The following is a 106,938-nucleotide window of genomic DNA, read 5'->3' as shown; positions in this document are numbered from 1 at the left end:
AAGTGGTGTGAGCCATTAAGCTAACTTGTACTAATTACCCGTGAGGCTTAACCATACAACGCCAAACGCGTTTTATGTGATAGTGAAACAAGCGAAGAAGTTAATATAACTAAAGTAGATATTACTTAAGAAAGACTTAAAAAATATTATCAGATATTTTCCAAATTCAGTTAGTACGTAGGAATACGTATTAACGCCCAAATTTGCTTGGTGACAATAGCGTTTTGGACCCACCTGATTCCATGCCGAACTCAGTAGTGAAACGAAACAGCGCCGATGATAGTGTAGCATTTGCTATGTGAAAGTAGGACATTACCAGGCTCCAAATTGTAGAAAGCCCGATTCGAAAGAGTCGGGCTTTTTTACGTCTGCAGAAAAGTAAAATACGCACAATTAATAGACTCTTATACCAACACTCATTACGTAGGGCGGGTGCAACGACTTCTGGCCCTAGAATCACACCGAAATCACTCAATATCTCTGCACGCCGATAAGTATGTAGCATTTCACTGTGACTTTTTACCGCTGTTGGCACTACGACATTCTACTGCGTAGCGCACCGACTTCAAATTATAGAAAGTCCTAATCGAAAGAGTCGGGCTTTTTTTACAGCAGAAGAAAGGTTAAATGCGAGCGAATAACGAAAAGTCTAAACCATAACATCATCAAGTACTTACATTGAATACCTTCATGATCTAACTGAACCCGAAAGGTTCGCGTTTTAAAAGTGTAGTAAAGTTAAATGTAGGTGAATAGCGTACAACTCACTCAACTATCTTATTCATATTTAATCTTTTTTACTTTCTATAAAAGCTAATTACTTTCATTTCCTTAGATAACAAATTTAATTTTGCTTTGTTACTGTCTTTGATTTAGGATCAAATCAGTTTAAAACCAAGAACTAACAGCCTGTGTATAGATTATTAATTAGCGCCATATCCATTTTATTTTGTTTTTCTGCGTCGGCAGTTGAAGTAACTGATCTATATCAAGATATTTTAAAAGTGGATGACAAAACACGAGACACTCGATTAGCTGCGAGTCGTAAAGCTTTGCTCAATGTTTTAGTGAAAGTAAGCGGTGATGAAACTGCGGATCAAAATAAATTAGCACAGCAACGCACTAAAGATATTTCTGATTATATGCTTAAGTTTGAATATGACGAGAGAGCAAATGGACAATTGAAACTCGTTGTTAAATTTGAAGCTCGAAAGATCAATGCGTTAATCAAAGAGTTAAACTTACCTTTATGGGGAGTGCAACGCCCGTTAGTCGCAATATGGTTAGGTATTGAAGACAATTGGCGCAGAGAATTAGTAACACAAGAAAGTTACCCGCAATTAGAGCAGTTAATTTATGACAAAGCAGGACGCCGTGGTCTACCTGTCGTTGTGCCATTACTTGACTTACAAGATAGACGTTTAGTAGGTATTCCTGAGGTATGGGGTAACTTTTCAGAACCAGTAGAAGAGGCCTCTAGACGCTACAGTGCTGAGCGAAGTATTACAGCAAGAATGTATAAAGAAGCAGATAGCGAAAATTGGATTTTAGATTGGCGTTTTACTAATGATGATCAATTTGATTCAAATAGATTAACGGGCGATAAGCAGCAAATAGTGAGTCAAATGATTGATACCTTAGCTCGAGGCCTTGCAAGCGAGTACGCTATTGATCCAAATGCTTATTATGAACAAGCCGCAGCCACGCTAACATTAAAAGGCACGCAAAGTTTTGTTGATGTTGAATTAGCAAAACAAAGATTATTGAACTTAAGCGTTGTTACGCAAGTTAAAATTGTTCGTAAAACTCCAGAATTTGTAGAATTTAAACTAAACCACACTGGTAATCTAAGTGATCTTAAAAAAGGGCTAGGGTTAGACTCCTCATTTAAAGATTATGAGGATCCACGCGCTTTTTATCATGTTGTTGATAAAAATAGCTTAGAGTATCAATGGATAACGCCATAATGCTAACTTCTGAGCCGATGCAAATGGCATTACCGGTTACCTTGCCGGATGACGAAACATTTGCATCGTACTTTGGTGGGGAAGATTCGTTAGAGGTTAACCATTTAAAAGATAGCTTTTCGAAGTTAGCTAAAAAGTTTCAGTATACTTATTTATGTGGGTTAGGTGATTCCGGTAAGTCTCACCTTTTGTATGCAACCTGTATTAAAGCACAAGAGCGTGGCTTATCTAATATGCTGCTGTCTATGCGCGAAGTAGTTGACTTTGGACCTATGGTATTAGACGGTTTAGAAGCGCTTGATGTTCTATGTATTGATGACGTGCATTTAGTTGCAGGGAATGATGCATGGGAAAAAGCACTATTTAACTTTTTTAACCGGTTTAACGAACCCGGAAAAATGTTAGTAGTAACTGCCGATTTACTTCCTAGCATGCTCAATATCTCGCTGCCTGACTTAGAGTCTCGTTTAACGTGGGGGACAACCTTTCAAATTCGTTCTATGAGTGATGACGATAAAGCACAAGCACTTGTTAAGCGCGCTCATATGCGCGGTCTTGAATTAAGTGATGAGTGTGCACGCTTTTTACTAACCCGTTTAAGCCGTGATATGCGTGCTTTATTAGATGTACTCGACAAATTAGATCATGCATCTATGGCAGCACAGCGAAAATTAACTATTCCTTTTATAAAATCAACGTTAAAGCTGTAGTAGGTCTAGAATCTAGACCCTTCTTTCAGTTATCATAAGCTATTATCAGAGCGTGTTTACCTTTCCTGATTGGAATTTGTTTAACTTAAGAGTGCTTTAATCGCGTCGTGAGGACTTTAGCATAGTATTTATATGCGAAACCCGAACAACAAAGAGAGTAGCCTCCGAGATAAACACTTCAAACTGCATGTGTTTGGTCTTTATTTAGCGTTATTGCATGATTTATGTAGGGAACTACAGCCCAATGCTTAACCTTATTTAATAACCAATCACACTGTTGTAAAGCAATCTTGAAAGGCCAACACGCTCTTAAGCAATCACCTTCTGTGAAAGATCAGGTATCGAATGAACTTAGAAAACATATTAGCGCAAGCACTTGAGGCGGTAGCCAGTGCCAGTGAAATAGCGCAGTTAGAAGATATCAGGGTTAATTACCTTGGTAAAAAAGGCGAAATCACTAGCTTACTTAAAACGTTAGGTAAAATAGCACCTGAAGAACGTAAAGAAGCAGGCCAAGTTATAAACCAAGCTAAACAAGATGTACAAACTGCTATCAACGAAAAGCGTGAATTGCTAGCAAGTAAAGCACTTGAAGAAAAACTAGCGGCTGAAACTATAGATGTAACTCTACCAGGGCGTGTTATGCCTACTGGCGGTTTACACCCAGTTACGCGCACTATTGAGCGCATAGAAAGCTTTTTCGGTGAGTTAGGTTTTGAAGTTAAATCTGGTCCAGAAATCGAAGACGATTTTCATAACTTTGATGCGCTAAATATTCCAGAGCACCACCCAGCACGTGCAGATCATGATACCTTTTATTTCAACCCTAAATTAGTACTACGTACACAAACAAGTGGCGTGCAAATTCGTACTATGGAAACTGAGCAACCACCACTGCGCATTATTTCACCTGGACGTGTATACCGTAACGATTATGACCAAACACATACACCTATGTTTCATCAGGTAGAAGGTTTAATGGTTGATACCGATGTTAGCTTTACTGAGCTAAAAGGTATTTTGCATGATTTTTTACGTAACTTTTTTGAAGAAGATATGGAAATTCGTTTCCGTCCTTCATTCTTCCCATTTACAGAACCTTCAGCTGAAGTAGATGTTATGGGTAAAGACGGCAAGTGGTTAGAAGTACTAGGCTGTGGCATGGTACACCCAAATGTACTTAAGTCTGTGGGTATCGACCCAGAAAAATACACCGGCTTTGCCTTTGGCATGGGTGTAGAGCGTTTAACCATGTTGCGCTATGGCGTAAACGATTTACGTGCATTTTTCGAAAATGACTTAAAATTCCTGAACCAGTTCCGTTAAGAGTGAAACAATAAAATGAAATTTAGTGAAAAGTGGTTAAGAGAGTGGGTTAATCCTGCTATTGATACGCAAGCTCTTTCGGAACAGCTTTCAATGGCTGGTTTAGAAGTTGATGGCGTTGAGCCTGCTGCTGCCAAATTTAATGGCGTAGTTGTAGGTGAAGTTGTTGAATGTGAGCAGCACCCTGATGCAGATAAACTGCGTGTTACCAAAATTAACGTAGGTGGCGATGAGCTACTTGATATCGTGTGTGGTGCACCAAATTGTCGTTTAGGTATTAAAGTTGCTGTTGCAACTGTGGGCGCTGTACTGCCTGGTGACTTTAAAATTAAAAAAGCCAAACTACGCGGCCAACCTTCAAACGGAATGCTATGTGCTTTTGTAGAGCTAGGTATTAGCGAAGAAGGCGACGGCATTATGGAATTGCCAAGCGATGCACCAGTAGGCACTGATTTACGTGACTACCTAGGTCTTGATGATAATATTATAGATGTTGATTTAACACCAAACCGTGGTGACTGTTTAGGCATTAAAGGCCTTGCTCGTGAAGTAGGCGTTTTAAACAGTATTGACGTAAATGTATTAGATATTCCAGCGGTTATCCCAACAATTGACGATAAAATATCGATTGAATTAGTGAACGAAGATGCATGTCCTCGTTACCTTGGTCGTGTGATCAAAGGCATTAACCTTGATGCAGAAACACCGCTTTGGATGGTTGAAAAGCTACGCCGCAGTGGCGTACGTTCAATCGACCCAGTAGTTGATGTTACAAACTATGTATTACTTGAGCTTGGTCACCCAATGCACGCGTTTGATTTAAATGCGATTGAAGGTGGTATTAAAGTACGTAGTGCAAACGCAGGTGAAGAACTTGTTTTATTAGACGGTAACACCGCTAAATTAAACAACACTACACTTGTGATAGCCGATCATAACAAAGCACTTGCAATAGCGGGTATTTTTGGTGGTGAGCAATCAGGTGTTACAGATAAAACATCTGATATATTACTTGAAAGCGCATTTTTTAATCCTGTAGCAATTGCAGGGCAAGCACGTAGCTACGGTTTACACACTGATGCTTCACACCGTTATGAACGCGGTGTTGATTTTGCTCTGCAACATGATGCAATGGAACGTGCAACAGCGCTACTTCTTGAAATCGTAGGCGGTCAAGCAGGCCCAGTTGTTGAAGCTGTAGCGGCTGACAAACTACCAAAAGTGACTGAAGTACGCCTTCGTCGTGCTCGTTTAGACCGTGTTATTGGTCATCATATTGAAGATGCTAAAGTAACAGATATTCTTACGCGTTTAGGTCTTGATGTTAAAGTAGAAAATGAAAGCTGGAGTGCGGACGTACCAAGCTACCGTTTTGATATTCGCATCGAAGAAGATTTAATTGAAGAAGTAGCACGTGTTTACGGTTACAACAGCATTCCTAATGTTGCACCAACTGCAAAACTTAAAATGACGACACATAACGAAGCAACTATTGCGCTTAGCAAGTTCCGCAATACGTTAGTGACTCGTGGTTACCAAGAAGCAATTACATACAGCTTTGTAGACCCTAAAGCACAAGCTATTTTACACCCAGAGTGTAAAGCAATGGTATTACCGCACCCTATTTCAATTGAAATGTCAGCGATGCGTGTAAGTTTAATGCCGGGTTTATTAGCGTCTGTAGCGTATAACCAAAATCGCCAACAGCCTCGTATTCGTTTATTCGAACATGGTCTTAAATTTATAAGCGACGAAAGTGCAGAAAATGGTGTTTACCAAGTGCCGGTTATTGGTGGCGCTATTACGGGTCTTGTAAATGGTGAACATTGGGTTGAAGAAAAACGTAACGTTGATTTTTACGATTTAAAAGGTGATGTTGAAGCCTTACTTGCAATTACTAATGACGTTACTCGCTTTGAAATTAAAGCCGAGCAGTCAGATGGACTTCATCCTGGTCAATCAGCTGTAATATATATTGATGGCAAAAAGGTTGGTTTTTTTGGTGCTTTACATCCTCAAGCTCAAAAGTCGTTAGATATCAACAATGCAACTTTTGTTTTTGAAATTGAAATGTCAGCAATAGAAAAAAGAAATTTACCGCAAGCAGAAGGGGTGTCTAAATTCCCTTCAAATCGCCGCGACATCGCGATTTTAGTGGCAGACAGCGTTAAATCTGGCGACATTTTAAGCGTGATCGAAAAAGTTGGCGGAAATCAATTGGTTGACCTAAACTTATTCGATGTGTATAAGGGCAAAGGTATTGAGCCAAATTATAAGAGTTTGGCGATTGCTCTAACACTGCAAGCGGTTGATAGAACACTCGAAGAGAAAGATATCAATCTAGTAGTTGATAACGTGGTGGCCGAATTGGCCGAACAGTTTAATGCATCGTTGAGGGACTAGATATGGCGCTTACTAAAGCCGACATAGCTGAACACCTATTTGAAAAGCTCGGGATCAATAAAAAAGATGCCAAAGATTTAGTTGAAGCGTTTTTTGAAGAAATCCGCTCAGCGCTAGAAAAAGGCGAGCAGGTTAAGCTCTCTGGATTTGGTAACTTTGATCTTCGAGACAAAAAAGAAAGACCAGGCCGCAACCCGAAAACAGGCGAAGATATTCCTATTTCGGCACGTCGCGTGGTGACTTTTCGACCAGGTCAAAAGCTTAAAACCCGCGTAGAAGTGGGCACAAGCAAAGCAAAATAAAAAAAGGCAGCGTAAGCTGCCTTTTTTATTGTCTAAAATAACTCCGCTCTAGCGGAGTTATTTAGTTGTACCGTTAGAAGACTTTTTTAAAACTCTCGAGGAGATACAAAATCACCTGCCATTATTTGCTGAAATGTTTGCTCTGCAAGTACATCTAGGCTGTCTAAGCTTTTACCATTCGTTATTAATTGCTGCTCAATTTCAAACACGTCAATATTTTCAATCCCCGACATTTGCGCTACTTTAGAAAATATATATGCATGTTTAAATTTATCATGTTTATAAAAAAGACTAATAAGTGATGTATACACTTCAAGATTCGGTACGTTGTCTTTTTTATTGAGTTCTAAAGTTTTATAAAGCAAATCGATGGTCTTTTCATCATCAAATTTAATATAGTACGATGCTAGAAAAAATTGCATTTCGGCACTTTGCGTTACACTTTTGTCATTTTCTATAGCTAATAATTTAGTCAGTGCACTTTGGTTATTATTTCGTGACCATTGGTAGTAGAGCAAACCTGGATGGTTTGTATTTTGGGTATCTTGATATAAGCGAGTCATTTCTTTAATGCTCGTTAATTGACCGTCAATACGTGACGTTTTTTTAGCTTTTAACTTAATATGTTCAATTTTAGCGGCCACAGTTATACATTGGTTATAGGATTCAAAGTCCTTGAGTAATTGGTATTTATTTTCATCAGTAGGGTCTTTGTATTCTATGTAACGTTTGATAATCACATCAGAACGCTCATCCTTGCAGTGGCTGTCTTTGTTTAAGTCGCTACAAAAGCCAGGTGTTTCTTTGCACACTTGTGCGAGTGTCAACGGTTCTTCACACCCTGTCAACGTTAGCAAACCCAATAGTACACTTGCTTTTTTAAGCATCCCTTAACCCCAAATGAATATCTACCTTGCTATTCTAACGCAATCATTTCACGCCTAACAGTAGAGAATAACTTCAGATTAAATTAGAATAGCCCTGCCTGAAGTGCATTACTCTCAAAATATAGTGCATTTTTAAAGGCTATCCGTTCAAAATGATAAACTTAGGTAAATAAAATGACCTCATCTCACGAGTTAGAATACACAAATAGTTGGCAAGAGCGCCAAGATTACGCAGAAAGCATGCAACCAATCATTGGTAAACTTTACCGTAATCGTGGTATCGAAATCGCTGTATATGGCCGTCCTCTCGTAAATGCCAGTACTATTGATATTATCAAATCTCACAAAACCGTTGCTCAGTTTGAAGGCACTAAATTGCGTTTGCGTGAAAGCTTCCCATTTTTAGAAGCTATCAGCAAAATGGAATTAAACTCTGCGCGTATTGATATTGGTAAACTTGCATATAGCTATTTGTTCACAGAAGCAGCTAAAGGCCGCTCAGTAGAAGAATTTGTAAAAGATGAACTTGCAGAAATAGCTGACTTACCAGCGAAAGAACCACGCGATGTTGTATTGTATGGTTTTGGTCGTATTGGTCGTTTACTAGCGCGTTTATTAATTGAAAAATCAGGTCCATATGCAGATTTAAGTTTGCGCGCTATTGTTGTGCGTGGCGGTAAAGATGGGGATCTTGAAAAGCGCGCAAGCTTACTGCGTCGTGATTCAATTCACGGTCCGTTCAATGGTTCAATCACTATTGATAAAGAGCGTAATGCAATTAAAGCTAACGGTAGCTACATTCAAGTTATTTACGCTAACTCTCCTAGCGAAATTGATTACACTCAATACGGTATCGACAATGCATTAATTGTTGATAACACCGGTATTTGGAAAGACGAAGCGGGCCTTGGCCAGCATCTAGAGTGTAAGGGCGCTGCAAAAGTATTATTAACAGCTCCTGCAAAAGGTAATATCAAAAACATCGTATATGGTGTTAATAACAAAGATATTTTACCTGAAGATAAAATTGTTTGTGCAGCAAGCTGTACAACCAATGCAATTACACCAACGCTTAAAGCACTAAACGATAAGTTTGGTATTAATAATGGTCATGTTGAAACTGTACACTCGTACACGAACGATCAAAACCTTATTGATAACTACCACAAAGCAGAGCGCCGTGGCCGTGCCGCAGCACTTAACATGGTAATTACTGAAACAGGGGCTGCAAAAGCGGTTTCAAAAGCATTACCAGAGCTTGAAGGCAAATTAACAGGTAACGCAATCCGCGTACCTACACCTAATGTGTCGCTAGCTATTTTAAATCTTAACTTAGCAACAAGCACATCAGTTGAAGAGCTAAACGCATTTTTACGCGATACTGCACTTCATTCAGACTTACGTGACCAAATTGATTACACCGCATCAACGGAAATTGTATCTACCGATTTAGTAGGTAGCCGTTACGCAGGTGTTGTTGATTCACAAGCAACGATTGTTGAAGATAACCGTATCGTTTTATATGTATGGTACGACAATGAGTTTGGTTACAGCTGCCAAGTAGTTCGTTGTATGCGCGATATGGCCGAAGTGTCATTCCCAAGCTTACCTCGCTAATTTATTTGCAGTGACTTAAAAGCCAGCATGTTGCTGGCTTTTTTGGTCGTGTATTATTTTTAAAGCGTATGCCTTGTGATAGGCTTTAATTAAGAAAATGCACATTCATTTTACTATTTACAAAATAATGTCAGTTCTGTGAATTAATAAACAGATAAACTTATTCAACCTAAAGGTTTTTCCATGAAAATCAGCAGCAATTTCGACAGTGGTAATATCAAAGTTATTGAAGCCACCGATCTTTTAAATATTCAATTAGAAATTAATAAAGATCACCAGTCTGAATTTTATCAGTGGTTTCACTTTCGTCTTGAAACAACACCTTACCAATTGCATAAGTTAAATATTAATGAGCTTGATAAATCAGCTTACCCAGATGGTTGGGAAGGGTATCAAGCTGTTGCATCATATGACCGTCAAACATGGTTTCGCGTACCATCAAGCTATGAAAATGGCACATTAAGCTTTGAAATTGAACCAGAGTGCGGCAGTGTTTATTTTGCTTACTTTGCACCATACAGTTGCGACCGCCATTTAGATTTATTGTCTTGGGCACAAAGCCAAGGTGCTTGCCAATTAATAACGCTTGGTGAAACACTTGATGGCCGCGATATGAGTGTGCTTAAAATTGGTGAGCCAAGTGAAGATAAGAAAAACATCTGGATCACAGCACGTCAACATCCAGGTGAAACAATGGCAGAGTGGTATGTTGAAGGTCTACTGCACAAACTTCTTGATGACGAGGATCCACATGCAGCTGCGCTTCTATCAAAAGCAGTGTTTTACGTTGTGCCAAATATGAATCCAGATGGCAGCGCACGCGGACATCTGCGTACTAATGCTAAAGGCGTTAACTTAAACCGTGAATGGCAAACACCAAGTATGGAAAATAGCCCTGAGGTTTACTTAGTGCTTAATAAAATGCGCGAAGCTGGCTTAGATATGCACTTAGACATACACGGTGATGAAGCTATACCTTATAACTTTGTGGCAGGCAGTGAAGGTATTCCAAGTTACGATGCTCGTCTTAAAGGCCTTGAAGATAGCTTTAAAGCTGCGCTTTTAACTATTACTCCAGAGTTTCAAGATGAGCATGGCTATCCAAAAGATGAGCCAGGTCAAGCTAACCTTACGGTAGGTTCATCAGCTACTGCTGAAGAATTCAAAGCATTAACGTACACAATTGAAATGCCATTTAAAGACAACAACGATTTACCTGATCCAGACTATGGCTGGTCAGACCGTCGTTCTTATCAATTTGGTCAAGATACATTAGCGGCTATTGTTAATGTTGTTGATGATTTAAGATAAAACGCTTATCTAAAAGGGTATCAATAGTTTTGATACCCTTTTTGCTTTTAATAAAACCCTTTGTATAAAAAATAATAATCATATAGCAGCTTTATTCTTAAAACGTTTTCAACGCTTCTTCGCTGCGTATCATCACCGTATCGGTACAAATCAATCTACTTTCAATTAAATACTACAGATATAGTGCCTTGCAACAGATGTGTAATTAGATATTTTGAAAATTAAGTGTTAACAACCTTGGGGTACTTAAGTTAATATTAATTAAATCATGAGTCGGGGCGGAAGAGGTGAAATCTTATTTCGTAAAGCTTATGTAGCGTAGTAGCTAAAACAGAGTCTCGTAATTAAAAAATAATAAATATAACTATAGAGGATATCCATGGAAGCTTTTGTAAGCGCTGTTAATGATGTTGTTTGGAGTAATGCACTCATCTATTTATGCCTAGGCGCAGGCTTGTTTTATTCAGTACTAACTAGATTTGCTCAAGTTAGACATTTTAAAGAAATGTGTAAGTTATTATTTAGTCCTAACACGTCTGATAAAGGTATTTCATCTTTTCAAGCCCTTGCAGTATCGTTGTCTGGACGCGTAGGCGTTGGTAATATCGCAGGTGTGGCAGCAGCTATCGGTTTTGGTGGGCCAGGTGCTATTTTTTGGATGTGGGTTGTTGCTTTTCTAGGTGCAAGTACTGCTTACGCAGAATCTACTTTAGGCCAAATTTATAAAACAGAAGAAGACGGGCAATATCGTGGTGGCCCAGCCTATTATTTTGACCGTTGTTTAGGACAAAAATGGTTGGCTGTTTTATTTGCTGTTTCGGCAATTATTGCATGTGGTGTTTTTCTGCCTGGTGTACAAGCGAATGCGGTAGGTAATGCGTTTACCCAAGTATTTGGCGATGGCAATATGGTCTCGACTAGTTTTGGTGATGTAGGTAGCTTTAAGTTAGTCGCTTTGGCAATAATCCTTATTGTTTTAGCGTTTATTATTTTTGGCGGTATAAAACGTATTGCGAACTTTACGCAAATAGTAGTGCCATTTATGGCGCTTGGTTACATAGTACTGGCATTAATCGTGGTATTTTTAAATTTAGATAAAGTAGGCGATATATTCTATTTAATTATTAGTGATGCATTTACTGCGCAGGCCGGTTTTGGTGCTGCTATTGGTTGGGGCGTTAAGCGTGGTATATATTCTAATGAAGCAGGGCAAGGTAGTGGGCCTCATGCAGCAGCAGCAGCAGAGGTTGATCACCCTGCTCAACAGGGTTTAGTGCAAGCTTTCTCTGTTTATGTTGATACCATTTTTGTATGTACTGCAACAGCACTCATGATTTTAATAACGCAGCAATACAATGTTGTGGGTGAGTTACCAGCAGGGCAGTTCATTGTACAAAATGTTGATGCAGCGACTGAGGTCGGTTCAGCAGCCTTTACTCAAATGGCTTTATTTAGTGTATTTGGCAGCTTTGGACAAGCATTTGTCGGTATTGCATTATTCTTCTTTGCCTTTACCACAATACTCGCTTATTACTTTATTGCAGAAACTAATATTGCTTACTTAAATCGTTATTTTAAAGGCAATATCCCACTTGTCCTCGTGAAGTTCGTGATTATGTTTATGGTTGCATACGGTATGGTTAATAATTCAGGTTATATCTGGACTATTGGAGATATTGGCGTTGGTTTAATGGCCTGGATTAACATATTGGGTATCTTAGCTATTTTCTTTGTAGCTAAGCCTGCTTTACTATGTTTGAGCGATTACGAAGATCAGAAGAAAAAAGGTGGAAAAATCACATTTGACCCTGTCAAACTAGGTATTAAAAATGCCACTTTCTGGGAAAAACGTTTAGGGAAACAGTCAAAAGACACTGAGTAACTAAACTTAATGAGTAACTTGTTAGATTATCGTCTCTAAATCAGTTATTGGTTTGAATTCAAAAAAGACAACGAGAAATAAAACAAGTACAATAAAGGCGCCGAAAGGCGCTTTTTTTATGCGTAGTATGGAGAGAAGTATGGCGATCATTCGTTGCCCAAAATGTGCAAAATCAATTTCAGATAAACATAAGCAATGTCCGCATTGCGAAAGCAATATTGCAGAGCTAAACGACGAGCAAGTTTTACAACTTCAGCGCGAACAGCGAATTAAAAAAAAGCAGATGTTTATAAATCACTCCTTTTTAGCGCTTATCTTATTTTTAGGTGGTTTTTTCTGTTTGTACTTTTTACAACCGCAAGAAAAAACGCTTCAGTGGTATGCTTATACTGCGGCAATTGGCGTAGGGTGTATTTGGTATCTTATTAACCGTATTGTTTTAGTGACTCTAAAAAAGAAAAAATGACATGAATATCGACAATCTTGTACAAAATATTACTCCCGAATTATTCGAACGCTTGCAATACGGTGCGTCTACTGGCAAATGGCCAGACGGAACTGTTTTATCAGACGAGCAAAAGCAACAAACAGTGCAGTTGGTTATGTTGTATCAAGCAAAAGTGGCTCAATCAAACGAGCAATTTACGATTGGTGCTAATGGTGAAATGATCCAAAAGACAAAAGCTCAACTACAAAAAGAATTTAAATCAGACAACGAAATAGCTAGGTTTAGTGAACATGATCTTTAAGCACCTTTTTACACCGAAATGGAAACACCCTAAGCAACAAGTTCGTCTTGATGCTATCGAAAAATTAGATATTGAACGTGATGCAACCATATTAAATACGTTAGCACTTGAAGACAGCTCAGCTGAAATACGCCGCAAAGCGTTGCAAAAAGTAAACGATTTACCACTTTGGTGGAAAGCGTATAAACAAGATCAAGCATTAAAAGATATTGCAGAACTACAAATATCTAATGCTGTTTTAAATAGCGAAAGTGCACTAACACCGCAAATTAAAAGTGAATACATAGAGCGTTTTGCACCCGTTAAAACACTCGAAAAGTTAGCATTTGCAGAGAAAGAACTGCAAGTACGCGTTAAGTTATTGAAACGTTTAGCAAATCCAAAACTAGTAGAAAAAGCATTTAAAGAAGGTAGCGAAGAGCTACAAGCTCAATTAGTTGAACTTGTTATTACCCATCAATTAATTAAGCCATTAGTAAAGCATGCAAAGGGTGGTGCAAAAGCAGCACTTGAAACGCATATTGAAAATGAGCGTTTAGCAATTGAAATGCCACTGCAGGTTGAAAGTGCAACACGTGTTATTTTAGCTAAGTTAAATGCCTTACGCGAAAAAACAGATTTTGGTGTTGTAAATCCACAAGCCGGCGAATTAATGGTCCAGTGGCAAGCACTTGAGCTAAAATGGCTGAGTGATGAACGCGTTAAGCTTCTTGACGAAAAATATATTTCAATCACAACTAAGTTAGATGCACACATTGAACAGCTAAAGGCGGTACATGATAAAGAGCAGCAGAAATTAGCGCTACAGCAGCGCCAATTGCTAGCACTTGCAACGCTTGAAGCTTTAACTGAAGAAATTGAAAACGCCTTACAGCTAGGCCTTGAAACACCAGAGCAAATTCAACAAGATTGGCTTGATGCAAAAGTAGCGCAAGCTAAGCAAGCTATTAGCGAAACAGAATTAGCTAATAATGCACAATCTAAACTGGCTGTAAGCAAGTTAGAAAAACTATTTACTCAAGTTGCTAAGTTACCTGAGCTAACAATTGCTATTAAAGAGTACAAACTCGCTTTTGCAGCATTATGCGAAATTAAGCCAGCAGAAGATTTAGCACAATACGATGCAACTCTAACTGAATTTAATAATGGTTTTAAAGCAGCGCGTAGTCATTTAAATATTTTAGATGGTGCACTGCAAAGTACCTTTAAAACGCAGTTAAATGCGCATAAAAAGCAATTTTTATCACCAATGAATGAGCTAGTTAAGCCACTTGAAAAAAACCAAAGCCAAGCAAAACGCAAAGCTCGTGATGTTAAACGCCTAATTGAGGAAGGCCGTTTTAATGTTGCCTTTGGCGTGTTTAAAGGGTTTGAAGAGTTATTTAATACACTCACTGAGCAATATCAACAGCCGCTTATAAATATAAAAGCGGAGCTTGAAGCGCAACTTGCAGATGCAAAAGATTGGCAAAAATACGCAGCAGCACCAAAGCGTGAAGCTTTATTAGAAGAAGTAAGTGCATTAGTAAGTGAAGAGTGTACTGACCCACAACAACGCGCAGAGCAAGTAAAAGTGCTACGCAAGCGTTGGAATGAGTTAGGTCGTTTAGATACAGACGAAGAAAAGCAACAAGGCGTACAGTTTGATGAAAAAATCGAGTTGCTATTTGCACCTTGTCGTAGTTACTTTGCAGAGCAAGAAGTACAACGCGAAGCATCAAAAGCACAACGCGAAAGTATTATTAGCGACATGCACGCGCTTCATTTACAACCTACGGCTGAGGATCACTTTGATTGGAAGCAATATGAAAGCCAATACAATCGTTTAAACAAAGCGTGGCGCAGTGTGGGTAAAGTTGACCCTAAAACATACCGTACACTAAACGAACGTTATAAAAGCGAGCAACAACAAGTACTGGCTTTATTAAACGCATTTCATAAAAGTAATGCTGCACTTAAAAATGAGTTAGTAGAAAAAGCGCAGCAATTATCACAAAGCGATGATTTAGCCGCTGCATGCCAAGAGTTGAAGCAAATGCAGCAGCAATGGCAAACAATTGGTTTTGCAGGTTTAAAAGCTGAAAATGCGTTATGGCAAAAATTTCGTCAATTTAACGATGAAACATTTACTAAACGTAGTAGTGAGTTTGAGCAGCAAAAACTTGACCAAAATGAGTCAGATAAACAAGCAGTTGCAGAACTCGCTGAGCTTGAAGCAGCACTTAGCGATGTAAATCAAAGAGCACAGTTGCACGACCTAGAAACAAAAGTGAAAGGGTACTCGCAATTTAGATCGCTTGTGCCAAAGGTTACTAAACTATTAGCTGCTATTGAAGATAAGCTTGCATTGCTTATAAGTAAATCAGAGCAAGCTAATCTAGATGCGTTAATTACAGCACTTGAAAACAATGAAACGTTACCAAGTCAGTATCAAGCACCGCTTAAAACAATATTAAGTAAAGAGCAACTTATTACTCGCATGGAAATACTAGCGAACGTAAGTTCAACCGATAAGTCACTTAGAATGGCAGAACAAGTAGCCATGCTAGATGACAAACATCGTGGCGATCATGCTGATATAAACTATTATTTAAAACAGTTATTAGCGCTCAGTGACGGTTCAGTTGAACCTGACACACTAACGCGACTTAAAGCGACACTTGCAGCTTAATACACTAGGGCGTGTTGACCTTTCGTGGTTGAATTTGCAGCAGACTGTTTGGTATTTAGGCAAGGCAGAGTCTATGTAGTGTGGTTATTCCCCATAAATAGGCGATAACGCAGCATAAATGCCAAACATGCGCTGCCCTTTGGGTTCTTTCTAGGGACGATTAACTCTTTGTTGCTCGGTTTTGACTTAGCCCGCTAGGTTACAAACCTCACGCCGCGATTAAATCGACCCTAGATTGAACAAATTTCAATCCACAAAGGTCAACACGCCCTAGAACCAGTGTAATATATGCTGGTTACTATTTTAATAAGCCGCTTTAATAGCGGCTTTTTTATGTACCACTAATTTATAAACAAAAGGGTTCTCATGAGAATTTTAGTTATTATTGCAGCGTTATTTTTAACCGCCTGTAATACCACGCAAGGCATATCAGTATATTCATTTACTAACTCTGAGGTTGAGTCTGTACTGGGTAAGCAATTACCAAAGTTAAGTGAAAAAGTAAGCTTAATGGGTTTACCGGTTCAGTTTGATGTAAACGACTTAAGTGTAAATATTGGACCTGATAACCGCGATGTTGTTGTGCTTGGTGCCGATTCGAGCGCTGAAATTAATGCATTCGCACTTAAATACCCAGTGCGTTTAAAGCTACAAATTGAAGGCAGCCCATTCTACGACAGTGAGAAAAAAGCGGTGTTTTTACGTAATATTAAATTACTTGATTCGAGTGTTGATGCCGGTGGTTTTAAAGGTAATTTAGGTGCACTTGATAGCCAAGCAATGGATGTTATTAATGCTTTTTTAGCGGTTAACCCTGTTTATACTCTAAATATGGATGACCCTAAAATGATGCTACTTAGTAAACTTCCACTTGATATGAAAGTGGTTGAAGGTGCAATTAAGCTAGTACCTCGTCTATAAGTAGATCTACCTACTTATAATATACGTATTAATTAGCCTGACTTTCAGGCTAATTAGGTTTTAATATTATGGCGGCTCCTCGTACTGTTCCCACTTCTAGGCTTTCTCGCTTTGCAAAATTAGGCTCACTTGCCACAGGTGTTGCTACCAACATGTTAGTTGATGGCGCTAAGAGCGCGCTAACAGGTAAAGGTTGGGACAATAAAAACTTACTGCTACAACCTAAAAACATTGAAAAACTAGCTATACAGCTATCTCATTTACGTGGCGCTGCAATGAAGTTGGGGCAATTGCTTTCAATGGATGCCGGTGATTTACTTAGTCCTGAATTGGCTCAGTTACTTGCTTTACTGCGCTCAGACGCGAATTCAATGCCTCATAAGCAGCTTGTTGAAGTGTTAAAAGAGCAATGGGGAGATGAGTGGCTAGCGCGTTTTTCTCATATTGAATTAAGACCTTTTGCAGCGGCTTCTATAGGGCAAGTTCATTTAGCTTACAAGGAGAATGGTGAGCAACTGGCTGTTAAAATTCAATATCCTGGTATTGCAAAAAGTGTAGTAAGTGATGTCGATAACGTTATTTCTTTATTAACGATTTCTCGATTATTGCCAAAAGATCTTAATATTAAACCACTTATTAGTGAGGCTAAAGCGCAGTTATTAGCCGAGGCTGATTATAAGCGGGAGGCTCAGTATTTAATACGTTATAAAAATGAACTAGCAACTAATCCCCACTTTAAAGTGCCTAACATATATCCAGAGCACAGCACACAACAAGTACTTACTATGGAATATATAAAAGCAAAGCCCATTGAGAGCATTACAGAGCTACCTGATAGTCAAAAAAGCTTTGTTGCAGAGCAACTTATTGATTTGTTTTTTAAAGAAATGTTTGAATTTAAATTAATTCAAACCGACCCTAACTTTGCCAACTTTCATTATCAGCTTGATACACAAAAAATTGTTTTATTTGATTTTGGCGCAACGCGAGAAATATCAACAGAGCTTAGCTTAGCGTATTTAGCTTTATTTAAAGCGGGTAGTGAAAACAACAGAGAAGGTGTACTTAAAGCGGCTTCACATATTGGTTATTTTAAAAATGACTTAGTTGATGAGTATAAAAACAACGTCATTGATTTATTCTTAATGGCGTGCGAGCCACTAAGAGCAGAAGGGGAATTTGATTTTAAAAACAGCGAACTGGCGCTCAAAATTAAAAATGCAGGGCTTGCCCTTAGTTCGCAATCTCAGCAATGGCACACACCGCCCGTTGATGCCCTATTTATTCACCGAAAACTTGCAGGGCTTTATTTAATAGCCGCAAGGCTAGGTGCAAAAATAGATGTGAAAACGCTATTTCAGCACTATTTATAGCGTTTTAATGGGCACGTGAGTGCATTTTAAGTAATGAGTGCACTTAGTGTGTAAAATTGTCATAATGCTCGCGATATTTCGCGAGGTGCATTTATGATAAAACAATTTTTAAACGATCCTAAATTATTACTAAACGCAGTAGGTGAGGGCATATACGGTTTTGACCTGTCGGGTAATGCGGTGTTTGTTAATCCTGCCGCTGAGCGCATGACAGGTTGGCGAGCAGACGAGTTATTAGGTAAAAAAATACACCAATATCATCACCATACTCATACTGATGGCACACCTTATCCCGCTGATGAATGCCAAATATATTGCACCATGTTTGACGGCAAACGTCGTGAAGTTAAAAATGAAGTTTTTTGGCGTAAAGACGGTAGCTCATTTGCAGTGGAATACACCTCAACACCGGTTTATCAAAATGATGAGTTAATTGGTGCTGTAGCGGTATTTCGCGATATATCACTGCAACAGCAAACACAAAATGCACTGCAAGAGGCACTTGAGCAAGTAAAGCATTTAAGTGAGCAGCTAAAAGATGAAAACAACTACTTAATTGCAGAACTTAACGAAGATTGGCAAGACTCAGGGCTAGTTGGACAAAGTCATATATTTCAAACCATGTTAGATCAAATAAAATTGGTAAGTGAAACCGACAGCACAGTTCTTATACTTGGCGAAAATGGCACGGGTAAAGAATTAGTAGCCCGTAATTTGTATCGACTAAGCAAGCGTAGCGAACAAGCCTTTATAAAAGTAAATTGCGCCGCATTTACCCCAAGTTTGCTAGAATCGGAACTTTTTGGCCATGAAAAAGGCGCATTTACAGGTGCCAATGAACGCCGTAAAGGGCGTTTTGAACTTGCTGATAAAGGCACCTTGTTTTTAGATGAAATAGCAGAGCTTCCACTTGAGGCGCAAAGTAAACTACTTAGAGTCCTGCAAGAACAAGAGTTTGAACGTGTAGGTGGCAGCAATACGCTAAAAGTAAATATTAGAGTAATTGCAGCGACTAATCGCGACCTGTGGGAAATGGTACAAAAAGGCACGTTTAGAATTGATTTGTATTATCGGCTCAATGTATTTCCTATTAAAGTCCCGTCCCTTAAAGATCGAAAAGAAGACATTCCTTATTTGTGCGCTAATTTGATTGCGCAGCTAAATAAACGATTGGGTAAACATTTAAAGGGGCTAAGTAAAAAAGCAATTACACAACTGCAAGCCTATGATTGGCCAGGCAATATTAGAGAGCTGCAAAATGTACTTGAACGCGAAGCTATTTTATCTAATCAGGCTGTGCTTCAGCTAAGCCAACCTTTGCAAGCGGGTGGCGAAGTAGTTATTAACCCTTCACTTACGCTTGATGAAGCGCAAAAACAGCATATAACTTCTGTTCTTGCGTTATCGCACTGGCAAATATCGGGCGATAAAGGGGCGGCAGTTAAGTTGGGCTTACCTGAGAGTACACTACGCTCAAAAATGCGAAAGTTGGGAATCACTAAAAAATCGTGATATATCGCGATATGCGCTTTATATCGCGAGCTCGGTTTTTGTTTTTTAAAATAATTTCTTTAATATCAATTAAGTAATTAAAGTTTCAGCTTGGTCTGAAAGTTGCAAATACTTGCTTAATACCCGTCATTATGAAGCAAGTACTATGAAGTTTGATATAAAAGAAGAAGACATGATCATTAAGCCCTATAACACCGAAGGGCCAATTTATATCCGCGAGCAAAAAGGATTTTTTCAGCGCATACGCCGTAATTTAGGTTGGCTGTTAATGCTAACTTTTATTGCAATACCGTGGATTCAATATAACGGTCAACAAGCTGTGCTGCTTGATGTGGCAACGCAAACCTTTACTATTTTTGGTTTAACACTCCTTCCTCAAGATTTTATGATTTTAGCCCTGCTGTTTATGGTGGGGGCTTTTGCATTATTTTTTATAACTAACTGGCTTGGTCGGGTTTGGTGTGGATATACGTGCCCGCAAACAATATGGATGCTCATGTTTTCGTGGGTAGAGCAACGCATAGAAGGCACTCGAAATCAGCGAATTAAATTAGATAAATCACAGTGGACGCTAAGCACTTGGCGAAAAAAAATAACTAAGCACAGTGCGTGGATTGTTATTTCAGTTTTAACTGCCACCTCGTTTATGGCGTATTTTATTCCGGCTAAAAGTTTGTATATGGAAATGATCACGTTTGAATGGTCAGGTATTACGAGCTTTTGGGTGTTTTTATTCGCTTTTTGCACTTATGGCAATGCAGGGTTTTTACGCGAAAAAATGTGCACAATTGCTTGCCCTTATTCTCGTTTTCAAGCTGTTATGTTTGATAAAGATACGTTGCTTGTTACATATGATAACGAGCGAGGTGAAAGCCGAGGACCACGTAAACGCAAAGCTGACCCCAAAGAGCTTAACTTAGGTGACTGTGTAGACTGTAACTTGTGTGTAGAGGTATGCCCTGCAGGAATAGATATTCGAAATGGATTGCAATATGAATGTATAAATTGTGGCTTATGTATTGATGCCTGCGACGATACCATGGAGAAATTTGGTTACGAGAAAGGCTTGATTAAATACGCCAGTGAGAAACAAATGGAAGGTAAAAAAACCAATCCATTTAGGTTAAAGCTAGTAGGATATGGCGCATTAACGGCTTTGTTAATAATATCTATGTTTGCATGGATGCTGCAACGTACACCAATAGAAGCCTCAGTACTACGCGATAGGAATGCGCTTTATAGAGTGAACTACGAGGGCTTAGTAGAAAACCCTTACACACTTACTATTATTAATAAAACGCAGCAAGCACTGCATTACAGTATTGCCATAGAGGGTTTACCAGAGGCAACGCTCTCAAGTCCGAAATCTACGCTTGTACAACCGGGTGCGATGAAAAGAGTTCCCGTTACTGTAACAGCCGATGGTTACGATATTGAACGTAAAGTGAGTAAGTTACAATTTGTTGTAACAGCGCAAGAAAACGCCAGCATTACGATAACCAAAGACAGTCAGTTTTACAAAAACTAAGATTGATAAAGCAAGATCAACAATTTTTATATCAGTTGGCCTTGCTTACTTTTTAAGTTGTGAGAAATAAACTGTTTAGCGCTATCTAAATCTGTAAATAGGCACTCACTAAAATTAACGTTTCTTTTTGCGCACTCTAAAATGCGTTTCATTTGATTTATAGCGATAGCTGAAGTGAGTACAAACGCACTACTCAGGCAGTTATTTGCTTTCATTAAATGGCTAATATCTATCATCTCTTTTTCTGCCTCAGGCGTTGCAGCTAAAACATCAAAAGAATCACTAATATAGGCCCAAGGCTGATTGTTGAGTGATTTTATTTTTTCGCATAGTTCAATTTTAAACGCACGAAGAAGCCCTGAGGTGATGTATCCCGCAAAGTGAGCGATAACAACGTTATTTTCAGTGTAAAGGCTTACCTGTCCATATTTGTTTTTAAACCCCAATGTATACTCCTTGAATTTGAGGGAAGGCTAACCTTATACCTTTAAATTCAATAAAACCAGTTCTTTTGGGTTGTTTTTTGTTATCAGATTGTTTCTTTGTCGGGCGGGTACTTAATTTAATGAGTACCCGCTCTTTAATAGTGGTTAATCTTTTGTAGAGGTTGTAATGTAATTTAGCGCGCTAGTTATAACCGCGACTTGTGCCAAAATACATTCTTCATCGGTGGCAGTTGGGCTATCTGGGTACACTTCGGTAGTGGTTACATAGGGTGCATCAGTAAAGCCCATACATAAACCTAGCTCTCGAGCTGCATAGTTAATTACACCAAATTGCTCTTGAGGTACGCCGATTAGTTGGTTATTTTCATCGCTCGGTGCAATATGGGTTACCTTTGCAACGCTTTCTATAATGGTCTTTTGAAACTCCGGATCAGGCTTTTTGGTATCTGCAACTAAATAAAACCCGTCAGGTATGTTCCAGTTAGTATTTGTAGTGCCTTCACGCGCAGCGAGTGCGGGTCTAAATTCACTGTTATCGCTATCTGTTGTTTCGTGTAAATCAATATGAGCGATTAAGTCAGTACCTAATGATTTTACAAACGTCATAATAGCTGCTGACTCTTGAGCTGGGCTGCCCTCATAAAATGAGCGGTTAGGATCAATAGCATCTGGGTTCCAACGGTTTATTGTTTCATACCCCCAAGGGCTAATGCAGGGCGCAACAATAATATTAAACTGCTCTGAGTGTTGCATAGCCGATGTTTTAGCAAACCTAAGTGCGCCATGTACGCCACTGGTCTCGTAGCCATGCACACCACCGGTGATTAAAACAGTTGGTTTATTAGTATTAAAGTTAGGCGTTTTTAATACATATAATGGGTAAGTGCCAGCGGCGTAATTAAGCTCGCCGTATTGCTCTATATCCAAGGTGTTTTTAAGGTCATTAATTAGCGTTACGACTTCGTTTTGGTAACTGCGTTTAATGTTTTGGCGTGCTAACCACAGGGCTTTATCGTTGTTATTCCATTTTTTGCCAGGTGTGCCAATGGGGTATGTGCTGTTAGTCATAATAAACCTTTATATCAATTTTTATTAACTCCCCTATAAATAAGGAGGGTAATTACAATTGGTAGAGTTACTTAATAAAGGTGTAGCTTAACGCTGAGTAAATTAGCGTGCAAATTAAAACGTTAATGTCATATTTTTTATAGCGCGCGATTGCTGGGATTTAATATAACTTTGGTTTGCGTATTCACCCGAAATACTACCGAATCGATCGCGTTTTACACTAATCGTTAAATCACACGTTTTACTTTGATCTACTTGCGAGCTGCTAAACATTTGCAAACTTTGCAAATCTATTTCAAGGTAAGAAGTGTTAAGCGCAAAAAGTGTTGATTGTAAAAGTGTTTCATTATTATTGTTAGTACAGCTACTGCTCAGTTCTACTTGGCTAGTACTATTAGGATCAGTGCCATCTAACTGGACTGTAAGGGGACTATTAATATCAAAATTTTGATCGTTACTTGGGGTTAAAATAATAAAATTTAAAGGCAACTCAACGCTCGAATTAGCATTTATGCCATCGTCCCGTTTAAATTTTATATCAAACTGTTGGTCGTCGTCAGTGGCATTTATATATGCTTGGTAATCAACGTCTAAAAAGTCGGTATCTTTTGTAAGTACAATAGCGGTGCTATTAACAACAGCTTGTAATGAGTCGCTATCGCTTAAAACAATGTTAGAGCCATTAGCGTCGCCTGCATTTAGTTCTGCGTTAACACGCGTGCGGTTACCGTCAGAAACCAGTTCAAAACCTGCCCAAATACCTTTTGTTTTTACTAAATCCGACTCTGTTTCTGACGTGCAAGCGCATAGAGCTAAAATTAAAGCCGTTGTGGTAATGCATTTTTTAAGCATGTTAGCTCCTTTAAACCACTAAATTAGGCTGTAAATAATTGTTTAATAGGGGATATACCTAACAATTATATGAAGTATAAGTTTGTATGTGTGCATTGTTACACAACACGCTATCTGTAAATGTTTAAATTTGTTAACGGTTGTAAATAAATTATTAAGCGCTAAGTTTTAAAAACTAACTTACTAATTAAATTGTTTGCTAAGTAAGCATCGAATTAGCGCTAAATGTATTATAAAAGAGTATGTTACAATCAGGTAAAGCATATCTTCATATTGAGTATTATGGCGCAGTATATTGCTACCCCAAGTTGGCTAGGCCGTTTTTTTACCCGTATTAAACACGTAACTATTGAGCAAGAGCATCTTGTTGTTCATTTTAGAAGTGCTCCCGCGCGGACATTTTTAATTAAGGACTTTTATAATTACTCAATACTTAAAAACCGTTTATTTAGCGCCAAAATTAATTTGTGCGACAGTAGCAATACATCAATTAGTTTTTTAAACAAAGCACAAGCGAACACTTTAAACACAGCCCTTAACACGCGGTTTTCAGCCCTGCTTGAGCAAAAGGTAAATAACGCAAAGATTTCGCTCAAGCGCTATGCTTTAGATGAGTTTTTACGTGATAGTTCCATAAAAACACTTAAGAATGATGTGTTTTTGCTTACCAAGCAGTACGCTAAAAGTACAAGTGTGTGGCAACAACACTTATCGCCAAGTAGTATTAAATTTTTAAATATACTAAGCACCACACCCAATACTCACGATGCAATTGCACAGTTGCGCCATAAATATGAAAAAAAACAAATAACTCTTAAAAATGACTTTTTTAATCAAGTAGAGTCAAATCCATTAACAACCGAGCAGCGCTTAGCGGTAATACGCGATAACGATAAAAATTTAGTATTAGCGGCAGCAGGCACAGGTAAAACATCTGTGATGGTAGCAAAGTCTTTAAATTTAATAGCATGCAATATTGCCAAGCCTGAGCAAATTTTGGTGCTGGCCTATAATAAAACAGCAGCAAATGAGCTTAAAGAGCGCTTTATTAAACGCGCCACGCATGCAAAATTGCATACCAAAGCACCCACTATTTTAACGTTTCATGCGCTTGGGCTTAAATTACTACAAAGTGCTAAAAAGCCAATCGAATTATCAAAATTTGCAACTGACCCAGTTCAATTAAATAGTTGGTTAACTGGGTGGGTAAGTAAAAAAATACAAACCGAACCACAGTTTTTAAAAGCATTTTTAGATTTACTCCATGAGCCGATTGATATATTTAGCTTTAAAGATAATGCACAGTACGAGCGGTACGTACGCGATAACGAATACCGTAGCCTTGCGGGTCATAAAGTAAAAAGTTATCAGGAGGTGTTAATTTCAAACTGGCTACATTTGAATTGCGTACCGCATAGTTATGAGGTGAATTATCACTTTAGCCAAGGCGCAGAGCTAAGTGGGCAATATAAGCCTGATTTTTATATACCTCAATATGATATTTACTTAGAGCACTTTGGCATTGATAGGCAAGGGAATACGCGTGCCGATATAAATAAAAAAAACTATAACGAGCAAATTGCATTTAAGCGCAAACTGCATAAACAAAATGACACCACGTTACTCGAAACCTTTCATTACAATTGGGTAGAAGGAAAGCTAGAGCAAACCCTCGCAAAGCAATTAAAGCAGCATAATGTTGAATTAACACCTTTAAGTAACGATGAAATATTTCATACATTAAATAACTCAGGGCAGTTACAGCAAGGCATTGATAAATACATAAAATGTTTACAAGTTATTCGGGTAGAGCAATTAAGTAATAAGCAAATAGCGCAGCGCATTAAGCAAAGTGGTATTAAAAATTACCAGCAATATGCAAACTTGTTAGTGCAAATTCATGATGCTTATATAAATGAATTAAACGCGCAAAGTGCTATTGATTTTGACGATATGATTATTCAAGCAACAAAGGCGATAGTAAGCGGAGATTTTAATATTCCGTGGAGCCACATTTTAGTTGATGAGTTTCAAGATATATCAAGCGCGCGTATGGCTTTTTTAAGTGCCATATTAAAACATGGCAAAGGAATACGCTTTACTGCTGTTGGTGACGACTGGCAAGCAATTTATCGGTTCTCGGGTGGTAATTTAGCGCTTACTACGCGCTTTAATGAGTTAGTGGGTAGCCACTCTCTCACTATGCTGCAAAAAACATTCAGATATAATAATAGCATTAGCGATGTAGCTGGGCGCTTTGTAATGCAAAACCCTGAGCAATATAAAAAGCAGATCAGCACACATACACAAGTAACCACACCACAAGTTATTTTATTAGACGATTTATACCAAGGCACTAAATCGATAGAAATAAAAGTACAGCAGACTATAAGCACGATTCAAAAAAATGATGCATCAGCGAGCATTGCCATACTTAGTCGATATAGATACATGTTAAATAGCGTGCAGCAGCATTTAAAAGATAAAAAGCATACAAACACTCTTTATTTTTGGACATTGCACAGTGCCAAAGGGCTTGAAGCCGATTACTGTATTATTATTGGTTTTGAACAAGGTAAATTAGGGTTTCCTAGCGATAACCAAAATAATGTGCTGGTGGAGGCGCTATTACCAGAGCAAGATGAATTCACTCACTCAGAGGAAAGGCGTTTGCTTTATGTAGGTATTACACGCGCTAAACATAAAGCGTATTTAATTGCAGACCCTTATGCATGCTCAGCGTTTGTAAAAGAATTAGTAAATGACAATTATCCCATTCAAATCGCTTCAACGTTATTTAATAAGTCGCAACTAAAGCAAAGAGAGTGTAGTACGTGCAGCGACGGTTTAATTGTGCCAAAAACGGGTCAATATGGTGATTATTATAGTTGTACTAATACGCAAATTTGCGAAACTAAATTACGAGTGTGTAAAAGCTGTAGTGGCCCATCGGTTGATAAAAGCACGCACTCACAATGTGTGAATGCACAGTGTAAAACGCAGCACCCAATTTGTGAAAAGTGTGGTCGCGAAATGCGTAAACGCAAATCTAAGCACGGTGAATTTTTAGGATGCAGTGGTTTCGCTCTTAAAGAAGATAACTGTAAAAACACTCGAAAAATAAATGCTTAACGGCTTACAAGTAGGTTTACACCTGTCTATTTTATAGAACAATGTAAATAGAAATTATATTCATTTGATTGATTTTAACAAGCTATCAATGTCTAATAGAAGAATGAGCTTTAACTGTTGTTTATTATGCATTTTTTCAATAGATTCTTTTTATTAAATGACCATTATTCAGCCCCTGGTCAGGTTGCTAATTGGCGAATAAGTGCACTGCGCATTATTCTATCTTTAGTAATGGTGTTATGTTTTGCTGTGGCGTGCCACACGTACACAAGCGCTATTGAATTTAACTTAATTTATATTGTTGTATTAACAAGCAGCTTTCTTGCTACTGCATGTGGTTTACTTATAGCAAGTAAGCGTTTTTATCACTTTAGCGCTCATGCACTTTTAATAGCCATTGTAGCTGCTAGCGTGTCAATGAACTTATTTTTAACAGACTTAGAGCTTGCTAAAGTGGGCTCTATGTATATGTATTCTTGCCCGATAATAGCACTTATGCTACTTGGTTATAGAACAGCTCTTGCTTATGGCGTATTAAATATTGCGCCTTTTTATATGATCATCAATAACGTTGATGTCTCGGGTTTAACCGGCATAGCTCAACAACTTCCCGATGCTGACTTATACATTACAGGACTTATATTTTTATTTTTTAACATTTGTATTCCCCTTGCTGTGGCGCGCACAATTGTGGCTGCTAAGCGTTTAAACAAAACAATGATAAGCGCTAATACACACCTTAAAGATAAAAATGAGCTTTATCGAAGCCTGTTCACCGAATCAAATAAAGCCAAAATTATTGTTGACGAAAATCTTGTCATTACTGATTTTAATCAACATGCTATTGATATGTTTGGCATAAAAAAAGAATTAAAAGAAAGGAGCGTTAATCTTTCTCATTTATTTCCGGCCTTAGTTTTTGACGACTCTAATGCTCAAAATAAAATTGTGAAGTACAAAAAAAGTTATTTTAAAGCCAGTTATCAGCAAATAACAATGAGTACAAACTACCGTGTATACGACTTTTACGATTGCACGCAAGAGCAGCTCATTAAACAAAATTTATCGATGATGGAACAAGAAAATAAACGTTTACGCTTTAGAGACTCGCAAACAAAACTACCTAATAGAGAATGGTTTGAGCTGCAATGCGACAGATTAACAAGCAAATACCAAAAAGGTTTTTATATCGTTGTTGCGCAAAGTGCAAATAGTGAATACTTAAATTTGAAGCTCACTAAAGCCGACTCTCAAGCATTACTTATTAACGCGTATAAGCGTTTAAAAGCGATGCCAGATGGGCCTCTTTTGTGTGCTCATATAGGAGTGGGAAAGCTTGCTTTTATAATTGGGGCAAACTCGCAAAACGAGCTTGAAGAGAAGCTATTAATGCAAATAAAAAATACATTAGATAAAACATATAATGTATTTGGCACTAAGTGTCAGCAATCATTTTTATTTGGTTTTGCAAAGTATCCTGATCATGGAAAAAACAGCACAACAGTACTTAGCAATGCATGCGAAGCACTTAAACTAGCAAATTGTAATATGCCCCTTAGTGGTTATAACGAAAAGCAATCACAAGCTTTTATCGAAAAATACGAAATTTCAATGTTATTAGATGAAGCGCTTCTGCAGAGCGATTTGTCGGTGCACTATCAACCTAAAGTAGATGCAACGGGTCAATGTATAGGGCTTGAAGCCTTAGCGCGTTGGAACAGTCCAATACTGGGTAATGTGTCGCCAGTGGTATTTATTCCTATTGCCGAAGAATACAGAATGGTCAGTAGGTTAACCGATCTGATTATTCAAAAGGTGTGCGCTCAAATTGCCGATTGGACTAAGGCGGGTTTACCTAGTGTGCCGGTGGCAATAAATATATCTCTAATTGATTTTAGCCAAACCGATTTTATGTCAAAACTGGTTAAATACCTTGCCGACTTTAACGTAAAGCCACCTCAAATAGAGTTAGAACTGACTGAAACTTCTCTTGAGGCAAACCAAGCGCATTCGCTAAAGCTTATGCAAACGCTGCAATCGTGGGGTTTTACTATTTCGGTCGATGATTTTGGGGTGGGTTATTCTAATATTGCACGCCTTGCCGATTACCCTATTAACAAGCTCAAGTTAGATCGCTCATTAATAAGCCAAGTAACGAGCTCTTCGCGTCAAAAAAGTTTAGTTAAAGCGGTGCACGTTATGTGTGAAGAGCTCGATATTAAGTGTGTAGCCGAAGGAGTAGAAACCCAAGAGCAAGTAGCAATAATGACGCAAATGGGGTGTAAAGAGTTTCAGGGCTTTTACTTTGCTAAACCAATGCCAGCCGAAAATTTTGCAGAACATGTTAGTCGCCATGGCTTAGTGTTTAACGCTAAAGAGATGACGGCTCAACTTTAAATATATAGCGGGTATTTTACTACCTAATTACAGAGCTGTTGGGCGTTTATGGTTATTTCGCACTGATGAATAGCCTCAGCTCCCCAATGCTGTATATCTGATTGAGCAGTACAGCCTGCATCTTCAATTAAAGCAGTATTGGCATCACATAAGAGTAGCACTGCGTTATCATCTTGTACGTTTACAATAAGCGTGTATTCCCCAAAGGGTGCAAGTTTGCTTAAATCGTTATTAACAGCAGCTTTTAATAACTCATCAGTTGTTGAATAGGATGTTTCACTAAATTTTAATGTGCCATCAACGGCTGTAGCAATGTCTTTTAATTGCGAGGCTAAGTCGGCCATCACTTCTGGATTGTTATTTTCTGAAGTGTAACAACCGCTAAGTAATACTATGAGGCTTATACAAAGTAAGTGTTTCATTTTATTTGCTCCATACCGTCATCGTTTCGTGTTCATCGTAGCCTGTATCTAGGTTCCAATTTTTAATTGCACTGCAATCAGTATCTAAAAATACGGCATTGGCAATAATGGTTATGTAGTGCTGAATATTGCTAACGGCAAAGTCAAAAATATCGTTGTAATGCATAGGCTCGTGCGGCGTTTTTAGTTGTTCAATAAAAGTGGAGTCTACTTCGTTTGGGCGAGGATAAAACAAACCTAAATCAGCAGCAACATGGCGTGCACAGGCAAATAATCGATAGCTTTCTTCAACATTATTTACCACAAGCTGAAAACCGTTATGCCATGAATTAAAGTTAGGAGCGTGTTGTGCAGCGTAGCTTGGGTGAACAGTTAATAAAGCATGTTGCCAAATTTTTGCAATATCGGTATCAAAATTATCGTCTATGTTAGTACAAGATCCAATATTTTGTTGCACGCGGTCAGCATAACCTAACTCACCTAAATTTAAACGCTGCCAAATAAATGCATCTTGGTTCATTTCGCAGGCACGGTGCGCCGTTTGGTTTTGCTCATACGGGCCTACTCTTAATTCAACAACCGGATGCACTGTTATATCCGCAGCAACATGGGCCATATAACCGCATAACCAAGCAAAACACTTTTCAAATGCTTCACCTTCAAGTGTTTTGCAGTATTCAATCATTGCTTTAAGTAAATCGCCTGTGTGCTCATAATGCATTAGGTCGGCCCATGCATTTTGGCTAGGCTGCGCTACAGCTAAGTAAGGATAATCGGGGGCTACACAACCTAGTTCGAGATATGCTTGGCGTTGGCTTAAAATAAGTTTTGCCTTTTTAGGCATATCCATTTTAGCGAGTGATTTGGTTTGCGTTGCAATATTAACGGCAGTGATGTGCGCAAAAGCACCTGGCATTGTCATATCCTTATGATTTATTAATAGCGGTACAGATTAACATTGAGAGGGGGTTAAATAAAGCTAAGTGAAGTGCATGTGAGTGTTTAAAAGAGACTAAATTAACTGCTCTATTAGTTGTCCATCTTCGTACAGCTTAGCATATTGACGTTTATGTTCTTCAAACAGATAGGCGCGTAATTGCTCTTGCCCGCTATGAATCTGAGTTATTTTTGCTGCAATCCCTAGGCTACTTTGCCTAACGGGTTCTACATCTATCGATATGCTTTCTTTGTTGGGTAAGGTAAAGCTCATGTGCTGTAATTTTTTTAAGCTCTCTCCACTTTTTAATGGTTTTAAAAATATGCCCGTACTGGAAATCGATTCAATATTAAAACCTTGGCTTTTAATATTTAGCTCACTCCAGCGCCAACTACGTTGAGTGCCCTTTGTATCAATTACTTCTGGTGCGCTTAAAGTGGGGTTAATTACACCTAACTCATCAATTTTTAATTGCAAGGGAAACCAAAGTTGGTAATTAGCAACTTCAGCAAGCAAAGTTAAATTAGCATGAGTGAGAAGGCGCGCTATGCTAGCAGGAACTGAGCTTTTCATTGTCAGTATATGATCGCGAGGAGAGCTTTGCTTTGTATTTGGTTTGAATAACTCAGCTAAAAAATTTACCTCTTCATTAGAAAAGTCCATATTTCACCCTAGTTACATAAAACAATGCACCACCGTAATTTAAACAATGAGTTTGATCAATAAATGCTCTGTTTAAATTTGTTTAGTAAATATTTATAAAGGCAAGCATGCAAACTAAACAACTTATTTTGATAAATTATTAACGCTATCGCTTTTCAGAGGCTTGAATTATTTAACACTTATAAAAATATATTTAGGCTCAAGTGGCTAGCTGTTAAACTACAACACATTATTTTTATAAATTTATTAGAGTTTACACTACGATGTGTGCATTTTTACGCAATCAAAAACCAAAATTGTTGAGTATGGTAGTTACATTATTTAGTGCTGCTTTTTCAATAAATTCAGTGGCCCAAGAGCAAAGCCAAACTTTAATTTTAGTGGGCTCAGAGCTAACTACCTGTACAAGCGCAAAGCTTAATAATTGCCAAAAAGAGGCAGCTATAGATGGTAAGTCACATAATTTATATACGGTTAACGACTCTCAAATAAAAAACATCACGCAGCACTGGCCTAATAATAACATTGAGGCAAAAACGGCTGTATTAAAAACACTTAAAGCCATACAAAGTAAATCGTCTAATAGCGTCTCAAAAACTGATTTACTCTGGCTATGGCGCGATATAAATAACCAGCAATTAGAAAGCCTGACTCAGCAAGAATACAATTTTGTATTAGATATGCTAGAAGTGCCGCTACTTAATAAAAACGGTGAGCGATTAAAAGAGCAAGTAAATACCGATTTTAATATTGAGGTCGCGACTAATAATATTTTACAATTTGTGTCGGGCAGTTTAAAAGTTAATAACGCAAAACCCACTATGCTTGCTATTACGGCATCGAGCCGCGACCCTTATGAGTCGGCAGATGTAGCGCAGAGTCTTTTAGCACAATCAAATATAAGCACTCAATGGTTAGCACTAACCCCAGCGCTTGCTAAAGCTATAACGAGTAACTCGTGCGATGAATTACCCGCTCTCAGAAATACATTAATGAATGTGTATAACCGTGAAGTGATTTATCCAGAGTACACAAAGGTGGAATACGCTTTATGCAAAGGTGGCACTAATGCACTTGTATCACTTATTAAAAATAGTACCGGTGTAATGTTTAATAGCGGTAATGCAGCATTAACTCACAAAGTATTATTTGATCAAAACAATAACCCATACCCGTGGACGCAAGCATTGCAAACTCGCCCAGTAATTGTAGGTGAAGGCGCGGGCGCATCAATCCAAAGTAAAGTGACGGGCATGCTTAAAAATACGACAAGCCTTGAGGCTCTTCGTAAAAGTGAAACTAACGCTAATGCTAATGCTGGTGGACTTGCTAGCTTTAATTTTGGTGTTATAGATACTCAATTTAGCGAACAAAACCGTACATTTAGGCTTGCAGCAGCGCTAAATAAAAACGAAGTGAAAAATACTAAAGCAGAGATTCAACATGGTTTTGGTATTGATGAAAATACAGCTTTGGTTGTTATTAAATCGCCAGAAGGTAGTTTAATGACCGTAATAGGTAAAAGTGGTGTAGTGCACTTAACTGAGCAAGGCAAGTCTCAAAAAGATAGTAATAACTATCGTTATTCGTACTGGCCTGCTAGTAGCGTAATTGATATTACCAATAACACGTTTACTCTAAGCGAGCGCACCATAGAGCAAGCGTTACCGGCTATAAAAATACCTCCACTGCCTGTGCAGCGTTTTGGCTCAATTTTAACAAATTCAAAGCTTCGCTCACTTACTCAAGCTATGTGCCTAAGCCAAGAGCAAAGTGCGGTCGCTCAACAAGACGAGTTTATAATTAGCCTTACAGCAACGAGTGACACACAGTATCATCGCGTAAATGCCAAAGAGTTTGGTTGTGCGCTAAGCAATTTAGAGTTAGTTATAAAGTCGATTTAGTGACTAACCTGAGCCAAGGGTTTAAGTTTTTGGCTCTTCTCTATAAAATAGCCACCATAATGATTTAAAAGCCTTACTAAAAGAGTTTTAAAATGAATAATGAAAATGACGTAATTGATACTTTAGCCGCACTAGAAAGCTTTTTAATAGATGTAGAAAACGGTGGCTTTGGACTTAAAGGTGTTGCTGGTGTTGGCATGGCTACTAATAACAAAGATGGCAGCCGTTTTGTTGCTGTGTTTGACGATAATCAAAAGCTACTTTTAGCACGCATGATTACAGAAGACGTATTCCAAACAGGGCAAGACATGGTACGAAATGGTGTAGGGCGCAAGCACTAACATTAACTTTACTGAATAACGACACTGCAAAATGCGTTATTCAGTAAGTATTTATAAAATCAAAATATTGAAATTAAAAGTACATTTCCCAATCTAGTTGGCACCATGGGTGCTCGTCATCAGCTAATATACTTTGTAATGTAGCAGCCGTATCATTTATTTTTTCAAATAAATCATGGCTAAAATTAAAGTCAGGGTTTGGCTCGCTGTACGTTTCTTGAGTTGTAATCTTTTGCCATATACACCGACCAACTACATAACTAGTTGCATACTCTTGCCAGCTAATAAATAAGGTTTGTGCCAGTTTTCCAATAGGCTTAAGGTAATGCCATGCTTCTTCTTCGGTTAAAAAATTAACGCTAACACCACAACGACATAAAAAAGCATAGCGGCCAATATCAAAAGCTCTAATACCACAACGAGCCAGTGAGAATTTATGTATTCCTGCCCAGTCCGACATAATACCTATAGGCGTATTTTGATAGGCAGTAGATTTATTCTCAATGTAGTATCTTGCTAATAAATCATTTCTGGTGAGTTCAGCCATACAACTCATGAAAACTTGGCTATTTGATGTGTTATTAAAAACATTTAAAGTTTCAATTAATTCTTCTTTTGTTGTAACGCCATAAGCATTATCTAAAATACTTAAATTACCGTTAGCAACTGACTCGTCAGTGTAGTTTTTATTGTGATGCTTTAAGGTATTCAATGAATAACCATTTTGCATTGAAAGGTGCCCTGAGAGGCTAATAAGCCATAATTTTTGTTCTGAACTTAAGGTCGCATCATCCGCAATTACATAAGGTACTTCACTTTGATTGTGCATCTACAATCTCCTTTGTTATTTGCAGTTTTTGGCATATATCATTGTAATTAGGATGCATTGGCTGTCCATGTTCAACGAGCTTTTCACAACACTCCACTGCAAATTCAAGTGAGTATATCCCAAGCCTCTGATGTCCGTATTTATCTGCGGCTAATATTAATATGGGTATTGCTGCATCATATTGATCTAAGGCAGCTAGCGATCGCCCTTTGTAATAGTAGGTTTGTGGTAAATTAGAAAACTCGCTCATCGTGATGTTTGCGAGCTTAATACAGGTATCAAAATCATCTATATCAAAAGCTATGTGAAGAAACTTTAAGCTCCAACTTGGTTGGTGTGTGATTTTTGGCATAGCTTGCTTAATCGCATAAATAGCGGCTTGTTTTATTTGCTTCACAATCGCTTTATCTTCGAAGTTTGCCAATTTAGCCATTAACGCATGTAGCATTGCCCAAGCATATTGCTGTTTATAGTCTAAATCAGCATAGAGGGCGTAACCCTTGGGTTTATTGGGTTTTCCATCATGATCAGTCGCTGGAAGATCTAATGTTTTGAGTTCTAATTGTGAGTATATATTCTCTTGTACAGAGCCTAGCACGCGAGGGGTTTTATAAAACTTGTTAGGAGATGGTTGTATTTTTTTTGCGATAGTTTCCATTATCAAATTGAAATCAATTGAGTCTGGGCAATATATAAATAAATCAACCAGTAGTGGCCAAGGATCTATCTGTTTTTGTAAATGTAGATTCATAAAGGCGATAAAAACGTCAAATGCTTCATCTAAGCGTTCTAGCTTAGCAAGGCATAAAGCCTGTAAATAATTGCAATCAGCGTGAAAAATTAGAGGGTATGTTTGAGTCGTTATTAAAGCATCTTTGTAGCGACCATTTTCAAATTGTAACGTCGCTATTTTAAGAGCGTTACTTTCCTCATTTTTTTTAAGATCTTTTATGTAGTATCGACGGGCGATAATCAAAGCAGAGCGAAGGTCTATATCCTCAGGGCTAGTATAAAAATAAGAGTTTAAATACGTATATGCTTTTTCATAATTTTTAAGGTGCAAATAACACAGACCAATCTCTTTAGTCATATTCATCGCATAAAAACTTTTCATAAGTTCTCGCTGCGCAAGATAAATAGTGAGTGCTATATCATAGTTTTTAAGCTTAAATTCTGCGTGTGCTTGTAAATCTCGCAGCTGATCTATGCTTGCATCTGTAGGCTCTGGCAATGAGGCAAGTAACTTACTAATTTCTGTATATGCACCCAATGTCCATAAATAGTTAGCAACATAAAGATAAAGTGACTCGTCATTATAAAATACCAAATTAATTCGCTGCATAAGCGTAATTAGCTGCTCAGCTGTAAGCTTAGAATATATACATTGCTCTTCTATTAAGTTACGTAACTGAAGATGCTGCTGCAGTTGTTCAAAGCTAATATTGTGATCAATGTTAGATAGGGCATCGATTCGCAGTGGTAGGCTCTGAATATAATGATGCAGTGCAATAGCAAGTTCACGGTAGTGATTATTTTTATTGGTTACTAACTCACTAGAGATTTTCATACTCTCATCTAAAAATTTAAATACCGTGGCAGATAAAAAGTAATTCTCTGAAAAGAAATCAATTAAAGTAAATGAGACTTGCTGACTTTGATCGACATCCCAAAATAATGGCGACGAAAATAATAACTTCCATTGTTCAACATCGCTGCGAGATAACACATTACAATATAATTCATTGAGTGCTGCTTGCAGCTCTGAAATAGAGCGAACACAATTTAACTCGATAGGTTGAGGCTTAACTATTTCAGCTTCTGTAGGTGCGGGAGAGGGCTCTTCTTCATCAAAAAATGACTCGTCAACAACGCCTTTTTTTTCGTGCTCATCTTCAAATACTTGATTGGGTGCTGTGTCTTCATTTTTAGCAGGTCGTTTAGCCTCTTTAATAGCTAACTCATATGCTTTTCGTAAATCTTTAAACTCTTCGGGAAACTCTGTTGGCGATGTTTTTTTTAGAATCTCTGTATAAGCGAGTTTAATAAGGCGTTTATCTGTTGTGGCTTCAATGCCTAATATTTTCCAATGGTTCATTACTTCACTCTTTATTTAATGCATGTAATTTTTTAACTGAAACTATTTTTTATTAGTTAACTTTAATAACTAACTTTAATAGCTAATTTTAATAACTAAGATAGCGCTTTATATTTTCGATCATACGCTCTATTTTGTGGTTATCGTGTGTTTCTAACACTTCCATAAATTGACCAGTCGCCTCGCCAATCTCTCGCCTTTTATCGCCTAAATTTTCTTGGAATAAACGCTCTAACTTTGCTTTAAATGCAGTATTTACAAGTTTGTCTTTAGGCAAAACCTTAAGTGCGTTAAGTCGTGAAAAACGTTCACGTAACTCACTTTCACTCAAGCTTTCTTCATTTTCGCCTACATAAGTGCGGTATTTTTTGTCACTTGCAACATTAGTTACTTCAACCTCAAGTACACCATTAAGATCGTAGGTATATGTTAAATATAACTCTTGTATTATATTTAACGGCTCAAGATTTATTTCTAAATCGCCTAAAAACACATTATCTTTAGGGAGATAATGTTCACCCTGATAAATTTTAATGAGTACTTTTTCTTGTTCAGGGTGAGCTGAATAAACAGAACGAGTTTCGCTTACAGGAATCGTCGCGTTACGTTCTATAATAGGCAAAAACTCAGACTGACCATGTTTGTTGTTTACCTCCACGCCTAAAGTGAATGGGCAAACATCAGTCATTATTACGTCTTTCAATTCTTTAGCACGTGCGCTCATACCTGCCTGAATTGCAGCACCAGTAGCGATAGCATGGTCAGGGTTATATTGAGTTTGCGGTATACGTGAAAACACACGGCTAATTTGCTGTTGAAAAATAGGCATACGCGTGGCGCCGCCAACAAGAATAAGTCCATCAACGTCTTCAAGTGTTAAGTCAGCGTCAGACATCGCACGGTTAATAGGAAACTTAATTCGCTCAATTAACTCGCTACACAATGTACGATAATCTTCCAGAGTGAGGGTATATGAATACATTTTTTCTTTATATTCAAAATTAAAGCTGGCTGTTGAATCGTTAGTTAATTGGCACTTTAAACGCTCGCACAACGACCAAATATTACGTAGTTCACTATCTGAGAAAAAACCTTTGTACAAATCGTTTTTCTTATAAATATCTTCTTCAATAACGTTCGTAAAGTCGTTACCGCCTAAGTAGTTATCACCCGATGAGGCGTGTATTTCAAATATGTCGTTAAATACCTCAATAACCGACACATCAAATGTACCGCCACCAAGGTCCAGTACTAAGTAAGTTTGCTCACAGTCTTTATTATCGAGCCCATAAGCGAGTGCTGCGGCTGTGGGTTCATTAAGTAATCGCTCAACTTTAAGGCCTGCAAGTAAAGCCGCTTGTTGCGTTGCTTGGCGTTGTTTATTGTTAAAATAGGCAGGTACCGAAATAACGGCTTCAGTAATAGGCTCTTGTAAATAATGTTCGGCTTGCTCTTTAAGGCTTTTTAATAAAATGGCTGATAGTTCAGTTGCGCTATAATCTTGCTCGCCCAATGAAAAGGTTTTATCAGTGCCCATAAAACGTTTAAATTCACAAATTGTGTGTGCGGGGTGGGTTGCTAATCGATCCCTAGCGGCTTGGCCTACAAGAATATAATTGTCTTCTGACAAGCCAACAATTGAAGGAACGAGCACATTACCCTCCATATCCGGAATCAACTTAACCGCGTTATCTTGCCATATTCCCACTACGCTATGAGTTGTACCGAGATCTATCCCTATTTTCATTTTATTTCCCTTACTGAATGACTTAAATCATCGCTATGCTAAGTTACTTAATACAGAGCCTTAAATTCAACTTAGTTTTGCACCGACGTAATTATACAGTTTAATTAAAAACCTATTATTAATATCTGATTGAAAATTATACGCTTAACTTTATTTTATTAAAATAGGTAGCGGTTCTTGATGAGAGCAAAGAGGTCTTTAAAAGAATACATATTGGGGAGGTGCAAGCAGATTAGTATTAAGGTTGATAACAAAAAAATATGGATCTAGATATAGAGTATTATCGAATTGCTGGAAGTAAAGTTTACTGATGGTTAGGTTTAGATTAACGAAGATTGTTATTTTTAAAGGAATTAATTGGTCGGTATGGAGAGATTTGAACTCTCGACCCCTGCCACCCCATGACGGTTTTAGCTGTTGTATTTAAAGTTAAATTCAATCTTAAACCCTTGTTTATAATTGATTTTAGCTTCTCGTGATTTCAGCAAGTTTCTAAAAATCAAGTTACACTGGCTACACATTGGCTACACGCTCGGGTTCAATATTGCAGATTTAACTTCAATAACACAAGCTAAACTATCGACATTTAAAAAAAGTGCAAAACCGCGACAACAGTTAGGATGCGACAAAATTTCAGGGTTTTTCTATCTTAAGCTTTCTCAGGGTGGCGCATGGCGATTGCGTTACACCGACTTACTTGGAAAGCGAAGAACAGCCACAATAGCAGACGCGAACATAAAACCAAGCCAAGCGGCAGCGGAGGCTATTTCATGGAAGGCTAAATTAAGAGAGGGCATCGATCCGCTTTCATACAAAGAAGGCTTAGCGCAATCACAACGCGAAGAAGAACAGCTAAAAGCAGCCAATGTATATTTAAAAGTAGGTGAGTTTTTTGAGGCAATCTATACCCCGCATAAATTAGATAACTACCGGTATGGCGCAGGTACATTAAAAGTAATTAAACATAATTTTGATCACTTGTTTAACCGTGAAATGGATAAGCTAAATAGCGCTGATATTTTACAGTGGTATAACAAACGCAGGGCTAAAGGCATAAAGCGCTCTACCTTAGTTCGCGATTTTGGCGCGTTCAAAGCTATGCTTAATTATGCTGCTCAACCATTAAAAGGTGTAAGTGAGCCTATTCTTAAAGTTAATCCAATTAAAAGCATTACTTTGCCAGCTTTAACCATTAAAGAGCAAGATGAGCTAGAGGCGCATAATGAGAAGCTAAGCCACCAGCGCGATATATTCAGCCAAGAGGTTAAACAGCAAATAAACACAGGTTTAGCTCTTTACACTGAAAAGTTAAAACGTCAGAGGCGCTCAAGCATAGCCCACGGCAAAAGCCACCTTATTAATTTAGATAACTTAACTTACCCACACTGGTTTATTCCTTTTTGCCATATTGCACGTTTAACGGGTATGCGCCCATCTGACATATACGCTTTAAAATGGGAAAACTTACTGTTTAATCAATTCAACGACCAAACCACACTTATTTTCACACCTAGTAAAACTAAAAAAGCAGAGAACAGCCGAAAGATTAAATTTCCTGTTACTGGAGAGTTAAAGCATGTATTCGATAGCTGGGCAGCACAACAAGAACAGGCTAAACATGGCTTAATATTCAAATCAGAACGCACTAACAAAACTTTAGAGCGTAAAGCCCATTTAAGGCATTGTGTAGTGGTACAGTGATTTTGGCCACCCATTAAGAAAGAAATGTTATGCTAATTAAGCATACAAATTTGGGTGAAAAAATGACGAAATCAAAACGCGCAACATATTCAGCGGCAATTAAATTAGAAACGGCTCAGCTTGTGGTGGACCAAGGTTATACACAAGAAGATGCAGCCAAGGCTATGGGGGTAAATCAACCGTCAGTAAATGGGTTACCCAATTAAAGCAAGAGCGTAATGGTCAGTCACCATCAGCTTCGCCAATGACACCCGAACAAATTGAAATCCGCGAACTTAAAAAGCAAATCCAACGCATTGAATTAGAAAAGGATATATTAAAAAAGGCTACCGCTCTCTTGATGTCCGACTCCCTGAACAATTCTCGCTAATTGAGAAATTAAATCAACGAGAGCGTTATCCAATTAGTGTGCTATGTAGTGTATTCAATGTGCATCGCAGCAGCTATAAATACTGGGTCATACGCGATACAACGCCGACACTTGAACAAGTAAGGTTAGAGGCTGAAGTAAAAGCAATACATGCGATGAGTGGTGGTTCAGCAGGGGCACGGACAATCGCAGCAATAGCAACGAACAATGATTTTGAATTGAGCCGTTATCGTGCAGCTAAGCTAATGATTAAATTAAAGCTTGAAAGCTGCCAAGTACCTCAACATTCATATAAACGTGGTGGTAATGAACACCTTGAGATCCTAAACCTGCTTGATAGACAGTTTGATGTTGTTGAGCCAGATACCGTGTGGTGCGGTGATGTGACGTATATTTGGACAGGCAATCGCTGGGCTTATTTAGCCGTCGTTATTGATTTGTTTGCACGCAAAGTGGTTGGCTGGGCAATGTCGTTGTCACCAGATACTAATTTAACGCTAAAAGCGCTTGAACTCGCGTACGAAAGCAGAGGAAAACCGACAGGACTCATGTTCCATTCAGACCAGGGTAGTCATTATACAAGTTTAAAATATCGCCAACGTTTATGGCGCTATAAAATCACACAAAGTATGAGTAGGCGTGGAAATTGTTGGGATAATGCGCCAATGGAGCGATTTTTTAGAAGTTTTAAGACAGAGTGGATCCCAAAGGTTGGATATGAAAACTTTAAAGATGCTAAATATAGTGTGAGTGATTATATCAATGGATATTACAACAATGTTAGACCGCATCATTATAATGCTGGTTTAGCACCAAATGAATCTGAGATTAGATACCAAGATTCTAAAACTGTGGCCAAAATTAGTTGACCACTACAAGTCAATAAAAAAGAATAAGATGTTTTTTATAGCCAATTATTAAGTAGATGCCTCAATCGTCTTGACTAAATAAATATAGTCCACCCTCCGCCTCGAACAACTTAATGTAACTAGCGCCTCAATACCAGGCTGGTTATCACTCATCCCCGCACTGCTTTGTAGCGTGCTAAGCTTAAAGATCAATAAAAAACTGGAGTACACTAAACTCGCCAATTAAAATCGTTTTTCTTCTAATTGATATATTTACCTCATTATATCGGTTTGTGGAGGCAATGAGGGGGGTAACAATTTGACGGTACGCGAGCCGCGTAAATGTCTACTCGTACCACGTTTACTTGTATATGTGAGCAAACAGCAATTTGACTAATTAACTATTATATTTAGCCAATCACAATGACCGCTATTCGCTCTAAGCGGACTAGAAAAAATTTCACAAAATTTATTGCCAAAAGAATTCTGGAATCAAATTTAGATTAGATCTATTTAATAAAATTAGAGGGCTAGTGCTTTTTTAAATCATGCAATTGATAAAAAACTTTAGTCTCGTTGTAACTTCAAGATACCTTAGAGAAGCCAGAGCAAATTGATGGCATTTTAAGTTCAGGCAGAACCAGACTCAACTACTGAATCTGGTTCGTGCTATAAATAAGCTCGTCATCATATTTTTAAATTAAAGCTGTTATTTACCTAACAAACATCCAAATACCGGCAGCTATCATAAATAAGTTTTCTGTTAGAGAGATAAACCCTAGTGGTACGTTACTGTCACCGCCTACACACGCACATTTTAACTCTCGTTTATCTATATAGACTGCTTTTATCACTGAAACAGCACCAACCCCACCTATGAATAATGAAATAGGGGCAATAATATAGGCTGGTAATCCGGCTATCATTCCAATGCCAACAAATGCTTCTAAAAATGGGTAAACATAAGCGTACCTGACTACTTTCATAGCGACTAAGTCATAGGTTATAAATGAATTAGTAAAGCTAAATAAGTCTTGAAGCTTTTGTATTGCTAACACTGCCATTGTTAGGGCTACAAACAGTTCAGCGGTTTGCATTGATAATAAGCTATTATCCGATGCAAAACTAAATGCCACACTAAGCAAAAAACTAACCGAAAAAATCGCAATCACGGGCGTGTAAGTTGTACCTTCTTGGGCTGCTTGTGGCTTATTAAAGTAATCACGTAAATCGTCGTAGCCACCTATACGTTTATTATCAATAAATGCTTGAGGTGTAGTTTCTACACTGTGTTGTTTTTTAAATTCATCTGTTTGCTCTCGAGAAGTTAAAAGCTGATCATCAACTGTATATCCCTCTCGCTCTAGTAGGTCTTTTGATTTTAAACCAAACGGACAAATATGCTCATCTGTTGCCATTCTAAAAAGTTGGGCTGATTTACTCATGCTTTACTCCTTATGTTATGCGGTTTATTTATTTATTTGAATTGAAATCTGGAACAGCTCTTAATTGTGCTTGAGAATTGGTTTGTGCAATGCCGTTTTGCTCTATATCTTTTAGGAGCCATTGCATTTCTTTTATTTCTCGCTCTTGGGCTTCAATTATATTTGTAGCTAGCTTTTGAACGCGTTTATCTTTGCTTTTTGCCCTGTCACTGGTGAGTATGGCAATTGAATGATGTGGGATCATCGCCGACATCCATGAGCTATCATCAACAGTCACTTGTGAGCGAACTAAAAATAAACTTCCTGCAAATACGGCAACACTAGCAATGAGTACTGTTATATTTTTCTTTTTATCTTTATACATATTGAGCATGAAAAGTAGCATTATCACTGCCATCGTGGCTCCCATATAAAGCGCCATATAAGTACGAGTTTCACTAAAATAAACATGACTAAGTTGGTAGGTGTTCAAATACATCAATACAAACATGGTTATTGTGGATGTTGCTATCATTAAAAAAAATTTTGAATAGTGTGACATTGTATTGCTCCTTAAAAGTTTTGTATTTTGTTTTTACATGTGAGTAATTTTTACACTATCAAGCTCACAAATCAGTGTTTCCTGTTGTGTAAAATGGGTATTTAACAATTAAATCAAAAATTATGCCGTTAGGCTAAAATTGCTCGCTGGATTTACTTATGTATCTGTAGGTTTCTTCATTTGAGTTGTCAGTGAGTAGTTCAATATTATATTTGTGAAATATACCCTCCATTTCCATTCCGGGAGTGCCAATAGGCATGGCTGGTACACTTAAGCCTGTAATGTGCGGAGCGTGTTGCCCAGATAAAAACTGTTTTATATGTTTAACGGGAACATGACCTTCAAATACAAATCCATCGGCTGACACGGCTGTATGGCATGAGCGCATATTAGGTTTTATTTGATACTGAGATTTAATCGACCCCATGTCATTAACGTTAATTGCTTTTGTTTGAATATTGTTTTCACTCAAATGAGCAATCCACTTATTACAACATCCACAATTTTTACTTTTATAAACGGTAAGCTCAATTTCAGGTTTTTCTGAATTTTCATAGATTATTGATATTTTATGCTGTTTTTCGATACTCATTGCCGAAAATGACATAGTTAATGATAAAAAAAACGCTGAGGTAATGTAGATTACTCGCATTGTTAACTCCTTAATTAGACCAGTGAATATGAGTGATTTTCCAACCTTTATCGGTGTTTTTTAATGTGATTGATTCCATTCCCGTAGACTTAATATCTTCCCTTTATACTTTCCTTGAGTTTTACTTCTTGAAATTGAGTAAGCTATGTCTCCATTTGTGTGAACTTGATGCTCTAGCAGTTCACTATCAACTGCACTTAAGAATTTCATATCCGCTATCATATGATGGTTCGCGTATTCATCTGCAGAACGCTCAACAATTCCGCCTTCAAAAATGACGACATCGTCGGCTAGTAATTTACGGGCACCTTTGGCATCGCCTTGTTTTAGGGATGCATGAAATAAGCTAACTGCCTTTGCAGCTTCGCTATCAACATTAACAAAGACCCAGCCTTTTTTTGTGTGCTCTTCATGGGTGTGTGCGTTCACAGCAAAAGAACTAACAGCGCTAAAAATTAGTAGCAATAAAATTTTTAAATTAGAGGATTTAATTAACATACATTTTCCTTTTTTATTAATCGTTAAATAGGCGGACCAACAAGTGTTGTAAATACACTTGTTGTAATAAGTACAAATAGGGCAATTAATATTTCAACAGTGATCGAGCGTTTTAATATACTTATATGGTGTTGTTGAGTGATTTGCGGGACTAAAAAAAGCTTATGCCATGCACCTAGTAACAGCATCGCGCTGACGAGTAACAGCTTTAATAAAATTAGTTGCCCATAATTTGATGTAAACAATGCAGAAAATGACTCTAGGTACTGCAGGAGCAGAGTTAAGCCCGAAATAAGTAGTACAAATACAATAACAATAGCGAGTTGACCAAAGTAATGCATTAACCGCTTTACTTCGCTGGTAGGTAGTAAAGTGCAGCTTTTGTAAAGCGGCCACAATGACCCTAACCAGCTCGCAATGGCAATAAGGTGAAAGGTTAAAATACTTTTCACTAACCCATTTTCATTTGCACTGTGCCCAGTAAAAGTGAAGCTATAAGCGATAAACCCAAGCATGATTAGTATAACGGCAACGTTTTTATAACCTGCTACGTTATCATCTGATTCCACACTCCACATACATGCGCTAATTAGAGCAATAATAAGCGCTGGTATTCTAAACGTTGCTTGGTCACCTATGACTGATTGCCAAACAATTTCAAGCATAAAGGGGTCAAACATTCCCATAAAGCCTGATTCAGCCATTGCTCCAGCTTCTATTGGTACTTGTAAAAGTGCAGCAATACTACCTGTAACTACACACGTAATTTGCCAACGTTTTAAGAACTGATAAAAGCTAATTAAGTGATGCCCTGCAACATTGCTGTTGCCACACATAAAGCGCATTAATAAAGTGCCCGCAAGCCCTGCAATTGCGATATAGCTTGCTAGTTTTAATAATAGTAAGAGTACTGACCATTCACTTAATTGCATTATGTTGCTACTTAATGATTATGTTTGCTGTGGGTATTAGATTGTTCTTGCATCATCTTATGCGATTCACTTTTGTGTACCATAAATCTAAACGTGTCGGTCATTTTATGTCCATCACCACCCAGTGCTGTCCATTTAACCGTGTAAGTGCCTTGGACTAAGCTCGGCAATGACCAACTAAAGTCTGTGCTTGGGGTAGAGCTTGGTTTGAAATCAAAGTTTATTGATTTATTTTTTTCATCTTTGATGATGACTTTTGCTAGCCTTACTTCACCACCAAAAGTTAACGAAAGTTGCTCTGGGCTTTTCATTAACATGGCTTCTTGCGCAGGTGTTGATTGCTTGAGTGATATATGCGCTGATGCGGAAAATGTAAGTACTAAACCTAAAATAGCTACTGCAGAATTAAAAAACTTCATAATTACCTCTTATTTAAAATGATTAAAACCAAAATTTAATACCCGCAACAAATGCGGTGTTGTTGCTACTTTGTCCACTTGATGTGGCATAGTCGGCGGTATTGCCAAATTTATTGCTCCATTCAACGCCAATATAGGGCGCAAACTGGCGTGTAAATTCATAACGAACCCTAAAGCCAATCGCGCTGCTTGATAGGCCACTTCCAAGTTCGTTTTGTTTATCGTTTTTGCCATAAAGTGTAATTTCGGCTCGCGGTTGTATAATTAGCTTTTGCGTGAGTAATAGTTCGTACTCTGCCTCTAACGTAAATGCGGTATTGCCTCGCTCACCTACGTATGCTGTCATATCAAGTTCAAACCAATAAGGGGCTAAACCTTGTAAGCCAAAAGCCAACCATTGCCGATTTTCACCTTCTTTATTGTAATCAAGACGAACACCTGCTTGAGTATCCCAATATGCTGATACGGCGTGACCCCATAAAATATCGGTTTGGTTTTCTTCAATACTTCCTTCGCTGAAATCACCCTCGGTTTTAATTACCAATCGATCAAAGGTAGTGCCGTACCATGCTTGTAAGTCAAATACACCTGCGTTTGCTTGCTCGTTATATTCAAGACGATCGCCTAGTAATGCGTAAAATGGATGCTCATCAGCGAGTGTTAATCGCTCATTGCCCTCAAGCGCATATGGGCCTTCTGTTAAAGTTGTTCCCGCAGAGTAAGCATGGGGGTCTCTTGCATCTTTAGGTGCACTTCCTCCTTGTGGTTGCATCTTAGCGCTATTCATTTGTGCCATTTCACTTTGCGCTAATAAAGGGAAACTAATTAATGAAGCCCCTGTTAACATTAATAAACCTAATGATTTAGATAGTTTTAATTGTTTCATGATACGACTACCTCTCTAAACATACCGGCATCCATATGGAATAATAAATGGCAATGCCAAGCCCAGCGACCTACATCGTGAGGGGTGGTTAAAAAGCTGATTCTTTGTGCGGGTTGAACAGGTATCGTATGACGTCGCACTTGCACATCACCTTGCTCGTTTTCTAAATCGCTCCACATACCATGCAAATGCATAGGGTGCGTCATCATGGTATCGTTTTGTAAAATAACTCTTAAACGTTGGTTATGCTTCATATGCACTGGCGTGCTTTTACCAAATTCTAAGCCATCAAATGACCAGCTATAACGCTCCATGTTTCCGGTTAAATGCAGCTCAATTTCAGCTTCTGGCTCTTGCTGGTTAGTGATCCCTTCAAGTGAGTGTAAATCTGCAAGTGTTAAAACACGACGACCATTTTTACGTAAACCAATACCAGGATCATCAAGATTTGTTCTCGGCATATCAACGCGCATATCAACTGAAGCTCCATACTCCGTTTTTGCATGACGCACTTTAGAGCTGGCAACCGCTAATGGGTTTTCAGACATACCATGTTTGCTATGATCCATCGCCATTGCACCGTGCCCCATAGCGCTATGATCCATTTCTTTAGAGTTCATATCTGACATGCCTGCCATACCAGCCATTGCAGAATGCTCACCGCCGTGGGTCATATTGCCCATCATATCGGTCATCGTTAACCATTCAACAGGGTCAAGTGCAGGTACTGGCGCATCAATATTAGGCGAGCTTGATAAAGTTCCTTTTGCGTAACCAGAGCGATCCATACTTTGAGCAAAAATCGTATAGGCATCATTTTTAGGCTCAACAATTACGTCGTAGGTTTCACCAGGGCCGAATCTAAATTCATCAACTGTCACTGGTTCAACGTTTTGCCCATCTGCTTGTACAACCGTTAGTTTTAACTCGGGGATACGCACGTCAAAAAAGCTATTACTAGAGCCATTAATAAACCTTAACCTAAGCTTTTCACCAACTTTAAATAATCCACGCCAGTTTGCCATTGGAGTACTACCGTTCATTAAAAAAGTCATTGCTGATGCAGATAAATCAGCTAAATCTGTAGGATTCATTCGCATCTGATTCCACATTTTTCGGCGCTGTAGAGCATTTGAAATACTGCTGCTTGAAACGTCATCGAAAAACTCTGGGACAGTGGGTTGATTGAAGTTAAATACATCACTCTGTACTTTTAATTTACGGAACAGCGCCATTGGGTCATCATCAGTCCAATCAGATAATTGAATAACATGCTCGTTATCTGCACTAATAATATCGTTTTCTCGCGGTTCAATAATTAATGCACCGTACATGCCTGTCATTTCTTGAAAGCCACTATGTGAGTGATACCAATATGTACCGCTTTGTTGCAGTTTAAATTTATAAACAAAGGTTTCGCCCGGCATAATGCCTTTAAAGCTGATACCTGGTACGCCATCCATTTGATACGGTAAAATAATGCCATGCCAATGAATTGAACTCGGTACTGATAACTTATTTGTTACTCTAATAGTAACGTCATCGCCTTCTTTGAGGCGCAAGGTAGGAGCGGGTATAGATCCATTGATAGTTGTCGCCATACGTACTACGCCAGTAAAGTTAACCGGCGATTCATCTATAACCAGATCAATTACTTCGCCGCTAAGTTCGGGCACAGTGCCTGTTATTGTTCCTGCTACTAAAGATGATGCAGCATGTAATACACTCGGAAAAGCAGCAAGTACACCTCCTGCAATTAAGCCTTGAACAAATCGTCTTCGTGGTGTGCTAACCTGTTGTGATGACTTTTTAAACCCCATTTCCTTACTCCTTCATAGCAGAATATGTATTGAGTATAGAAAATAGACCTGTCTTCAACATGACGCGAACATTACAAAGTTGTAATCTTGGTGTCATGTTGCTGTAGTGACAGATACTGCATAATATTTGCAGAGGTAGTTGTTAGGACTTTAATGAAGGAATTGTATGCGCTTATTAGTTGTTGAAGATGAAGCAAAAACGGGAGATTATTTAAAACAGGGACTAAGTGAAGCTGGTTTTCAGGTTTCTTTGGCGCGCAATGGTCTTGACGGTCATCACCTAGCAATGACCGAATTATTTGATGTAATAATACTTGATGTCATGTTACCTGACGTATCCGGTTGGAAAATTTTACAGTCGCTACGTGAAGCAGATAACAAAACCCCAGTACTATTTTTATCTGCTCGCGATAGCATAGACGATAGAGTAAAGGGGCTCGAACTTGGTGCTGATGACTATTTAATAAAGCCTTTTGCTTTTGCTGAAGTTTTAGCAAGAGTACGCACTCTTATTCGCCGTGGTGCAGTACAAACAGTTGACGATATACTGATCGTTGCTGATTTAGAAATGGATATTCCAAAGCGAAAAATACAACGTGCAGGCAAGCGTATTTTATTGAGTAATAAAGAGTTTAGCTTACTTGAACTATTGTTACGGCGCGAAGGTGAAGTACTACCACGTTCGTTAATTGCTTCTCAAGTATGGGATATGAATTTTGATAGCGACACCAATGTGATTGATGTTGCCATTCGTAGGCTAAGAGCAAAAGTTGATGATGACTTTACTATTAAATTAATTCATACAGTTCGCGGTATGGGCTATAAATTAGAGGTTGAAACTGATGGCTATTAAGTCACGGCCTTTATCACTTACGATGCGTGTTGTGTTGTTTGTGGCTGTAACCGTTATTGCGTGCTTAACTTTAGTTGCCACCTTAATAAATAGTTCGATAAAACATCATTTTTTCCAGCAAGATAGTAGTGAACTGCATGTTATTAATCAATCTATTGAATTAGTTTTAAGACAACACTATAAATCAAACCTGAAACTTAAAAATGAATTATCTAACGCTGTAGCGGGTCATCACGGTGTTTACTATCAGGTAAATACCGCAAAAGGAGATCTCATTTTTCAAAGCTCTGAACGAGATTTTAGTGATTTTGTAATGAGTGCTAAGGCTTCAACTGGCTTTAACCGTAACAACATTACCTCATGGCAAAATGATACCCACACCTACCGAGCTCTGGTGAGTAATTTAAGTACTGAGCAACAGCAATACAAAATTACTACAGCGATAGACATGAGCTTTCATTTACACTTTCTCAATCAATTTCAACAAAGCCTTTGGGCCATTATGTTTGGCTCAGCGGTACTCATTTTATTGGTGGCTTGGTTTGCTATACATCAAGGATTAAACCCTTTACGAGGTTTAAGTCAGAAAATACACGATATCCAAACTAATAAAATGGATGTAAGGCTCGATGAAAATAAAGTGCCTATTGAGCTTGTTAATATGGTGCAGTCGTTTAACTCAATGCTCGACAGGCTCCAGGGGGAATTTATTCGCTTATCAAATTTTTCTAGTGATATTGCTCATGAACTACGAACTCCACTAACGAATATAATTACTCAAACACAGGTTGGATTATCTAAAAAAAGGCAGTTGGAAGAGTATCAAGAATTATTATTTTCTAACTTAGAAGAACTCGAGCGATTAACGAAAATGGTTAGTGATATGCTTTGGCTCGCCAAAACTCAAAACGGGCTAATTAAACCCGTTCAAAACACTCTAAAAAGCCATGATGAAATTGAAGTGTTATTTGAGTATTTTGACGCTTTGGCTGAAGACTCATTGATTGCATTTAATAAAAAAGGTCAAAACCTTTGTTTTTATTGTGACAAATTACACTTTCGTCAATTATTATCAAACTTACTATCCAATGCAATTAGGTACGCCCCAAAAGGCTCATCAATCACTGTAAACAGTGAAATGACCACCGCTGAAAAAATATGCATTTCAGTGATTAATACAGGGGAGAGAATACCTTCTGAGCATTTACCTTATTTATTTGACCGCTTTTATCGACCTGATAAGTCGCGGCAACGACACAGTGACGGAGCAGGTTTAGGGCTTGCAATAGTTAAAGCTCTAGCGCAAGCAAACGGTGGAGATATAGAGGTCAGTTCAAATAATCAAACTACCAGCTTTAAAGTTTATTTAAATTTAGTTAAAAGCTAATTATTAAAACCAATAACTCAATGTTTGCTTGTAGCTCTTTGGCGAAGTTCAGCTAAGTGCTGTGAGTTCAACCACTCAAAGCTGCCTATCTTCTTTTAATTTCCAATTCACAGGTGTCCGGCATTTTTCAAGTTAGTTGTTGCCTTAAGTTTCAAACTTTTTGTTCGCTTAAGCATAAATCAAAACTCTTTAATTCTTGGTGCGGTCTTTTGCTGCCAATATGTTAGCCAGTAGGCGACTAGTAAACTAGCAATTGAAAATAAAAGCATAAATATAGCTTTAAGGGTGCTATCTCTTGTCGAATCATAAATTAATATAGGTATTGCAATGAAAGGGAGTGAACCTGCTATAGCTCGATAAAAACCTACTAGATTAAAACCAACTTGATATGAAAGTGCATGTAATCTGTATTTAAACGTTCTAGTAGAATCGGATAAAGACAAGCTGTATTTAGAAATAGCCCAAACAACACTATGCAAAATAGTCAGTAGAAGAAAGTAGTATATTAGATAGTCAGGGGGAGTAATCCCTTCGAAAAAGCTAACTAGGCCTTCTACACCTGAAAATTGTAGTACTAAAAGACAGGGTATTGAGCCAAACACAATTGCACAAATAATTTCATCAAATAATAAGTGTGAAGTGGTTTTTCTTTTTTGATTGATGTGCATAACATTCTCTAATGTACTTTTAGATTAAAATTACAATTTGAAAAACATGGAGACAAGTTAAATGTGTTTATTTTTTAAAATAATGATAAAGCTGGTTTATAAGGGGGCCATTAGCTGTCTTCCTATATATCCCCCCCTTTTATACCTTAAAAGTATAAAATAATTTAAGGTATGTGTTGTGCGATAAATGTGCGATAAAGAAGAGAGTTTAATTTATAACAATTTGAAATAAAGAGGAATTAATTGGTCGGTATGGAGAGATTCGAACTCTCGACCCCTGCCACCCCATGATGTGACGCTATATCGAGTTAACTTATTGTAATTTATAAATTATAAATGCAATTAACTGATTTTATGTACAGTTAACTTTGCAATTTTTATCATTTTTACAATTCAATAAAATCAAGCGGTTACGGCCCTTATTACAAATCGAGTATTTACGTTATCAGTTAAGTTCAATATAAACAACCCATTAGAAAATTTTAATCAAAAGTCTCACTTTCCTCAATAAGTTAGTTTATCTCTCAAAATGAATTGACTTAATTAATACTTGTATAAATAAACAGTATTTTATTTTAGTGTGTATGTTTGTTATTCCTATTTATATCGAGGCGGGTATTACTGGTTTTGAATCGACGGCAGCGCAATATAAAGAGCTGGGTTTAACTTTGGATGAGCTACTTATTAAGCATCCTGATGCTACCTTTTATAGGTTTAGCATCGGGGCAGTCTATGCAGGGGGTAGGGATATTCGATGAAGATTTGTTGATCGTGCTGTTGATGTAATTACAGGAGATGTAGTAGTTGCTACTTACAATGGCAGCTTTGTCTGTAAAATTGTCCATAAAGAAGAGCGTTTGCCAATGTCGACATCAGATGACTACGCACCAGTGTACATAACACCTGAAGATGGCTTTTGCTTAGAAGGTGTTGTTACTAAGAGTATTAGGCTACACAAGTACTGCGCAGAGTTAAAAAGATTTGATTGAATCTTTTGAGGTTGTATAGTTGAGATGCAGGTATGCACTTATTGGATATAGTGGTCTTTAAAAGGAAGATATATGAATAATCGATTTATCGTAGAAAATACAGGGCCAAACCAAGGTAATCTTGAACTGGCTTTTTATACGGCATTAGAAGTTTGTAAGGGAAGGTCACTTACAAATATAATAATAGTCTTTCCTACGAAGCAAGGATTTAAGAATTCTATCGTAGCTAACTTTTTAGGTAAGCAAGCAACAAAGACAATTTTAGATGGTGGCACAGTTAATGCTATCGATGGTATTAAGCTTACCTTTCGAACCCCCAAAAATATTGATAAATTTTCAAATAACGAAGTGATTTTTGCTATTTATACTTCAGAAATTGACATGAATTTAGTTGATTCAGCAAGGTCTGAAGCGATTGTATTTTTGCCTTGGAGGGAAGATGAAGGTAAAGATTGGTTAGCAATTTGGAATCCTAAAATTATTGGGCCTACAACTTGGGCTATTGATACAGATGTTCTTAGCTCTGAAGCTCAGGAAGTGATACTTAGCTTAGGCCGTAGTATAAATATGTCAACAGGTCTAACTCATCCATCTGATAAAGACTTAGCTAAAAGATTGTTTTCTTCTCTCAGAAATACAAACACTTTAACTCCTGAGTTAGTAAAGAGGTTTGCTATTCAAAATGGTTGGGAACCATTACGAGCTCAGGAGTTAGCTGTTTTTTCTGAGAAATATTGCTAACTTAACTTTTAAATAAAAGCGGATTTTGTAATTATTCAATGTCCGCTTTATTAACTTTCAAGATTGTTTGGTGCGTTTCGTTTAAATACTGGCGCATTGCTCGTAAAATTTTACCTGTCCAGCCGTCTGATGTTACATCGCCGCTGAATCCTATGTCTTTAGAGCCTTCAGCTATAATCTTTACTTTAGTTGTATTCTCTTCTTCCTTAAAGTATACGCCAGCAATGACGTTCCAATCATGTGCAGTCATACCATGTTCACCAATAACAGCGCCTTTGGATTTATCTGCCATGCGTAAAGAGAATCCCGCACTACCTAATGCTACTTTAGCAGCATCGTAAATTTGGTCGGTTGTATAGCCATGGAATGTTTCAACATGTTGATATTGTGACCAACCTGTTTTACCTTCTGGTGCATCAAAATCGACCATAGCTACATCATGGGGAACCATATTTACATTGGCGCATGCGTACAAGAATATAGGAAGGGTTAGGGTAATTAATTTACGCATTATGTGTCCTTTAAATTCCATTTTTAGTTTTTCTATCTTACCTAATTATTTTATAAGGTGTAAACATAACCCGCTAATTAAGCGGGTTTTTATATATTGTAATACCTCTCACACTTCGTTTTATTTTTTCAAGGTTGTCTGATAACACCCATAACATCCCTGCTAGGGTGTCTTTATCCATTGCTTCAAAGTGATCTTCGATACATAGCGCGTTAATTGCGGCTTCTGCTTGGTAGATGTTTTTATCTAGTTCGTTTTTAAGTTGTAGCGCTTTGTTGTTTTGCATTTGGTATTTCCTGCTGTTTTCGTTGAGGAAAAGATACAAGTAATTTTGTTCATTAAAAAGTGAAAATACGTACGTCCTGTGGTACAAATTACGTCGTAAAGTTCGTATTTAGATGTTATATATCAAGAAGGACGTAGTAAATGAAGCGAATTACCCCCGCAAACTTAAGAGAGTTACGTAAAAAATTAGGTTTATCGAGTCAACAAGCGGCAGATAGTGTTTATAAGAACCGGCGATTATGGCAAAGGTATGAAGCACCGGTGACTGCTAGTAGCAGCTTGAACATACCGCCAGCAACACTTGAACTATTTTGCTTAAAGCACGGTTTACCGTACCCGCCAAATAAGCAAGGGAAATTAGGAAAGCTAGTTAGCTTTTATGGTGGCCAAAGTGGTGCAGGGCATACGTCACTAACTATTGATATATGCACTGCTTTAATGGCCGATGGGTATGAGGTACTTGTTATTTCTGACCCTGATGGTTGCGCAATGTATGGCGAGATGTCTGTTAAACATAACTATCCATTTCCAAGAACGATAGAAGTTGAAAGCTCAAATAATTTGAGTTTCACGAATGACTTAGTAAATTTACCTTACTCTTCTTCTCCAGGTGCCTTAAAGCCGATAATAGATAACTACGATTTCGTATTTCTTGATATTGGTTTTATGATGGCTGAAAAGTATTTTGATGTTTTAGAACCTGATTTGATTATTGGTCCTGCGAAAATCAATGAATTGCCGGACCGTAATGGGAGAGCTTTTAATAATTTAGAGAAGTTAGCTGCAAGATTCTCAGAGCAGAAAAATAACAAAACTAAATTAGCGTTATTGATGGTCGCAGTATCAACAGGTTATGCATTTAGCCCCGGATACTATGGTTTATTTGATTCAAGTGCTGATGATTATGAAGAAGAGAGAGATATTTATTTTAAACAGCAGGAGGTAAAAAAATTAAATCAAGAAAAATTGTTGGAACTCTTTAAAGGTTTAATAGGGAAACCGAACATGTTTTTAATGAATAGTTATACATCAGATGCTTACGATAGCTATAGAGAAAGATATGCTAAAGGATATAGTATATTCAACAAAGCGCCTAATTCGCTACCAGCCCATGAACTACGAAGTGTTAAAAATGAAATTTTAAGGTTGCTTGGTGTTCCAGAAAGAGCTTATTGATATATAACTACAATTTAAAAGGGATATTTATGTCTAACACTAATAGTGAAACTTCACCAAAATGGCTCTTGATTGTACTTATAGCTCTTGCTTTTGTGTGTATCGGTGGTGTGTACTTATTATGGTTTAAAGGCGTTGGAGTCGGTTATGGTGGAACTACTGAAACATGGTCTCATTTTGGTAGTTTTTTTGGTGGCGTGCTTGGCCCTGTTCTATCATTTTTCTCCTTTATAGGAATTATTTATACTGTTTATTTACAGTCAAAAAGTAATAAAGAACAAGCAAAGGCAAATGAGCATACGACTGAGGCTATTAAGTCATCTGAAATATTGAGTAAAGAAAATTTAGAAGAACAACGGAAACAATTTAAAGAACAAATTGAGTATGACAAACAGCAAAGACTTTTAGATTTTTTGACAAAAATATTGGACGAGTTAGAAAGTGCAGGAGGAGATGTGTACTCTGATTTTGTTCCAAAAGAAACTAGCGCAGCTAGAAAGCTTGGCCCTCACTTCAACTTATATTCTTGGAAACTTCGAAAAACCTGTGTTGTAGTTAAGAGGCTCAGGGATAAGCTGGACATAGATAGTGCTAGAATTGTTAATTTACTTCTTGAAGCTGTGATAGGGCAAATTGAAGGTTATATTAATGCTATTGAACAACATAAAAATGTATTTATTAACCAAAGTGATATTCCACAATCTCTAATTGATTTGGAAACCGCTAAAAAGGCTTTTAGTAGAAATCTCGAATACTTGAATGAAAAGTACAAACTAAAAGATGAAAATAATAAATAATATTACGTAAGAACCCGCTAAATAGCGGATTTTTGCTCTTATGGTTTTAGAGTATGTGCGTCATTGGGCAAAGTACACATTGGTGGTTTAGCTTAGGTTTACGGTCAAATTAGGCACTTGCACCCATTCTACTTGCTTGCCGAATTCGGTGTAGACTTTGGTTGATTTACTGTCTGAGTGGCCCATTCTGGTTTGTGGGTCCCAGCCTTGGGCTTTTATTAGGCGTGCAGAAAGGCCGCGTATTTCGTGGTAGGTTGGGCGTTCTTCTGGTTTTAGGTTGCTGTATAGGCCTAGTTGGTCGCGTACGTTTGAAAATTCGCGGCTGATATTTTTGCTTACTATCTGGGTGATGTGGTTTACCAATGCACTAGTTGGGTTCGAGTTCTTTTTAGGGAGCTTGTGCACGACGTAGGGCGATACGGTGTTGTCGCGGCTGTTGTCGATAATGGCTTTTATTGTGTCGTTGATAGGTATGATCACATGCGACGCTTCACTTTTATAGGTTTTTTGGCGGTGTATTGCCAGCTCACCGTAAATTTTACCGTATTGGTCTGTGAGTGGTTCTTTATACCAAATGCAACCACAGCGCCCAGGTTCTGCTTTTTTTAGTTTGTATTCTATGCGCGATACTTCAAGTACTGCGTGGGTGGTTTGCATGGTTAAGTCCATGGCTGTTTTTAGCCAAAGTGGGGCGGCGGCACGTATTTTTTCGAATGCGTTTACGTCCAGGGCTTTGCGCTTTTTGGCTTCTTTTGGTTTTTTAATTTTAAGCGCAGCTGGGTTGGTGAGCATGTGGCCTGTATCTTTGGCGTAGTCGAATACCAGTTCAAGAAAGCTTAATTTGCGGTTGTATACGTTGTTACTGGCGCTTTGATGAAAGTGGTTCATGTAGTCGGTTACGTCGCTTAGGGTTATTTCTTCGCCTGGCATAGTGAAGTATGACTTAACGCGTTCGGCGTCGTTTAACCACGTAGATACAACACTGGTGCCGGGCTGTTTATCGGCGGTCATGCGCTCAATTATTTTATCAACCAAGCTGCTAAAACTGGTTTTTGAACCTGTATCGTTTATTAGGTCGTCTAGTAAAGAGCCGCCGCGTTTTATGCGGTTGTACTCGTTGGCAATGATGATTGCTTCGGTACGGTTTTGGCTAATAATTTTGCGCTTGCCGTTCACTAGTTTGAGTTGATAGCCGGCGTTTTTATCAAAGTATAAAAACGGCGGCAGGTCTCGGTTTTTGTTAAGTCGTTTTCTTGGTGCCATTTTAGCTGTTCGCTGCTAGTTGCAATGCAATTTCTTTTGCTTTTGCATGCGTTCCTGGTTGTTGGTCTTCGTAAATATACACTTGTTGGCCTGGGCCTACCAATTCACCTAGTACATAACCGGTTGCTACCCAGTCGCGGAGCGATTGATAACTTGGTAGTGAGTCGCTGTGAAAGTGGTTTTTGGCCCAGCAGCGGGCTTTCATTAATTTAGGCTTTTTCATAAGTCACCTTGCTCTCATTTGGCTGGTTTTTTTTCATTGTATGTTTACGTTTATAAAATTGGCGTATGCGAGCCCGTTGTTGGGCTATGCAATTGCGTTTAAATTTGTGCATTGGTGTTTAACTTTAATTGTTTGTAAATGTCGCTTACGTATTTAGCTTGGTGCTTGGCATCGTCTAGCGCGTTATGTGGGCTGCCTTTAAATTCGTTTGATTTTTTAGGGTCGATGCCTAGCACTCTACGACCAATATCTACAACGGTGCGTACGTCGCGATCGTTACTAAAGTGCCATGTTTTGGTCATTTTTGTGGCGGTGTAGGCGTTGGTTAAAATGGTGTTGTCGAACGTTGCGCCGTTACCCCATACAATGCGGTTTTTGTAACCTTCGATTTGGTATAGCCAGTCGTTGAGTTCGAGTAATGCATCTTTTAATAGCATGGTGTCTTTACTGTTAAAAATAGCGCGGGCTTCGTCGCTTTTTTTCATCCACCATTTTAGGGTTGCACCGTCTACTGTGCCGTAGTTCATGGCGTCTTCTAGGTCGATGACTTGGTAAAATTCTGCTCCAATGTTACCTGTAAGTGGGTTGAAAAATACGGCGCCAATAGAGACGATAACCGCGTTTGAGTGCTGGCCTATGGTTTCAAGGTCTAGCATTACGTCGTTTAGTTCTGTGTTCATGGTGGTTCCTGTTATTCCCAAGGGACTAAGCCCAGTTGTTTACGTTTGTCGTTCCACTTTTTAACTAGCTGGCAGGCTTCTTGTTGAAGCTTTTTGTTAGTTAGTAAGCGGCTGATCTCTTCTGGCTTTTTTGCTTTAAAGCTGACTAAGGTTTCGAGCGTTGCTTGCTCAAAGCTATTCATTAGTCGCTACTGTTTGCTAATGCTTTTATGTCTTTTACGTCGGTTTGCCAGCCATTTGCTTTTGCTCGGCGAAGCCATTTACCGCAGTGCTCAAGTGTTTCTTTTTTAGGGCGTAAACCACCTTTGGGTGCTTCTACTAGCTCGGCTTCGTCGTCTTTGTTAAGCAGTATTAAACCGCCACGGCCGCTCTGATTTAAGTAGAGCAGGGGCGTTTGTTGTTCGTCGTGCCCTTCAACCATGCCACCTAGGTGGTAGGGGTAGGTTTGAATTATGTCGTTGTCGTTTCTGTAAATTTGGTTTATTGCAGCTACATCTAGGCGGTTTTCAAGTTCAAGTATTTGCTCTTTTAACTGCGTATTTTTCTTGCATTCGTCTTGGTATTTACGCTTTTGCTGCTCTGCGGCTAGGCGTTGGCTTTCTAGGCGGTCTTTGTAGCTTTTAACTTTTTCGCGCAGCTTTTTAGGTGTGCCGGCTATTTCTTTAAATGCAGCAAGGGTAATGTTTGCATCTTGATTTTTGGTTAATGCCTGGTCGCGTTCACGGTTCGCTTGCGCCAGCTTTATTTGGGCGTTCTCAAGGTTTTTAAGTAATACAGCTGCGCCTTGTTCGTAGTCTTTGATTAATATGTTTAGCTTGTCGTTTTGCTCTTGCAGCTGGTCGGCATCAGTGACCAGTTGATCAAATTCGGCTACTTCTTGGTTGTAAGCCGTTACTAAGGTGTCGAATGCATCGACTACTGATAAAAGTTGGTTGGTCATGTTCATTATCCTGGTGTTGTAGTAACTTCAATTCAGCCCACTCGTTGAGTGAGCTGTCAGAAATTACTGGTTAAACCCACTGGTCTAGGTTTTGTTCAATAATTAGTAATGCAATGAATACTGTTATAAAGAGTGTTGCCATTAGGTTTTTCTTGAATGATTTCATGCGGCCACTGCTGTTTTTAATGTGCGGGTGTTTTCTATTAGGCTTAAAAAGGCTTTGGTAACGCATAGGTCGCGTTTGGCGCTGGCATTAAGTGCAATTGACCCTATTAGTTTTTCTTTATGAGTGTTGACCAGGACTATTACACAGAACTTGGTACCCGATTCGTAAAGGCGAAGTTCCTCACCCTGCATATGCTGGTTCATAAAGTGAATGCGTTGTTTTAGTTGGTTTATTACCAATGCTGTGAATACATTTAGCATGATTGTTCGTCCTTTTTTCCTGTTGTGTTGTTGGTTGGTTGCTTACGGCAACCACTCGGCTGGGCTAGTTGGGCAAGTGCGCGCCAGCAGGTTGTGAAACTTTTGCCCTGAGTTAGGCCGCGTGTGGCGGTGGCTCAGGGTATGGGTTGTTGGCCGCTTTAATATTTGGAATTACCAGTTCAAAGGGGCTTGCCTTTTGTGCTTGCTTTAGCGTGTGAAGTAACGGGGCCGTGGCGGCGTTATTTCTGGCTGTTGGGAATAAAAATACTTTGGTCATCGCTATTCTCCTTGTGCCGTTAGGCTGCTAGTAAGTCGTTTTGCAGTTCACGCATGCGGCGTAAGCGGGTGGTGCGAACTGTTCGGGCTACCCGAATAGTTCTAAAACTGCGTTCTAGGTCGTTATTTGCGGCACTGATTAGGCAAAGCACTATGCATACTGTGTAACGCAATACACCTTGCTTTATTGCTTGGTGCACGGTTTGGCGCATTGAATGGGTGTTGAATTTAAAGCTGAGCTCGTTACAGGCTTGGCGAACGGTGCACAGCTTTACGCCCAACACGTTGGCTATGCTTTTTTGTGGTAGGCCTTTAGCTACCAGTAACAAAGTACGGGCTTGTTGGGTTGGTAAGCGAGAATACGGCTTGGCATTAACGTGCATATCGTCAAGCTGGTATCCGGTTTCTGTGCGAATTGTGTTCATAGTGGTGCCTACAATTTAAGTTGTTATTTAGAATACAATCTAAATTGTCTAAGTCAACATTTAAATACAATTTAAATTGTATTTAGTTGGGCGATAAATTTATGGCAGGCATAAAAAAACCGCCGTAGCGGTTTTTTTGTTAATTTGGAAAGGTATTAAAATTAATCTACAAGGTAATTTTTTTGCTCTGTTTCAGTGACGACAGCGTTAAATGAATTGGTACCTCTATACGTAGTTTGCACTAATATGTGATCGCCTTTATCCCAGTAAACGGTTTTAACGTGCTCATAACTATCAGGATTTTTCATTTTACTCTTTATATATTTTTCGAATTGATAATGAGAGCCATCAAATGCGCTAAACTGCTTTTCTATAGAGCGTATACGGTTCATTTTTTTATTATAAAAAGTATGTTTCTCTTTATATTTTTCATTATCTGGAGCAAGGGCTATTAGTTTTTCGTAGATATCGAAGTTTTCTTTGGTTTGTGCGGTTGGAATTTTTGCAACTTTAGCAACCAAATCTAACTCTTTTGCTTTGTTGCGAAGTGTTACTAAATCAGGATCTTTTATAGTGTTATATGCACCGGCAGCTTTGATTGCTTTTAAGTATTCACCATCTTCTATAAATTGGTTCATTTGCTCTAATAGCTGGTTTTTATTTTTATTGAACTTTGATTGCTGGGAGGCTTGTAATTGCTTTTGTGCGGTTGCGTCTTTGGCACCTTGAATATTTGAGTAACCAAAGTAGAGTATTGCTAAAACCACTAATAGGCCACCACAGCCTAAGTTAGATCTTTTCTTTTTGCTAGTTGCTCCACAATTAGGGCAGCTTGCAGCTTTTTTGCTTATTTTATGCCCACATTCCTTACACTTTATTAATGCCATGATATTCCCTATATTTAGTTTCCATTTGATAAGTTTTTATTCTAATTTCTTTTTCTGTAACTGCCAATAACTACGCCACAAATAACTGCATCAGGCAGCATTTCAATTATGGGGTTAGGCCAATTTGGGTTAAGTGCTTTTAAGTATTTTTGTGACCCGTCTATTATTAGTTGTTTGAATGTAGCCTCAGTATTGCCATTTTGACGAATAACTACACAAGAACCGTTACGCGCTTCTACCTCTGGATCAACAAATATTATTTCGCCATTGATAAAGTCGGGTGACATTGATTCACCTTTTACTTTTAGTGAATAAGTGGCTTTACTGTGTTTTTCTGGGCATGGGTAAAACTCATCTATATCGTTTAAATGAATATCAGCCCAATGGCCAGCCTGAACCCAACTGATTAATGGCACACTTGAACAAAATTGAGTAACTCCAACGGCATTATTTTCAGCTAAATCCATATTGCCACCGCCAGACTCTAACCAATCTGCAGATACATTAAGGAACCTAGCTATAGCGACAAGGTTTCTAGGCTTTAACGTTTTTCCTGAGCAAATGGCATGAATTGACTGTTGGCTAGTACCTATTGCACTAGCGACCTTTTCTTGAGTTATGTTTCTAATTTCTAGTACATAACCTAAACGCTTAGCTAATGTGTTCATAAGTATTCAATTTAATAGTTTTATTCATTTTACAAGGGAATTTGTACAATTAAAAACAACATAAGTTGTTGTAAAATACAATTTAAGTTGTATTATGTGCGTATGTAATTTTAAAATAGGTATCAAAATGAGTACTTACACTTCATTACAAAAAGCGATTTCTACCTTAGGCGGGCAAGTAAAACTTGCCGATGCAATTAATACTTCGCAGCAAAATGTTTCTAATTGGCTCAGAACTGGAAAAGTGTCACCTGATAAAGTGATTCTTATCGAAAAAGTAACGGGGGTTTCTCGCTATGAACTTCGGCCTGATATTTATCCGCTTGAGGAAAGTAAGCAGGCTGCTTAGTTTTATGGTTTTCATGGGATTTGTTCCTGTGTTGTTGTGCGGTTAATTTTAGACCAATAACAATAAGGGCATGCAGAGCGTGTGATATATGTTTTTTTATACAGGTGATTTATGGATAACAAAAAAAACGAATGTATTGGTGTGGCAACTTTCAATATTGGTGGTGAGACTAAACAATTTGGTTTAACTAAAGATGATTTTGATATGTTTAGGCTAAGAAAAAAAAAGCTTCAAGACAGTATTAAATCAATGACAGATAGCCTGAAGCATTTTAGTGAAGAGAGAGTAAAGCTAGAAAGTCAGCTTGCTGTTATTCACCAGGCTGAAGCCAATTTTCCGGTAAAAGATTAAGGGCTGGGCCGGTGCACTTCAGCTTGGCTATATCATATTGGCGATCGTTATATTTGAAGAAGTATTCGTTACCTTCCTTTGTAGCAATATATTGTTCAAACCAACTAGGTACTTGCTTTACTTTAAATTGTGTAACGGTTAATCCTTTCTCTGTAATTGTGTATGAGTCTTTATCACCAGTTGAACGGCGGATATACCCCTCGTCATTTAGCCAATTTAAAGTTGGATTAAATGATTTATCCATATCTTTGATGAGGCGGTTTATTCCGTGTTCATCAAAAAAAGCTAGGATTTTATCTTTGCTTAAAGATACTTCAAATGGAAAGTTTTTAGCTGTGTGATGGAGAACAAGTGAACTAACTAAAACAAATTGGTTTTGTGCGTCAAGTTCTAAAGACATTTTTTGCTTCCTTATTTTGGTTTGTTGGTTTGGTTACTGAACATACTAATTTAAGGGAGCCCTTTAATACAACACAGGAATAATAACAATGCAGCAAACGACTTTGCAGGATTTACAGGATGCATTGCAGTACCTTGACCCTAATTGCTCACGCGATGAGTGGGTTAAGGTGGGCATGGGTATTAAAAATGAGTTTGGTGATGCGGGCTTTGATGCGTTTGATAATTGGAGCGCTGGCAGTGAACAATATAAACCAAGCGATATTAAAAGCACCTGGCGTAGCATTAGGGCTGGCGGCGGTACTACTATTAAAACCGTTTTTGGTATGGCTAAAGATAATGGCTTTACTGTTAAACGTGAACCGATATCCCCAGAAGAACAAGCCAGACTAAATAAAGAATTTGCACAACGTGCTAAAAAGCGCGAAGCGCAAGAGGCAGAAGATGCAGCCGCGCGCCAGCGTTGGCATGGGGTGATTGCCGATTTTTCCAAAATACTTGTCGAACAATTTACTAAACCTGTTAACTCTAATAAATATTTGGCTGCCAAGAAGGTGGCCAGTTTTGGTTTAAGCAGCTTTAAAAGTGCTGTGATAGTTATATTTAGGCCTAATTTTACGGCTGAGGCTGTGACAGGTGGTAAAGAAATTAAACAATTTTTTGCTGATTTGCCTGATAAGGAAACCCGCGATTTTAGTTTTTTACATTTTAAGCGTGGTGATTTAGTGATGCCGTTAATTGATATTGAAAAGGTGCTTTGGAATATTCAGATTATTAATGAGCAGGGAACTAAGTTGTTTTTAAAGCATGGCCGTAAGGCTGGGTTGTTTCATTTTATTGGTAAGGCGAGCAGCTGTAATATTTTAGCGGTTTGTGAGGGTTATGCCACTGGGGCGAGCATTCATATGGCAACTAAGTGGCCATGTGCAGTGGCGCTTGATGCGGGCAATTTGATGGCGGTGGCCACTGAGCTTAAACACAAGCTTGCTGATAAAACCTTTATATTTTGTGCTGATGACGATGCCAATACGAAGGGGAACCCGGGCGTAAGTATGGCTAATGATGCTGCAGCTGCGGTGGGTGGTTTGGTAGCAATACCTGACTTTGCTGCTGTTGTGGATAAGGCGGCATAATGGCTAAAAGTAGTTTAAACGATTGGAATGATTTACACGTTAATGCTGGCCTTGATGCGGTTAAAGCACAGTTACTGAGTGTGGTCGATAAGCCTAGTGCTAATGATGGTAATAAAGAAAATAACCCGCCGCCGCAAAACGCTGACGCGCGACAGCGTTCAGTGGGGGATGAGCAGTGGCAAGACCGTTTCCAAAGAACGAATTCGGGCATGCCTCAAGCAAGTATTAGTAATACTAAACTGGTGCTTGAAAATGACCCTGCTTTTGATGGCGTTTTGGGCTATTGCGACTTTAGTTACCGCATTATTAAACGTAAGAAGCCGCCTTTTTTAAAGGGTAAGGTGGGTGAGTGGACCGACACTGACACTGAGCGCTTACGTATTTACCTTTCTGAAACCTATGGTTTTACGCCTAGGGCCAATGATGTGCTGGGTGCTATTTTGGTTCATTCAGAAGAGCATGCATTTCACCCTGTTAAAGATTATTTAAATACCGTTAAGTGGGATGGTACGCCACGCGTTGCTGTGTGGTTGCATAATTACTTGGGCGCTGAAGATACTGAATATGCGGCTATGGTTGGGACGTTCTTTTTGGTTTCGGCTGTGGCGCGGGTGATGTGCCCGCCAGTTAAGGTGGATTCGGTGTTAATACTTGAGGGTAACCAGGGCTTAGGTAAGTCGACCATGTGCAATAATTTGTTTGGTGATTGGTTTACAGATACGCCTATGGCGCTTGGTGAGAAAGATACGTTTCAGCAAATGCAGGGGATGTGGGGTATTGAGTTGGCTGAGCTTGATTCGTTCAATAAGGCTGAAAATACCAAGGCTAAACAGTTTTTTGGCTCTAAGGTTGATAGGTACCGCCCGAGTTATGGCCGTATGGTGCAGGAGTTCCCGAGGCAGTGTGTTTTTGTGGGTACCACTAACCAAGATAGGTATTTAAAGGATTCTACGGGTAACCGACGATATTGGCCTGTGATGTGTACGAAGATATGCCAGGATGCGATTGCCCGTGATAGGGACCAGCTTTGGGCTGAGGCGCTTCATTTGTTTAATGGTGGTATGCCGTGGTGGCCTACTGATGAATATAAGCATTTGTTTGAAGAACAGCAGGAAGATAGGTTTGACTCTGATGTGTGGGAAGGGCTTATTTACGATTGGTTGCTTAAGAATATGCGGGGTGATTATTCGTTGGCCGATATTATGACTGAGGTGCTTGGTATGGATCCACATGCTATGCGTCCGCCTGAGCAAAAGCGTGTTGGCCAGATTATGCATAGGCTCGGTTTTATTAAGAAGAAAAAGCGTGTTGATGGTAAACGCCCTGCGTTTTATGTGCCGCCTGAGGGGTTTTGGAATGCTAAGTAAATTTTTTAGTATGACCATGACCAGTTGCGGTGACCGCTGTAAGGTGCGTGGTTGTTGGTGTGGTCATGGTGGTCACGGTGGTCATGGTGTTTTCGCGCACACATACGCGCGCGGGTGCGAGCGGACACGCGTATTTTGTACTTTCTATTTATATGTTTGTTCTTGTGTATGTAAAAACACTATGACCAGTATGACCACTATGACCAATACAGTAATAGTAAGGGTTTCAGCGGTTACGGTAGGTGGTCACGGTAAAAATAAGGGTGACCAACGCGGTTTTAATTTGTTATTAGGCTTTGACGAGGAATGATGATGCAGTTAGTTACGACGATTGATGATTTGCTTAGTGAGTGGGGTTTGTGGTCTCAGGCTGGTTTGGGGCTTACGTTGAGCTCTGCATCGAATGATGTGATTACGTCTATTGATGATGATATGGGTTTGTTAGTAGATCATGCGGTGGCAATGCTAGGCCAGTACGCACCAAAAACTAAGAAGGTGGTTATGATGAGTTACCGTTCTCAGTTGAGTACTAGGCAAATAGCTAAGAATTTAGATATTGGTGAAACCAAAGCTAGACAGCTGCTGTTAAGTGGTTCGGCTTGGCTTGAGGGCCATCTAATGGCGAAAGGGGTTTTAATTAAAACTGCTGCATAAATTTTGTATTTAATGAAGTTTTTTAAAGCTTAATTGAATATTTTTGTATTTGATTTAGGTATAGAGGGTCAGGTTTAAAAAATTTGCATTAAATAGGGGAGCGTGTTAATAATTAATTGTGGTGGTAAATTTTATACAGATGTGTACAATGCGCCGCAATTAATGGAGGAGTGTAATATGTTTTTTCCACTGCTAGGCAATCGTCAATATAAGAAAGAACAGCTAGAAACTGTGAATATTGATAGAGATGGAATTGTAAGCCTAAACTTAAATAATGAAGTCGTTCAATCGAAAATTAAAGCTCAAATTGATAAACTTAAAAAGTTAGATGACAGCAAGAAAGCTGCAAAGTAATTAATAAAGGATTTTATGGGTGCCTTAATTTTAGGTGTTGTGTTGATACTAGGGTACTTCTATCAGAGTAATCACCCCTACCGCCGTCTTCGTTTAGTTAGAAATTCAGGATATCATATCTATTTTAAAGCTGGTTTATCTGGCTTAGTTTTTGTCTTATTAGCTACTGCCACATGGTTGCTTATAGATTTTGTAGATCTTCCCTCTAATTTGGTTGATGGAGTTGAAGACAAACCCAAATTAACATTCATAGAACAAAACATTTCCTATTGGAAAGAGATTAAAGCCGCGGCGATATTCCTTATAGCTCTAGTTTTTTGTTCGCTGAATATTTTTCTTTGTAAGTTGCTCTCAAATAAAAAGAAGGTTTATGAGGAGTTAGCATCAATTGCTAATGATCTCGAAATGCTTATTGTTAAATCGACGATAGAAGTTAAACCAATTCGAGTGGAACTAGATTGCGGAAAGGTATATGTAGGCTTACCTGAAACTCCCGATTTTGAGTCAGGTGAAATTAAATATATTACCCTTTTACCACTTTTAAGCGGTTATGTTGATGATGAGAAAAAAATTGTTTTCAACAATAATTACTATCTGCATTATGAAGAATATTTTAATGGAAAGAGTGAAGAAGAGACCGAACATAATAGCATTAATGACTTTTCTATAGTTATACCGGTTGAAGAAGTTGTAGTTGCTAGCCGTTTTAGTATTGATGCGTTTATCGCATTCAGGAACGCTAAAGAGTCTGTATTAATTGGCCCACCTAACCCAAAGAGTTAATATTAAAAATAGTTTGCAATTGCGCGCGCAATAACTATACTAATTCAGGTAAGCTTAGCAAAGCTGCATCATAAAGCCCGAGGTTAACACCTTGGGCTTTTTTGTGTCTGCTGATTTATCCTTACATCCTGTTGTTGTAACCCGCTTTGGTTTTGCCTTAGCGGGTTTTTTACGTTTGAGGCCTTAAATGAAAGTTAACAAACTATTAGCCGCTGGTGTTACGGGCGTTCTTGCTTTAGCTGGTGTGATGGTTGCTGAATTTGAGGGTGAGGTGAGAACAGGTTATGTGGATCCTGTTGGTGTGGTTACGGCCTGCTTTGGGCATACCCAAACAGCTGAACTTGGTAAGACTTACACTGAAAAAGAATGTTTAAACCTGTTTGCTATGGACTTAGGTGATCATAATGAGCAGTTATTGAGAGCGGTGAATAATTCGCTTACTACCAGTGAGCATGTGGCTTACTTGTCGTTTCACTATAACGTGGGCGCTGGGAACTTCCGTAGTAGTGCGCTGCTTAAATATTTAAATAACGATGAGCGTGTTAAGGCATGTAATGAATTACCACGCTGGGTTTATGCTGATGGCCTTAAGCTTGCTGGCTTAGTTAAGCGCCGAGAGCTAGAACGAAAACTATGTTTGAGTGAGCTAACTGATGCTTAGTTTAAATAAGATTGTTTTTGCAGGCTTAGCAACGATGCTGGGCATTACCGTTATTAAGTATATGACCGTTGAGTCTGACTTAACGCAAGCGCTTGACAATAACAAACAGCTTAAAGCGTCTGTACAAAGTTATAGGAACCATGCCGAGTACTTAACTAATACGTTGGCGGTTGCTGATCAGCAAAATAAGCAGCTGCTTAAAGAGCGTGACTTACTTGCTAAGTTAAGAGCTGATCATCAACAGCAGCTTACTTCGATTAAAACTCAACTCCAAGACTCTACCTCGCAGCTAGATGCGTTAAGGCTTTCACCTAATGAAACAACTAAGACCTGGGCTAACGATTGTGTGCCTAGCACTGTTATCAGCATGTTCAAGTACGCAAGAGTTGGAGCCTGCAGTAAAGACAATAGTGCAAACTAAATATGAGTTTGTGTTGATGCCTAATGAGTTTATCAAGCCATGTAGTGTTAGTTCTCATGTTGTTGGTGATAATGCATCACATAGCCAGTACACGGCTTATTTAGAGTCTGTTATTGATACGTGCAATGAACAATTATTAAGAGCAAGAAGTTGGAACAATGCGAATAGAGATTAGTGATATAGCTACGCAGAAAGTTGTAAGTGCTACAACGTATAGTGCTAGCTTAGCCACTGCTGCAGGAGGAGTGTTTAGCTTGAATGAGTGGGCAATATTACTAGGGATTGTATTTGCAGCTCTTACGTTCTTAGCTAATTACTGGTTTCAGTACAAACGTAACGAGCGTGAAGCAAAGAAATATGAAGATGATAAGGAGTTCCATAGGGCTCGTATGAAAGAGTTGCTTTTGGAAGACTCCAAGCATCAGCAGAAGCGCTTTGATGAACTTCTTGAAATTGATGCTAACTATAGAAAAGAGCGTATCAATAAGATTCTGGAACAGCGCAGTGGCAACTAAGCCTGGTACTTGGTGCACTAAGTGCAAAGCTGTGCACAGAGGTGAACCATGCCCTAAACGTGTACCGTTTGGCCGTAAGCGTAACGGGGACAAACAATCAGGTAGAGGTGGCCGTGTGTGGCAGCGAACAAGAGAGTTTATATTTCATCGTGATAACTTCTTGTGTCAGATATGCAAAGCTAAAGGTGTTCTAACCTCTGTTGAGTTGCATGGCGCTTACCATGGTATATGTGATCACATTGTGCCGCTGAGTCAAGGTGGTGACGACAAGATAGATAACCTTCAGACCATATGCCAAGCATGTGATAAAGAAAAAACAGCACTTGAGTCACGTCAAAGTCTTAACCCGGGGGTAGGCAAAGTTTAGCGCTCCCCCACGAACACCGCCCCCTCAATTAGATTTTTATGCGGGGCAGAATTGAAATTGAAAAACCCATTTGAAGAGATTATTTGGTAATTATGGCAGGTAGATATCCATCAGTAGCAGAGGATAGAACTAACAAGGTAGTTCCGTTCCCTAACTCTACTGAAAACAAGGAAATTAGTGATAAGGACGCGAAAAAGATCGCGACCCAATCGCGTCCGCGTGGAATGTCAAAGCCAGAACAGCAGATATGGAATAGTGATATACCTGAGTATGTAAAGATTAATCGCTTTAAGCCTCACTATATTCGGTTTTTTAAAGAGTACTGCATTGTAATTGCGCGCATGGAAGCGGCCCTTACATACTTAGATGAAAATAATTGGAAGTATACAACTGAAGGCCGCAATGGCATTCAACATAAAACGCGGCCAGAGGTTAGCCAGTACAATGATGATTGGCGCAAACTGAATAGCTTGATAAATCAGATTGGTGGTAGTCCTGCGACAGATCAGCGGTTTAATAATTTGCAGCCTGGTCTATTTGATGATGTGTACTGAGTTCATCTAAATGCAAAACCGTAGTAATTACCCAACGTTTCAACGTGATCACTTAGCTGATATCGAAAAGTATGCATCTGATGTTTTAAGCGGTAAGCGGCCATCTAACAAATATGAGATGGCCGCTGTAGAACGTGAAAGCCACGACCTAGCAAGGGCAGGCAGTAAGGACTTTCCATATTACTTTGACCCTGAAGCAGCCCTTAAAGTTATTTGGTTTTTAGAAACCTTTAGCCATGTAAAAGGCAAATGGGCCAGAGCAAAAGGGCATGAAGGCTTGCTTAATTTGAGCGGTTGGCAAAAGTGGATAACAGCACAAGTTTACGGCTGGAAACATATAGAAACTCATCGCCGGCGTTTTCGTACAGCATTCACGTTAGTACCACGTAAAAACGGCAAATCTACTTGGGTTGCTCCCATTGGTTTATACATGCTAGCGAATGATGATGAACCAGGCGCTGAAGTTTACTGCGGTGCGACTACTCAAAAACAAGCAAACGAAGTGTTTAATCCAGCTAAAAAGATGGCGTTAAAACAGCCTATATTTAGGCGCCGTTTTAATATTGAATTGTTTGCTCAGCAGATAGAAAAAACAACGGACGGCGGCAAGTTTGAACGCTTAATTGGTAATCCTGGTGATGGTGGTTCGCCAAGTTGTTATTTATGTGATGAGTACCACGAACATGATGATGACGACCAACGCGATACGATGATCACCGGCATGGGTGCCCGAGAGCAGCCACTTGAATGGATCATATCAACAGCGGGTTCTAATTGGTTTGGCCCATGTGGGCAATTCCAAAAAGAGTGCCAAGAGATTCTTGAAGGAACCCGCACCGACGAAACCGTTTTTGCCATGATTTACACCATAGATAAAGACGATGATTGGCAAAGTGAAGAAGCACTACGTAAGGCTAATCCTAACTTTGGTGTATCTGTAGAGGTTGAGTTTCTTTTAAACCAGCTTACAAAAGCAAGGCAGTCAGCGCGTAAGCAAAACGCATTTAAAACTAAGCACCTTAATTTATGGGTAGGTGCTCGCGAGTCCTGGCTTAACCTTGAAGATTGGTTATCAGCTGCTGATACCGAGCTTACAATGGAGCAATTTACTGGCGAAGAATGCACAAAAGGCGTCGACCTTTCAGAGTCGGACGACTTAACAGCCGATGTAACGTGTTTTACACGCGAGATAAACGGCAAATTACATTACTACTTCTTTGCGAAAACCTATGTAACAGAGGCTAAAGCAAACGAAATAGACATTTATCGTGACTGGGTAGACCAAGGCCACTTAATTGAATGCGAAGGTACCAGCATAGATTACGACGAAGTAGAGCGCGCTATCGAAACTGATAACGAAAACTACCAAGTAACTGGCTTATTTTACGACCCAGCAGGTGCAGCACCTATAGCACAGCGCGTACAAAACAGCACAGGCATAGAGCCAATTAAGGTATCACAAAATTACACCAATTTTTCACCGGCAATGCGTGAGTTTGAAAACTTACTCAGGCAAGGCCGCATACACCATAACGGTGATCCAGTTCTTACTTGGTGCCTAGGCAACGTAATAGCCAAAGAAACCATGGACGGTAAATACATTCGCCCAGTAAAAGAACATAAAGACAACAAAATAGATACCGCCGTCGCTAAGTTGCTGGCCTTCATTGGCTCATGGCAGCCAGAAGAAGATGATGGTTCTAATCAAGAATTTTTGGAATTCTAATGTTTAAAATCCCGTTTTTAAGTCGTAACAGCAGCAAAAGTGCGCCAACAGTCAATAATACTGCAGAGCAAAACACAGCGATGCAGGATATAAATAACTTGTCTGATTTGTTTGGCGTCATGCCATCTCTGGCAGGACCTGCAGTAACGCCTAAAACATCAATGAAAGTGTCAATCGTGTTTGCATGTGTGCGTCTAATTGCCGGTGCAATTGCACAGATGCCCGTACATATCTATGAGCGTGGTGATAATGGCGATAAAAATCGCATTGCTAACCATAACTTAGCTAACCTTTTTAACTTACAACCTACACCAGTATGGAGCGCTGCAGCGTTTTGGGAGTTCATGGTTTCAAGTATGTTATTACATGGTGATGGTTATGCGGTGTTATTACGTGATCGAAATGGTGATATCGAAGAGATTTTACCAATCAGTCCAGTAGGTATGAACGTTGTTAATAACAACGGTCGGCTAAATTACTTTTTTACGCTTGATGATACCCCGCGAGGGTTTGACCAAGACGACATATTACACTTTCCGGGCTTCGGTTTTAACGGCCTTAAATCTATGTCAGTAATTCAGTGGGGCGCTTTCAACAGCATTGGCCTTGAGCTTGCCATGGAGCAACACAGCGGCGAGTTCTTTAAATCGGGTTCAACTCAGCGTGTGGCCGTTGTTAAGCAAGGCAAGTGGGACGAAACACAAAAAGAATCATTCAGAAATGCATGGGTTAAAGCCTACGGTGGTATTGAAAACTCAAAATTTCCACTCGTGCTTGATAACAGCACAGATGTAAAACAACTTAGCGTATCAGCTAAAGACTCACAGCTGCTTGAATCACGCGAATTTCAAATCACCGACATAGCCCGCGCATTTGGTTTACCGAGCTTTATGGTAAACCAAGAGCAAAAATCAACATCGTGGGGCTCAGGTATTGGTGAAATTGGCTTATCGTTCTTACGTTTTACACTTGGGCCACACTTAAACCGCTTTGAACAAGAGATAAATCGCAAACTGTTTTTAAACAAATCCATGTTCGCCGAGTTCATAGCTGCAAATTTAATGCGCCTAACGCTTAAAGACAGAAACGAAGCATACCGCCAATCTATCGGTGGCTCACAAGGTCCCGGCTGGATGAGCATAGACGAAGTTCGTAAGCTCGAAAACCTACCCGAGCTGGGTGGTAAATACGCTTTGCCATACGACCCAATTGCAAATAATCAACCAATGGAAAACGAATCATGAATAACAGCCGCAAATTAATGCAGTTAGTTAAAAATAACTGCCAAAACCGTGACCAAGTTGGTTATCAAGTAAAGCAACAATCACCACTGGCCAACGCAGGCGAAAGCCGCCCAGCATTTTTGATTTACGATGTAATTGATCCATGGTGGGGCGTATCAGCAGAAATGATAAAGCGCGACTTGCTTAGCATTACTGATGCAACCGACATCGATGTTTATATTAACAGCCCAGGTGGTGACGTATTTGAAGCAACAGCCATTTACTCAAGCTTAAAAGCGCACTCTGCAAAAATCCATGTTCATATTGATGGTATAGCAGCCAGTGCAGCGACACGTATTGCATTAGCTGGCGATACCATTGAAATAGCTGATTCTGGCTTTTATATGATTCACTACGCCTGGACGCTCGCCCTTGGTAATGCACAAGAGATACGCGACACCGCCGATATGCTTGATAAAGTCGACAACACCATTGTAAACGACTACGAAAAACGCACTGATGCAGGCGAAGAACAAGTACGCACCTGGATGAAAAACGAAACATGGTTTACTGCACAAGAAGCCTTAGAACATGGCTTTGTAGACAGCATTATGCAAGATGGTGCAAGCGATAAAACCACAAATAAAGCGTGGGATTTAACATCATATCAAAATGCACCAAAGCCACCACAAGATAAATTTGAGCAACGTGAGCGGCTAGAACGATTTGCCAACATGCTGCTAACTACTGGCTAGCTCCGCTGGCACAACTATTTAAAGCACCTTTGGGTGCTTTTTTTGTACTTAAAATTGAGGAAATATAATTATGTCTATTCAGCAAAAGCGTGAGCAGCGAAAAAGTTTAGCTGTAACCCTAAACCAATTAGTAACGGATCACCCAAAAGACCAGGCTTGGGGCGAAGACAAGCAAAAGCAGTACGATGACCTAGTTAATAAAATAGATGCAATTGATGGCGACTTAGACCGCCAACAAAAAGTGCTCGACTTACAAGCTAAGTCAAAGCAAACCATTCAAGACCGTGCCGATAATAACGGTATTTCTACTGATGAAGCTGAGCATCAACTTCATCAAGAAAAAGCTGCTTATGCATCTTGGTTACGCGGTGGTATGTCGGCACTGAATGAAAACGAACGAGCAGCAGTACAAGCACGTATCGACAGCCCTAAAAATACTATGAGTACAGGGCAAGGTTCAGAAGGTGGCTATTTAACAGCTGATGAAATTGCACCAGGCATTTCACAAGCGCTTAAAGCGTATGGCGGCATGCGAGAGCTGGCAACAGTAGTGCCAACTGCAACCGGCTCTACAATTCCATGGCCTACAGCTAACGCAACGGCTGAGCAAGGCGAATGGTTAGCAGAAAATGGCACAGCAGATGATGAAGATACTTCATTTGGTGTTCGTAACATTGATACGCACATGATCAGCTCTAAAGTGATTGCGGTACCGTTCCAATTATTGCAAGACACTCAGTTTGACCTTGAAGGTTACATTAATAGTCAAATTGGTATGCGCATTGGCCGCACCTCAGAAGATGCGTTTATTAATGGTACAGGTACTTCAATGCCACACGGTATTTTAGCCGATACCACAGCGGGTAAAGTAGGGGGTTCAGGCCAAATTGCTACCATTACGTTTGATGACTTGGTTGATTTACAACACAGCGTAGACCCTGCGTATCGCCGCAGTATGCAATGCGGTTACATGATGAACGACGCTACAATCAAAGTAGTCAAAAAACTTAAAGACCTGCAAGGCCGCCCACTTTGGTTACCAGGTATGGAAGCCTCAGAGCCCAATACCATTTTAGGTAAACCGTATGCAACTAACCAGCACATTCCAACTATGGCGGCTAACGCTAAGTCGGTTTTATTTGGTGATTTCTCTAAATACATTGTGCGTGATGTATCGCAAATGTTGTTCTTCCGATTCACAGATAGCGCATATAGCCGCAAGGGCCAAGTTGGTTTCTTAGCGTTTATGCGCACTGGTGGCCGCTGCATCGATGTAGGTGGTGCTGTTAAGTACTACCAAAATGCAGCCGCTTAATTGATGCTCCAATTGCCCCTGTAAAGGGGCTTTTTTTATTTAAGGAATTTGACCATGGCAGCTAAAAAGCTAATTACTGCACGTGTACTGGTTGCATGTGTAATTGCAGATCAATCTTTTGAGCCAAACGCACTTGTAAAAGGCGATGCCGAGTTACTTGAACCACTTATTAAAGTAGGCGAATTATCAAGTGACAAAGCAGCGGTTGACTACTGCAGCAAAGAGCTAGAAGTTGAAGTTGTTGACCTTAATGCGACTGATGAAGACGCAGAAAGTGAAACCGACGAAAACACTGACGGCAAAGAGTAACAACAATGAAAATGCTCCGAAAGTTAATACAGGCGCCAAGTATTGAGCCATTCACTGTAGAAGAACTGGCAGCACATACCCATGCTGATGATGATCATCATGACTATTTGCAAAGTTTGGTACCTAGAGCGCGCAAACGTTTTGAACAACGTAGTGGCCGGTTATTAGTAGAGCAAACATGGCAGTTTGCCATGCCAAAGTTTTGCAAAGAAATTCACCTGCCTTACGCGCCGCTTCGGAGCATCACATCAATTAAATATATTAATAACTTGGGGCAGCTCGTTACTATTGACCCAAGTGATTACCGTGTAATTGAACATGGATTAACGGCCACAATTACTCCTAAACTAGGTGGGCAATGGCCAGCTGTAGGCTTTAAAGTAGCAGATGCAGTGCAAATTGAATGCGTATTTGGACATGGTACCCTCACAAATGAGGGTACCATCATTGATAATGAAACACTTATAGACCAGGACAAATACGACCTAGCAAAACAAGCCATATTAGTACTTATTGGTGATTGGTTTCGTAACCGTGAAGACACCGCACCGGTGAAACTTTACGACATGCCCAATGCCTTTAAAGCCATAGCTGATGAACTGGCCGTGGAGCTGCTATGAAATCGCTTGCTGCTGCTAAATACAATTGCAAAGCCAGTTTTGGCAAAAACACAAAGTCAAATGACGGCTATAACACGGATTCATTTGAACATGAATTTTACAAATGGGTAAATATTCAAACCGGTGCTGCAAAAGAGCTAGAACAAAGCGGCCAATTAATGGGCGAAATTACCCATACAGTAACGTGCCGTTACAGCAGCAAAATAACCCCAGCACATCAAATTAGTTATAAACAGCGAGTCTTTGAAATCATTGGTACGCCTGTAAATCAAGATTTTGCCAATGTACTAGCTATTATTGCCGTTAAGGAGCTAACCCATGCTTGATACTGGTATTGATATATCTGGCCTTAAAGAAATGGAAAAAGCGCTGCTTGAGCTAGGTAAAGAAATCGGCGCTAAAAAAGCCAGCGGCATGATGACCAGCGCCATAAGAGACGGTGCGATTAAATATCAGCAAGGTATGCAGCGTAATGCTCCAGAGTCAGACATAGTACGCATGGTTAAAACTAAACAAGGGCAAAAAGTCGAAATTAGACCTGGCTTTTTAAAATCCCGCATTAAAGTTAAAGCCAGCACTAACAGCCAAGGAAGAGAAACACGTCGTTTTGGTAAAGGCGTTGTATCGCTTGTACGTGTCGGCGTGTTTAAAGTGCCTTACATAGTGCAAGTTGAATATGGCACGAACAATCAAAAAGCAGATCCATTTATTCGCCAAGCATTTAAAAAGCGCACCAATCAGGTGGTTGTTGTTATTAATCGTGGTTTAGCTAAACGCATTAATTTAGCCCAGCGTCGTATTGCTAAAAAGAATAAACCAGCATGATAGAAAACAGCATACGCACAAAAGCACTCGCGTCATCAGCGCTTAGCGCCTTAATTGGCAATAACCTGCACTTTACTGTTAACCATAACTCAGATGATAACTATGTATTGCTTAGTGTGATCACAGATGACACACCAATAGAAATTCACATGGAAGACAACCAAAGCGAAGCACTCATTCAATTTGATTGTTACAGCAAACTACCTGCTACGGCCAAAGCAATAGCCAAAGAGCTTGATAACATTTTTAACAAACAAGGCTTTGTTGATGATGAAGTAAACGTGCAACTAGCATTAAAGCAAGGCCGCATACCCGACTTTGAAACTGGCTCGCATTTATACCGCGAGTCATACGAATATATTTTTAAATACCACACCATAAATAACGAGGTTTAAAATGCCAGCCACTCCAGTAACTACACCAGCCGCAGATACGGTTGATTCACATAAGTCTACACTGCAATTTTGTACTACGGGTGTAGGTGAAGTCGACGCTATTTTGCCAGGACTTGATATCATCCCACAAATTAACTCAGGCAAAGTATACGAAGACGACACCGACATTGCAGCCGATAGACGTTCATACAGTGAGAAATGCCTACCTGAGGACCAAGATTGGGAGCTTAGTTTTCGCCATAAACCAGCCAATGTAGACCAAAAAGCGTTTTGCGATATGGTAAAGGCCGGCACACCTATTAGCATTAAAGTAACCCGCGCCAGTGGTGAAGTACAAGATGTTGAGTTTTTACCACATGACTACTTTAGTGGTGAATCGGGTAAAGATTCAGGTAAACAAATGTTTGCTTGCATTGGCAAACTTCAAGAAGTTGACTTCTCAACGCTACCTGCAGCTTAGGGGGTTAAATGATTACAGCAGCCCAAATTATGGCGGGGAAGTTACCTACTTCTTCCCGTGAGTTTGACATTGAAGGAGTAGGCAAAATTGTATTACACCGACTGCCGGCAATGGATGAAGTAAAAGCCCGTGAGTTATTTAGCGATAAACACGCCGACCTTAAAAAGCTTGAGAAAATGGCGCAGCGCAATACTTACTACATGCTGCACGGCAAGTTTGACGATAAAGAAGCCGCTAAACTGCCTAATCTTATTGATATGCAGCAGCTGGGTATGATCCACACCACTGGGTTATTTTTCACTAACCTTGCTCAAGAGAACCTTGAGGCGATTGAAAAAAACTAAAACAGCAACCTGAGTTACAAGCGCTCTGCAACCTAGCAGATAGCTTGGGTTGCTCACTCTACGACCTTCATAAACGCTTATCAGCTGACGAACTGGAACTGCGCTTAGTCCACCAAGGGCTAAAAATGGGCCTGACATTCGACAGAAGCGAACAACGAAAAATTGAATACGAGCAAAAACGCCGCGAAGCCGAAGCGTTTTTAAATACCTGTCCTTGGCGTAAACAAAAGAGAAATTAACATGGCATCAATTGCAACGCTCACTATCGATTTAATCGGTAAAAGTGGCAAGCTAACTGCTGAGCTCAATAAAGCCAATAAAAAAACCTCATCGTGGGCTGATAAAACCCGCAAAATGGTAGGCAGTAGCGCTAAAGTAATGGCGGGGTTTGGTGCGGCAGGAGTAGCCGCGTATGCCTCTATTTATGCAAAAAATGCTGAGTTTATTGATCAACAAGCTAAAACAGCCGACCGTTTAGGTATTACTACTCAGGCTTTAGGTGGTTTGCAGCATGCCGCTAATTTATATGGTGCTTCTAACGAAGAGCTAAATAAATCACTGCAAACCATGCAAAAAAACCTAGGCCAAGTGGGGCAAACGGGCACAGGTGAAGCTAAATATGCGCTTGATGGTTTAGGTTTATCGGTTCAAGAGTTGCAAGGCCTGGCGCCAGAAGAGCAATTTAAACTGATTGCCGACAAGCTCAAAGGCGTTGAAGACCAAAGCCAAAAGGTTTACCTAGCACAAAGCTTAATGGGTAAGTCGGGCGCTAAGATGATCAACGTGATGGACGCTGGCGCTGATGGCATAACCGCCATGATGCAAGAAGCCGATGCTCTGGGTATGACGTTCGATCGCATCGATGCCGCTAAAGTCGAAATGGCAAACGATGCATTCGATAAAGCTCAAAAAACCACACACAGTTTTGGCCAAACACTAGCTATTGAAACAGCGCCTATTATTGGCGCTATTTCAGATATGTGGACCGAATCAGCAAAAGAAGCCGGTGGTTTTGGTTCTATTGCTCAGCAAGTAGTTACTAAAGTAGCCACAGGCATTGGCTTTTTAGGTGATATGGGCCGTGGTTTACAAGTTGTTTTTTTGCTTTTAAGGCAAGGTGTTGCTGAACTTGCAAATGTAGCAGTACAAAAATTTGCAAATATTGCTCGGGCAATAAATCCCGTACTTGAAGCTTTAGATATGGAGTCTTCAGGTTTAAAAGAGCTTGAATCATTTGGCGATTCATTTTCAGCTACAACTGACAAACTAGCTAAGGAACTTAGTGACTTATCAATGGCGCCTATGCCATCAGAGAAAATTAAAACGTGGATTGCTGAAGTACAAGACAAGTTTCAAGCCGCAGCCGAAGAGCAAGTAAACAATCCAAAAAAGAAAGACCTTAGTGATTTACTGGTAAACACGGACCCTAAAGCAGCGAATGAAAAAGCGCAAAGGCTAATTGAATCAGCCCGTAGCCAATATCAACAAATATTTGATGCGCAATTAGCACAAGATGGCAAAGAAGTAGAGCTCGAGAACCGTCGTTTTGAGCGTAAACAGCAAGAAATGGAACGTGAATTTCAGTTACTGCGTGATAAAAACCTCATCACTACTGAGATAGAAGCAGAATACAACACAGCCAAAGAGCAAGCCTTAGCCCAACATGAGCAAAATATAAGCCTTATTAAGCAAGAGCAGCTTACCGCTCGGGAAGAAAAAGAACGCGAGCACCAAGAAAAGCTAGCCGAAGGTGAAGCGCAGCGAAACCAAATGATGCAAGAAGGCTATAACGGCTTGCTTAATGTAATGGGTGGCTACTTTGACGGTATGGAAGGCAAAAACGCCAGCTATGCCAAGTCAGCTATGGCTATAGGCGAAACAATGCTTGATGAAGAAAAGCGAAATTCAATGCAAAGTATTTGGACTAATACTTATGACACCGCAATGAAAGCTTATGGTGCGCTCGCTGACATCCCCTATGTGGGGCCTGTTCTAGGTGCAGCTGCTGCAGGTGTCGTTATAGCTGCCGGTGGTCTTTATGCTGCAAAAGTCGGTGGTTTAGCCTCTTTCGATGGTGGTGGTTATACATGGGATGGCCCACGAAGCGGTGGTCTAGATGGCAAAGGCGGCCAGTTGGCCATGCTACATCCTCAAGAAACCGTTGTTGATCACACAAAAGGGCAAAGCTTGGGCTCTAGTGTCACTGTAAATGTGATTGAAGATGCTAGCCGTGCAGGCTCGCAAAGTCGAAACCAGCTCAATGGTGAAGATGTTATTAACATATTTGTGAGTGATATCCGCCAAGGTGGCGAGACGTCCTCTGCACTTGAAAACACCTATAGCTTACAACGGCAGGGGGTATAAACGTGCTAGTAAAATACCCAAAAGATTTAAAACTGCCACTCGTTTCAAGCCATCGGTTATCACAAAACTCTAATTTATTACGCACAGACATGGCAAGCGGCCGCGCTCGCCAGCGAAAGCGTTTTCAGTCGGTACCCACCACTATGGGCGCAACCTGGAAACTCAATAAATACCAAGCACAAATACTCGAAGGCTTTGTAACCCACGGCGTTAACGATGCTGTTAACTGGTTTTTAATGCCAGTTCGCACCCCTGAGGGCGTAATTGAACATGAAGTGCGGTTTATTCAAAGCCCGCTTGAGTCCTGCACCTACAATGGCGGGTTCTGGAACTATAGCGCGAATATCGAGATTAAAAAAAGACAAATAGTGAGTGAGGAAGCGACAGCTAACCGCTTGCTTGAACCAAACACAATTGAACAATTTGTTAATGGTGTTGAAAACGCCTTAAGTACTTATCAGGAGATTTAGACATGGCATCCTTTTTTAGTTTAGTAACCGAGCTTGAAACGCTGTTGGAGAAGTTGAATGGAATTTTATCTGGTGATGAAAGTACAACAGTTTTGATTGATGGCGAAAACAAGCCAAGCATTACAAAAAAGACTGTTGATACAATTAATAGTCAAATACAGATAGTTATAGATGCGGCGGCTGACATTGATACGGTAAAATATTCAAATGAAGCTGCTGGTTTGGCAGCTACAATTGATGGTCAGTATTTTAGTGTTGTTAGTAACAAGGCTGACAGCTATTTAGACTTATATAAGAATGAGAGTGGCTCATCTGTATTTAAAAAGTCTTATCCGAATATTGATTTTGTAAAAGATGGTAACAACATCAATCCTAGAACAATTAAAGCCATATCAACAGACTTTTCCGAAAAGCTGACTACATCAAAAAATCTTTTTGACTACAAAGCTACTGTTAATAGTTCTAATTTAAATAATGCAACAGGAGCTTTAGTCAATGATGATTTAAATGTGACTAGTGAATATATAAAAGTATTGGCTTCAACTAGGTATAGAACAAATTATAGCGTCAGAGTGTGTCAGTATGACGAGAATAATAATTTTCTTACTTCAATTAACTCTACACAAGATATAACAATAAACTCATTAGCCGCATATATTAGAATCTCAGTAAATAAAAGCAACGCTAATGATTTATCCATAGAGCAAGGCAGTAGCATCCCTGTATATAGTGAGTATGATTACGTTACATCAATCAAAAATTTATTGATTAGCTCTGAAAATGTAAAAAAAATAGCCGAAGAAGCGCTAATATCAGCCAATAACTTAGCTTTTAATGGCGACTTTCAGAGTGCATCAGGGTATTTGTTTGGGACCGAAACAGAATACAATGTTGTAGATAATAAGATGATATTAACAGCATTATCATCATCAACATTCGAAGTCTATAGAACAATTACCGCAGAGCCAGAACACAAGTATTATGTAGCGATACATATGAAGTCGTCATCAGGTGAAGATGCGTTATATATATCAAACCCTACATTATTAAAATATCACAGTGGCTCAGGACATAAAGAAAGACTCTCGCTCATAACGACTCCTGAATCTAATAGCTTTGCTGTTAGATTGTTAAATTCACCACGAACAGGTGATATATCGTTATCACCTGTTGAACTATCTGAATTTTACATTGTAGATTTAACCGACAGTTTTGGTGCTGGCAACGAGCCGTCAATAGAAGAGTTTGAAACATTATTGGATTTTTATGGGCAGTGGTTTTATGGTAACCAAGTTTTAGTTGACACTAAGGCATTATTCAATGCTATTGAGAAGATAAAAAAACCTGATAATTCAAACGTAAAATGGTGTGCTATGGGTGACAGTATTACCGAAGGCGCTCTTGAATATCCCCATCGTGCAAATCAGCTTTTAAATTACGCACTTGTTAATGAAGGTTTTGGGGGGGCATCGATGTCATTGCGCAGCAATGAAAATGAGTCTTACAATCCAAAATCTTTTGTATACAAAGCTAAAAACTCAATAAATTGGATTGATTATGATGTCGTTACAATTTTTTATGGCACAAACGATTGGAGTAACAGTGTACCAATTGGCACACCAGCCAGCTTGAATGAATATGAATTTTGCGGTGCATTAAATGAAGGGTTACAAGAAATTTATAATCAGAACCCAACGATTAAGGTAATCTTAGTAACTCCAACATTTCGACGAAATACACTAGCTAACACAAACTCGCTTGGATTGCATTTAGAGGATTATGTGAATGCAATTAAAGAGCGCGCGTTAATATATCGAACACAAGTTATCGACCTTTGGGGGATATCTGGGTGGAACTATTACACCACAGAAGCTTACACATCTGACGGGTTGCATCCAAATGAATTAGGGCAGATAACATTAGGTAAAATTTTCGCAAAAGAAATGCATCACTTATCGACCATCCACTTCTAACAATAAATGCGGTAAATTATATATGAGCCAAGTACTCCAACGCGTTTACGCCAGCGCCCCAGTAAATGACTTGCCAATTCACACATTAGAACTTCAAGCCGATTCCCTATGGGAGCTGAGGATTTGCGATGGCTTTGATGATGTGACGGCAGGGATTGAAGGGGGCGAAATGGTCACCTTTTTAGCCAGCGGGATGGGGGTTTCGCTCCCAGCCCGCGGGGTAAAAGGGCGGCAAGACTTACAATTTCAAATTGATAACGTCACTGGCGAAGCACTAACCAAAGTAAATCAAGCCATCGATGCGGGCGTGACAATTAAAGTAATCTACCGTGTTTATACGGTAAGTGATTTAACAGAACCTGCAGAGCCGGCGATTGAAATGAAAGCAGTTGATGTTCAGGCCACTGCGCTAAGCTTAAATGTAGTTGCTTCATTTAATGACTTGGTAAACAAAGCCTGGCCTAAAAACCGCTATACCCCTTCCATCGCCCCAGGGCTTAAATACTTCAGCTAAATATGAGTTATACAATTAATGACTATTTAAGTGTTCCCTACGTGAATGAGGGGCGCGATATGTCTGGATTTGACTGTTGGGGGCAAACTCGTCACCGGCAGCACTATGGTTATGGAAATCCGCTTTTTGAATCGTTTGGGCATATTAACCCAGACGATAAATATTCCCTCACTAATGCTTACTTCCAGATAGTTAATCAATTTGTTTTATGTGAACCAAAGCCAGGCGCTGTTGTATGCGGTTTTAAAATGGGTAACTTAATTCACATTGGGACAGTTGAACACATTGATGGCCAATTGGCTGTTTTACACACATCACGTAGGAAAGGTCCGTCAATTGTTAGCGTTGACGACTTTAAACGCTTATTTATTGAGGTTAAATTTTATGAATACGTGGGTTGATATAAAAGTTTACCCTAACAAGTTAGATCCTTCCGTCATGGAAATGTGTAAATGCGAACTTGGCCTAACATTACATGATTGGCTGACTACAAATGTACCTGATTACTTTGAAAGTGATGAACCGCTTTTTACAGTAATAGTAAATAGTAAAATACTCGTCCCAGAAAACTGGAAAACCTATCAATTTTCACAGAATGACGATGTAAGTATTATTGTTGAACCAAAAGATCCAGCCACAATTGCCTATGCAGTCATTGCCATTATTGCAGTGGGTTACGCGGTTTACACTGCAAGTCAGATCCCTGATAACTACAATTCAACGACCCCAGATGGTAGTAGTATTTATAATGTAAATGCACAGGGTAATAAGCCTAAACTCATGGGGATTATTCCCGAAGGAGCAGGTCGGCATTTAATTTATCCTGATTATTTAACAATGCCGCGCCGAGAATATATCGATAACGAGCAATGGCTTTATTTAATGCTATGTGTTGGTGTTGGTGATTATGAAATATTGCCTGAAGAAATATTTATTGCTGACACACCTGTAAGCAGATATACCGGTGATGTTGATTATCAGATTTTTAGGCCTAGCGAAAATGTAACTAGCCACGAAGCTTATCGCAATGTTTTTACATCAAGTGAAGTTGGCTCAACATCAGGAAGCACAGGTATTGAGCTTAAAGGTGCTGTTACAAGCTCTGGTGGTAACAATAGCACGTACTTTTATACATTTATAAACGACACGTTAGTTGTGTATGTGGCTGAATACGAGCCAGAGATAGGGCCTATTCGATACAAAACAGTGCCGCCGTTTGATGTTGGTGAAATACTAACAATTACAGGATCTATAGAAGGGCAAAACGATGGCTACTATGAGCTATTAGCCAAAAGCTCAAATGGGAGCCAAGTAAATAAAGTCGACAGTCAATTTCAAGACGACCCCACATGGACTGAGTTTGTTACAGAATATGACTCTAGCGCAGCAGTGGATGCAGAGGAGCGTGGTGGAGATGGTCAGTTTAACGGTCCTTTTTTCGCGTGTCCTGATGGCGAGTTAACAGATAAGTTATGGTTAGATTTTTATTTACCTAAAGGTCTTGGTGAACTTGATGATGATGGTAATTTTTTAAGTCGTAGTGTTACTGTTCGAATTGAGTATAGGGCAGAAGGTGCGCAAAACTGGACAGCGTTACCTGATCAAGTATTTTCAAATTCAACTAATGACCAGTTAGGGAAAACAATACCGTTTACACTGCCATTGTTGATGCGCCCTGAAATACGCGTTAAGCGCGTAACAGCCGCCAGTGATGACACTCGCATTTATGATGATGTATTTTGGACAGCATTAAAAGCTGAGTTGCAAAGCGCCACAAGCTACGATGGCCTAACTACTATTGCAGTAAAAATTCGTGGTACCAATGCATTAGCCGGCTCTGCTGAGAATAAATTCAAAGTAATTGGCACCCGAATTTTACCTGTATACGAAAACGGCGTGTGGAGCTCTCCAAGGCCAACAAGAGATATAGCGCCTTTTTTTGCGCATGTAATACGAAGTTCAGGACACAGTGATAGTAAAATAGGACTTCAAGCACTCCAAACATTACACCCCGTTTGGCACAACCGAAATGATGAGTTTAATGCGGTGTTTGATAGTGAAAGCACCATGTTTGAAGTCTTAAAGCGAGTCTTAGCAGTTGGGTTTGCTGAACCAACAATCGATTATGGCCAAGTCACTCCTGTACGTGATCAAAAGAGAACGATATACCGGCATATGTATCAACCTGATAACTATGTAGGTATGTTAAAACGCTCTATGAAACTCATTGATGACGACGAACCAGACGGTGTAGAAGTTGAGTACTTTGATCCTGTAACATGGAAGTCAGAAACAATCCTGTGCTTATTACCTGGTGATTTAGGTTTAAACCCTGAAAAAGTCAGAGCGTTTGGCATTACAAGCAGAGATAAAGCGTATCAATTTGGCATGCGTAAACGCCGTATTCGCCGCTATAGACGCACTCGCTTTGACTTCAAAACAGAAATGGACGCACTCAATTCACGTTACCTAGATTTCTGTGCACTGGCAGACGATATACCAGGATATGAACAAAGCGGTACTGTGGTGGGTTATGAGGGCCGTTCAATTTATGTTGATCATATTGGTCTAGAGTGGCAGAACGGCCAATCTCATATATTGGCACTTAGAAAACCAGACGGCACTTTATCCGGACCATACAACGCGACACAAGGAAATGCCAATAATGAGGTAATAATCGATGCTGACTTAGATTTTACTCCAGTACTGGACGGTTCAATAGAACCACCACTGTACATGTTTGGTATTAAAGAACGTTGGTGCAACGGCGTACTGATCCGCGATATAAAACCATCTTCAACAGAACAAGTTAGCGTAACAGCAGAACTAGATGATGATAGAGTTTATTTAGACGACGACAGTTTAGCACCGGCAGCGTAGATAAAAATACTTAGTAAAGAATTGCTATTTAATTAGTTTATCTAATGGCAAAAGGTAAGGATTTTGAAAGCGTTTAAAATTAATAATACAAATATAATACAAATCTAATACAAATAGATTTTTAGAAGTTGGCTTTTAATTTTGTGTAAGTGTTGGATATTAAAGGGGAATAAATGGTCGGTATGGAGAGATTCGAACTCTCGACCCCTGCCACCCCATGACAGTGCGCTACCAAGCTGCGCCACATACCGATTTGTATGCAATAGTACGTGTATTTTTTTAAAAATCAATAAGCGATTGTTTGTTTGAGTGTTTATTACGCAAGAGACCTAAAAAGGCACTCTTGCGGTGTACTAATTGGCTAGTCTTTATTTAACCACTTTTTGATCGAGTCATACATCTCATCGCGTATTAATGGCTGAGCTTTTTTGTTAGGGTGTAAACTATCGTTTTGCATTAGCTCAGGCTGACCAGCAACATCGAGCATAAAAAAGTTCATTAAATGCGCATTTGTTTCTTCGCTAACGCGCGAGAAAGTGTCTGTAAACATTTTGCTGTAACGCGGACCGTAATTAGGGGGAATGTAAATCTCCATTAAGGCGGTCATCGCATTAGCTGCTTGGCTTTTTTGAATAAGAGACGTTAAGTTAGTTTGCATTTTTTTGACTGGAAAACCACGTAAACCGTCATTAGCACCTAGCTCAATAAGTACATGAGTGGGTTCGTATTGCTCAAGCAATGCATCTAAACGGCGTAGGGCTCCACCAGATGTTTCGCCACTAATACTGGCGTTGATAAGTTCAATGTCGGCGTGTTCGTCATCGTATTTATCTTGTAACAATTTTACCCAGCCTTCTTCTTGTTGAAGTCCGTAGGCTGCACTTAAACTGTCACCGAGTATTAAAATCGTGTTGTCGGCTGCTGCGCTCAGCGGTTTGATAACTAAAAATAAAATGAATACTAAACGAAGGATTGAATGAGTCATATGTCAGCGCTTTCTCAATTAAATATAATTCAGGTTAATGGTTTGTCTAAAGTAGTCTCTACCTTTGAAGGTGAGCTGCCCATCCTCAGCGACATCAGCTTTAATGTCAAGCATGGCGAGTCTGTTGCTATTGTTGGCACGTCGGGCTCTGGTAAATCAACGTTACTCAGTTTATTAGCAGGGCTGGATACCGCAAGCAGCGGCGAAATATTTTTGGATGGCGAGCCATTACACAATTTAGATGAAGAAGAGCGTGCTGCACTGCGCGCGGCTAAAATTGGATTTGTGTTTCAATCGTTCATGTTAGTACAAAGCTTAACCGCACTAGAAAACGTCATGCTACCAGCAGAGCTTGCTGGCGAAAGTGATGCGAAAGAGCAAGCAATTGCTTTGCTTGAAAAAGTAGGCTTGAGCCATCGAATTGATCATTACCCGTCGCAACTTTCTGGCGGTGAACAGCAACGTGTTGCTATTGCGCGAGCATTTATTGGTACACCTAAAATACTGTTTGCTGATGAGCCTTCGGCTAACTTAGACAGCAAAAACGGTAAAATGATTGAGTCGTTATTATTTGATTTAAACACGCAACACGGCACTACGCTTATTTTGGTGACTCACGATGAAGGGCTTGCACAAAAATGTGAGCACATTATTCAAATAGAGGCGGGTTTACTAGTAAAAAGCCAAGTAGAGGACGTTGCTAATGTGGGTTAAGTTAGCGCTTAAGTTATTTTCGCGAGAATTTCGCCGTGGTGAGCTAACAGTTATAAGCGCAGCTATCGCCCTTGCTGTTTTAACCGTGCTTACACTGTCTATGGTTACTGAGCGAATAGGGCAAAGTATTGCGCAAAAAAGCAGTGCTTTTATTGCAGCAGACCGTGTACTTGCAAGCGATCATGTTCTCGACACTGCTTTTATTACTCAAGCACAGAGCCAAAATTTAAAAACGGCGCAAATGGTGTACTTCGACACTATGTTGTTTGCCGATGATGAAATGCAGTTTAGCTCAGTAAAAGCGGCATCTAATGCGTACCCGCTAAAAGGGCAGTTAAAAGTTAAAGATACCTTAACAGGTGAAACTAAAGTTGCTAATAGCGGGCCAACGCCTGGTAATGTGTGGCTAAGTGAGTCGGTATTTTACAGTTTAAACATTGATATAGGCGCGCAAGTAGAGCTTGGTGCTGCATTATTTAATGTTTCAAAAGTTATTGTAGAAGAGCCCGATGCGCCATTTAATGTATTTTCGAGCAGCCGCCGCGTGCTTATCAATATTGACGATGTGGCAAAAACCGAAGTTGTGCAGCCAGGTAGTCGTGTTTATTATCGCCAACTTTACGCAGGTAGTGAGGCCGATATAAATAGCTTTTACGAGTGGCTTAAACCACAAATGAAAGAAAACCAACAATGGTACGGCGTTAAAGACCGTCAATCACCTATTTCAAATAGTTTAAACCGTGCAGAGAGCTTTTTATTACTTGCCGGCCTATTAGGTATTATTTTAGCCGCAGTGGCTATAGCCGTTTCAGCAAAACGTTATTGTGAACGCCAATACGATCCAGTAGCGATGATGAAAACGCTAGGCGGTAGCCGCTCAATGATCCGCAAAATATACATGCTGCATTTATTGCTTGTGTGTGCAATGGCGGTAAGTATTGGGCTGTTAATTGGTTATGGCTTGCAAGAAATAGCAACAAGTTACTTATCAAAAAGTATGGGCACAGAGCTACCTTTGGGTGGCTTTAAACCTTGGCTGGTGGCTATAAGCACTGGCGTAATTTGTGCCGTTATGTTTTCTATTAAACCGTTATTTGATTTATTTGATATTCCACCGCTTAGAGTGCTGCGCCGTAACTTAGGTGACAAATTGGCAGTAAGTCGTGTGCATTTAGGAATGAGTGCGCTAACCGTGTTTTTATTAATGTGGTTATTCAGTAACAACATAAAAATAACGCTTATTTTGTTTATATCAACACTTGCGCTAATTGGTGTGTTGTTTTTGATATCTAAATTAATATTTGGTGGCGGTCGAAAGCTTGGCTTAAAACCAGGTAACAGTTGGTCGCTTGCAATTGCATCTATTCAAAAGCGTGCAAATGTGAACGCGGTACAGTTAATTAGTTTTTCGTTAGCGATTAAATTACTGCTGTTTTTAGTGGTACTTAAAAACGACATGATATCTGATTGGCAGTCGCAACTTCCTGCCGATGCGCCTAATGCGTTTTTAGTTAATATTACGCAAAATGAGCTTGAGCCAATTAATGAATATTTAGCTCAAAAAGATATTCAAGTATCAGAGTTTTATCCCACTATTCGTGGGCGCGTAAATGCGGTAAACGGCGAGTTGGTAGCACGTTCTGTATCGCTGCAAGACAACGAGAAAAAAGACGAAGAAGCCCGTGCAGGTATTGGCCGTGAGCTAAACCTTACATGGCTTAAAGATGTGCCTGACCAAAATGAAGTAACACAAGGCACGTGGTTTGGTGAAAATGCGATGGCTGAAGCCTCAGTAGAGGAGTCGATGCTTGAGCGTTTAGATGTTGAGATAGGCGATACGCTTACATTCTTAATTGGTTCGCAGTCGTTCGACGCTAAAATCACCAGTGTGCGAAAAGTTAATTGGGCCACGCTTAAACCTAACTTTTTTATTATTTTAAGCCCTGATGTACTTGCAGATTTTCCTGCAACGTATATTTCGTCGGTACGTATAAACCCAGAGCAAAAGCGTGACTTTAGCCAGTTATTGCGTACTTACCCTACTATTACAGCAATTGACATTGATAACTTTGTTAAGCAAATACAAACAACTATTTCGCAAGTATCACTCGCTATTGGCTTTGTACTTGCAATTGTTGTGCTGTGTGGTGCGCTTGTACTTATATCGCAAGTTCAAGCTAGTTTAGGTGAGCGTATGCAAGAAATTGTAATACTCAGAACGCTTGGCGCTAAAAGCCGATTAATTAAAAACGCGACCCTTTATGAGTTTTTATTACTAGGCGGTTTAGCTGGTTTAGTTGCTGCATTTTTTAGTGATATAGCGCTTTTAATTGTGCAACAACAAATGTTTGATTTAGCCGGTAAGCTACACCCGCACATATGGATTATTGGGCCGGTAGCTGGCGGTGTATTTGTAGCGGGTTTAGGTTATTTAATGATTGCCCGAACACTCAAACAAAACACCCAAGGGTTAGTGCGCGCCCTAGGGTAAGCTTAAACTAACTTAACACGTATTGGATTAAGTATTAAATGCCCACCTAACACGTGGGCATTTTTGTTTTCTTTGTACTGGTAATTTATACAGTGCTCTGGCATTATTAGCGTAATTTAAAAATAACAATAATGAGAATGCAGTTTGGCCATTATTTTAGGGATTGATCCTGGTTCACGCTTGACCGGATATGGCGTTGTTGCCCACCAAGGTTCTAAATTTACATACTTAGGCAGTGGTTGTATTAAGTTAGCCGATCATCCTTTTCCGGTTAGGCTTAAAATGATCTATCAAGGCATTACACAGCTTATTGAGCAGTTTTCGCCAGAAACCTTTGCCATTGAAAAAGTATTTATGGCGCATAACCCCGATTCTGCTTTAAAGCTTGGCCAAGCTAGAGGCGCTGCGATTGTGGGTGCAGCAATGGCTGACTTACCCGTATTTGAATACTCAGCTAGACAAATTAAGCAAGCAGTAGTAGGTAACGGCGGCGCTGATAAAACACAAGTGCAACACATGGTAAAAAATATTTTAAAGTTGCCTGGCACGCCACAAGCCGATGCAGCTGATGCACTCGCTATTGCGATTTGTCACGCTCACTCAGAACAAAATTTAATTAAACTAGCGGGTAACGCAAGCAAAACCGTTAGAGGACGTCTAAGGAAATAACTATGATAGGCCGCTTAAATGGTATTTTAGTCGAAAAACAGCCACCAGAGATATTACTCGAAGTAAGTGGTGTCGGTTACGAAGTACAAATGCCAATGACCTGTTTTTACGATTTACCAAAGATTGGTGAAAACGCGATTGTTTACACTCACTTTGTAGTGCGTGAAGATGCTCAACTGTTATTTGGTTTTAATAATAAAGTTGAACGTGCCTTGTTTAGAGAGCTATTAAAAGCAAATGGCGTAGGGCCAAAACTTGGCTTAGCTATTTTATCGGGCATGTCGGCAAAGCAATTTGTAAGTTGTGTAAATAACGAAGACTCAACGTCGCTAGTTAAATTACCGGGTGTCGGTAAAAAAACAGCCGAGCGTTTAGTACTCGAAATGAAAGACAGACTAAAAGATTGGGGTAATGATTTATTTACGCCATTTAGCGACAGCGCAGTAATAGAGCCAATGAGCGATGCGACAATAGCTAATAACGCAGCCGATGATGCCGTATCAGCACTGCTTGCATTAGGTTATAAATTGCCACAAGCTCAAAAAGCAGTAAAATCGATAAGCAAACCCGATATGTCTACTGAGGTTCTTATTAGAGAATCTTTAAAATCTATGTTGTGAGTAACCCATGATTGAAGCGGATCGCTTAATTGACGCGACTGAAAAAACAAATGAAGACTCTATAGATCGTGCAATAAGGCCAAAACTTTTAGCCGACTACAGAGGCCAGCCTCATGTTAAGCAGCAAATGGAAATTTTTATTGAAGCTGCTCGCACCCGTGGTGAAGCGCTCGATCATTTATTAATATTTGGCCCACCAGGGCTTGGTAAAACCACGCTTGCAAATATTGTCGCCAACGAATTACACGTAAGTATTAAAACAACATCCGGCCCTGTACTTGAAAAAGCAGGCGATTTAGCTGCGTTACTTACTAATTTAGAAGAAGGCGATGTACTGTTTATTGATGAAATACACAGGCTAAGCCCGCAAGTTGAAGAAATACTGTATCCCGCAATGGAAGACTACCAGCTTGATATAATGATTGGTGAAGGCCCAGCTGCGCGTTCTATTAAATTAGACTTACCTGCATTTACACTTATTGGAGCAACCACCCGAGCAGGCTCGCTTACATCGCCCCTACGTGACCGTTTTGGTATTGTGCAGCGATTAGAGTTTTATTCTGTAGAAGATTTGTCGCACATAGTAGGGCGCTCTGCACATTATCTAGGTTTAGAAATGTGTGACGATGGCGCAACCGAAATTGCACAGCGTTCACGCGGTACACCACGTATTGCAAACCGCTTATTACGTCGCGTACGCGATTACACACAAGTAAAATCTGATGGTACAGTAAACGCCGAAGTAGCTAAGCGAGCGCTTGATATGATTGACGTAGATAAAAGTGGTTTTGATTATATGGATCGCAAATATTTACTCGCCATAATTGAAAAATTTATGGGCGGCCCTGTTGGGCTCGACAATGTAGCGGCTGCTATTGGTGAAGAGCGTGAAACAATTGAAGATGTGATAGAGCCATTTTTGATCCAGCAAGGATTTATTCAGCGCACTCCACGCGGGCGAATAGTGTCTGATAGCGCATACCATCATTTCGGTTTACTTCCTAAAAAAGACTAGCCTATACACATTACTTGCTGTGGTTTATTGCACAGCAGGTAACTGACTTGGTATCCCTTGCTTTGATATATTTATACGGCAGGTATTTTACCCAAAACCTCAACACACTGTTGCAAATGTTATTTCAAAATACCTATATGCTTTATAGTTAACTGTTAATTCACAGGGCGTTAAGACTCGCGAAGCTATCCTGCGTACCATTCAAACTAGTAACCGAATTACTTATTGTAAAATAGGCAGGGCAATTATTAGTTTATAAATAAAGTATGTAGCGCACCAAATTGCAGGCAAAAAAAAGCCCGCAAAAAATGCGGGCAAACAACAAGTTGAAGGAAGTAATCCAGGGAACTACGTTTTACTTAATTTGGTTTTATCCAGAAAGAGTAAAACAATGTAATACGATAAAATATCCTATTACTAAGAACTTGGCTTAATGAAGCTATCTCATTCAGTGCGCTAGTTCGGTATGGGAGAATAATACGTAAGTTTACTTTTTTGTTCAAACTAGAAAATTTGTATTTTCAGATTAGAAAAACTAATTCGGTGAATTTTATTGTTGTTTGAATCTTGTGCGTTAATTAATCGTTAAATTTATAAGTTAATGAAATTTATAACTTAAGTAATGAGTTCCGTTGTGACTCGGTATTAGTTTTACTATTACGTGAAGGTCATGCTCATAAGTTTTGAGTGTTTATGCTCTTATTTTGAATAAACGGCGCATTTTATGACGTTTTACCTATATATTTACGCATATTTGTAGTCAGCAAGTTTAGTTAAAAGATTAAATAAAATACTGAGACATAGGGAAATGCCAACTAAAGCTGTTTTTTTAACGTTTTTTGTTGCCTATTCATAGCAATACCGTTGTCAGCTTGAAATGGACTAGATACACTAGATGCAACTTTTGACCTTGTAAGCGGTCATATTTATACAAATTAATCAATTTGCCGTATTTTGAAATTACTTAGGAGTTTAACGTGGGATCAGGGCTTAATTTTTTAGACCTAATTTTAGAAGCAAGTTTGCTTGTTCAATTAGTAATGTTAGGGCTAGTTGCCATGTCTGTAATGTCGTGGACAATTATATTTCAGCGTAAAAAAGCAATATCAGATGCACTATCAAATGCTAAGAAATTTGAGCAAAAGTTTTGGTCTGGTATTGATTTAAGCAAATTGTATAACGAAATATCATCACGCAGCGGTCAGTCTCAAGGTATCGAAGCACTATTCACTTCAGGCTTTAAAGAGTTTGCTCGCCATAAAAAGAATACATTTCAAAGTGCGAGTATTGTTATGGAGGGTACGCACCGTTCAATGCGTGTTGCACTTTCTCGTGAAATTGAAAAAATTGAATCTAGCTTATCGTTTTTAGCAACAGTAGGTTCTATAAGTCCGTACATCGGTTTGTTTGGTACAGTGTGGGGTATTATGAATGCCTTTATTGCACTTGGTGAAGTGAAACAAGCTACATTACAAATGGTAGCTCCAGGTATTGCAGAGGCACTTATTGCGACTGCTATGGGTTTATTTGCGGCAATTCCGGCCGTTATTGCTTATAACCGCTTTTCAAACAGTGTTGAAAAGCTTGAGTCTCACTATATTAACTTTATGGAAGAGTTTGCTAATATTTTACACCGTCAAGCAGCTACACAAATAGAGGCACAAGCGAATGTATCAGCGTAAAAAGCGCCGTCCGGTCGCAGAAATTAATGTAGTACCTTACATTGATGTAATGTTGGTACTACTAATTATATTTATGGCTACAGCACCGCTGATTACACATGGTGTAAAAGTTGATTTACCTAAAATGGAAGAGTCTGATTTAGTTGATACTAAAGATACTCCGCCCATTATTGCTTCAATTGATGCAGAGGGTAAATATTATGTGAGCGTAGGTACTGATCCTGAAGAGCCTATGGAAGCACTTGATGTTGCTGCGGTTATAAAATTACAATTAATGAAAAACCCTGACGTACCAGTAATGATTAAAGGTTCTGGTAAGGTGTCGTATCAAGAAGTATTATTACTAATGGATTTTTTGAAAAATGCAGGCGTACCATCAGTAGGATTAATGACTGAATCCTTTGAGGGGAAGTAGCTGTATGAATAGTTCAGTAGTAAAATCGATAGTACTTCATTTAGGCATAGGTGGTTTTTTGTATGCGTCTGCAAACATTCACCCACCTGCGCCTAAGGTAATGGAAGTAACGCTTAATTCGGCTATACCCACCCCAGATAATGCGGTATCGGCTGTTACAGTTGATCAAAAGCAAGTTGAGCAAAAAATTGCTGAGCTTCAAAAGAAAGAAAAAGATAAAAAAAGTGCTGAAGACAAACGTATTCGTGATTTAGAACGCAGGGCGGCAAATGCACGTGAGCAACGCGAATCTGAATCTAGGCATATTAAAAAGCTAGAGCAAGAACGCAAAGCTAAAGAAAAAGAAACAGCCGAGGCTCAAGCACAAGCTAAAAAAGCACGTGCTATTGAGCAAAAAGAGCGCGCTAAAGCTAAGCAAGCTGAAAAACAAAAGCAAGAAGCTGAAAGTGCAGCTAAAGCTGCTGCTGATAAACGTAAAACCGAAGAAGACGCACTTAAAAAAGCAGAAGCTGAACGTAAAAAACGTGAAATCGAGGCAAAAGAGCGTGCAGCCGAGGCAGAACGTAAACGCCAGCAAGCGATGCAAGAGCAAATGCTACAAGAGCAACTTGCAAAAGAGCAGGCTGCCCGTAGTAAAATACGTCAGCAACAAGTGGTGAGCGAAGTTGATAAGTACCGTGCATTAATTATGGCGCGTATTCAACAAAACTTATTGATTGATGAAAAAATGAAAAACCAACAGTGCCGAGTCAATATTCGTTTAGGCTTTAATGGTTTAGTAACGCAAGTTAAATCATTAGGTGGCGATAAGTTAGTGTGTGAAGCTGCATTAAGAGCAGTGCGCATGGCTGACACATTACCGGTATCTAAAGATAAAGACGTATTCGAACAACTTAAGAATATTAATTTAACAATCAAGCCAGAGTTTTAAAGGAATGATATGTTCAACAAAATAAAAATAGCCTGTTTAGTTTTACTGTTTGGGTTTGTGGGTGTTGCTAATGCAGCGCTTGAAATTGTAATAACTGAGGGTGTAGATGGTGCAAGGCCTATTGCTATAGTGCCTTTTAAATACCAAGGTGTTGGTCCAATCCCTGAAAAATTAAGCAGTGTTATTGCTGCCGACTTAATGCGCAGTGGTAAGTTTAAACCTGTAGATGTAGCGCAAATGCCACAACAGCCGACCAAAGATAGCGAAATTGATTACGCATCTTGGGTTAATAAAGGTGTGGAGGCTGTATTAGTGGGCGAAGTTGAGCAGCAAACTGATGGGCGTTACTTAGTGCGTTATGAGTTAGTTGACGTGATTCGTGGCCAAATTACTGGTGGCAACACACAAATGATGAGTAATGGTAAGTTAATCAAAAGCCAAGATCATATTTTAGAAGCGCGTGAAAGTGTTATTGGTGAAAGCGGTTTTCGCCGTTACTCTCATCGAATCAGTGACGTTATATATGAAAAACTTACTGGTGAGAAAGGCGCATTTTTGACTAAAATTGCTTATGTAATAGTGCGCGATAATGATGAAAAGCCTTACCAATTAGTTGTTGCAGACTATGATGGATTTAATGAGCAAGTATTGCTTCGCTCAAAAGAGCCATTAATGTCGCCAGCGTGGTCACCAGATGGTACTAAGCTAGCGTATGTAACGTTTGAAAACCGCCAAAGCCAAATTTATATTCAAGATATTTACACGGGTAAGCGCGAAATAATCGCAAGCTACCGTGGTATTAATGGCGCACCGCAGTTTTCGCCAGATGGCAAAAAGCTATTATTAGTACTTTCTAAAGACAAGACGGGTGCAACAGAAGTTTACTTGCTTGACCTGGCTACACGCAAAGAAACGCGCTTAACAAATCACCGTAGCATAGATACTGAACCATCTTGGCATCCTAATGGTCAAGATATTGTGTTTACATCTGAAAGGGGTGGTAATGCTCAGATTTATAAGTTAAATTTAAAAACAGGTAGGTCACAACGACTCACCTTTGATGGTGATATGAATCTTGCTGGTTCTATAACACCAGATGGAAAAGAATTAGTGATGGTTAACCGTACCAACGGGCAGTACCATCTTGCTAAGAAAGAGCTGGCTACAGGTGCGTTCCAAGTATTAACGAGAACACGCCTAGATGAATCACCGAGCATAGCGCCAAACGGTTCGATGATTATATATAGCACGCTTCATAATAATAAACAGGTACTTGCGCTAGTATCGATGGACGGCCGCTTTAAAGCACGGTTACCTGTGCTAGACGGACAAGTAAAGGCACCAGCTTGGTCGCCATACTTACAGTAATATTACTGGTTTACTCAAAATAGGAATCTACTCAATGCAACTTAACAAAATACTTAAAGGCCTGCTAATTGCTGTGCCAGTAATGACATTAGCAGCTTGTAGCTCATCTTCAGATATTGATGAAGGTGCTGCAAACCAATCAAATCAAGGCGTTGTTGAGCAATCAACTAACACTGATACAGTTGAAGTAGCTACAATCTCTCCTGAGCAACAAGCAGAAGAGCAACTTCGTCAAAAGTACGAAGCACTTCGCCAAGAGCAAGTAATCTACTTTGATTTTGATAAAGCGACAGTTGAAGGCAAATACGCTGATTTACTTCGTGCACATGCTGAGTTTTTAGTTCAAAACTCATCAGTTAAAGTACTAATTGAAGGCCACGCAGATGAACGCGGTACTCCAGAGTACAATATTGCACTAGGTGAGCACCGTGGCCAAGCAGTTGAAAAATACTTATTAAGCTTAGGTGTTTCAGCTAGCCAAATGTCAGTAGTAAGCTACGGTGAAGAGAAGCCAATGGTTAAGTCTCGCACTGAATCAGCTTTCGCTAAAAACCGCCGTGCGGTACTAGTTTACTAAGATAAGAGATATTATGAAGCCGAAAATTATTTTGGCAGCCATGATATTGAGCGGGAGCACCCAGTTAATGGCTGCTCCCGCTCCTGTTTCAGAAGCTGCGAGTTCACAATCAAGTATTGAGAAGCGATTAGCGTCACTTGAAAATATGATGCAGTCGCGTAACTTTTTGCAAGTAGAGTTACAACAACAGCTCAACTTATTACAAGACGAAGTAAGCCAAATTCGAGGTGTAACAGAAGAGCAAAGCTACAAGCTTGAAAAAGTACTGCAGCGTCAGCGTGAGTTGTACCAAGAAATCGAAAACCGCGTGAGCCAAGCTTATACACAGCCAGCAGCTCCGGTAGCCGATCAGGCACAGCCAAACGACGCACAGACCTATAGCAGTGACTTATCTGAAAACGAAGCTTATGAGCGCGCTGTTGCGTTAATAATGAAAGATAAACGCTACGATCAAGCGATCCCTGAATTTCAAACGTTTTTAACTACGTACCCAAACTCTGTATATGCATCTAATGCGCATTATTGGTTAGGGCAGTTGCTTACAATTAAGAATGATGGTGTAAAAGCGGTAGAGCACTTTAAAGTCGTTGTTAACGAATTTCCAAATTCTAACAAACGTCCAGATGCAATGCTAAAGTTAGGTACACTTTTACAAGATCAAGGTTCGGCGGAGCAAGCACAAAAAATATTGAGTGATCTTATCAATCAATACCCAAGTACAACCGCTGCAAAACTAGCGACTGATCGTTTAGGTAACTAGCGACTAAATTTTTAGTTAAGGCGAGCAAACTACATGGAAACTCTCGAAGAATCTTGGATTTGCATGTAGTTTGAGCACAAACGGTTTAATTTTGTGCATCTAGACATAAAAACTTAAAAAAAGAGACAATTTCGGTTGCACTCATTTTATAAATAAGTATTATAAGCGCCCGCAGCAAACGAATGGTTACCCCACTCGAAATGCGACAAAAAGAGCGGGTTATTAGCTCAGTTGGTAGAGCAGTTGACTTTTAATCAATTGGTCGATGGTTCAAATCCATCATAACCCACCATTCTTTGAATGGTCTTTTATCGGCGGATTTACGTAGAATACTAAGTTGTTATAAAACGCAACGTCAGAGCGGGTCATTAGCTCAGTTGGTAGAGCAGTTGACTTTTAATCAATTGGTCGATGGTTCAAATCCATCATGACCCANCCATTCTTTATTCCTTGTGAATAGTGTATGGCATCAATCGGCGGATTTACGTAAGCTTCATTCTTAATTGAAAAAGTGCATAGAGCGGGTTATTAGCTCAGTTGGTAGAGCAGTTGACTTTTAATCAATTGGTCGATGGTTCAAATCCATCATAACCCACCATTCTATGAGAGTTTTAATCGGCGGATTTACGTAAGTTTATTCAAACAGAATAACATTAGAGCGGGTCATTAGCTCAGTTGGTAGAGCAGTTGACTTTTAATCAATTGGTCGATGGTTCAAATCCATCATGACCCACCACTCTCTAATACTTTCCTTTATATTCTTTTTTAAATTCCCATTCTATTTTTTATAAACAGCTTTACTAGTTTGCTGTTATTTGTGTTTATATTCTCGTATAATTCGCCCTAATTAATGCACTGTAGATAAGTGGTCGAGAACATGAGTCTAGCTCAAACTATTATGCCTGAAGGTTATATTTTCCCCCCTAAGCCAGCACCGTTAACAAATGACGAGCAAGGCGAATATAAAGCGCGTATAAAACAATTACTAAAAGATAAAAATGCAGTACTTGTTGCACATTATTATACCGATCCTGAAATTCAAGCACTTGCTGAAGAAACTGGCGGCTGCGTTGCCGACTCGCTAGAAATGGCGCGTTTTGGTGCACGTCATGATGCAGATATGATCATCGTCGCAGGCGTGAAATTTATGGGCGAAACAGCCAAAATTTTAACGCCAAACAAAACGGTTGTAATGCCAACACTTGAAGCGACGTGTTCGCTAGATATTGGTTGTCCGATAGACGAGTTCTCAGCGTTTTGTGATGAGCACCCTGACCGTAAAGTGGTTGTGTATGCAAACACCTCTACCGCAGTTAAGGCGCGTGCAGATTGGATTGTAACTTCATCATGTGCACTTGAAATAGTAGAGCACCTTGATGAGCAAGGCGAAAAAATCATTTGGGGCCCAGATAAGCACCTTGGTAGCTATATTCAAAAAAATACCGGTGCTGATATGCTTATGTGGAATGGTGCATGTATCGTACATGACGAATTTAAAACTAAAGCCTTAAAAGATATGAAGGCGCTACACCCAGATGCAGGCGTATTAGTTCATCCTGAGTCACCAGCAGAAATTGTTGCACTTGCCGATTCGGTTGGATCTACGAGCCAATTAATTAAAGCTGCGCAAACAATGGACAATAAAAAGTTTATTGTAGCAACCGATCGCGGCATCTTTTATAAAATGCAGCAACTATGTCCAGATAAAGAGTTTTTTGCGGCTCCAACGGCAGGTGAGGGCGCTTCATGTAAAAGTTGCGCTCATTGCCCTTGGATGGCGATGAATGGCTTAAAAGCGATTGAGGAAGCCCTCATAAGCCCTAAAGGTAAAGAAGTATTCGTTGATATGGATTTACGCGAAGGCGCACTTAAGTCACTTAATCGCATGCTTGAATTTACTGCGAGCATGGCTAAGTAATTTTAAAAGTATAAATTAAAAACGGTTAAGTCTTAGATTTAGCCGTTTTTTGTGCCTATAGATAAGCTATTGCTTGATAAGTAAGCATTTAAAGGCTCATATTTAAAAATGCCTTGCACCTTAAGGGTCTATTTCATACTATAGCGCGCTGTTGCATTACACAATCGCAGCACTGTGGAGGGATGGCTGAGTGGCTGAAGGCGCACGCCTGGAAAGTGTGTTTAGGTTTATCCCTAACGAGGGTTCGAATCCCTCTCCCTCCACCATTATTCTTAGAACCCAGTTACTAATATTGAAAGGTATTAGTAACTGGGTTTTTTAATGCTTAAATTAGGTATTAACTAAATAGAGTGTTGATAACATGCCTATAAGTTCATGTTTTTCAATTGGCTTTGAAACGTAACCATCAAATAACTGCCTGTATATTTCTTTTTGTTCCGTAAAAACATTAGCGGTTAACGCGATAATAATTTGCTCGCTATCAAGGGCCTTAATTTGTTTACATGCCTGAAGGCCATCCATTTTTGGCATTTGAATGTCCATAAAAATAATGTCTGGCTTGTGTGACTCATATAACGAAACTGCTTCCAACCCATTATTTGCAATAATAATGGTGGCTTTAGTTGGTTCAAGCATTGCAGAAGCTACCAGTTGATTTATTTTGTTGTCTTCTGCTAATAAAATGGTTTTGCCAGTTAAATCAGGAAACTCAACATTTTTTGCTGTTAATATATTTTCATCAATCTGTGCTTGATCTAGTGGTAAGTAAACATAAAACTGGCTGCCTGAACCTAATTGACTTGTTACTTTTATTTCACCATTCATTAAGCCTATTAATGATTTAGTGATAGGTAAGCCTAGCCCTGTACCACCGTATTCGCGCGTAGTTGATTGCTCAGCTTGTTCAAAGCGCTCAAACAATCGCTCTATTGCCTTCTCAGAAATTCCAATTCCGGTGTCTGATATACTGCAACATATTTTGTTTTCATCAGTTAGTCTAAACGTTACTGTAACGCCACCTTTCGATGTAAACTTAATCGCATTAGATATTAAGTTTAAAAACACCTGTCTGAGCCTAACAGGGTCGCCCACCCAATGCTTATGCTTAATATTAATAACAAATTTAAGGTATATGTTTTTATCGCTAGCTTGCAGACCAAGATCAGACTCTAGGTGATGAATAAGTTCAAAAAGATCAAAAGGTTTATGCTCTAATGAAAGCTTGCCGGCCTCAATTTTAGAAAAATCGAGAATATCATTAATAATAGTGGTGAGTGAGCGGGTCGAATAAAGTGATTTTTTTAAATACTCTTTTGACTTTTCATTGAGGGGCTGCTCTTGCAATAACTGTAATGTGCCAAGTATGCCATTCATTGGGGTTCGTATTTCGTGGCTCATATTTGCTAAAAACTCAGATTTAGCCTGAGATGCTTGTTCAGCTAGTTCTTTAGCGTGTCCTAGAGCTTGTTCGTGATTAATTTGCTCTGTTAAATCATAAGCAATACCTAAATAGCCAACGATTTCATTTTCATTATTTAATAAAGAGGTGACACTTATATTAACTTGTATGTGCTCGCCTGTAGAAGAAATGTATGTCCACTGATTGATATCAGGCTCTGTAGCCGTTGCTTTTAAAATCAAGACTTCAAAACTAGGCGGTACAGCTTTATTTAATTCAGTACTAAGCTGGTTCGCTTTTTTTATTATTTCTTCTTTTAAATGAAAAATTGCTGGGTTTTCAATTCCAATAACATCTTGCGCTTTATAACCTAATAACTTTTCAGAGGCGGGGTTAAATAAAGTAATTAAGCCGTTTATGTCGGTTGCAATAATTGAATAACTGGCACTATTTAAAATACTTCGTTGAAGCATACTAATATCGGCAATTTCCTTAGTGCGTAGTTTTACTTCTTTTTCTAATTTTAAATTTGTTTGCTGAAGCATATGCTTATTTTGTCTAGCTTTGACAATTCTTCGCTGCGTTCGTTGTGCCCTACGGTAAAAAAATAGCTGTAGTAATAAAATTATAAACATGCAAATAAGAGTATAAAAAATACCATTGACAATAGCTTGATATTTACCCGGCAAATGCAATGTTTCAATAAATGCGTCTGAAGCACTAAGCGTGAGTTCCCATGTTCTTCCCATCACTTTAATTATTTTAGTTAACTGGTAATTAGCTGAATTGCTTTGAATACCGTAGCTAAAAAAGTCAGTTTTAGCGTTGTTAGCTATATCGCTAATGACTAGCTTATTCTCATCAACTAGCGAGAGAGAGTCTAAAATTTTATTTATTAATAATGGAGCGTATGCCCAGCCTAAGATCTCATTAATGCGTTGCTCTTTATTATCCGCAATCGTAATGCTTTTATAAATAGGCAGTAAAATTAAAAACCCTTGCAGTGATTGCTCATTAGCCTGTACTAAAGTTATAGGGCCCGTGAGTTGAGCCTTATTGTGAGAAGCTGCATTTAATGCTGCTTTTTTACGCATGCTCTCTGAGCCAATATCTAAACCTATTGCTTGTAAATTTTTATGTTCAGGAAAAATATACTGAATAATAAAATGTTCATTATTATCATTATTAAGCTGATTAAAGTTAAATGTTTGAGTGGGTCTATCATATTTTGCAGTATGTAAAAACTGGGTTAGATTCTTAGATGTTACCTTTCGAATGAAACCAATCCCGTTTGCACCGGGGAATTCTTGGCCATAGTTACGACTATTAGAGTAATTAGAAAATGTTTGGTAGTTTAAATTATTAACGCCTATACCGTGTATAAACCCTTTTAAACCGAAGAGCCCATATTTATATAAGTCGATTCTATTCGTTACGCCTGTTGAGAGCGTAGAAAGGCGGTTGTTAAGTGCTTCGTTTATTTTATAGTTAAGTGCGTTTTGGTGTTTAATGTGAGCGAAGAAAGTTAATACAATACCGCTGATAAGAAAAATGGCATGAGCAAGTATAGAGACTAAAAACCCTTTCCTAACCAGTCGTCCTGAGAACATTAACTCATCCTTTATTATTAATATGCTGAGTGCGTATCTACCTCTATTATCAAAATAAATATAGCACTTATTATTCAGGATACAACTTTGTTCATAATTAGAATATATATATTTTATAGAGGTTTAGAGCTCGAGAGTGAAAGGAAATTTAATTCTGAGTTTTATGAGTAAATAGAGAGTGTATATAAAGCTAATGATTTATATGCTTTCTATTATTTTAGAACTAGCGAAAAAGTATTGGTTTAAGGTGTTAAACCTTCCATGCTTTTTGATCTTTTACTGATAATTGCGATCCACATAACAATGTCGGTTAGCTTTTTATTACAGTGCAATAATATTTGAAGATTACACTGCCGATATATTACGGCATTTAAATGACTTAAGTATGTACCTAATAAATATAGCTTTCTTCAGGGCCATAATAAAACCATATATTTCTGTATACACGCTTCAACCTAATAGCTTAAGCAGTTCTTTATAATATAAATTTGGTAAGTGTAAGCTGAGTCAGATGAAATCGTAGTTATGATATTCTGAAAGTAAATTGGTTATACAACTAGTAGGAGTTGTATAACCAATTTCTCTGTTATTTTTGTATTCATCCGACACAAAAAAATATTTAATATTTTATAATATGAAAATTAAATCATTAAAAACTCATATTGTTCTATATTTAGTGGCATGAAAGAAAAGTCATTGCGTGAAATTTAATTACCTTATTACATGTTTGCCGTGTAGGTCGCAAAATATACACGCTGTTAAGCACTACACAGTCAAAATTTAAACAAAACAAGGTAACGGAGACAACTATGGCTCAACGGTTCTCTAAATCACTTGTGGCAACAAGCGCAGTATTAATATGTTTTTCTATTCCTTCGTATGCCGCTGTTAATGGACTGACAGAACAAGATGTGTTTAATATAAAACTCAGGTCAATTTATTTTGATCGTGACTACGATAACGATGCAAGCGACGATTCAACCTTCGCTCAAGGTATAGAACTCAATTACACCTCTGGTTATATAAACGACTTAGTTAGTGTGGGTGTATCGACCTACACCGTGATAAATATTAATTCTACGGGTTCAGCCGCAGGTAATATTTTACCAGCAGGTAATGAGAGCGGTGGAGTTGACGATAGCTTTTCTAAATTTGGTCAATATTTTTTAGATTTTAAATTGGGTAACAACGGTCACGTTAAAGTGGGCGGGCAAAAAACTAAAAGTATGTTGCTTAAAAGCTCTGGGAGTCGGGCTATTCCTAATACCTTTAGAGGTGTTTTTGGCGACTATAAAATTGGCAACACTAAGGTATATGGTTATGTATATGATAAATGGAGCCGACGACACGATGATAGATGGGAAGACTTTTCTACCGATCAATCGGCAACTGGCGCTATTAGTGTAATTTGGGGCGTAGGTGCTACGCACAAAAAAGACGATCTAACATTAGAGGCTGAATATTTAAAGTCCCAGAATTATCTAAGTAAAATGGGATTAAAAATCAGTTATGATATTAAACTTAAACAAAGTAGGTTAACACTTTCAAGTGGTATATTTACCTCACAAGATGATGGTGATTTATTTGTAACAGGCGCAGAGGGCGGCGATTTAGATGATGAAGATACACCTGGAGCATTAACAGGCTTAACTAAAAGTGAAAACGATGGATTTGCTTATTACTTAGATGCTGATTGGAAAAAAGATATTTGGAGCGCAGGTGCTGCATTTACGAAAGTAAGTGATGCTTGGATTGAAGATAACTTTAGTGGCGATCATGGGACAAATCCATTCCCGACGCGCTCCCTGATTGGTGCCGATTTAACAAACCAAAATGAAACATCATGGCAGGCACGCTTGGGTATTAACTTAAAAGCTGTATCGCCAGGGCTCAGTACTAAGTTTTATTACACTAGCGGTACGGGCGCCGAAAATTCAGCTTTAGGTCAAATAGGCGGTGAAGCCGAAGAAAAGTACTGGGCTTTAGATACACGTTATAAAGTTGAGGCAATAAAAGGTTTAAGCTTACGCTGGTTGTTTTTAGATTATATAACCGATAAAACAGGCAGTGTTGACGGTGTTAAAGGTGATAGAGCAGACCATCGAGTATATATGGATTACACTATTAAATTTTAAATGACTTTTAAAAACCAATGCTATTTTTATGCACTGGTTTTTTTTCTGATTACTATGATAAAACTGACAAATAAATAATAACAATTAAGTTAATACATGTTTTCTCTACAGCAGTGGCGTTCTCAGGGTTCATTCACCAAAATTAATGGCCATCAAATTTTTACTAAAACAGCCGGGGATCTAACAAACCCCGCGCTGCTTTTAATACATGGCTTTCCTAGCGCCAGTTGGGACTGGGAAGGTATGTGGCAAACGCTTAGCGATCATTATTTTGTGATCACACTCGATATGCTAGGTTTTGGTTTATCAGATAAACCAAAAAATGCAGACTATAAAATTACAGAACAAGCTGATTTATACACACAATTTTTAAAGCGTTTAAATATTAATGATGTGCATATACTAGCCCATGATTATGGCGATACAGTCGCTCAAGAGTTATTAGCAAGGCAAGTACATAATCAAAGTGCCATAACGATCAATAGTGTTTGCTTTTTAAATGGTGGACTGTTTCCAGAAGTGCACAGACCCTTATTTGTACAAAAATTATTATTATCTAAGCTTGGTTGGCTAGTGCCAAAATTAATAAATAAACAAAAATTTGCCAATAATCTAGTGACTATTTTTGGCAAAAATACACCGCCTACAACACAGGTAATAGACACGCTTTGGGAGCTGCTGATTTACAAAGATGGCTTAGCCGTTATGCCTAAACTCATTAGTTATATAATGCAGAGGCAGCAAAACCGAGAACGCTGGGTTGGTGCTATTGTAAATAGCCATATACCACTTACGTTTATAGCAGGCGCAGTAGATCCGATTTCTGGTAAGCACATGATTGAGCATTACAAAAAGTTGATACCAAACGCGAGTGTTAAAGAGTTCTCAGAGCTTGGCCATTATCCACAAGTAGAAGATGCAAATGCTATAACGCAAGCGTATTTGAGTTTTAGAAACGTGTAATAAAAACGCGGCTACTAAATTAAGTGCCGCGCTTATAAACTAAAGAACTCTGAGTATTTAGGCTTTACACCTTAGTACTTTTTCTTTGGCGCTTTTAACTGTTTTTCAAATTCATCTGAAAACAATATCGTACCGTCGTCTTCCTCAGTAGGAAATGCGGCAATAAGTAAATCATCTTCTTCAAGACCTGGCGTCCAGCGACTAAACCAATCTGCAAGTGGTATTGCTTTAGCGCTACAGCCAGCCCATTCGCCAGTAGCCCACGCTTCTGCAAATTCACGAGTTGGCCAAACAGGCACGCAATCGTCGTCTTCATTGGCAAGCATAACGCAGCCATCGTCGTCGTTTAAAATCCATACTTGCTTAAATTCTTGCACGGTTTCGAACATGTAAGCTAAGCGTTTTTTTGCCCCAAGGCCTAAAATTACTGCTTGTTGTTCGGTTGCATTTTCGCTCGTCATGATTGGCTCACTCTCGTTGCTATCGATATTTAATATATAGCGTACAAGTATATCGAGTTATATGACAGAGTGTTGAAAAGTTATTATTTAATTTCATTAATGCAGATCTAATTTATATATTGAGCAGTATAACTCCTCACTAATTTGAGCGATCATTCAAAATAAGCTTGAATGTTTGTAAAAAGGCCACATTGTAGTAAGCATATACTTAATGAAGGATTGAAAAATGACTACTGATTTACTTGCTCCGTTTAAACTAAATAACACAATTGAGCTTAAAAACCGTGTACTTATGGCGCCACTAACTCGTTGCATGGCTGACGATAACTTAGTGCCAACACAAGATATGGTTGAATATTATGCTCGCCGTGCCGAAACCGGTTTAATTATTAGCGAAGCAACTATTATTCGTCCAGACGCGCAAGGTTACCCAAATACACCGGGTTTATTTACCAGTGAGCAAATTCAAGGTTGGAAAAAAGTAACAGATGCAGTACACGCTAACGGCGGCAAAATGTTTGCACAGCTTTGGCATGTTGGTCGTGTTGCACATCCTCACTTTTTTGATGGCGATGTACTGGCACCATCTGCAATTGGTGTTGAAGGTTCTGTACCGCGCATGCGTGAGCTTACCTACATCACTCCAAAAGCAGCCACTACAGATGACATTAAATCTTTAGTAGCCGATTACGCAAAAGCGGCAGAAAACGCAATTGAAGCAGGTTTTGATGGTGTAGAAATTCACGGCGCTAACGGTTATTTAATTGACCAGTTTTTACATTATGCTGCAAATACACGCAGCGACGAATACGGTCAAACGCCTGAAAATATGTCGCGCTTTGCAT

General features: G+C 39.2%; 105 protein-coding genes, 6 tRNA genes, 1 rRNA gene and 3 pseudogenes (1 of these 115 running past the window's edge). 79 read left to right on the top strand and 36 right to left on the bottom strand.

The window, feature by feature from the left end; genetic code table 11:
- Positions 1–206: 206 nt before the first annotated feature.
- From rrf to ihfA, 6 genes are all read left to right on the top strand, one after another.
- Positions 207–321, top strand: a 5S ribosomal RNA gene (rrf, locus tag I6E80_RS06870).
- A 590-nt stretch (positions 322–911) separates the two neighbouring features.
- On the top strand, positions 912–1,967 hold the full coding sequence (locus I6E80_RS06865; protein ID WP_010554011.1) for a DUF2066 domain-containing protein: 1,056 nt from the start codon (positions 912–914) through the stop codon (positions 1,965–1,967).
- Positions 1,967–2,677: a DnaA regulatory inactivator Hda gene (gene hda / locus I6E80_RS06860; RefSeq protein WP_024600452.1), complete on the top strand. Its 711-nt coding sequence runs from the start codon at positions 1,967–1,969 to the stop codon at positions 2,675–2,677. Before I6E80_RS06865 ends, hda begins: the two co-directional genes overlap by 1 nt.
- 345 nt (positions 2,678–3,022) lie before the next feature.
- A complete protein-coding gene (gene pheS / locus I6E80_RS06855) occupies positions 3,023–4,003 on the top strand; it encodes a phenylalanine--tRNA ligase subunit alpha (RefSeq protein ID WP_033027877.1) in 981 nt (326 codons plus the stop codon).
- A gap of 15 nt (positions 4,004–4,018) precedes the next feature.
- A complete protein-coding gene (gene pheT / locus I6E80_RS06850; RefSeq protein ID WP_197185163.1) occupies positions 4,019–6,406 on the top strand; it encodes a phenylalanine--tRNA ligase subunit beta in 2,388 nt (795 codons plus the stop codon).
- A gap of 2 nt (positions 6,407–6,408) precedes the next feature.
- Positions 6,409–6,708 (top strand): integration host factor subunit alpha, encoded by a 300-nt coding sequence (ihfA, locus tag I6E80_RS06845; protein WP_002960690.1) that lies wholly within the window; start codon positions 6,409–6,411, stop codon positions 6,706–6,708.
- A gap of 86 nt (positions 6,709–6,794) precedes the next feature.
- Here ihfA and I6E80_RS06840 read toward each other — a convergent pair whose 3' ends face one another.
- The gene (locus I6E80_RS06840) at positions 6,795–7,595 is read right to left on the bottom strand and encodes a DUF2989 domain-containing protein (RefSeq protein ID WP_197185162.1); all 801 of its coding nucleotides are present in this window, start codon (positions 7,593–7,595) and stop codon (positions 6,795–6,797) included.
- 174 nt (positions 7,596–7,769) lie between these two features.
- Here I6E80_RS06840 and I6E80_RS06835 point away from each other — a divergent pair, with 174 nt between their 5' ends.
- From I6E80_RS06835 to ccoG, 10 genes are all read left to right on the top strand, one after another.
- Positions 7,770–9,212 (top strand): glyceraldehyde-3-phosphate dehydrogenase, encoded by a 1,443-nt coding sequence (locus I6E80_RS06835; protein ID WP_197185161.1) that lies wholly within the window; start codon positions 7,770–7,772, stop codon positions 9,210–9,212.
- A gap of 183 nt (positions 9,213–9,395) precedes the next feature.
- Positions 9,396–10,523, top strand: a complete 1,128-nt coding sequence (locus tag I6E80_RS06830) for a M14-type cytosolic carboxypeptidase (protein WP_197185160.1) — start codon at positions 9,396–9,398, stop codon at positions 10,521–10,523.
- Positions 10,524–10,902: 379 nt separating this feature from the next.
- Complete coding sequence (locus I6E80_RS06825; RefSeq protein WP_024600457.1) at positions 10,903–12,405, top strand: sodium:alanine symporter family protein; 1,503 nt, start codon at positions 10,903–10,905, stop codon at positions 12,403–12,405.
- A gap of 139 nt (positions 12,406–12,544) precedes the next feature.
- Complete coding sequence (locus I6E80_RS06820; protein WP_007580349.1) at positions 12,545–12,871, top strand: hypothetical protein; 327 nt, start codon at positions 12,545–12,547, stop codon at positions 12,869–12,871.
- Between the two features lies 1 nt (position 12,872).
- The gene (locus I6E80_RS06815; RefSeq protein WP_007378333.1) at positions 12,873–13,154 is read left to right on the top strand and encodes a YeaC family protein; all 282 of its coding nucleotides are present in this window, start codon (positions 12,873–12,875) and stop codon (positions 13,152–13,154) included.
- Positions 13,144–15,825, top strand: a complete 2,682-nt coding sequence (locus tag I6E80_RS06810; protein WP_197185159.1) for a DUF349 domain-containing protein — start codon at positions 13,144–13,146, stop codon at positions 15,823–15,825. Before I6E80_RS06815 ends, I6E80_RS06810 begins: the two co-directional genes overlap by 11 nt.
- A gap of 366 nt (positions 15,826–16,191) precedes the next feature.
- Positions 16,192–16,746 carry a DUF1439 domain-containing protein gene (locus tag I6E80_RS06805; protein WP_002960677.1) on the top strand — a complete coding sequence of 185 codons (555 nt, stop codon included), beginning with the start codon at positions 16,192–16,194 and terminating at the stop codon, positions 16,744–16,746.
- 68 nt (positions 16,747–16,814) lie between these two features.
- Positions 16,815–18,119, top strand: a complete 1,305-nt coding sequence (locus I6E80_RS06800) for an AarF/ABC1/UbiB kinase family protein (RefSeq protein WP_197185158.1) — start codon at positions 16,815–16,817, stop codon at positions 18,117–18,119.
- 93 nt (positions 18,120–18,212) lie between these two features.
- On the top strand, positions 18,213–19,631 hold the full coding sequence (locus tag I6E80_RS06795; protein ID WP_197185157.1) for a sigma-54-dependent Fis family transcriptional regulator: 1,419 nt from the start codon (positions 18,213–18,215) through the stop codon (positions 19,629–19,631).
- Between the two features lie 145 nt (positions 19,632–19,776).
- Positions 19,777–21,159: a cytochrome c oxidase accessory protein CcoG gene (gene ccoG, locus I6E80_RS06790; protein ID WP_197185156.1), complete on the top strand. Its 1,383-nt coding sequence runs from the start codon at positions 19,777–19,779 to the stop codon at positions 21,157–21,159.
- A gap of 26 nt (positions 21,160–21,185) precedes the next feature.
- Here ccoG and I6E80_RS06785 read toward each other — a convergent pair whose 3' ends face one another.
- The 3 genes from I6E80_RS06785 to I6E80_RS06775 all read right to left on the bottom strand — a co-directional run bounded on the left by I6E80_RS06785 (position 21,186) and on the right by I6E80_RS06775 (position 23,525).
- Complete coding sequence (locus tag I6E80_RS06785; protein ID WP_024600461.1) at positions 21,186–21,605, bottom strand: hypothetical protein; 420 nt, start codon at positions 21,603–21,605, stop codon at positions 21,186–21,188.
- 144 nt (positions 21,606–21,749) lie between these two features.
- Complete coding sequence (locus tag I6E80_RS06780; RefSeq protein WP_197185155.1) at positions 21,750–22,673, bottom strand: M14 family metallocarboxypeptidase; 924 nt, start codon at positions 22,671–22,673, stop codon at positions 21,750–21,752.
- A gap of 114 nt (positions 22,674–22,787) precedes the next feature.
- A complete protein-coding gene (locus I6E80_RS06775; RefSeq protein ID WP_197185154.1) occupies positions 22,788–23,525 on the bottom strand; it encodes a hypothetical protein in 738 nt (245 codons plus the stop codon).
- 282 nt (positions 23,526–23,807) lie between these two features.
- On the opposite strand from I6E80_RS06775, the gene I6E80_RS06770 reads away from it, so the two are divergent.
- Positions 23,808–26,657, top strand: a complete 2,850-nt coding sequence (locus I6E80_RS06770; protein WP_197185153.1) for a UvrD-helicase domain-containing protein — start codon at positions 23,808–23,810, stop codon at positions 26,655–26,657.
- Positions 26,658–26,783: 126 nt separating this feature from the next.
- Complete coding sequence (locus I6E80_RS06765) at positions 26,784–29,054, top strand: bifunctional diguanylate cyclase/phosphodiesterase (protein ID WP_197185152.1); 2,271 nt, start codon at positions 26,784–26,786, stop codon at positions 29,052–29,054.
- A gap of 23 nt (positions 29,055–29,077) precedes the next feature.
- On the opposite strand, the gene I6E80_RS06760 is transcribed toward I6E80_RS06765, so the two are convergent.
- From I6E80_RS06760 to I6E80_RS06750, 3 genes are all read right to left on the bottom strand, one after another.
- Complete coding sequence (locus I6E80_RS06760) at positions 29,078–29,476, bottom strand: hypothetical protein (protein WP_197185151.1); 399 nt, start codon at positions 29,474–29,476, stop codon at positions 29,078–29,080.
- A gap of 1 nt (position 29,477) precedes the next feature.
- Positions 29,478–30,392, bottom strand: coding sequence for a zinc dependent phospholipase C family protein (locus I6E80_RS06755; RefSeq protein ID WP_197185150.1), 915 nt, complete (start codon positions 30,390–30,392; stop codon positions 29,478–29,480).
- Between the two features lie 96 nt (positions 30,393–30,488).
- The gene (locus tag I6E80_RS06750; RefSeq protein WP_024600468.1) at positions 30,489–31,076 is read right to left on the bottom strand and encodes a hypothetical protein; all 588 of its coding nucleotides are present in this window, start codon (positions 31,074–31,076) and stop codon (positions 30,489–30,491) included.
- Between the two features lie 305 nt (positions 31,077–31,381).
- On the opposite strand from I6E80_RS06750, the gene I6E80_RS06745 reads away from it, so the two are divergent.
- Positions 31,382–32,980, top strand: a complete 1,599-nt coding sequence (locus tag I6E80_RS06745; protein WP_231616737.1) for a cyanophycinase — start codon at positions 31,382–31,384, stop codon at positions 32,978–32,980.
- A 92-nt stretch (positions 32,981–33,072) separates the two neighbouring features.
- Positions 33,073–33,321: a hypothetical protein gene (locus tag I6E80_RS06740; RefSeq protein WP_024600470.1), complete on the top strand. Its 249-nt coding sequence runs from the start codon at positions 33,073–33,075 to the stop codon at positions 33,319–33,321.
- A gap of 73 nt (positions 33,322–33,394) precedes the next feature.
- Here I6E80_RS06740 and I6E80_RS06735 read toward each other — a convergent pair whose 3' ends face one another.
- The 3 genes from I6E80_RS06735 to I6E80_RS06725 form a co-directional block, all read right to left on the bottom strand.
- Positions 33,395–34,150, bottom strand: a complete 756-nt coding sequence (locus I6E80_RS06735) for a DUF1266 domain-containing protein (protein WP_197185148.1) — start codon at positions 34,148–34,150, stop codon at positions 33,395–33,397.
- The gene (locus I6E80_RS06730) at positions 34,134–36,245 is read right to left on the bottom strand and encodes a CDC27 family protein (RefSeq protein WP_197185147.1); all 2,112 of its coding nucleotides are present in this window, start codon (positions 36,243–36,245) and stop codon (positions 34,134–34,136) included. The genes I6E80_RS06735 and I6E80_RS06730 overlap by 17 nt, the downstream gene beginning before the upstream one ends.
- A gap of 88 nt (positions 36,246–36,333) precedes the next feature.
- On the bottom strand, positions 36,334–37,992 hold the full coding sequence (locus I6E80_RS06725) for an Hsp70 family protein (protein ID WP_197185146.1): 1,659 nt from the start codon (positions 37,990–37,992) through the stop codon (positions 36,334–36,336).
- A gap of 459 nt (positions 37,993–38,451) precedes the next feature.
- Between I6E80_RS06725 and I6E80_RS06720 the strand changes: the two genes are divergently transcribed.
- Positions 38,452–39,693: an integrase arm-type DNA-binding domain-containing protein gene (locus I6E80_RS06720; RefSeq protein ID WP_331459329.1), complete on the top strand. Its 1,242-nt coding sequence runs from the start codon at positions 38,452–38,454 to the stop codon at positions 39,691–39,693.
- A gap of 62 nt (positions 39,694–39,755) precedes the next feature.
- Positions 39,756–40,932: pseudogene (locus I6E80_RS06715) on the top strand (IS3 family transposase).
- A gap of 692 nt (positions 40,933–41,624) precedes the next feature.
- Here I6E80_RS06715 and I6E80_RS06710 read toward each other — a convergent pair.
- From I6E80_RS06710 to I6E80_RS06675, 8 genes and pseudogenes are all read right to left on the bottom strand, one after another.
- Complete coding sequence (locus tag I6E80_RS06710) at positions 41,625–42,356, bottom strand: MauE/DoxX family redox-associated membrane protein (protein WP_002963060.1); 732 nt, start codon at positions 42,354–42,356, stop codon at positions 41,625–41,627.
- A gap of 28 nt (positions 42,357–42,384) precedes the next feature.
- Positions 42,385–42,897, bottom strand: coding sequence for a DUF305 domain-containing protein (locus I6E80_RS06705; protein WP_197185144.1), 513 nt, complete (start codon positions 42,895–42,897; stop codon positions 42,385–42,387).
- 133 nt (positions 42,898–43,030) lie between these two features.
- Positions 43,031–43,549 carry a DUF411 domain-containing protein gene (locus I6E80_RS06700; RefSeq protein ID WP_197185143.1) on the bottom strand — a complete coding sequence of 173 codons (519 nt, stop codon included), beginning with the start codon at positions 43,547–43,549 and terminating at the stop codon, positions 43,031–43,033.
- 10 nt (positions 43,550–43,559) lie between these two features.
- Positions 43,560–44,047 (bottom strand): annotated as a pseudogene (locus tag I6E80_RS06695) (DUF4440 domain-containing protein).
- Between the two features lie 23 nt (positions 44,048–44,070).
- Positions 44,071–44,979, bottom strand: a complete 909-nt coding sequence (locus I6E80_RS06690; RefSeq protein ID WP_121954843.1) for a copper resistance D family protein — start codon at positions 44,977–44,979, stop codon at positions 44,071–44,073.
- 11 nt (positions 44,980–44,990) lie between these two features.
- Positions 44,991–45,398 carry a copper resistance CopC family protein gene (locus tag I6E80_RS06685; protein WP_010558009.1) on the bottom strand — a complete coding sequence of 136 codons (408 nt, stop codon included), beginning with the start codon at positions 45,396–45,398 and terminating at the stop codon, positions 44,991–44,993.
- Positions 45,399–45,420: 22 nt separating this feature from the next.
- A complete protein-coding gene (locus I6E80_RS06680; RefSeq protein WP_010554095.1) occupies positions 45,421–46,284 on the bottom strand; it encodes a copper resistance protein B in 864 nt (287 codons plus the stop codon).
- On the bottom strand, positions 46,281–48,104 hold the full coding sequence (locus I6E80_RS06675) for a copper resistance system multicopper oxidase (protein WP_121954844.1): 1,824 nt from the start codon (positions 48,102–48,104) through the stop codon (positions 46,281–46,283). Before I6E80_RS06675 ends, I6E80_RS06680 begins: the two co-directional genes overlap by 4 nt.
- Before the next feature lie 166 nt (positions 48,105–48,270).
- On the opposite strand from I6E80_RS06675, the gene I6E80_RS06670 reads away from it, so the two are divergent.
- Both I6E80_RS06670 and I6E80_RS06665 read left to right on the top strand, forming a co-directional pair.
- Positions 48,271–48,957 carry a heavy metal response regulator transcription factor gene (locus tag I6E80_RS06670; RefSeq protein WP_010388408.1) on the top strand — a complete coding sequence of 229 codons (687 nt, stop codon included), beginning with the start codon at positions 48,271–48,273 and terminating at the stop codon, positions 48,955–48,957.
- Positions 48,947–50,344, top strand: coding sequence for a heavy metal sensor histidine kinase (locus tag I6E80_RS06665; protein ID WP_197185142.1), 1,398 nt, complete (start codon positions 48,947–48,949; stop codon positions 50,342–50,344). The genes I6E80_RS06670 and I6E80_RS06665 overlap by 11 nt, the downstream gene beginning before the upstream one ends.
- Positions 50,345–50,523: 179 nt before the next feature.
- Here I6E80_RS06665 and I6E80_RS06660 read toward each other — a convergent pair whose 3' ends face one another.
- On the bottom strand, positions 50,524–51,012 hold the full coding sequence (locus I6E80_RS06660) for a hypothetical protein (protein ID WP_024594351.1): 489 nt from the start codon (positions 51,010–51,012) through the stop codon (positions 50,524–50,526).
- Between the two features lie 584 nt (positions 51,013–51,596).
- Here I6E80_RS06660 and I6E80_RS06655 point away from each other — a divergent pair.
- Together I6E80_RS06655 and I6E80_RS06650 are read left to right on the top strand one after the other, a co-directional pair.
- Positions 51,597–52,001 (top strand): annotated as a pseudogene (locus I6E80_RS06655) (LexA family protein).
- Between the two features lie 72 nt (positions 52,002–52,073).
- A complete protein-coding gene (locus I6E80_RS06650) occupies positions 52,074–52,742 on the top strand; it encodes a hypothetical protein (RefSeq protein WP_197183814.1) in 669 nt (222 codons plus the stop codon).
- A gap of 31 nt (positions 52,743–52,773) precedes the next feature.
- Here the strand turns inward: I6E80_RS06650 and I6E80_RS06645 are convergent, their stop codons facing one another.
- Complete coding sequence (locus I6E80_RS06645; RefSeq protein WP_197185141.1) at positions 52,774–53,253, bottom strand: hypothetical protein; 480 nt, start codon at positions 53,251–53,253, stop codon at positions 52,774–52,776.
- Between the two features lie 73 nt (positions 53,254–53,326).
- Positions 53,327–53,539 (bottom strand): hypothetical protein, encoded by a 213-nt coding sequence (locus tag I6E80_RS06640; RefSeq protein WP_197183816.1) that lies wholly within the window; start codon positions 53,537–53,539, stop codon positions 53,327–53,329.
- Positions 53,540–53,679: 140 nt separating this feature from the next.
- On the opposite strand from I6E80_RS06640, the gene I6E80_RS06635 reads away from it, so the two are divergent.
- Together I6E80_RS06635 and I6E80_RS06630 are read left to right on the top strand one after the other, a co-directional pair.
- A complete protein-coding gene (locus tag I6E80_RS06635; protein WP_197183817.1) occupies positions 53,680–54,714 on the top strand; it encodes a hypothetical protein in 1,035 nt (344 codons plus the stop codon).
- 29 nt (positions 54,715–54,743) lie between these two features.
- Positions 54,744–55,511 carry a hypothetical protein gene (locus tag I6E80_RS06630; protein WP_197183818.1) on the top strand — a complete coding sequence of 256 codons (768 nt, stop codon included), beginning with the start codon at positions 54,744–54,746 and terminating at the stop codon, positions 55,509–55,511.
- Between the two features lie 87 nt (positions 55,512–55,598).
- On the opposite strand, the gene I6E80_RS06625 is transcribed toward I6E80_RS06630, so the two are convergent.
- The 10 genes from I6E80_RS06625 to I6E80_RS06580 all read right to left on the bottom strand — a co-directional run bounded on the left by I6E80_RS06625 (position 55,599) and on the right by I6E80_RS06580 (position 61,299).
- Positions 55,599–56,774: a recombinase gene (locus tag I6E80_RS06625; RefSeq protein WP_197185140.1), complete on the bottom strand. Its 1,176-nt coding sequence runs from the start codon at positions 56,772–56,774 to the stop codon at positions 55,599–55,601.
- 1 nt (position 56,775) lies between these two features.
- Positions 56,776–56,997 carry a hypothetical protein gene (locus tag I6E80_RS06620; RefSeq protein WP_058549596.1) on the bottom strand — a complete coding sequence of 74 codons (222 nt, stop codon included), beginning with the start codon at positions 56,995–56,997 and terminating at the stop codon, positions 56,776–56,778.
- A gap of 98 nt (positions 56,998–57,095) precedes the next feature.
- The gene (locus I6E80_RS06615) at positions 57,096–57,677 is read right to left on the bottom strand and encodes a 3'-5' exonuclease (RefSeq protein ID WP_197185139.1); all 582 of its coding nucleotides are present in this window, start codon (positions 57,675–57,677) and stop codon (positions 57,096–57,098) included.
- Between the two features lie 11 nt (positions 57,678–57,688).
- Positions 57,689–57,859 carry a hypothetical protein gene (locus I6E80_RS06610; protein ID WP_182671811.1) on the bottom strand — a complete coding sequence of 57 codons (171 nt, stop codon included), beginning with the start codon at positions 57,857–57,859 and terminating at the stop codon, positions 57,689–57,691.
- On the bottom strand, positions 57,859–58,617 hold the full coding sequence (locus I6E80_RS06605; protein ID WP_197185138.1) for a hypothetical protein: 759 nt from the start codon (positions 58,615–58,617) through the stop codon (positions 57,859–57,861). Before I6E80_RS06605 ends, I6E80_RS06610 begins: the two co-directional genes overlap by 1 nt.
- A 162-nt stretch (positions 58,618–58,779) precedes the next feature.
- A complete protein-coding gene (locus I6E80_RS06600) occupies positions 58,780–59,043 on the bottom strand; it encodes a hypothetical protein (RefSeq protein ID WP_197185137.1) in 264 nt (87 codons plus the stop codon).
- 112 nt (positions 59,044–59,155) lie between these two features.
- Positions 59,156–59,320 (bottom strand): hypothetical protein, encoded by a 165-nt coding sequence (locus I6E80_RS06595; RefSeq protein WP_016899782.1) that lies wholly within the window; start codon positions 59,318–59,320, stop codon positions 59,156–59,158.
- A 19-nt stretch (positions 59,321–59,339) separates the two neighbouring features.
- Positions 59,340–59,744 carry a LuxR C-terminal-related transcriptional regulator gene (locus tag I6E80_RS06590; RefSeq protein ID WP_197185136.1) on the bottom strand — a complete coding sequence of 135 codons (405 nt, stop codon included), beginning with the start codon at positions 59,742–59,744 and terminating at the stop codon, positions 59,340–59,342.
- 161 nt (positions 59,745–59,905) lie between these two features.
- Complete coding sequence (locus I6E80_RS06585) at positions 59,906–60,631, bottom strand: zinc ribbon domain-containing protein (protein ID WP_197185135.1); 726 nt, start codon at positions 60,629–60,631, stop codon at positions 59,906–59,908.
- 41 nt (positions 60,632–60,672) lie between these two features.
- Positions 60,673–61,299 (bottom strand): LexA family transcriptional regulator, encoded by a 627-nt coding sequence (locus tag I6E80_RS06580; protein ID WP_197185134.1) that lies wholly within the window; start codon positions 61,297–61,299, stop codon positions 60,673–60,675.
- A gap of 127 nt (positions 61,300–61,426) precedes the next feature.
- Between I6E80_RS06580 and I6E80_RS06575 the strand changes: the two genes are divergently transcribed.
- Positions 61,427–61,648 (top strand): YdaS family helix-turn-helix protein, encoded by a 222-nt coding sequence (locus I6E80_RS06575; protein ID WP_197185133.1) that lies wholly within the window; start codon positions 61,427–61,429, stop codon positions 61,646–61,648.
- A 111-nt stretch (positions 61,649–61,759) separates the two neighbouring features.
- Positions 61,760–61,999, top strand: coding sequence for a hypothetical protein (locus I6E80_RS06570; protein ID WP_197185132.1), 240 nt, complete (start codon positions 61,760–61,762; stop codon positions 61,997–61,999).
- Here I6E80_RS06570 and I6E80_RS06565 read toward each other — a convergent pair.
- Positions 61,959–62,399 carry a hypothetical protein gene (locus tag I6E80_RS06565; protein WP_016899789.1) on the bottom strand — a complete coding sequence of 147 codons (441 nt, stop codon included), beginning with the start codon at positions 62,397–62,399 and terminating at the stop codon, positions 61,959–61,961. The two genes, I6E80_RS06570 and I6E80_RS06565, sit on opposite strands and share 41 nt — an antisense overlap.
- A gap of 88 nt (positions 62,400–62,487) precedes the next feature.
- On the opposite strand from I6E80_RS06565, the gene I6E80_RS06560 reads away from it, so the two are divergent.
- The 29 genes from I6E80_RS06560 (at position 62,488) to I6E80_RS06420 (ending at position 85,380) form a co-directional block, all read left to right on the top strand.
- Positions 62,488–63,531 carry a PriCT-2 domain-containing protein gene (locus I6E80_RS06560; protein ID WP_197185131.1) on the top strand — a complete coding sequence of 348 codons (1,044 nt, stop codon included), beginning with the start codon at positions 62,488–62,490 and terminating at the stop codon, positions 63,529–63,531.
- On the top strand, positions 63,531–64,898 hold the full coding sequence (locus tag I6E80_RS06555; protein ID WP_197185130.1) for a virulence-associated E family protein: 1,368 nt from the start codon (positions 63,531–63,533) through the stop codon (positions 64,896–64,898). Before I6E80_RS06560 ends, I6E80_RS06555 begins: the two co-directional genes overlap by 1 nt.
- Positions 64,888–65,208, top strand: a complete 321-nt coding sequence (locus tag I6E80_RS06550; RefSeq protein WP_197185129.1) for a hypothetical protein — start codon at positions 64,888–64,890, stop codon at positions 65,206–65,208. Before I6E80_RS06555 ends, I6E80_RS06550 begins: the two co-directional genes overlap by 11 nt.
- 2 nt (positions 65,209–65,210) lie before the next feature.
- A complete protein-coding gene (locus I6E80_RS06545) occupies positions 65,211–65,552 on the top strand; it encodes an antiterminator Q family protein (protein WP_197185128.1) in 342 nt (113 codons plus the stop codon).
- A 177-nt stretch (positions 65,553–65,729) separates the two neighbouring features.
- Positions 65,730–65,906, top strand: coding sequence for a hypothetical protein (locus I6E80_RS06540; RefSeq protein WP_157586737.1), 177 nt, complete (start codon positions 65,730–65,732; stop codon positions 65,904–65,906).
- Positions 65,907–65,921: 15 nt separating this feature from the next.
- Entirely contained in the window at positions 65,922–66,689 is a 768-nt protein-coding gene (locus tag I6E80_RS06535) for a hypothetical protein (RefSeq protein WP_197185127.1), read from the top strand.
- A 187-nt stretch (positions 66,690–66,876) separates the two neighbouring features.
- Positions 66,877–67,350, top strand: coding sequence for a lysozyme (locus I6E80_RS06530; protein ID WP_197185126.1), 474 nt, complete (start codon positions 66,877–66,879; stop codon positions 67,348–67,350).
- Positions 67,343–67,771 carry a hypothetical protein gene (locus I6E80_RS06525; protein WP_197185125.1) on the top strand — a complete coding sequence of 143 codons (429 nt, stop codon included), beginning with the start codon at positions 67,343–67,345 and terminating at the stop codon, positions 67,769–67,771. Before I6E80_RS06530 ends, I6E80_RS06525 begins: the two co-directional genes overlap by 8 nt.
- A gap of 158 nt (positions 67,772–67,929) precedes the next feature.
- The gene (locus I6E80_RS06520; RefSeq protein ID WP_058549610.1) at positions 67,930–68,286 is read left to right on the top strand and encodes an HP1 family phage holin; all 357 of its coding nucleotides are present in this window, start codon (positions 67,930–67,932) and stop codon (positions 68,284–68,286) included.
- The gene (locus I6E80_RS06515) at positions 68,276–68,653 is read left to right on the top strand and encodes an HNH endonuclease (protein WP_197185124.1); all 378 of its coding nucleotides are present in this window, start codon (positions 68,276–68,278) and stop codon (positions 68,651–68,653) included. Before I6E80_RS06520 ends, I6E80_RS06515 begins: the two co-directional genes overlap by 11 nt.
- A 224-nt stretch (positions 68,654–68,877) precedes the next feature.
- Entirely contained in the window at positions 68,878–69,207 is a 330-nt protein-coding gene (locus I6E80_RS06510; RefSeq protein ID WP_157137405.1) for a P27 family phage terminase small subunit, read from the top strand.
- A 10-nt stretch (positions 69,208–69,217) separates the two neighbouring features.
- Complete coding sequence (locus I6E80_RS06505; RefSeq protein ID WP_058549613.1) at positions 69,218–70,933, top strand: terminase large subunit; 1,716 nt, start codon at positions 69,218–69,220, stop codon at positions 70,931–70,933.
- Entirely contained in the window at positions 70,933–72,177 is a 1,245-nt protein-coding gene (locus I6E80_RS06500) for a phage portal protein (RefSeq protein ID WP_197185123.1), read from the top strand. The genes I6E80_RS06505 and I6E80_RS06500 overlap by 1 nt, the downstream gene beginning before the upstream one ends.
- Positions 72,174–72,911 (top strand): head maturation protease, ClpP-related, encoded by a 738-nt coding sequence (locus tag I6E80_RS06495; protein ID WP_197185122.1) that lies wholly within the window; start codon positions 72,174–72,176, stop codon positions 72,909–72,911. The genes I6E80_RS06500 and I6E80_RS06495 overlap by 4 nt, the downstream gene beginning before the upstream one ends.
- Positions 72,912–72,981: 70 nt before the next feature.
- A complete protein-coding gene (locus tag I6E80_RS06490; protein WP_197185121.1) occupies positions 72,982–74,226 on the top strand; it encodes a phage major capsid protein in 1,245 nt (414 codons plus the stop codon).
- A gap of 54 nt (positions 74,227–74,280) precedes the next feature.
- Entirely contained in the window at positions 74,281–74,535 is a 255-nt protein-coding gene (locus tag I6E80_RS06485; RefSeq protein WP_197185120.1) for a hypothetical protein, read from the top strand.
- Positions 74,536–74,540: 5 nt separating this feature from the next.
- Entirely contained in the window at positions 74,541–75,155 is a 615-nt protein-coding gene (locus I6E80_RS06480) for a hypothetical protein (RefSeq protein WP_197185119.1), read from the top strand.
- Complete coding sequence (locus I6E80_RS06475) at positions 75,152–75,481, top strand: phage head closure protein (RefSeq protein WP_197185118.1); 330 nt, start codon at positions 75,152–75,154, stop codon at positions 75,479–75,481. The genes I6E80_RS06480 and I6E80_RS06475 overlap by 4 nt, the downstream gene beginning before the upstream one ends.
- On the top strand, positions 75,474–75,980 hold the full coding sequence (locus I6E80_RS06470; RefSeq protein ID WP_064666961.1) for an HK97-gp10 family putative phage morphogenesis protein: 507 nt from the start codon (positions 75,474–75,476) through the stop codon (positions 75,978–75,980). The genes I6E80_RS06475 and I6E80_RS06470 overlap by 8 nt, the downstream gene beginning before the upstream one ends.
- Complete coding sequence (locus tag I6E80_RS06465) at positions 75,977–76,375, top strand: hypothetical protein (protein WP_197185117.1); 399 nt, start codon at positions 75,977–75,979, stop codon at positions 76,373–76,375. Before I6E80_RS06470 ends, I6E80_RS06465 begins: the two co-directional genes overlap by 4 nt.
- A 1-nt stretch (position 76,376) precedes the next feature.
- Entirely contained in the window at positions 76,377–76,835 is a 459-nt protein-coding gene (locus tag I6E80_RS06460; protein ID WP_197185116.1) for a hypothetical protein, read from the top strand.
- An 8-nt stretch (positions 76,836–76,843) separates the two neighbouring features.
- Complete coding sequence (locus I6E80_RS06455) at positions 76,844–77,179, top strand: hypothetical protein (protein WP_197185115.1); 336 nt, start codon at positions 76,844–76,846, stop codon at positions 77,177–77,179.
- 44 nt (positions 77,180–77,223) lie between these two features.
- Positions 77,224–77,418, top strand: coding sequence for a hypothetical protein (locus I6E80_RS06450; protein WP_016899812.1), 195 nt, complete (start codon positions 77,224–77,226; stop codon positions 77,416–77,418).
- 1 nt (position 77,419) lies between these two features.
- On the top strand, positions 77,420–79,543 hold the full coding sequence (locus tag I6E80_RS06445) for a hypothetical protein (RefSeq protein WP_197185167.1): 2,124 nt from the start codon (positions 77,420–77,422) through the stop codon (positions 79,541–79,543).
- Between the two features lie 2 nt (positions 79,544–79,545).
- Positions 79,546–80,013 carry a hypothetical protein gene (locus I6E80_RS06440; RefSeq protein WP_197185114.1) on the top strand — a complete coding sequence of 156 codons (468 nt, stop codon included), beginning with the start codon at positions 79,546–79,548 and terminating at the stop codon, positions 80,011–80,013.
- A gap of 2 nt (positions 80,014–80,015) precedes the next feature.
- Positions 80,016–81,986: a GDSL-type esterase/lipase family protein gene (locus tag I6E80_RS06435; protein WP_197185113.1), complete on the top strand. Its 1,971-nt coding sequence runs from the start codon at positions 80,016–80,018 to the stop codon at positions 81,984–81,986.
- Positions 81,987–82,008: 22 nt separating this feature from the next.
- Positions 82,009–82,500: a DUF1833 family protein gene (locus I6E80_RS06430; protein ID WP_197185112.1), complete on the top strand. Its 492-nt coding sequence runs from the start codon at positions 82,009–82,011 to the stop codon at positions 82,498–82,500.
- A 59-nt stretch (positions 82,501–82,559) separates the two neighbouring features.
- Positions 82,560–82,901, top strand: a complete 342-nt coding sequence (locus I6E80_RS06425) for a hypothetical protein (RefSeq protein WP_182777675.1) — start codon at positions 82,560–82,562, stop codon at positions 82,899–82,901.
- Positions 82,885–85,380, top strand: a complete 2,496-nt coding sequence (locus I6E80_RS06420) for a host specificity factor TipJ family phage tail protein (RefSeq protein WP_197185110.1) — start codon at positions 82,885–82,887, stop codon at positions 85,378–85,380. Before I6E80_RS06425 ends, I6E80_RS06420 begins: the two co-directional genes overlap by 17 nt.
- A 174-nt stretch (positions 85,381–85,554) precedes the next feature.
- On the opposite strand, the gene I6E80_RS06415 is transcribed toward I6E80_RS06420, so the two are convergent.
- Both I6E80_RS06415 and I6E80_RS06410 read right to left on the bottom strand, forming a co-directional pair.
- A tRNA-Pro gene (locus tag I6E80_RS06415) sits at positions 85,555–85,631 on the bottom strand.
- 110 nt (positions 85,632–85,741) lie between these two features.
- Positions 85,742–86,365, bottom strand: coding sequence for an arylesterase (locus tag I6E80_RS06410; RefSeq protein ID WP_101217503.1), 624 nt, complete (start codon positions 86,363–86,365; stop codon positions 85,742–85,744).
- Here I6E80_RS06410 and I6E80_RS06405 point away from each other — a divergent pair, their 5' ends adjacent.
- From I6E80_RS06405 to I6E80_RS06325, 17 genes are all read left to right on the top strand, one after another.
- Complete coding sequence (locus I6E80_RS06405) at positions 86,366–87,079, top strand: ABC transporter ATP-binding protein (protein WP_008137049.1); 714 nt, start codon at positions 86,366–86,368, stop codon at positions 87,077–87,079. It begins immediately after the preceding gene.
- The gene (locus tag I6E80_RS06400) at positions 87,069–89,570 is read left to right on the top strand and encodes an ABC transporter permease (RefSeq protein WP_197185109.1); all 2,502 of its coding nucleotides are present in this window, start codon (positions 87,069–87,071) and stop codon (positions 89,568–89,570) included. The genes I6E80_RS06405 and I6E80_RS06400 overlap by 11 nt, the downstream gene beginning before the upstream one ends.
- Before the next feature lie 144 nt (positions 89,571–89,714).
- Complete coding sequence (ruvC, locus tag I6E80_RS06395) at positions 89,715–90,239, top strand: crossover junction endodeoxyribonuclease RuvC (protein ID WP_197185108.1); 525 nt, start codon at positions 89,715–89,717, stop codon at positions 90,237–90,239.
- 2 nt (positions 90,240–90,241) lie between these two features.
- Entirely contained in the window at positions 90,242–90,859 is a 618-nt protein-coding gene (ruvA, locus tag I6E80_RS06390; RefSeq protein ID WP_002960647.1) for a Holliday junction branch migration protein RuvA, read from the top strand.
- Between the two features lie 7 nt (positions 90,860–90,866).
- Positions 90,867–91,874 (top strand): Holliday junction branch migration DNA helicase RuvB, encoded by a 1,008-nt coding sequence (gene ruvB / locus I6E80_RS06385; RefSeq protein ID WP_197185107.1) that lies wholly within the window; start codon positions 90,867–90,869, stop codon positions 91,872–91,874.
- A gap of 977 nt (positions 91,875–92,851) precedes the next feature.
- Positions 92,852–93,556 (top strand): protein TolQ, encoded by a 705-nt coding sequence (gene tolQ, locus I6E80_RS06380; protein ID WP_007580384.1) that lies wholly within the window; start codon positions 92,852–92,854, stop codon positions 93,554–93,556.
- Entirely contained in the window at positions 93,543–93,971 is a 429-nt protein-coding gene (gene tolR, locus I6E80_RS06375; RefSeq protein ID WP_007580386.1) for a protein TolR, read from the top strand. Before tolQ ends, tolR begins: the two co-directional genes overlap by 14 nt.
- Before the next feature lie 4 nt (positions 93,972–93,975).
- Positions 93,976–94,902, top strand: a complete 927-nt coding sequence (gene tolA, locus I6E80_RS06370) for a cell envelope integrity protein TolA (protein ID WP_076923801.1) — start codon at positions 93,976–93,978, stop codon at positions 94,900–94,902.
- Positions 94,903–94,911: 9 nt separating this feature from the next.
- Positions 94,912–96,270 (top strand): Tol-Pal system beta propeller repeat protein TolB, encoded by a 1,359-nt coding sequence (gene tolB / locus I6E80_RS06365; RefSeq protein ID WP_024598709.1) that lies wholly within the window; start codon positions 94,912–94,914, stop codon positions 96,268–96,270.
- A gap of 34 nt (positions 96,271–96,304) precedes the next feature.
- Entirely contained in the window at positions 96,305–96,847 is a 543-nt protein-coding gene (gene pal / locus I6E80_RS06360; RefSeq protein ID WP_024597677.1) for a peptidoglycan-associated lipoprotein Pal, read from the top strand.
- A gap of 13 nt (positions 96,848–96,860) precedes the next feature.
- Complete coding sequence (ybgF, locus tag I6E80_RS06355) at positions 96,861–97,607, top strand: tol-pal system protein YbgF (protein WP_076923802.1); 747 nt, start codon at positions 96,861–96,863, stop codon at positions 97,605–97,607.
- Between the two features lie 216 nt (positions 97,608–97,823).
- Positions 97,824–97,899 (top strand) — tRNA-Lys (locus I6E80_RS06350).
- A gap of 70 nt (positions 97,900–97,969) precedes the next feature.
- Positions 97,970–98,042 (top strand) — tRNA-Lys (locus tag I6E80_RS06345).
- 87 nt (positions 98,043–98,129) lie between these two features.
- Positions 98,130–98,205, top strand: a tRNA-Lys gene (locus tag I6E80_RS06340).
- A gap of 62 nt (positions 98,206–98,267) precedes the next feature.
- Positions 98,268–98,343 (top strand) — tRNA-Lys (locus I6E80_RS06335).
- Between the two features lie 141 nt (positions 98,344–98,484).
- Positions 98,485–99,525: a quinolinate synthase NadA gene (gene nadA, locus I6E80_RS06330; RefSeq protein WP_007580396.1), complete on the top strand. Its 1,041-nt coding sequence runs from the start codon at positions 98,485–98,487 to the stop codon at positions 99,523–99,525.
- A gap of 176 nt (positions 99,526–99,701) precedes the next feature.
- A tRNA-Ser gene (locus tag I6E80_RS06325) sits at positions 99,702–99,791 on the top strand.
- A 64-nt stretch (positions 99,792–99,855) separates the two neighbouring features.
- On the opposite strand, the gene I6E80_RS06320 is transcribed toward I6E80_RS06325, so the two are convergent.
- On the bottom strand, positions 99,856–102,534 hold the full coding sequence (locus tag I6E80_RS06320; RefSeq protein ID WP_197185106.1) for a CHASE domain-containing protein: 2,679 nt from the start codon (positions 102,532–102,534) through the stop codon (positions 99,856–99,858).
- Between the two features lie 809 nt (positions 102,535–103,343).
- Between I6E80_RS06320 and I6E80_RS06315 the strand changes: the two genes are divergently transcribed.
- Both I6E80_RS06315 and I6E80_RS06310 read left to right on the top strand, forming a co-directional pair.
- Positions 103,344–104,669 (top strand): OprD family outer membrane porin, encoded by a 1,326-nt coding sequence (locus tag I6E80_RS06315; protein WP_197185105.1) that lies wholly within the window; start codon positions 103,344–103,346, stop codon positions 104,667–104,669.
- Between the two features lie 96 nt (positions 104,670–104,765).
- Positions 104,766–105,632, top strand: coding sequence for an alpha/beta fold hydrolase (locus I6E80_RS06310; protein WP_197185104.1), 867 nt, complete (start codon positions 104,766–104,768; stop codon positions 105,630–105,632).
- Between the two features lie 71 nt (positions 105,633–105,703).
- On the opposite strand, the gene I6E80_RS06305 is transcribed toward I6E80_RS06310, so the two are convergent.
- Positions 105,704–106,093, bottom strand: coding sequence for a DUF2750 domain-containing protein (locus tag I6E80_RS06305; RefSeq protein ID WP_024599157.1), 390 nt, complete (start codon positions 106,091–106,093; stop codon positions 105,704–105,706).
- A 226-nt stretch (positions 106,094–106,319) separates the two neighbouring features.
- Between I6E80_RS06305 and I6E80_RS06300 the strand changes: the two genes are divergently transcribed.
- Positions 106,320–106,938, top strand: the 5' portion of a protein-coding gene (locus I6E80_RS06300; protein ID WP_076923808.1) for an alkene reductase. Its footprint extends 425 nt past the window's final position; only the first 619 of its 1,044 coding nucleotides appear in the window; the start codon lies at positions 106,320–106,322; its stop codon lies off the right edge, out of view.

The organism is Pseudoalteromonas sp. NSLLW218 (assembly GCF_015864775.1).
Taxonomy (GTDB): domain Bacteria; phylum Pseudomonadota; class Gammaproteobacteria; order Enterobacterales; family Alteromonadaceae; genus Pseudoalteromonas.
The sequence above is the reverse complement of the archived record's forward strand: the minus strand, read 5'-3'. Positions and strand labels throughout refer to the sequence as shown.

What these genes read in the sequence shown, in the direction of transcription:
- I6E80_RS06610 (WP_182671811.1), bottom strand. Translation starts at nt 57,859, where the DNA reads ATGAATAGCTTTGAGCAAGCAACGCTCGAAACCTTAGTCAGCTTTAAA.
- I6E80_RS06650 (WP_197183814.1), top strand. Translation starts at nt 52,074, where the DNA reads ATGAATAATCGATTTATCGTAGAAAATACAGGGCCAAACCAAGGTAAT.
- I6E80_RS06575 (WP_197185133.1), top strand. Translation starts at nt 61,427, where the DNA reads ATGAGTACTTACACTTCATTACAAAAAGCGATTTCTACCTTAGGCGGG.
- I6E80_RS06425 (WP_182777675.1), top strand. Translation starts at nt 82,560, where the DNA reads ATGTCTGGATTTGACTGTTGGGGGCAAACTCGTCACCGGCAGCACTAT.
- I6E80_RS06410 (WP_101217503.1), bottom strand. Translation starts at nt 86,365, where the DNA reads ATGACTCATTCAATCCTTCGTTTAGTATTCATTTTATTTTTAGTTATC.
- I6E80_RS06565 (WP_016899789.1), bottom strand. Translation starts at nt 62,399, where the DNA reads ATGTCTTTAGAACTTGACGCACAAAACCAATTTGTTTTAGTTAGTTCA.
- I6E80_RS06685 (WP_010558009.1), bottom strand. Translation starts at nt 45,398, where the DNA reads ATGAAGTTTTTTAATTCTGCAGTAGCTATTTTAGGTTTAGTACTTACA.
- I6E80_RS06810 (WP_197185159.1), top strand. Translation starts at nt 13,144, where the DNA reads ATGATCTTTAAGCACCTTTTTACACCGAAATGGAAACACCCTAAGCAA.
- I6E80_RS06500 (WP_197185123.1), top strand. Translation starts at nt 70,933, where the DNA reads ATGTTTAAAATCCCGTTTTTAAGTCGTAACAGCAGCAAAAGTGCGCCA.
- I6E80_RS06435 (WP_197185113.1), top strand. Translation starts at nt 80,016, where the DNA reads ATGGCATCCTTTTTTAGTTTAGTAACCGAGCTTGAAACGCTGTTGGAG.
- I6E80_RS06600 (WP_197185137.1), bottom strand. Translation starts at nt 59,043, where the DNA reads ATGCTAAATGTATTCACAGCATTGGTAATAAACCAACTAAAACAACGC.
- I6E80_RS06820 (WP_007580349.1), top strand. Translation starts at nt 12,545, where the DNA reads ATGGCGATCATTCGTTGCCCAAAATGTGCAAAATCAATTTCAGATAAA.
- I6E80_RS06635 (WP_197183817.1), top strand. Translation starts at nt 53,680, where the DNA reads ATGAAGCGAATTACCCCCGCAAACTTAAGAGAGTTACGTAAAAAATTA.
- I6E80_RS06795 (WP_197185157.1), top strand. Translation starts at nt 18,213, where the DNA reads ATGATAAAACAATTTTTAAACGATCCTAAATTATTACTAAACGCAGTA.
- ihfA (WP_002960690.1), top strand. Translation starts at nt 6,409, where the DNA reads ATGGCGCTTACTAAAGCCGACATAGCTGAACACCTATTTGAAAAGCTC.
- I6E80_RS06830 (WP_197185160.1), top strand. Translation starts at nt 9,396, where the DNA reads ATGAAAATCAGCAGCAATTTCGACAGTGGTAATATCAAAGTTATTGAA.
- pheS (WP_033027877.1), top strand. Translation starts at nt 3,023, where the DNA reads ATGAACTTAGAAAACATATTAGCGCAAGCACTTGAGGCGGTAGCCAGT.
- I6E80_RS06505 (WP_058549613.1), top strand. Translation starts at nt 69,218, where the DNA reads ATGCAAAACCGTAGTAATTACCCAACGTTTCAACGTGATCACTTAGCT.
- pheT (WP_197185163.1), top strand. Translation starts at nt 4,019, where the DNA reads ATGAAATTTAGTGAAAAGTGGTTAAGAGAGTGGGTTAATCCTGCTATT.
- I6E80_RS06530 (WP_197185126.1), top strand. Translation starts at nt 66,877, where the DNA reads ATGAAAGTTAACAAACTATTAGCCGCTGGTGTTACGGGCGTTCTTGCT.
- I6E80_RS06430 (WP_197185112.1), top strand. Translation starts at nt 82,009, where the DNA reads ATGAGCCAAGTACTCCAACGCGTTTACGCCAGCGCCCCAGTAAATGAC.
- I6E80_RS06310 (WP_197185104.1), top strand. Translation starts at nt 104,766, where the DNA reads ATGTTTTCTCTACAGCAGTGGCGTTCTCAGGGTTCATTCACCAAAATT.
- I6E80_RS06665 (WP_197185142.1), top strand. Translation starts at nt 48,947, where the DNA reads ATGGCTATTAAGTCACGGCCTTTATCACTTACGATGCGTGTTGTGTTG.
- I6E80_RS06595 (WP_016899782.1), bottom strand. Translation starts at nt 59,320, where the DNA reads ATGACCAAAGTATTTTTATTCCCAACAGCCAGAAATAACGCCGCCACG.
- I6E80_RS06445 (WP_197185167.1), top strand. Translation starts at nt 77,420, where the DNA reads ATGGCATCAATTGCAACGCTCACTATCGATTTAATCGGTAAAAGTGGC.
- I6E80_RS06825 (WP_024600457.1), top strand. Translation starts at nt 10,903, where the DNA reads ATGGAAGCTTTTGTAAGCGCTGTTAATGATGTTGTTTGGAGTAATGCA.
- pal (WP_024597677.1), top strand. Translation starts at nt 96,305, where the DNA reads ATGCAACTTAACAAAATACTTAAAGGCCTGCTAATTGCTGTGCCAGTA.
- I6E80_RS06520 (WP_058549610.1), top strand. Translation starts at nt 67,930, where the DNA reads ATGCGAATAGAGATTAGTGATATAGCTACGCAGAAAGTTGTAAGTGCT.
- hda (WP_024600452.1), top strand. Translation starts at nt 1,967, where the DNA reads ATGCTAACTTCTGAGCCGATGCAAATGGCATTACCGGTTACCTTGCCG.
- I6E80_RS06770 (WP_197185153.1), top strand. Translation starts at nt 23,808, where the DNA reads ATGGCGCAGTATATTGCTACCCCAAGTTGGCTAGGCCGTTTTTTTACC.
- I6E80_RS06320 (WP_197185106.1), bottom strand. Translation starts at nt 102,534, where the DNA reads ATGTTCTCAGGACGACTGGTTAGGAAAGGGTTTTTAGTCTCTATACTT.
- I6E80_RS06640 (WP_197183816.1), bottom strand. Translation starts at nt 53,539, where the DNA reads ATGCAAAACAACAAAGCGCTACAACTTAAAAACGAACTAGATAAAAAC.
- I6E80_RS06490 (WP_197185121.1), top strand. Translation starts at nt 72,982, where the DNA reads ATGTCTATTCAGCAAAAGCGTGAGCAGCGAAAAAGTTTAGCTGTAACC.
- I6E80_RS06670 (WP_010388408.1), top strand. Translation starts at nt 48,271, where the DNA reads ATGCGCTTATTAGTTGTTGAAGATGAAGCAAAAACGGGAGATTATTTA.
- I6E80_RS06705 (WP_197185144.1), bottom strand. Translation starts at nt 42,897, where the DNA reads ATGTCACACTATTCAAAATTTTTTTTAATGATAGCAACATCCACAATA.
- I6E80_RS06400 (WP_197185109.1), top strand. Translation starts at nt 87,069, where the DNA reads ATGTGGGTTAAGTTAGCGCTTAAGTTATTTTCGCGAGAATTTCGCCGT.
- I6E80_RS06485 (WP_197185120.1), top strand. Translation starts at nt 74,281, where the DNA reads ATGGCAGCTAAAAAGCTAATTACTGCACGTGTACTGGTTGCATGTGTA.
- I6E80_RS06590 (WP_197185136.1), bottom strand. Translation starts at nt 59,744, where the DNA reads ATGAACACAATTCGCACAGAAACCGGATACCAGCTTGACGATATGCAC.
- I6E80_RS06690 (WP_121954843.1), bottom strand. Translation starts at nt 44,979, where the DNA reads ATGCAATTAAGTGAATGGTCAGTACTCTTACTATTATTAAAACTAGCA.
- I6E80_RS06605 (WP_197185138.1), bottom strand. Translation starts at nt 58,617, where the DNA reads ATGACCAACCAACTTTTATCAGTAGTCGATGCATTCGACACCTTAGTA.
- I6E80_RS06765 (WP_197185152.1), top strand. Translation starts at nt 26,784, where the DNA reads ATGCATTTTTTCAATAGATTCTTTTTATTAAATGACCATTATTCAGCC.
- I6E80_RS06815 (WP_007378333.1), top strand. Translation starts at nt 12,873, where the DNA reads ATGAATATCGACAATCTTGTACAAAATATTACTCCCGAATTATTCGAA.
- I6E80_RS06615 (WP_197185139.1), bottom strand. Translation starts at nt 57,677, where the DNA reads ATGAACACAGAACTAAACGACGTAATGCTAGACCTTGAAACCATAGGC.
- I6E80_RS06740 (WP_024600470.1), top strand. Translation starts at nt 33,073, where the DNA reads ATGAATAATGAAAATGACGTAATTGATACTTTAGCCGCACTAGAAAGC.
- nadA (WP_007580396.1), top strand. Translation starts at nt 98,485, where the DNA reads ATGAGTCTAGCTCAAACTATTATGCCTGAAGGTTATATTTTCCCCCCT.
- I6E80_RS06630 (WP_197183818.1), top strand. Translation starts at nt 54,744, where the DNA reads ATGTCTAACACTAATAGTGAAACTTCACCAAAATGGCTCTTGATTGTA.
- I6E80_RS06760 (WP_197185151.1), bottom strand. Translation starts at nt 29,476, where the DNA reads ATGAAACACTTACTTTGTATAAGCCTCATAGTATTACTTAGCGGTTGT.
- ruvB (WP_197185107.1), top strand. Translation starts at nt 90,867, where the DNA reads ATGATTGAAGCGGATCGCTTAATTGACGCGACTGAAAAAACAAATGAA.
- I6E80_RS06625 (WP_197185140.1), bottom strand. Translation starts at nt 56,774, where the DNA reads ATGGCACCAAGAAAACGACTTAACAAAAACCGAGACCTGCCGCCGTTT.
- I6E80_RS06495 (WP_197185122.1), top strand. Translation starts at nt 72,174, where the DNA reads ATGAATAACAGCCGCAAATTAATGCAGTTAGTTAAAAATAACTGCCAA.
- I6E80_RS06660 (WP_024594351.1), bottom strand. Translation starts at nt 51,012, where the DNA reads ATGCACATCAATCAAAAAAGAAAAACCACTTCACACTTATTATTTGAT.
- I6E80_RS06555 (WP_197185130.1), top strand. Translation starts at nt 63,531, where the DNA reads ATGGCTAAAAGTAGTTTAAACGATTGGAATGATTTACACGTTAATGCT.
- I6E80_RS06550 (WP_197185129.1), top strand. Translation starts at nt 64,888, where the DNA reads ATGCTAAGTAAATTTTTTAGTATGACCATGACCAGTTGCGGTGACCGC.
- I6E80_RS06455 (WP_197185115.1), top strand. Translation starts at nt 76,844, where the DNA reads ATGATTACAGCAGCCCAAATTATGGCGGGGAAGTTACCTACTTCTTCC.
- I6E80_RS06560 (WP_197185131.1), top strand. Translation starts at nt 62,488, where the DNA reads ATGCAGCAAACGACTTTGCAGGATTTACAGGATGCATTGCAGTACCTT.
- I6E80_RS06710 (WP_002963060.1), bottom strand. Translation starts at nt 42,356, where the DNA reads ATGAGTAAATCAGCCCAACTTTTTAGAATGGCAACAGATGAGCATATT.
- I6E80_RS06580 (WP_197185134.1), bottom strand. Translation starts at nt 61,299, where the DNA reads ATGAACACATTAGCTAAGCGTTTAGGTTATGTACTAGAAATTAGAAAC.
- I6E80_RS06700 (WP_197185143.1), bottom strand. Translation starts at nt 43,549, where the DNA reads ATGCGAGTAATCTACATTACCTCAGCGTTTTTTTTATCATTAACTATG.
- I6E80_RS06315 (WP_197185105.1), top strand. Translation starts at nt 103,344, where the DNA reads ATGGCTCAACGGTTCTCTAAATCACTTGTGGCAACAAGCGCAGTATTA.
- I6E80_RS06645 (WP_197185141.1), bottom strand. Translation starts at nt 53,253, where the DNA reads ATGCGTAAATTAATTACCCTAACCCTTCCTATATTCTTGTACGCATGC.
- I6E80_RS06460 (WP_197185116.1), top strand. Translation starts at nt 76,377, where the DNA reads ATGCCAGCCACTCCAGTAACTACACCAGCCGCAGATACGGTTGATTCA.
- I6E80_RS06420 (WP_197185110.1), top strand. Translation starts at nt 82,885, where the DNA reads ATGAATACGTGGGTTGATATAAAAGTTTACCCTAACAAGTTAGATCCT.
- tolA (WP_076923801.1), top strand. Translation starts at nt 93,976, where the DNA reads ATGAATAGTTCAGTAGTAAAATCGATAGTACTTCATTTAGGCATAGGT.
- I6E80_RS06745 (WP_231616737.1), top strand. Translation starts at nt 31,382, where the DNA reads ATGGTAGTTACATTATTTAGTGCTGCTTTTTCAATAAATTCAGTGGCC.
- I6E80_RS06725 (WP_197185146.1), bottom strand. Translation starts at nt 37,992, where the DNA reads ATGAAAATAGGGATAGATCTCGGTACAACTCATAGCGTAGTGGGAATA.
- I6E80_RS06305 (WP_024599157.1), bottom strand. Translation starts at nt 106,093, where the DNA reads ATGACGAGCGAAAATGCAACCGAACAACAAGCAGTAATTTTAGGCCTT.
- I6E80_RS06480 (WP_197185119.1), top strand. Translation starts at nt 74,541, where the DNA reads ATGAAAATGCTCCGAAAGTTAATACAGGCGCCAAGTATTGAGCCATTC.
- I6E80_RS06835 (WP_197185161.1), top strand. Translation starts at nt 7,770, where the DNA reads ATGACCTCATCTCACGAGTTAGAATACACAAATAGTTGGCAAGAGCGC.
- I6E80_RS06475 (WP_197185118.1), top strand. Translation starts at nt 75,152, where the DNA reads ATGAAATCGCTTGCTGCTGCTAAATACAATTGCAAAGCCAGTTTTGGC.
- I6E80_RS06545 (WP_197185128.1), top strand. Translation starts at nt 65,211, where the DNA reads ATGCAGTTAGTTACGACGATTGATGATTTGCTTAGTGAGTGGGGTTTG.
- I6E80_RS06735 (WP_197185148.1), bottom strand. Translation starts at nt 34,150, where the DNA reads ATGCACAATCAAAGTGAAGTACCTTATGTAATTGCGGATGATGCGACC.
- I6E80_RS06465 (WP_197185117.1), top strand. Translation starts at nt 75,977, where the DNA reads ATGATAGAAAACAGCATACGCACAAAAGCACTCGCGTCATCAGCGCTT.
- I6E80_RS06540 (WP_157586737.1), top strand. Translation starts at nt 65,730, where the DNA reads ATGTTTTTTCCACTGCTAGGCAATCGTCAATATAAGAAAGAACAGCTA.
- I6E80_RS06470 (WP_064666961.1), top strand. Translation starts at nt 75,474, where the DNA reads ATGCTTGATACTGGTATTGATATATCTGGCCTTAAAGAAATGGAAAAA.
- tolB (WP_024598709.1), top strand. Translation starts at nt 94,912, where the DNA reads ATGTTCAACAAAATAAAAATAGCCTGTTTAGTTTTACTGTTTGGGTTT.
- I6E80_RS06750 (WP_024600468.1), bottom strand. Translation starts at nt 31,076, where the DNA reads ATGGACTTTTCTAATGAAGAGGTAAATTTTTTAGCTGAGTTATTCAAA.
- I6E80_RS06405 (WP_008137049.1), top strand. Translation starts at nt 86,366, where the DNA reads ATGTCAGCGCTTTCTCAATTAAATATAATTCAGGTTAATGGTTTGTCT.
- I6E80_RS06755 (WP_197185150.1), bottom strand. Translation starts at nt 30,392, where the DNA reads ATGCCAGGTGCTTTTGCGCACATCACTGCCGTTAATATTGCAACGCAA.
- ruvA (WP_002960647.1), top strand. Translation starts at nt 90,242, where the DNA reads ATGATAGGCCGCTTAAATGGTATTTTAGTCGAAAAACAGCCACCAGAG.
- I6E80_RS06620 (WP_058549596.1), bottom strand. Translation starts at nt 56,997, where the DNA reads ATGAAAAAGCCTAAATTAATGAAAGCCCGCTGCTGGGCCAAAAACCAC.
- I6E80_RS06840 (WP_197185162.1), bottom strand. Translation starts at nt 7,595, where the DNA reads ATGCTTAAAAAAGCAAGTGTACTATTGGGTTTGCTAACGTTGACAGGG.
- I6E80_RS06805 (WP_002960677.1), top strand. Translation starts at nt 16,192, where the DNA reads ATGAGAATTTTAGTTATTATTGCAGCGTTATTTTTAACCGCCTGTAAT.
- I6E80_RS06675 (WP_121954844.1), bottom strand. Translation starts at nt 48,104, where the DNA reads ATGGGGTTTAAAAAGTCATCACAACAGGTTAGCACACCACGAAGACGA.
- I6E80_RS06680 (WP_010554095.1), bottom strand. Translation starts at nt 46,284, where the DNA reads ATGAAACAATTAAAACTATCTAAATCATTAGGTTTATTAATGTTAACA.
- I6E80_RS06585 (WP_197185135.1), bottom strand. Translation starts at nt 60,631, where the DNA reads ATGGCATTAATAAAGTGTAAGGAATGTGGGCATAAAATAAGCAAAAAA.
- ccoG (WP_197185156.1), top strand. Translation starts at nt 19,777, where the DNA reads ATGAAGTTTGATATAAAAGAAGAAGACATGATCATTAAGCCCTATAAC.
- tolR (WP_007580386.1), top strand. Translation starts at nt 93,543, where the DNA reads ATGTATCAGCGTAAAAAGCGCCGTCCGGTCGCAGAAATTAATGTAGTA.
- I6E80_RS06780 (WP_197185155.1), bottom strand. Translation starts at nt 22,673, where the DNA reads ATGACTAACAGCACATACCCCATTGGCACACCTGGCAAAAAATGGAAT.
- I6E80_RS06730 (WP_197185147.1), bottom strand. Translation starts at nt 36,245, where the DNA reads ATGAACCATTGGAAAATATTAGGCATTGAAGCCACAACAGATAAACGC.
- ybgF (WP_076923802.1), top strand. Translation starts at nt 96,861, where the DNA reads ATGAAGCCGAAAATTATTTTGGCAGCCATGATATTGAGCGGGAGCACC.
- I6E80_RS06570 (WP_197185132.1), top strand. Translation starts at nt 61,760, where the DNA reads ATGGATAACAAAAAAAACGAATGTATTGGTGTGGCAACTTTCAATATT.
- I6E80_RS06510 (WP_157137405.1), top strand. Translation starts at nt 68,878, where the DNA reads ATGTCAAAGCCAGAACAGCAGATATGGAATAGTGATATACCTGAGTAT.
- I6E80_RS06775 (WP_197185154.1), bottom strand. Translation starts at nt 23,525, where the DNA reads ATGCTTAAAAAATGCATTACCACAACGGCTTTAATTTTAGCTCTATGC.
- I6E80_RS06535 (WP_197185127.1), top strand. Translation starts at nt 65,922, where the DNA reads ATGGGTGCCTTAATTTTAGGTGTTGTGTTGATACTAGGGTACTTCTAT.
- I6E80_RS06525 (WP_197185125.1), top strand. Translation starts at nt 67,343, where the DNA reads ATGCTTAGTTTAAATAAGATTGTTTTTGCAGGCTTAGCAACGATGCTG.
- I6E80_RS06800 (WP_197185158.1), top strand. Translation starts at nt 16,815, where the DNA reads ATGGCGGCTCCTCGTACTGTTCCCACTTCTAGGCTTTCTCGCTTTGCA.